Annotated in this window: 70 protein-coding genes, 1 tRNA gene, 1 other RNA gene and 1 pseudogene; 40 read left to right on the forward strand and 33 right to left on the reverse strand. The window is 59.5% G+C overall.

The window, feature by feature from the left end; all coding sequences use genetic code 11:
- The first annotated feature begins 148 nt into the window (after positions 1 to 148).
- From DXC18_RS06925 to DXC18_RS06960, 7 genes are all read left to right on the forward strand, one after another.
- A complete protein-coding gene (locus tag DXC18_RS06925; protein ID WP_117716769.1) occupies positions 149 to 1,810 on the forward strand; it encodes an isopeptide-forming domain-containing fimbrial protein in 1,662 nt (553 codons plus the stop codon).
- 561 nt (positions 1,811 to 2,371) lie between these two features.
- The gene (locus DXC18_RS06935) at positions 2,372 to 3,289 is read left to right on the forward strand and encodes a class C sortase (RefSeq protein ID WP_158552026.1); all 918 of its coding nucleotides are present in this window, start codon (positions 2,372 to 2,374) and stop codon (positions 3,287 to 3,289) included.
- A 325-nt stretch (positions 3,290 to 3,614) separates the two neighbouring features.
- Positions 3,615 to 3,926, forward strand: coding sequence for an Asp-tRNA(Asn)/Glu-tRNA(Gln) amidotransferase subunit GatC (gene gatC / locus DXC18_RS06940; protein WP_117716772.1), 312 nt, complete (start codon positions 3,615 to 3,617; stop codon positions 3,924 to 3,926).
- Positions 3,926 to 5,440, forward strand: coding sequence for an Asp-tRNA(Asn)/Glu-tRNA(Gln) amidotransferase subunit GatA (gene gatA / locus DXC18_RS06945; protein WP_117716773.1), 1,515 nt, complete (start codon positions 3,926 to 3,928; stop codon positions 5,438 to 5,440). The genes gatC and gatA overlap by 1 nt, the downstream gene beginning before the upstream one ends.
- Complete coding sequence (gene gatB / locus DXC18_RS06950) at positions 5,440 to 7,116, forward strand: Asp-tRNA(Asn)/Glu-tRNA(Gln) amidotransferase subunit GatB (protein WP_089573180.1); 1,677 nt, start codon at positions 5,440 to 5,442, stop codon at positions 7,114 to 7,116. The genes gatA and gatB overlap by 1 nt, the downstream gene beginning before the upstream one ends.
- A 682-nt stretch (positions 7,117 to 7,798) precedes the next feature.
- On the forward strand, positions 7,799 to 8,044 hold the full coding sequence (locus DXC18_RS06955; protein WP_055250999.1) for a DUF6110 family protein: 246 nt from the start codon (positions 7,799 to 7,801) through the stop codon (positions 8,042 to 8,044).
- A gap of 78 nt (positions 8,045 to 8,122) precedes the next feature.
- Complete coding sequence (locus tag DXC18_RS06960; RefSeq protein WP_233509038.1) at positions 8,123 to 10,138, forward strand: heavy metal translocating P-type ATPase; 2,016 nt, start codon at positions 8,123 to 8,125, stop codon at positions 10,136 to 10,138.
- A 69-nt stretch (positions 10,139 to 10,207) separates the two neighbouring features.
- On the opposite strand, the gene DXC18_RS06965 is transcribed toward DXC18_RS06960, so the two are convergent.
- On the reverse strand, positions 10,208 to 10,642 hold the full coding sequence (locus DXC18_RS06965; RefSeq protein ID WP_117716775.1) for a hypothetical protein: 435 nt from the start codon (positions 10,640 to 10,642) through the stop codon (positions 10,208 to 10,210).
- Between the two features lie 239 nt (positions 10,643 to 10,881).
- Between DXC18_RS06965 and ssrA the strand changes: the two genes are divergently transcribed.
- From ssrA to DXC18_RS07005, 8 genes are all read left to right on the forward strand, one after another.
- Positions 10,882 to 11,245: a transfer-messenger RNA gene (gene ssrA, locus DXC18_RS06970) on the forward strand.
- 608 nt (positions 11,246 to 11,853) lie between these two features.
- Positions 11,854 to 12,732 (forward strand): patatin family protein, encoded by an 879-nt coding sequence (locus DXC18_RS06975; protein WP_117583338.1) that lies wholly within the window; start codon positions 11,854 to 11,856, stop codon positions 12,730 to 12,732.
- Positions 12,733 to 12,889: 157 nt separating this feature from the next.
- On the forward strand, positions 12,890 to 13,333 hold the full coding sequence (gene rplM / locus DXC18_RS06980; protein ID WP_022094635.1) for a 50S ribosomal protein L13: 444 nt from the start codon (positions 12,890 to 12,892) through the stop codon (positions 13,331 to 13,333).
- Between the two features lie 2 nt (positions 13,334 to 13,335).
- Positions 13,336 to 13,731: a 30S ribosomal protein S9 gene (gene rpsI / locus DXC18_RS06985; protein WP_022094634.1), complete on the forward strand. Its 396-nt coding sequence runs from the start codon at positions 13,336 to 13,338 to the stop codon at positions 13,729 to 13,731.
- Positions 13,732 to 13,854: 123 nt separating this feature from the next.
- Positions 13,855 to 15,192 carry a phosphoglucosamine mutase gene (gene glmM, locus DXC18_RS06990; RefSeq protein WP_006234694.1) on the forward strand — a complete coding sequence of 446 codons (1,338 nt, stop codon included), beginning with the start codon at positions 13,855 to 13,857 and terminating at the stop codon, positions 15,190 to 15,192.
- A 101-nt stretch (positions 15,193 to 15,293) separates the two neighbouring features.
- Entirely contained in the window at positions 15,294 to 15,761 is a 468-nt protein-coding gene (locus DXC18_RS06995) for a PTS glucose transporter subunit IIA (protein ID WP_306421699.1), read from the forward strand.
- Positions 15,762 to 16,032: 271 nt separating this feature from the next.
- Positions 16,033 to 16,761, forward strand: coding sequence for a glucosamine-6-phosphate deaminase (nagB, locus tag DXC18_RS07000; protein WP_117716776.1), 729 nt, complete (start codon positions 16,033 to 16,035; stop codon positions 16,759 to 16,761).
- A gap of 448 nt (positions 16,762 to 17,209) precedes the next feature.
- Positions 17,210 to 20,209, forward strand: a complete 3,000-nt coding sequence (locus DXC18_RS07005; protein WP_117716777.1) for a BTAD domain-containing putative transcriptional regulator — start codon at positions 17,210 to 17,212, stop codon at positions 20,207 to 20,209.
- 69 nt (positions 20,210 to 20,278) lie between these two features.
- Here DXC18_RS07005 and DXC18_RS07010 read toward each other — a convergent pair whose 3' ends face one another.
- The 6 genes from DXC18_RS07010 to DXC18_RS07035 form a co-directional block, all read right to left on the reverse strand.
- Entirely contained in the window at positions 20,279 to 20,578 is a 300-nt protein-coding gene (locus tag DXC18_RS07010) for a YhbY family RNA-binding protein (RefSeq protein ID WP_006234690.1), read from the reverse strand.
- 158 nt (positions 20,579 to 20,736) lie between these two features.
- Positions 20,737 to 21,624, reverse strand: coding sequence for a methyltransferase domain-containing protein (locus DXC18_RS07015; RefSeq protein ID WP_233509039.1), 888 nt, complete (start codon positions 21,622 to 21,624; stop codon positions 20,737 to 20,739).
- 318 nt (positions 21,625 to 21,942) lie between these two features.
- Positions 21,943 to 23,307, reverse strand: coding sequence for a PFL family protein (locus DXC18_RS07020; protein ID WP_035136908.1), 1,365 nt, complete (start codon positions 23,305 to 23,307; stop codon positions 21,943 to 21,945).
- Positions 23,308 to 23,415: 108 nt separating this feature from the next.
- Positions 23,416 to 25,974: a homocysteine S-methyltransferase family protein gene (locus DXC18_RS07025; RefSeq protein WP_199412237.1), complete on the reverse strand. Its 2,559-nt coding sequence runs from the start codon at positions 25,972 to 25,974 to the stop codon at positions 23,416 to 23,418.
- 9 nt (positions 25,975 to 25,983) lie between these two features.
- Complete coding sequence (locus DXC18_RS07030; protein ID WP_117716778.1) at positions 25,984 to 26,772, reverse strand: hypothetical protein; 789 nt, start codon at positions 26,770 to 26,772, stop codon at positions 25,984 to 25,986.
- A complete protein-coding gene (locus DXC18_RS07035; RefSeq protein ID WP_117716779.1) occupies positions 26,772 to 27,644 on the reverse strand; it encodes a methylenetetrahydrofolate reductase in 873 nt (290 codons plus the stop codon). Before DXC18_RS07035 ends, DXC18_RS07030 begins: the two co-directional genes overlap by 1 nt.
- A 424-nt stretch (positions 27,645 to 28,068) precedes the next feature.
- Here DXC18_RS07035 and DXC18_RS07040 point away from each other — a divergent pair, with 424 nt between their 5' ends.
- A complete protein-coding gene (locus DXC18_RS07040) occupies positions 28,069 to 30,156 on the forward strand; it encodes a glutamine synthetase III (RefSeq protein WP_117716780.1) in 2,088 nt (695 codons plus the stop codon).
- A gap of 218 nt (positions 30,157 to 30,374) precedes the next feature.
- Here the strand turns inward: DXC18_RS07040 and DXC18_RS07045 are convergent.
- The 4 genes from DXC18_RS07045 to DXC18_RS07065 all read right to left on the reverse strand — a co-directional run bounded on the left by DXC18_RS07045 (position 30,375) and on the right by DXC18_RS07065 (position 35,092).
- A tRNA-Glu gene (locus DXC18_RS07045) sits at positions 30,375 to 30,451 on the reverse strand.
- Positions 30,452 to 30,749: 298 nt separating this feature from the next.
- Positions 30,750 to 32,927 carry a MurT ligase domain-containing protein gene (locus DXC18_RS10725; protein ID WP_233509040.1) on the reverse strand — a complete coding sequence of 726 codons (2,178 nt, stop codon included), beginning with the start codon at positions 32,925 to 32,927 and terminating at the stop codon, positions 30,750 to 30,752.
- A gap of 45 nt (positions 32,928 to 32,972) precedes the next feature.
- The gene (locus DXC18_RS07060) at positions 32,973 to 34,016 is read right to left on the reverse strand and encodes a hypothetical protein (RefSeq protein WP_117716781.1); all 1,044 of its coding nucleotides are present in this window, start codon (positions 34,014 to 34,016) and stop codon (positions 32,973 to 32,975) included.
- Positions 34,016 to 35,092 carry a hypothetical protein gene (locus tag DXC18_RS07065; protein ID WP_117716782.1) on the reverse strand — a complete coding sequence of 359 codons (1,077 nt, stop codon included), beginning with the start codon at positions 35,090 to 35,092 and terminating at the stop codon, positions 34,016 to 34,018. The genes DXC18_RS07060 and DXC18_RS07065 overlap by 1 nt, the downstream gene beginning before the upstream one ends.
- A gap of 511 nt (positions 35,093 to 35,603) precedes the next feature.
- Between DXC18_RS07065 and DXC18_RS07070 the strand changes: the two genes are divergently transcribed.
- The 4 genes from DXC18_RS07070 to DXC18_RS07085 all read left to right on the forward strand — a co-directional run bounded on the left by DXC18_RS07070 (position 35,604) and on the right by DXC18_RS07085 (position 40,590).
- Positions 35,604 to 36,827, forward strand: coding sequence for an iron-containing alcohol dehydrogenase (locus DXC18_RS07070; RefSeq protein WP_117583326.1), 1,224 nt, complete (start codon positions 35,604 to 35,606; stop codon positions 36,825 to 36,827).
- A 77-nt stretch (positions 36,828 to 36,904) separates the two neighbouring features.
- On the forward strand, positions 36,905 to 38,005 hold the full coding sequence (locus DXC18_RS07075) for a glycerol dehydrogenase (protein WP_117716783.1): 1,101 nt from the start codon (positions 36,905 to 36,907) through the stop codon (positions 38,003 to 38,005).
- Between the two features lie 113 nt (positions 38,006 to 38,118).
- Positions 38,119 to 39,186, forward strand: coding sequence for a glycerol dehydrogenase (locus tag DXC18_RS07080; RefSeq protein ID WP_117716784.1), 1,068 nt, complete (start codon positions 38,119 to 38,121; stop codon positions 39,184 to 39,186).
- Positions 39,187 to 39,336: 150 nt separating this feature from the next.
- A complete protein-coding gene (locus tag DXC18_RS07085; RefSeq protein WP_117716785.1) occupies positions 39,337 to 40,590 on the forward strand; it encodes a 4Fe-4S binding protein in 1,254 nt (417 codons plus the stop codon).
- A gap of 132 nt (positions 40,591 to 40,722) precedes the next feature.
- On the opposite strand, the gene DXC18_RS07090 is transcribed toward DXC18_RS07085, so the two are convergent.
- Together DXC18_RS07090 and DXC18_RS07095 are read right to left on the reverse strand one after the other, a co-directional pair.
- Positions 40,723 to 41,478, reverse strand: a complete 756-nt coding sequence (locus DXC18_RS07090; protein ID WP_117716786.1) for a GntR family transcriptional regulator — start codon at positions 41,476 to 41,478, stop codon at positions 40,723 to 40,725.
- 65 nt (positions 41,479 to 41,543) lie between these two features.
- Complete coding sequence (locus DXC18_RS07095) at positions 41,544 to 42,569, reverse strand: zinc-dependent alcohol dehydrogenase family protein (protein WP_117716787.1); 1,026 nt, start codon at positions 42,567 to 42,569, stop codon at positions 41,544 to 41,546.
- A gap of 361 nt (positions 42,570 to 42,930) precedes the next feature.
- On the opposite strand from DXC18_RS07095, the gene DXC18_RS07100 reads away from it, so the two are divergent.
- The 4 genes from DXC18_RS07100 (at position 42,931) to DXC18_RS07115 (ending at position 47,636) form a co-directional block, all read left to right on the forward strand.
- Positions 42,931 to 44,538, forward strand: a complete 1,608-nt coding sequence (locus DXC18_RS07100) for an alpha-glucoside-specific PTS transporter subunit IIBC (protein WP_255413460.1) — start codon at positions 42,931 to 42,933, stop codon at positions 44,536 to 44,538.
- A 155-nt stretch (positions 44,539 to 44,693) separates the two neighbouring features.
- A complete protein-coding gene (locus tag DXC18_RS07105) occupies positions 44,694 to 46,037 on the forward strand; it encodes a 6-phospho-alpha-glucosidase (protein WP_117716789.1) in 1,344 nt (447 codons plus the stop codon).
- Between the two features lie 127 nt (positions 46,038 to 46,164).
- On the forward strand, positions 46,165 to 47,241 hold the full coding sequence (gene ychF / locus DXC18_RS07110) for a redox-regulated ATPase YchF (RefSeq protein ID WP_035136922.1): 1,077 nt from the start codon (positions 46,165 to 46,167) through the stop codon (positions 47,239 to 47,241).
- A gap of 11 nt (positions 47,242 to 47,252) precedes the next feature.
- The gene (locus DXC18_RS07115; protein WP_117716790.1) at positions 47,253 to 47,636 is read left to right on the forward strand and encodes a DUF1648 domain-containing protein; all 384 of its coding nucleotides are present in this window, start codon (positions 47,253 to 47,255) and stop codon (positions 47,634 to 47,636) included.
- A 9-nt stretch (positions 47,637 to 47,645) separates the two neighbouring features.
- Here DXC18_RS07115 and DXC18_RS07120 read toward each other — a convergent pair whose 3' ends face one another.
- Positions 47,646 to 48,035: a hypothetical protein gene (locus DXC18_RS07120; protein WP_117583322.1), complete on the reverse strand. Its 390-nt coding sequence runs from the start codon at positions 48,033 to 48,035 to the stop codon at positions 47,646 to 47,648.
- A 76-nt stretch (positions 48,036 to 48,111) separates the two neighbouring features.
- On the opposite strand from DXC18_RS07120, the gene DXC18_RS07125 reads away from it, so the two are divergent.
- Positions 48,112 to 48,330, forward strand: coding sequence for a helix-turn-helix domain-containing protein (locus DXC18_RS07125; RefSeq protein WP_035136926.1), 219 nt, complete (start codon positions 48,112 to 48,114; stop codon positions 48,328 to 48,330).
- 22 nt (positions 48,331 to 48,352) lie between these two features.
- On the opposite strand, the gene DXC18_RS07130 is transcribed toward DXC18_RS07125, so the two are convergent.
- The gene (locus DXC18_RS07130; RefSeq protein ID WP_117583321.1) at positions 48,353 to 49,366 is read right to left on the reverse strand and encodes an asparaginase; all 1,014 of its coding nucleotides are present in this window, start codon (positions 49,364 to 49,366) and stop codon (positions 48,353 to 48,355) included.
- 267 nt (positions 49,367 to 49,633) lie between these two features.
- On the opposite strand from DXC18_RS07130, the gene guaA (DXC18_RS07135) reads away from it, so the two are divergent.
- Together guaA (DXC18_RS07135) and DXC18_RS07140 are read left to right on the forward strand one after the other, a co-directional pair.
- Positions 49,634 to 51,232: a glutamine-hydrolyzing GMP synthase gene (guaA, locus tag DXC18_RS07135; protein ID WP_035136929.1), complete on the forward strand. Its 1,599-nt coding sequence runs from the start codon at positions 49,634 to 49,636 to the stop codon at positions 51,230 to 51,232.
- Positions 51,233 to 51,556: 324 nt separating this feature from the next.
- Entirely contained in the window at positions 51,557 to 52,006 is a 450-nt protein-coding gene (locus tag DXC18_RS07140; RefSeq protein ID WP_117716791.1) for a hypothetical protein, read from the forward strand.
- Positions 52,007 to 52,214: 208 nt separating this feature from the next.
- Here DXC18_RS07140 and DXC18_RS07145 read toward each other — a convergent pair whose 3' ends face one another.
- The 4 genes from DXC18_RS07145 to DXC18_RS07170 all read right to left on the reverse strand — a co-directional run bounded on the left by DXC18_RS07145 (position 52,215) and on the right by DXC18_RS07170 (position 57,821).
- Positions 52,215 to 52,634, reverse strand: coding sequence for a YjdF family protein (locus tag DXC18_RS07145; protein ID WP_117716792.1), 420 nt, complete (start codon positions 52,632 to 52,634; stop codon positions 52,215 to 52,217).
- 533 nt (positions 52,635 to 53,167) lie between these two features.
- Positions 53,168 to 54,130: an Abi family protein gene (locus DXC18_RS07155; RefSeq protein WP_117628874.1), complete on the reverse strand. Its 963-nt coding sequence runs from the start codon at positions 54,128 to 54,130 to the stop codon at positions 53,168 to 53,170.
- A 674-nt stretch (positions 54,131 to 54,804) separates the two neighbouring features.
- The gene (gene abc-f, locus DXC18_RS07165) at positions 54,805 to 56,274 is read right to left on the reverse strand and encodes a ribosomal protection-like ABC-F family protein (RefSeq protein ID WP_117716794.1); all 1,470 of its coding nucleotides are present in this window, start codon (positions 56,272 to 56,274) and stop codon (positions 54,805 to 54,807) included.
- Positions 56,275 to 56,534: 260 nt separating this feature from the next.
- On the reverse strand, positions 56,535 to 57,821 hold the full coding sequence (locus DXC18_RS07170) for an MFS transporter (protein WP_117716795.1): 1,287 nt from the start codon (positions 57,819 to 57,821) through the stop codon (positions 56,535 to 56,537).
- 834 nt (positions 57,822 to 58,655) lie between these two features.
- On the opposite strand from DXC18_RS07170, the gene DXC18_RS10455 reads away from it, so the two are divergent.
- Together DXC18_RS10455 and DXC18_RS07180 are read left to right on the forward strand one after the other, a co-directional pair.
- Positions 58,656 to 58,823 carry a hypothetical protein gene (locus DXC18_RS10455; protein ID WP_157966984.1) on the forward strand — a complete coding sequence of 56 codons (168 nt, stop codon included), beginning with the start codon at positions 58,656 to 58,658 and terminating at the stop codon, positions 58,821 to 58,823.
- A gap of 1,269 nt (positions 58,824 to 60,092) precedes the next feature.
- A pseudogene (locus DXC18_RS07180) lies at positions 60,093 to 60,416 on the forward strand (transcriptional regulator); the annotation flags it as partial.
- A 357-nt stretch (positions 60,417 to 60,773) separates the two neighbouring features.
- Here DXC18_RS07180 and DXC18_RS07185 read toward each other — a convergent pair.
- The 4 genes from DXC18_RS07185 to DXC18_RS07200 all read right to left on the reverse strand — a co-directional run bounded on the left by DXC18_RS07185 (position 60,774) and on the right by DXC18_RS07200 (position 63,347).
- Entirely contained in the window at positions 60,774 to 61,322 is a 549-nt protein-coding gene (locus DXC18_RS07185) for a GNAT family N-acetyltransferase (RefSeq protein ID WP_117716796.1), read from the reverse strand.
- Between the two features lie 242 nt (positions 61,323 to 61,564).
- Positions 61,565 to 62,473, reverse strand: a complete 909-nt coding sequence (locus tag DXC18_RS07190; RefSeq protein ID WP_117641083.1) for a radical SAM mobile pair protein B — start codon at positions 62,471 to 62,473, stop codon at positions 61,565 to 61,567.
- Complete coding sequence (locus tag DXC18_RS07195; RefSeq protein ID WP_055252677.1) at positions 62,461 to 63,150, reverse strand: radical SAM mobile pair protein A; 690 nt, start codon at positions 63,148 to 63,150, stop codon at positions 62,461 to 62,463. Before DXC18_RS07195 ends, DXC18_RS07190 begins: the two co-directional genes overlap by 13 nt.
- Complete coding sequence (locus DXC18_RS07200) at positions 63,147 to 63,347, reverse strand: hypothetical protein (protein ID WP_055252679.1); 201 nt, start codon at positions 63,345 to 63,347, stop codon at positions 63,147 to 63,149. Before DXC18_RS07200 ends, DXC18_RS07195 begins: the two co-directional genes overlap by 4 nt.
- Positions 63,348 to 63,490: 143 nt before the next feature.
- Here DXC18_RS07200 and DXC18_RS07205 point away from each other — a divergent pair, with 143 nt between their 5' ends.
- On the forward strand, positions 63,491 to 64,051 hold the full coding sequence (locus DXC18_RS07205) for a TetR/AcrR family transcriptional regulator (RefSeq protein WP_117716797.1): 561 nt from the start codon (positions 63,491 to 63,493) through the stop codon (positions 64,049 to 64,051).
- 83 nt (positions 64,052 to 64,134) lie between these two features.
- On the opposite strand, the gene DXC18_RS07210 is transcribed toward DXC18_RS07205, so the two are convergent.
- The 3 genes from DXC18_RS07210 to DXC18_RS07220 are packed head-to-tail and all read right to left on the reverse strand — an operon-like array spanning position 64,135 to position 66,770.
- A complete protein-coding gene (locus tag DXC18_RS07210; RefSeq protein ID WP_117716798.1) occupies positions 64,135 to 64,983 on the reverse strand; it encodes an NAD-dependent protein deacetylase, SIR2 family in 849 nt (282 codons plus the stop codon).
- The gene (locus DXC18_RS07215) at positions 64,971 to 65,669 is read right to left on the reverse strand and encodes a hypothetical protein (RefSeq protein WP_117716799.1); all 699 of its coding nucleotides are present in this window, start codon (positions 65,667 to 65,669) and stop codon (positions 64,971 to 64,973) included. Before DXC18_RS07215 ends, DXC18_RS07210 begins: the two co-directional genes overlap by 13 nt.
- 3 nt (positions 65,670 to 65,672) lie before the next feature.
- Complete coding sequence (locus DXC18_RS07220) at positions 65,673 to 66,770, reverse strand: Sir2 silent information regulator family NAD-dependent deacetylase (protein ID WP_199412239.1); 1,098 nt, start codon at positions 66,768 to 66,770, stop codon at positions 65,673 to 65,675.
- A gap of 11 nt (positions 66,771 to 66,781) precedes the next feature.
- On the opposite strand from DXC18_RS07220, the gene DXC18_RS07225 reads away from it, so the two are divergent.
- The 3 genes from DXC18_RS07225 to DXC18_RS07235 all read left to right on the forward strand — a co-directional run bounded on the left by DXC18_RS07225 (position 66,782) and on the right by DXC18_RS07235 (position 69,541).
- Positions 66,782 to 67,333 carry a TetR/AcrR family transcriptional regulator gene (locus DXC18_RS07225; RefSeq protein WP_117640845.1) on the forward strand — a complete coding sequence of 184 codons (552 nt, stop codon included), beginning with the start codon at positions 66,782 to 66,784 and terminating at the stop codon, positions 67,331 to 67,333.
- A gap of 207 nt (positions 67,334 to 67,540) precedes the next feature.
- Positions 67,541 to 68,071, forward strand: coding sequence for a flavodoxin family protein (locus DXC18_RS07230; RefSeq protein WP_117640846.1), 531 nt, complete (start codon positions 67,541 to 67,543; stop codon positions 68,069 to 68,071).
- A gap of 180 nt (positions 68,072 to 68,251) precedes the next feature.
- Positions 68,252 to 69,541, forward strand: a complete 1,290-nt coding sequence (locus DXC18_RS07235; protein ID WP_117640847.1) for an ATP-binding protein — start codon at positions 68,252 to 68,254, stop codon at positions 69,539 to 69,541.
- 99 nt (positions 69,542 to 69,640) lie between these two features.
- Here the strand turns inward: DXC18_RS07235 and DXC18_RS07240 are convergent, their stop codons facing one another.
- Positions 69,641 to 71,881 (reverse strand): DNA gyrase subunit A, encoded by a 2,241-nt coding sequence (locus DXC18_RS07240; RefSeq protein ID WP_117716800.1) that lies wholly within the window; start codon positions 71,879 to 71,881, stop codon positions 69,641 to 69,643.
- A gap of 45 nt (positions 71,882 to 71,926) precedes the next feature.
- On the reverse strand, positions 71,927 to 73,924 hold the full coding sequence (locus DXC18_RS07245) for a type IIA DNA topoisomerase subunit B (protein ID WP_117716801.1): 1,998 nt from the start codon (positions 73,922 to 73,924) through the stop codon (positions 71,927 to 71,929).
- Between the two features lie 368 nt (positions 73,925 to 74,292).
- On the opposite strand from DXC18_RS07245, the gene DXC18_RS07250 reads away from it, so the two are divergent.
- Positions 74,293 to 75,309 (forward strand): hypothetical protein, encoded by a 1,017-nt coding sequence (locus DXC18_RS07250; RefSeq protein WP_117716802.1) that lies wholly within the window; start codon positions 74,293 to 74,295, stop codon positions 75,307 to 75,309.
- Positions 75,310 to 75,419: 110 nt separating this feature from the next.
- Here the strand turns inward: DXC18_RS07250 and DXC18_RS07255 are convergent, their stop codons facing one another.
- On the reverse strand, positions 75,420 to 79,787 hold the full coding sequence (locus DXC18_RS07255; protein WP_117716803.1) for a hypothetical protein: 4,368 nt from the start codon (positions 79,785 to 79,787) through the stop codon (positions 75,420 to 75,422).
- 157 nt (positions 79,788 to 79,944) lie between these two features.
- Positions 79,945 to 80,949 (reverse strand): helix-turn-helix transcriptional regulator, encoded by a 1,005-nt coding sequence (locus tag DXC18_RS07260; RefSeq protein ID WP_158552029.1) that lies wholly within the window; start codon positions 80,947 to 80,949, stop codon positions 79,945 to 79,947.
- A gap of 297 nt (positions 80,950 to 81,246) precedes the next feature.
- On the opposite strand from DXC18_RS07260, the gene guaA (DXC18_RS07265) reads away from it, so the two are divergent.
- On the forward strand, positions 81,247 to 82,227 hold the full coding sequence (gene guaA, locus DXC18_RS07265) for a glutamine-hydrolyzing GMP synthase (RefSeq protein WP_082435590.1): 981 nt from the start codon (positions 81,247 to 81,249) through the stop codon (positions 82,225 to 82,227).
- A gap of 116 nt (positions 82,228 to 82,343) precedes the next feature.
- Here the strand turns inward: guaA (DXC18_RS07265) and DXC18_RS07270 are convergent, their stop codons facing one another.
- Together DXC18_RS07270 and DXC18_RS07275 are read right to left on the reverse strand one after the other, a co-directional pair.
- The gene (locus tag DXC18_RS07270) at positions 82,344 to 83,420 is read right to left on the reverse strand and encodes a HAMP domain-containing sensor histidine kinase (protein ID WP_233509042.1); all 1,077 of its coding nucleotides are present in this window, start codon (positions 83,418 to 83,420) and stop codon (positions 82,344 to 82,346) included.
- Between the two features lie 68 nt (positions 83,421 to 83,488).
- Positions 83,489 to 84,163: a response regulator transcription factor gene (locus DXC18_RS07275; RefSeq protein ID WP_055252402.1), complete on the reverse strand. Its 675-nt coding sequence runs from the start codon at positions 84,161 to 84,163 to the stop codon at positions 83,489 to 83,491.
- Positions 84,164 to 84,252: 89 nt separating this feature from the next.
- Between DXC18_RS07275 and DXC18_RS07280 the strand changes: the two genes are divergently transcribed.
- The 5 genes from DXC18_RS07280 (at position 84,253) to DXC18_RS07300 (ending at position 91,695) form a co-directional block, all read left to right on the forward strand.
- Positions 84,253 to 84,399: a CD1871A family CXXC motif-containing protein gene (locus tag DXC18_RS07280; RefSeq protein ID WP_197032826.1), complete on the forward strand. Its 147-nt coding sequence runs from the start codon at positions 84,253 to 84,255 to the stop codon at positions 84,397 to 84,399.
- Positions 84,344 to 85,303, forward strand: coding sequence for a 4Fe-4S binding protein (locus DXC18_RS07285; protein ID WP_082435589.1), 960 nt, complete (start codon positions 84,344 to 84,346; stop codon positions 85,301 to 85,303). Before DXC18_RS07280 ends, DXC18_RS07285 begins: the two co-directional genes overlap by 56 nt.
- Before the next feature lie 35 nt (positions 85,304 to 85,338).
- Positions 85,339 to 86,301 carry a redoxin domain-containing protein gene (locus DXC18_RS07290; RefSeq protein WP_117583291.1) on the forward strand — a complete coding sequence of 321 codons (963 nt, stop codon included), beginning with the start codon at positions 85,339 to 85,341 and terminating at the stop codon, positions 86,299 to 86,301.
- Between the two features lie 226 nt (positions 86,302 to 86,527).
- Complete coding sequence (locus DXC18_RS07295) at positions 86,528 to 88,219, forward strand: FAD-dependent oxidoreductase (protein ID WP_117583290.1); 1,692 nt, start codon at positions 86,528 to 86,530, stop codon at positions 88,217 to 88,219.
- 221 nt (positions 88,220 to 88,440) lie between these two features.
- Complete coding sequence (locus DXC18_RS07300) at positions 88,441 to 91,695, forward strand: ABC transporter ATP-binding protein/permease (protein ID WP_117716805.1); 3,255 nt, start codon at positions 88,441 to 88,443, stop codon at positions 91,693 to 91,695.
- A 37-nt stretch (positions 91,696 to 91,732) separates the two neighbouring features.
- On the opposite strand, the gene DXC18_RS10460 is transcribed toward DXC18_RS07300, so the two are convergent.
- Positions 91,733 to 92,551, reverse strand: an 819-nt coding sequence (locus tag DXC18_RS10460) for a hypothetical protein (RefSeq protein WP_158552032.1), incomplete at its 5' end; no start/stop codon positions are given.

Below are 92,551 nucleotides of genomic sequence, written 5' to 3' on the forward strand. Positions count from 1 at the left end.
GAGAGCATTTCCCAGTTGACAAAACTATAGGAACACCCCCCTGCTCAATGGCGTACTGCCTCCGTAGCGATTAGAGCGCAGGGAAATGAGCCTGCTGACTTTTGGTGATGACGAGAATTAAAGCAACCTCCAAGAAAGAGGTCCCAACATGAAAACAACCAAGAACATCGCACGCCTGGCAGTAACCGCCGGCCTCACCGCAGCCCTGAGCTTCGGCGGCGTTATGGCGACAGTCACGATGGCGTTTGCTGCGGAGGGTGCTGCCCCCAGCTATTCGCTCACGATTAACAAGTCCGTGGACAATGACTCCACTTCGTTCAAGGCGTATCAGATTTTTAAGGCTGACGTTATTGACGGAAAGTCCGGTAAGGTTGCGTCCAACATTGAGTGGCCGAGTGATGACGCAGAGACTGCGGTCCTGAAGGTGCTTGTTGATAATAATGTCCCAGGGATTACCTTAGACTCGACCGCTTCTGACGTTGCCGACTACCTTTCCAAGATCACTGATACCACTGATACCACGAGTCTGCCGCAGAGCAGCATCCTTAACAAGATTGCCTTGGCTGTAGAGAAGAGTGTTACCGCTACGGGCGATTCCTTTGCCGCCGGTCGCGCTTTCACCACTACGAGCGCTGGCTACTACCTGTTCATGACCGATACCGACTCGCTCAGTGCGAATGAGAAGCAGACCGGTACCTCGCCGATCTTTGCAGTCGTGGGCGGCAACGCAGTGGTCGTTACCGAGAAGACGAGCATCCCGACCGTGACGAAGCAGGTCAAGGACGATGGTGCGGACAACGACTGGAAGCACAAGGCGGACTCCCAGATGGGTCAGACCGTTCAGTACAAGCTGACCGGCACGGTTGCAAGCAATGTCGACACGTTCAACACCTACTATTATGAGTTCCACGATGAGCTGTCTGCCGGTTTGACTGTTGATAAGTCCACTGTCAAGGCCGTGATTGGTGAGACTCAGATCACGCCTACTTCTGTGACCATGTCTGATCCCGATTCAAATGGCAGAACGGTCTTGAGCGTAAAGTTTGACGATCTTAAGGCTGCCGCCACGGCGGCCGGCGTCACTGTCGGCGAGCATACAAGGGTCGTTGTCACGTACAGCGCCAAGCTCGACCCGAATAAGTCCCAGCATGTCGTTGTCGGTGGCACGGGCAACTCCAACACCGTCAAGCTCATCTACTCCAACAACCCTGGCCACGATTCCCGGGGTGAGTCTGTGCCCGACACCGTGCGCGACTACACCTATGCGCTCAAGCTCGTCAAGAAGGACGCGACGGATGAGAATAAGATACTTAAGGGCGTAAAGTTCACCATCCGTGCCACTGATCCCGACGATATTGCATCCAAGGACATGTATGTCCAGGAGAATGGCTCCCTCGGTACTGAGGCTTCTGAGTTCACGACCACCGACTCCGGCGAGATTAACGTCAAGGGCCTCGATGCCGGCACCTACACCGTCAAGGAGACCCATACGCTCGCCGGCTATAACACCATCCCCGAGTTCACCTTCACCATCAAAGCCATTGGATTCAACCAAGCAGAGGGAGAGGGAGAAAACAAGATTACGGTCAAGACGAGCACCAGGGGTTCCAATTTGGTCGAGGTTGACACGACTAACACGGACAACGGTACTGCTGCCTTGATCGTCAAAAACAAGCAGGGTTCCGGCCTCCCGCTCACCGGCCTTAACGGCGTGACGTTCACTTGGATCGCTGGTGGCGCGGTGCTGTGCATCGGCGTGGCTCATCTCATCCGCAGCCGTAAGCAGGCTGAGGAGTCCGAGCAGGAGTAACGCTCACTCACCCATCTCTTTGGCAGGTGGGATGTGATGGCCATGAGACTTGCGGACACTTTTCTCGTCCATCCACGTTCTTGCTTTGCCATTCTCTTTTCGGGGCAGACTCCGTACTGGAGTCTGCCCTGTTTTTTGGACAATGCAGCCAGCCTCCATCGTCCGATGCAGACTCGTTCGTCATCGCGTTTCTTGACTCGTATGAGGTTCGGTTTAAGGTCCGTAGGCGCACGCGCGGTGCGGACGGCAGAAGGCATTTGCGCCGAAAGCGCAAATAAGAATGCCCGGGGGTCGGATCCCGGGCATTTAACAAAAACTGAAAACTAGGCCGCCCGCGCTCTCGTACACTTACGCGGGGTGCGTCGTTTTCTATTGACATTGTATCCCGAATCGCCCAGCCGATTCGGGACATTTTGAAAACTCAAATGCGGGCCCATACTCGCGCTGTGCAATGCTGTCAGGCTGCGTTGTCCGGCGCGGAAGCTCGCGAATCGGCTATTATTTGTTTAGACAACTTGAGTTGTAGAGGAGTGACTGGCGATGGTGCAGGGCGCCAAACATATGAAGAGCAATAACGCCGCGGACAACGGCGGCTCAAGCCCTCAGCCCAAACCTCAACCAAAGTCCAAGCGCCGCCGCAAGCGGCTGCCGCGCTGGGCCGATCGGCTCATCACCATCGTCATCATCCTTATCGGCGTGGGCCTTATGACCTGGCCGTGGATCTTGGACCGGCTCGAGGCCTCGGGCGTGTTCAACCAGATCAGCACCGTGTCCAGCACCGTGGACGCGCTGTCTGCCGAGGAGCGCGAGCGCATCTTGCTGCAGGCGCGCTCCTATAACGAGCAGCTTGCCGGCGAGGCCACCGAGCTTCCCGCCGACCAGATCGAACCCTACGCTCAGCAGCTCATCTTTGACCGCGACCCCATGATGAGCTGGGTCGAGATCCCCTCCATCGATGTGAGCATGCCAATCTACCACGGCACGAGCGAAGAAGTCCTCATGGCGGGCGTCGGCCACCTGGAGGGCACGAGCCTGCCGGTGGGCGGCACCTCGACGCATTGCGTGCTCACCGCGCACTCGGGCATGCGCAACCTGAGCATGTTCGACGACATTCACTCGCTGGAGCCCGGCGACCTGGTGCTGCTGCACACCATGAACAAGACGCTCGCCTACAAGATGGTGGACTCCGAGGTGGTGCTGCCCGAGGAGATGGAGTCGCTGACCATCGAGCCCGGCGCCGACAAGGTGACGCTCGTCACCTGCACGCCCTACGGCGTGAACGACCATCGCCTGTTGGTGCATTGCGTGCGCACCAAATACAACAAGAAGGACGTCGACAAGCAAAAGTCGCTGGCCGGCCGCCACTGGGGCAAGCGCGAGTTTGCCGTGCTCATCGTGGTCGTGGCCATTGTGCTGTTGCTGCTGGACATCGTGATCCACGCGGTCCGCAAGCGCCGCAAGGCCAAGGCCTCGGCATAGGACATTCTCCAGAACCACCACAATGGGGACAGGCACCTTTGTGGTGGTCGGGGCTTCCAAACCATCACAACATTCGATGAAAATCTCGATTTTGGCGAAAAGCGTCGAATGTTGTGATGGTCTTCGTTGTGGACGGCGCGGTTTTCGTTATGGGCGAGACGGTTTTCGCTACGGACGGTGCGGTTTCGCTGCAGAATCGCCAGCCCATTACCTGCCAGCCCGCCGCCCTCGTTACGTTTTCGCTGCATTTAGGTAAAGCGCCTGCTCCAAGCGGCGTTGCCTTGTATACTAGAGCGGTTTATCTGTTATGCGGAAGGGAGCGCCTATGGCACTCAGCGAGAAAGACGTGCGCGGTATCGCCGAGTACGCAAAGATCGCACTGACCGATGACGAGCTCACCCAGATGACGTCCTACATGAACGACGCCGTCCAGATGCTCGAGCCCGTCTTGCAATATGACTTGCCCGACGTGGAGCCCACGTTCCATCCCATCGGAAGCCTGTCCAACGTGATGGGCGATGACCTGCGCGAGCCCGAGCGCGACCTGCCGCTCGACGTCGCGCTCGAAAACGCCGGCAGCGCGCGTGAGCGCTACTTCCGTGTGCCGTCCATTTTGGGAGAGGGGGAGAGCGAGTAATGGAGCTAAGCTTCGATTCCCTTACCGCCGCCCAGATCGCCGCGGGCGTTGCCGCCGGCGACTTTACCGCTACCGAGGTGGCCCAGGCCTCCCTTACCGCCATCGAGGCGCGCGAGGGCGGGGTCCAGGCATTCCTACAGGTGGCGCCCGAGCTTGCGCTCGAGGCCGCTGCGCGCGTGGATGCCGACCGTGCCGCCGGAAAGCCGCTGCCCCCGCTCGCGGGCGTGCCGCTGGCCATCAAGGACAACATGAACCTCGTGGGCACGCACACCACCTGCGCTTCCCGCATGCTCGAGGGTTACCAGAGCGTCTACACCGCCACCTGCGTCCAGCGCATGCTCGATGCCGGCTGCCTGCCCATGGGCAAGGCCAACATGGACGAGTTTGCCTTTGGCAGCTCCACCGAGAGCTCGGCGTTCCACCGCACCAACAACCCCTGGGATACCGAGCGCGTGCCCGGCGGCTCCTCGGGCGGCTCCGCTGCCGCCGTCGCCGCGGGCGAGGTCGCGCTCTCGCTGGGCTCGGACACCGGCGGCTCCATTCGCCAGCCGGCGAGCCTCTGCGGCGTGGTGGGCTTTAAGCCCACGTATGGCGCCGTGAGCCGTTACGGCGTGGTTGCCTTTGGCTCGTCGCTCGACCAGGTGGGCCCCTTTGGCCGCACGGTCGAGGATGTCGCGCTGGCCATGAACGCGCTTACCGGCGCGGGCCATGATCCGTACGACTGCACCAGCCAGGATTGCGCCGTCGACTTTACCGAGCATCTCAACGACAGCATCGAGGGTAAACGCGTGGGCATCATCCCCGCGTTTATGGAGGCCGAGGGCCTGACGTCCGAGGTCAAGGCCGCTGTTCAGCGCGCCGCCCAGGAGCTGCAGAACCAGGGCGCCGAGCTGGTCGAGGTCGACCTGCCGCACCTGGACGCCGCCATCGCCGCCTACTACGTCATCGGCCCGGCCGAGGCGTTCTCCAACTTGGCCCGCTTCGACGGCATTCGCTACGGCTATCAGGAGGAGGGCTGCGCCAACCTGTCCGACCAGAGCTCGCTTTCGCGCGCCCACGGCTTTGGCGCCGAGGCCAAGCGCCGCCAGATGCTCGGTGCCTACCTGCTCTCCTCGGGCGTGTACGACAAGTACTACTATGCCGCGCAAAAGGCCCGCACGCTCATCACGCAGGACTACGACGCCGCGTATGCCAAGGTGGACACCATTCTCATGCCCGCCTCGCCGCGCACGGCTTTTAAGTTTGGCGAGATCAGCGACCCCACGCAGATGTACCTCTCCGACCTGTATACCATTTCGCTCAACATCTGCGGCAACGGTGGCATTTCGGTGCCGCTGGGCCTGGGCGAGGATACTCAGCTGCCCGTTTCTGCCCAGCTGGTGGGACCTGCCTTTAAAGACCGTCAGCTGCTTACGTTTGCCCGCGCCCTGGAGCGCGGCTTTGCCGATGCCGCCACGGGTGCGCCCGCGCTTTCCGTCGCGCCCGATTTTGCCGGGAAGGGAGGCGAGCTGTAATGAAGGAGCTTTCCGAGGTCCTGCAGGATTGGGAGGCCGTGATCGGCCTGGAGATCCACACCGAGCTCACCGCACTCGATACCAAGATGTTCTGCAACTGCAAGCTCAGCCACGATGACGAGCCCAACGCCAACGTGTGCCCGGTGTGCCTGGGCCTGCCCGGTGCCCTGCCGGTGCCCAACAAGCGCGCCATCGAGAGCATCGTCAAGGCTGGTCTCGCCACCAACTGCGAGATTCAACGCCACTCGATGTTCTACCGCAAGCACTACTTCTATCCCGATATGGCCAAGAACTTCCAGACCACGCAGGGTCCGGTCGCCTTTGCCATGTACGGTCACCTGGACCTGGACGTGACCGGTCGCGGTGCCGCCGAGCGCCCCGACTGCGCGTTTGGTGAGGCCGAGGCCCAGAGCCTGGCGAGCGCCTCGGCCAACGCCGAGGGCCTGTCCACGTCCATGACGTCGACCATGCGCGAGGGCAACCAGCGTGCCGGCCATCTGGCCAGCTACGATGCGTCCAACCTGCAGATGCCCGAGCGTCGCGAGGACGGTTCCTACACGGTGCCCATCCGCATCCTGCGCATCCACATGGAGGAGGACGCCGCCAAGATGGTCCACGTGGGCGGCGCCGAGGGCCGCATTACCGCCGCTGCCGAGTCGCTCGTCGACTACAACCGCTGCGGCACGCCTTTGATTGAGCTCGTGACTGAGCCCGATCTGCGTACGCCCGAGGAAGCGCGCCTGTTTATGGAAAAGCTCCGTCGCATCTTTGTGACGCTGGGCATTTCGGACTGCTCCATGGAGAAGGGTTCCATGCGCTGCGACGGCAACGTGTCGCTGCGTCGCCGCGGCGAGACCAAGCTGGGCACCAAGACCGAGCTCAAGAACCTCAACTCGTTTAAGAGCCTGCATGACGGCCTTGCCTACGAGATCTGCCGTCAGGCCGAGGTGCTCGAGGAGGGCGGAATCATCTATCAGGAGACCCGCCACTGGGAGCCCAGCCGCAAGCGCACCGTGGTCATGCGTGTGAAGGAAACGGCCGACGACTATCGTCTGTTCCCCGATCCCGATCTGGCGCCGTTCGATCTGGACGACGAGTTCATCGACCGCTGCCGTGGCGAGATTCCCGAGCTGCCCGATGCCAAGCGCGCCCGTTTTGAGACCGACTTTGGTATTAAGGCGGCCGATGCCGAGCAGATCGCGGGCGACCCCGAGTTTGCCGAGTTCTTTGAGGCTGCCGCTGCCGGTATGGCTGGCAAGGAGGCCCAGACGGTCGCAAACCTGCTGGTCAACGAGATGATCGCCTACCTTAAGAGCGCAGGCGTGTCGCTCGCCGAGTCCGGCATCGCGCCGGCTCAGGTAGCAGCGCTGGCCAAGCTGCTGGTGACCGATGCCATCAGCTCCAACCAGGCGCACGAGGTCTTTGAGGCCATGGCCCAGACCGGTGACGATCCCAACAAGATCGTCGACGAGCGTGGTATGCGTCAGGTGAGCGATGCCGGTGCGTTGCAGCCGATCGTGGACGAGGTGCTGGCTAACTGTGCCGATCAGGCGCAGCAGTATCGTGACGGCAACCAGAAGGTTATCGGCTTTTTGGTGGGCCAGTGCATGAAGGCGAGCCGCGGCAAGGGCAACCCCAAGCTCTTCAACGAGTTGCTGAGAACGTCGCTCTCGTAAACGGGAACCGAGGGGCCGGGCGCAGGGCCTTGCCTCTCAATTTCGGACAGTCCTGACTCACGACGGAGGCGCCACTGGCGCCTCCTGTTCGTGCGGAACTCATTGAGAGGCAAGGCCCTGCGCCCGGCCCCTCGGTTCCGTGACGACTCGGCCGTTCGGGTCAGGTAGGCTGAATGGAATAGAGTGAATGGGCGCGCCGTTGGCGCGCCCATTTTTGTGCGGGTGACAAAGAGGCTGTCCCTTTGTCACATTTTTGGAGCTGTGGAAATCGAAGGTGAATGGTTTTCCCGAGAAGTGAACGACCTTATTTGAACCCCTGAAGCATCGACACTTTTGGGACTCTGTTTCCTGCGGTTTTGTCTAGTTTTTCCTGCGGTTTTGCTGGCGAAAAATGCGGATGCTTCGGGGGTCCGATTTTGCTCGTTCACTTCTCGGGAAAACCATTCACCTTCAATCTACTGAGAGGGGAAGATCTCCTCTTTGGCGCTATAGATGCGCATCGCGGCAGGAGGATTGTCGAAAGTCGGCTGGTCTGCGTCCCAAGATTTCCAAAAAGTTAACCTGTGTTGACCTCAATAGTTAGATAAACTAAACTATTTTCCAAAAGTGTGCTCGAGCAAACTTGTTTACTCGGGTGCTGAGGCACCGTGCCGCGTCCAATGCGGCAAAAGGGAGAAGCAACATGAAGAAGTCGACGTTCAATACCCTGCTTGTCGGTGGCGGTTTTCTGCTCGGTACGGCCGGCATCAAGCTGCTCACCAGCGCTCCGGTAAAGAATGCCTGCGTGCAGGGTATCGCGTGCGGCATGCGCATCAAGAACGGCTACCAGGACATGGTCGAGCAGGCCAAGGCCAATGTCGATGACATGGTTGCCGAGGCGGCCTACATCACCCAGAGCGAGGCCGCTGCTGACGAGGCAGCCGAGTAACGCTCCCAGGCGCAAACTATGAGATTCTCGATTATTAGCGAGATCCCCGGCAGGACCCGTCTTCAATTGGCGGGTCCTGTGCCAGAGAGCGATCTCGATGCACTTCTTAAGCTTGGCGGCGACATCGATGGCGTGCGCAAGGTGTGCGTCTACGGCCGCATCGGCCAGATGGCGCTCGAATACGACGAGCCACGTCGCGATGCCGTGCTGGCCGCCGTCGGTGCGCTCGACGCTCAGGCCATTGCCGACGCAAAGACGGGTTACGTGATGCAGCTTGAGCCGCGCAAGCACAAACTCGTTATGGACCTGGCGACACTCGTCGGTGCCCATTACGCACGCCGCTGGTTTTTGCCCACGCCACTGCGTGCGGTGTTTGTCGTGGCCGGTTACATGGCATTTTTGCGCGCCGCCCTCCGTGAGCTCGCGCAGCCGCGCCTGACCGTTCCCGTGCTCGACGCTTCGGCCATCGGTATCTCGTTTGTCAAACGTGACGTCGACACCGCGGGCCAGACGATGTTCCTGCTCAACGTGGGCGAGCTGCTCGAGGACTACACCCGCGCCATGAGCGAAAACGAGCTCATCAACTCGCTGCTCGATGTGCCCGACAAGGCGCAAAAAGTGGTTGGCGACACCGAGGTAAGCGTTGCCGCGACCGAGCTTGAGCCTGGCGATCTGGTCGCCGTGCGCACCGGCATGTCCATCTGCATCGACGGTGTTGTCGAGCAGGGGAGCGCCATGGTCAACCAGGCGACCCTGACCGGCGAGCCGCTTGCCGTCGAGCGCAGCGTGGGCGACGACGTATTCGCCGGCACCGTCGTGGAAGACGGCGGCATCTTGGTACGCGTGCGCGCCAACACGGCGCAGACCAAGCTGCGCTCGATCGTCTCGCTCGTGCAGACGGCCGACTCGCTCAAGTCCGAGGGCCAGTCGCATATGGAGGACCTCGCCAACAAGATCGTCCCGTGGAACTTCCTGCTCGCGGGTCTGGTCGCGCTTACCACGCGCAGCCCTATCAAGACCTCGGCGGCACTGATGGTCGACTACTCGTGCGCGCTCAAGCTCACGGGTTCCGTTGCCGTCATGACCGCCATGAGCGATGCTGCCAAGATGGGCGTCATGGTCAAGGGCGCAAAGTACTTTGAGTCGTTTGCCAAGGCCGACACCATTGTGTTTGATAAGACCGGCACGCTCACCGAGGCACAGCCGCGTCTAGCTTGCGTGCTCACGACCGATGGCTGGAGCGAGGACGAGATCCTGCGCCTTTCCGCTTGCTTGGAGGAGCATTTCCCGCATCCGGTGGCACGCGCCGTGGTCAATGCGGCACGCGAGCGCGGGCTCGAGCACCGCGAGCGCCATGCCGCCGTCGAGTACATCGTGGCGCACGGCATCGCTTCGTCCATCGAAGGGCGTCGCGCCATCATCGGTTCCGCGCACTTTGTATTTGAGGACGAGGGTGCGCAGCTCGATTCCGACATTAAGGAGCGCATTGAGTCCCAGATGCAGGGCCTGTCGCCGCTGTATCTGGCGGTCGACGGCAAGGTCGTCGGCGTGCTCGGTATCGAGGACCCGCTCAAGTCCGGGGTCCGCGAGGCCATCGCCGACCTGCACGCGTTGGGCGTTAAGCACGTGGTCATGCTCACGGGCGACTCGGAACGCACGGCCGAGCGCATTGCTCGCGAAGCAGGTGTCGATGAGTTTAAGGCCGAGCTGCTGCCCGAGGACAAGTACGCCTATGTGGAACGCATTAAGGGCGAGGGGCGCCACGTTGCCATGGTGGGCGACGGTGTCAACGATTCGCCGGCGCTCGGTTTGGCCGACGTGGGCTTGGCGATGGGTGGCGGAAGCGACATCGCCAAGGAGGTTGCCGACATCATCCTGACCGATACGGATCTTGCCGCGATCGTGCGCCTGCGCCGTATGAGTCAGGGGCTTATCGATCGTCTGACGAGTTCGTATTCCAAGGTGATGCTCACCAACTCGGCGCTCCTGGCGCTGGGCATTACCGGCATGATCACTCCGCAGACGTCGTCACTGCTGCACAACGGCTCGACGATTGCCTACAGCCTGAGCAACGCCAAGGCATATCTGCGTTAGCAGACGTGTTCACCCACGTTATCTGGCCTGCGCCCGGACGGCATCGGCGTCGTCCGGGCGCAGGCCTTTTTAGACAAGTGCAGCTTTGATGGTGGGACTTTCTGCGAGCTGCTCGGCTGCCTTTTCGTTGGAGCTGTCGAGTGCTGCCAGACTGCGGTAGACCCACTCGTTGACCTGGGTGTTCTTGACGCCTGCGGTCTGCATAAGGGCGCCTACCTCGCGGATTGCTGCGAACAGATCGGCCTTGGGACCCGCGAGCTCGACCTCGATACCGTGGTAGGCGGCCACGCCGCGGTTCTCACTCACGTGGTCGATAAAGCCCTCGACGGTCTCAAGCTGCTGGGCGAGAGTTGCATCATCGTCAACGTCCAGCGCGACGAGTGCGTTCGATACCGTGAGGGCGGGATGTCCGCAGGGGACAAAGCCCTCGATGACATCCATAGCTTCGGTAATGGTTGCGCCCAGGCCTGCGAGGGCATTGACGAGTTGCTGCTTGGTATCCATAACGGTCCTTTCGACGGGTCAATTTTGCTTGGCGAAAATATACGTGACGCGATCGGTAACAAAAGTGCGAAGTGCGGCGCACATTGGGGTCTTCACAGCTCGTGCATAGAACAGCTGTCCGCTTTCAGAACGTGGTAAGATAACACTCCACAAGCGGGGCTTGCCCCGCATGTTCCTTGAAAAGTCGACGGTTATCGGGTGTTTGCAGGCCCGATGCCATCCAGACTTTCCCGACATTCGGGGGCGACTGGTTTCGACACGATAGCTCTGAGAGAGGAAGCAAGCCGAGGTCTCCTCGCCTCGTTAAACAGGGGTACCGTCAAATTGAATTGACAACAACTCTTCTTTTGAGCCTATGGCTCTCGCTGCTTAATTTATAGCGGCGCGTCAACCCGGTGATTTCCCCGACACCGGCGCGACGTCATCTTAGGGGAATGCTCCTGCGCACGTAATCGGTATGGCGCGGGCTAAGACCGAACCGGTTAGGACGTCGCGAGCGTGTCGCTGCGCGCAAGGCGTCCGAGACTAAACCAGCGACTGAGCTTGGAGATGCCAATCAGGGGGCTTTCGTGGACCGGAGTTCGATTCTCCGCGCCTCCACCATAAGTAACAGGCAGGTAGATATTCGTATCTACCTGTCTTTTTATTTCTAGTCCGTACCGCGGAGAATCGAACTCTGTGCAGGGCGCGGGCGTTAAGCAAACGCGAAGCGTTTGTAGCCCGCGGGCGAGGGCGGCGGCAGCCGGCCGAAGCCGGTGCAGCAAATACGCGGATTCTTCGCGCAAAGCTTCAGCCCAATATAGATGCGATGTTTATCGAATTTCAGCTGGCCTCGCCCAGCATCAACGGATCCCCCGTACCGCGGAGAATCGAACTCTATGCAGGGCGCGGGCGTAAAGAAAACGCCTCAGTGACGCAGAGTGGGACGCGTTTTCCCAATGACTGCCCAGGCGGAAACCGCATCCCGGAATCTAAGCTCGGAATGGGATACATTTTCCGGATGACGCCTCAAGTGGAAGCTGCGACCCGGAATCGAGCCGTAGAGTGGGACATGCTTTCCCCATGGCAACCCAGGCGGAAAGCGCATCCCGGAATCGCCCCTCAGAACGGGACGTGCTTTCCGCCAGCCGCCCCCTCAACTCCAAAACCCATGCGCCCTCCATCCCAAAACTGGGTAGAAGAAAGCCAAAACGCAATCGCAGGAGGTCAATATGACTGCAGAAGATAAGGCAAAGAACGCCGGCAAGGTCGCGCTCGTCTTGGAGGGTGGCAGTTTTCGTGGGCAGTTTACCGCCGGCGTGCTCGACGTTCTCATGGAGGCCGGTGTCGAAATTCCGGCGGTGTACGGCGTTTCGGCCGGTGCGCTCAACGGCGTCAACTACAAGTCGCACCAGATCGGTCGCGTCAATCGCATCAACCTGACCTTCTGCAATGACAACCGCTACATGGGTGCCGCATCCTTCGCATCCACGGGCTCCATCGTGGGTTACGACTTTATCTTCAACGATATCCAGGACCGCCTGGATCCCTTTGATAACGAGACGTTCGACGCCAGCCCTATCGAGATGTACGCCGTCGCGACGGACATGCTGTTTGGAACCGCTGCCTACCTGCCGGTCAAAAGCGCCGTGCTCGACCTCGATGCCGTGCGTGCCTCGACGTCGCTGCCGCTGGTGACGCCGCCGGTCGAGATCGACGGGCACAAATACGTCGACGGCGGCGTAGCCGATTCGGTCCCCATCGAGCACGTGCTGGAGGAGGCGGGCTTCGATCGCGCGGTTGTCATTGTCACGCAGGACCGCTCGTACGAGAAAAAGCCCTACGAGTTTATGCCTGCCGCGCGCGCCCGCTATGTCGACTACCCCTATCTGCTCGAGGCTATCGAGACGCGCCACGACCGCTATAACCTCCAGCGCATGCACCTGTGGAAGTATGAGCGCGAGGGCCGCGCGCTGGTCATTGCTCCGCAAAAGCCGGTCGAGGTCGGCCATGTCGAGCACGATCCGGCAAAGCTTTTGGACCTGTATATCCAGGGCCGTCAGGAGGCAAAGCGCTTGCTGGGAGATATCGAGGCGTTTGTCGAGCGTTAACGCTGCGACATCACGGCTCGTGGATGACATGTGCAGAAACTCTGGTCGGAGCCAAAATACCTGTTGACTCGTACGGCGAGCGGGGTAATATGGACGGGTTACTTGCAGAGCCCCGTGAATCTCTGTAACAACACGTACTGTACATGGAGGAGTCTAAGTGATTTCGAAATCGACTCACTACGCCAAGCAGGGCGAGGTCCAGCGCAACTGGGTTCTCGTCGACGCCGATGGTGCTGTCCTGGGCCGTCTTGCCACCCAGATCGCAATGATCCTGCGCGGTAAGAACAAGCCCCAGTTCACGCCCAACAGCGACTGCGGCGACTTCGTTGTCGTCATCAACGCCGATAAGGTCCAGCTTACCGGTAACAAGGCCGACACGAAGACCTATTATCGCCACAGCGGCTACAACGGCGGCCTCAAGGCTGAGAGCTTCCGCCAGGCTATGGAGAAGCACCCGGAGAAGGTCATCGAGCGCGCCGTTCGCGGCATGCTGCCCAAGACCACCCTCGGCCGTGCCCAGATGACCAAGCTTAAGGTCTACGCTGGTGCCGAGCATCCGCATGCTGCCCAGAACCCCACGAAGATTGAGCTGGAGGCTTAAAGATGGCTGAGAACACCGTTGTCTACCAGGGTACCGGCCGTCGTAAGAACGCCGTCGCCCGCGTCCGTCTCGTCCCCGGCACCGGCAAGGTGACCATCAACAAGCGTGACGCCGAGCAGTATTTCGGCCGTCATCAGCTCGTTGAGAACGCCCTTGCTCCCTTCAAGGTGACCGACACCGCCGGTCAGTTCGACGTTATCGCTCTGTGCGATGGCGGCGGCATCTCCGGTCAGTCCGGCGCTCTGCGCCTGGGCATCGCTCGCGCTCTTCTGAACGCTGGCGACTACCGTGCTGACCTCAAGAAGGCCGGTTTCCTTACGCGCGATGCTCGCGTGGTCGAGCGCAAGAAGTACGGCCTCAAGAAGGCCCGCCGCGCTCCCCAGTTCTCCAAGCGCTAAGGTTTTATCTCCTTTCGAGATACAATGTACAAGCGGGGCCTGCCGATTCCTCGGCGGGTCCCGCTTTTCTTTTTCGACTAGGGTGGGCGGTTGCATATCGCCTGCTAGGGAAGGAGCGATCCTATGCCCCAGAACATCTTCGGTACCGACGGCGTCCGTGGCGTCGCCAATGCCGACCTCTCGTGTGACCTCGCGTTTCGTCTGGGTCGCGCGGCGACCAAGTTCCTTGGTCCGGACATCTGCATCGGTCGCGACACGCGTCTTTCGGGCACTATGCTCGAGAGTGCTCTGACCGCCGGCATTATGGCCGAGGGCGGCCGCCCGCACTGCTGCGGCGTTATTCCTACGCCGGCCGTGGCACTGCTCACCGTCCAAAACGAGCTTGACGGCGGCATCGTCATCTCCGCTTCGCACAATCCGCCGGAGTTCAACGGCATCAAGTTCTTTAGTCGCAAGGGCATGAAGCTTCCCGATGCTGTCGAGGAAGAGATCAGCGCCTGGGTCATGTCCGAGGAGGCCATGGCTGCCGACACGCTGCCGACCGGTGCCGGCGTGGGCCACATTATCAAGATGAAGGATGCCCGCAAGGCATATGTCGATCATGCCATCGATACGCTTGATGGCCTGAGGCTCGACGGCCTGGTCGTTGCAGTCGACTGCGGCCATGGTGCTTCTTGCCAGACTACGCCCGCCGCGCTGCAGCGCCTGGGTGCCACGGTCCATGCCATCAACACCGATTACTGCGGCACTGACATTAACGTTGAGTGCGGCTCCACTCACCTTGAGCCCCTGCGCGAGCTCGTGCTGCGCACCCACGCCGATATCGGCCTGGCCCACGATGGCGACGCCGATCGCGTGCTGTTCGTGGACAGCGAGGGCAACGAGATCGATGGCGACTACATCCTGGCCATCTGCGGCTCCGACCTGGCCGCTCGCGGCAAACTCGCCAACTCCGAGATTGTCTCGACTGTTATGTGCAACCTGGGCTTCTCCATTGCCATGAAGGAGCAGGGCTTCGAGATGGTCCAGACCGCCGTGGGCGACCGCTATGTTCTTGAGCGCATGCTCGCGGACGGCGCCGTCATCGGCGGCGAACAGTCCGGCCACATCATCTTCCTAGAGCACAACACCACCGGTGACGGCTTGGTGACGGCTCTGCAGCTGCTGGCCGTGCTCAAGCGCACCGGTCGTACCCTCACCGATCTTGCCGGCATCATGAAGAAGTATCCGCAGGTACTCGTCAACGTGCATTCCGACAACAAGGCTGGTCTGGACGATTGCCAGCCCATCTGGGATGCCGTCGCTGCTGCCGAGAAGGAGCTTGACGGCCGCGGCCGCATTCTGGTGCGCCCGAGCGGTACCGAGCCGCTGGTCCGCGTGATGGCCGAGGCCGAGACGCACGAGCTGACCCAGCGCGTTGTCGACGACATCGTCGAGGTTGTCAAGCGCGAACTTCCCTAATGGTCAAAAACGGGTGCCAAGTGGTAAACTGTTAAGGTTATTTTGGTTGATCGGTATGTCCGAGGGGGAGCATGTTCACTAAAGTCCTAAGGTCTTTTGGTATGCGTGGTCGAGTCCTTACGTTGGATGCTCCCATCTCGGGTGACGTCATTCCGCTCTCCGAGGTAAACGATCAGACGTTTGCTACCGGCCTTTTGGGCCAGGGCGTGGCGATTCAGCCCACCGGAACGCGCGTGATCGCGCCGGCTGATGCCAAGGTCGAGGCTATTTTTCCCACGGGACACGCCGTTGCGCTTAACACGGTCGATGGCTTGGACGTGCTCATCCACGTTGGTTTGGACACTGTTCAGCTCGAGGGCAAGCACTTTACCGTACATGCACAAGTGGGTGACATCGTCCATAAGGGCGATGTACTCATTGAGTTCGATCGCGAGGCAATTGCTGCCGAGGGCTACGATGTGACGGTTCCCATCTTGGTATGCAACTCCGTTGAGTTCTCGAGCATCAAGGGCTCCGTTGGCGTGCATGTCGAAGAGATGGACCAGCTCATCGTTGCTCGCGAGCGCTAGCAAGTGCACGTGGCCATTAGCCTACAATTCAAACACGTTTACGGAGGGCGCCCTTGAAAGAGGACGCCCTCCGTGGCAAGATGGGATTTGTCCGAAGCTAAAAGGCTTTGGGTCACCGTGGACGGGCAGGGGCCTCGACGCGGTTAGACACGAGACACATACATTACGCGACCTCGCCCTGGTGGCCGCACACGTTGGTTGCGGCCGACGCGGGCCGCGGGCAAGTGCTTGTAAGGGAGCCTTGCCTCTCTTGTACGAGAAAGGACGCGTAATGAAGATCATTAAAGCTAAAGACTACGAGGATATGAGCCGCAAGGCCGCCAATATCATTTCGGCGCAGGTTATCCTCAAGCCCGACTGTGTGCTGGGCCTTGCCACCGGCTCCACCCCGATCGGTGCCTACAAGCAGCTCGCTGCTTGGTACGAGAAGGGTGACGTCGACTTTGCCGAGGTCAGCACCTACAACTTGGACGAGTATCGCGGCCTTTCGCACGACGATCCCCAGAGCTATCACTACTTCATGCGTGAGAACTTCTTCGATCACATCAACATCGACCTGAACAACACGCATGTGCCCGACGGTTCCAACCCCGACGCCGCCGCTGCCTGCTCTGAGTACGATAAGGTCGTCGCTGCCGCCGGCTATCCCGATCTGCAGCTGCTCGGCATTGGCAACAACGGCCACATCGGCTTCAACGAGCCCGATGACCACTTCTCCAAGGGCACGCACTGCGTCGACCTTACCGAGAGCACCATTCAGGCCAACAGCCGCCTGTTCGACAGCATCGACGACGTTCCCCGTCAGGCCTACACCATGGGTACCCAGACCATCATGTATGCCCGCATGATCCTGGTCGTCGCCAACGGCGAGGCCAAGGCTCAGGCCGTGCACGATATGTGCTATGGTCCGGTTACGCCCGAGTGCCCGGCTTCGATCCTGCAGCTGCACACCAACTGCGTTGTCGTTGCCGACGAGGCCGCCCTTTCGCTCTGCGAGTAGCGCGAATCCTGCACCTCGACATAGCCTTGCCTAAGGCCTCCGCTTTGCGGGGGCCTTTTTGCTATCCCTTTCTGTCCACTTGACCAAAATCTTGCCGCAAGCTTGACGAATGCCGGATGCCCAACAGCTTGATTCATTCCATATCAGATTCTATGCAAAAATGCCACTAAAAGGTCGTAGACGGTAGCGGGTGCTAGGCGAGTTGAATGACATAGCTGAACCTTGTTCATTTGCGTTACACTGCCGCTTAGATGGGACAAGCTGACAAGCTCATTTACCTGCTTAAAGACCGATTAGTCGGGGGATTAATAACAATCGGCCCTCGCTGTACAAAAACTTGCCGCTTGCGTACCAAAAGACAATCTAAAACACAAGGTCGCTCTATTCATAGCGCGGCTTGTATGGTCTTGCGGCTACAGTGTCCATACGGTCGAGTTGAGGAGCGGGCATGGTAAACGATTTGAGCAGTATAGACGGCCTCGAGCTGATGCCGCTGGGCGGAGGCTATATGGTGCGCCGCGAACGCTTGATGAATGAGCTTATAGCCAAGGGCCGAAAGGCCGGCATCGTGGTTCTTTATGCGCCCGACGGGTTTGGGAAGACCTCGGTGCTGCTGCAGTACACCCATGAGGTTAAATGCGACCCGATGCGAGGCCCCGTGCGGATTATCGAGGCCGATCGCGCCATTGGGCGCGAGGTGTTTATGCAGCTCGAGGTGGTTACCGAAGAACTCAAAGACAAACCGCACTCCCTTATCGCGATTGATAATGTGCCAAACCTCGATCAGCACGATACCGAAGACCTCATCGACAGGATTCGCGGCCTGCGCGCTATGGGGGTGGGGGTCTTTATCTCCTGCCGTCCTTCAAATCGTCAACTGATTCATGGGCTGGGCGATTCGGTTAAGATCAATGCGCAGATGCTCAAGGTGCATGCCTATGAGTATTCGGCGTGGGCATCGGCGTTTTCGATCAGCACATCGCTCGACTTTTATCAGCTCACGCAGGGCGTGCCCGAGCTCGTTTCGGCATTGCAGACGGGTCTGTATGGCCAAGGCGACGTAGCCGGTCTGCTCGAAAACGAGATTGTCAACGTATATGGCGCGGCACTTGTCGACCTGGCTTCGCTCGACAATAATGCACTGTTTTGCGTGGCATGTCTCATGATTTTGATGGGCGAGGGCAATATCGCAGAACTCGAGGCTTGCGGGGTGAGGCTATCGATGGTCGACCAGTCCTACTTCGTACGCGACTACCCGATCTTTGGCTTGGACCCCGCCGAGCGGAGTTTTACGTGTCTGGGCACGGAGGATAACGGACGCTTGCGCTTGCGTAAGTTGGTGGCCGAGGTTCGCCCCGAACTTGTTCCGAGGGCGGCCCGGATTTTGCTTAAGGCGGGCCGATGCGATGCGGCGATGGGCCTGGCGGACGCTTTTTTGGACCGTGATGCGGTCCTTGAACTTGCTGGGCAGTATGGGGTCGATCTGGCTCTGACGGGGCACGGGGCCGATATCTGCCGAGCAGCGCTGGGCACGATCGATGCCGAGGATCCGGCTCCAGAGCCAACGCCTGCCGAGGCGCTTGGCGTATATCTGGCAGCGGTCAGCGTGTCCAATACAAAGCTCGCTCGCTATATGGCATCGGTCATCGAGCGCGGGGGCGAACGGGCGGCCTGCGAAATAGACCCTGTTTCATGGAGGGTGGCCCAGACACTGACGGCTGTTTGCTATGGGGACAACGGGCTTGGGCTTCCTACGAACCTGACCGTGCCAGAAATCGAGACATCCCATACCGCACTCGATATGTTGTCCGCGCATATCGAGGTCAAGCGCTGCCTGACCGAGCGGGGAGATGACGGCGGCGTTCTACAGCAGCTCAAAACGAGCAAGGCCTACGACTGCGAGCTCGACATCGCGGGGATTGTTATACGGGCCGACAGCATGCTGGTGGAGCTTTTTGACGGGTCGTTTGCGGGAACCGACGAGCGCGACGACGAGATGACGGTGGTGCGGGAGGCGCTCGACGTACGTGGGCTCAAGGCGATGGCTATCTGGGTGCGCATGGTGTTGGCGGCACGGCGGCTCCTTTCCGGCTTGCCGGTAACCGACGACGCGGCATTCAACGAGCTCGATCGTTTTGCCGTGCGCATGCGCGACAACCAGATTCAGCTGTTTGGCCTGTTGCTAGAAGGCTGGCAGTCGCTGGCAGAGGGACGGCCGGTTAATGCAAAGTTCCGTGCGGTCCAAGTGCTCAAACTTGCCGAGGAGTCGATTGCGTACATGCGCGATAACGCATTGCTGTTGGAGCGCGCGGCGTATCTGCGTAACACCTCGATGGTTTCGGTGCGCGAGGAAGCGGAGCTACTCGATATAAGCCAGACGCAGGTTGGTGGAGCGGAGGCCTGGATGGTGGCGCTGCATTTGGCCTGTGCGGGCCGAGACAGCGATCTTGCGGCCTGGATGTCCATGAATCGTGCGGGGATTCTAGAGCCATCGTATCGGCTCTTTGCGCGCCTTGCCATGCATTGTCTGGGCGAGCCGGCGGCCAGGATACGCAAGAAGCTTCCCGTGCGCGAGCTGTCGCGGTACTCGCTGCGCGACGATTTGGAAGGGGAGGGCGAGCGCCTGTTCCAGGCCGGCGAGGTTGAAGCCGTTGATACCATCGACCATATCGAGATTCGCATGTTTGGTGCGTTTCGCGCCGAGCGCGACGGGTTTCCCATCACGGACAAAATGTGGCGCCGCAAGAAGGCGGCGACACTTGCCGAGCGGCTTGCACTGGGCATGGATGCGCTCGTCGATCGTGAGACGCTGGCCATGGAGCTGTGGCCCCATGCCGAGTTCAATAGCGCCCGCAATAACCTGTACTCGACGATATCGCGCTTGCGGTCGGCTTTGGGGCCGACGCCGGATGGCAAGTCGTGTGTACTCATCCAAAATGAATGCATCGGACTCAACGGCGACTACGTCAAGACCGATGTACGGCTGTTTGACCAGATAAGCCGCGAGGTTTTGGGAAATCGCACGGGTGCGCGCGGGCCCCATTTAGTTGAGCTGTGCCTTAAGATTGAGCAGCTTTATGCCGGACCGCTGTATGTTCCCAATGGCTGTAATCCCACCTACTTTTTGCGCATGCGACGCATTATGCAGTCAAAGTACATCGATTGCATGATCAAGGGAGCAAATGCCGCTCTAGAAGAAAACGATCTGCAGTCGGCGATTTGGCTGGCGGAGTCGGGGCTTCGGCAGGAAACGGCGCGCGAGGATATGGTGCGCTGTGCCATGCGCGTCTACAGTGCGGCGGGGCGGCGGCGCGATATCGTCGAGCTGTACAGCGGGCATATGCACCATCTGAGGGAACAGGTCAATGGCGTACCCGAGCCCGAGACGCGGCATCTATACGAGCGCTTGGTGGAGGGGCGGCTCAATCGCGTGCTGGTCGAGCGATGAAAAACGGGCGCCCGAAGTACTTGGGCACCCGTAAGCTTGCTATGTGTTGGCTCGCCGGATCATTGGCTCTTAGACGAGCTTGATCTTCTCGATGTCCTTGCGCGAGGACTCGCGATACAGCGAGAACTTGCGGCCGATGACCTGGACGACCTCGGCGTGGCAACGCTCGGCGAGCTCTTCGGCGGCCTCGCGGGCGGAAAGACTGGAGCCATCGAGCACGGAGCACTTAACGAGCTCGTGCTTCTCCAGGTAGGCGACCGTCTGCTCGACGGTGCCCTCGTTGACATCGGACTTACCGATGATGATGGCGGGGTTGAGGTGATGGGCCATGCTGCGAAGCTGCTTGACCTGGGCTCCTGTCAGTGCCATGGGTTCTCGCTTTCTATGTATGGGGCGCCCCGCGACGGGGCCTTAATCTACGTGAGCTGTCCCACGATAGCGCAGGAACGGCGCGGTGTGGGGCGCGTTTGCCCAGTTCAAAAAGAATGCGGATGCCGAGTGAGTGGGCGGTGCGGGCTGCGAACAGGCTATGAACTGGGCGCAGAGACCGGCTCCCATGCAATAAACGCCCAGCGAACCTTGCGGACATGATCGAGCATATAGCGCCCCTGCGGCACGCCCTTGGAGCCCGGCTCACCGGCATGGGGGTTCTCAATCATGTGTTGGGCGATGTAGTCGCGCAGGCGGTCGATCTTATCTTCGTTGCCATGCTCGAGCATACGGGAAAAATCTGCTACGCCCGCCTCAGGGCTATCGAAGGTATCGCGACGAGGCGATTCAAAGTACGTAACCTGCGGCAGGGCACCCATCTGAATGAGGATATTAAAAGCATACACAAAGCCATTACTGCAGGTAACCGAGGCGCCGATAGCGTTCATCAAGTGCAGATCATAGCGCGGGCTGGAGTTGGCGACCATCGTGACAGCACAACGCCGACGAGCCGTTCGATCAAGCTTGGCAAGCGCATCTTTTAGGTTGGTCGTGGTGACAGAGCGACTGGCAAAGGCAGCATCTACCGCTTTCGCGACCGGTCCAACCAAATCCCAATCATCATCCCAAGCAAGCTCAAGCGGCGTTATGCGCCCCTCGAGCCCGTAATACTCAATGCCGGCATCAAGGGTGCCCAACATAGCGGGGGAGAAGTCGGCTGCAATCACAGGATGCCCAGCCTGAGCAAGCGGAATAGCAATCGACCCAGCTCCACACCCCATATCAAGCACGGATTCACCAGGCTTTAACGCCAACAGCTTAATAAAGTCCCGGGCATACGGAGCAGTCTCAAGCGGCCGAAAATGCCGAGCCCTTTTATCCCACTCAAAAGAATCATCAGCCCGCCGCCGACCAGCCTGCAGGCGCATCCATTCGCCATTCCAATCAGCGGAAAGAAGCTCAGAGCGAGCGTCCCCATCAACCACGGGCCAACCTCCTAGCAACAAAAAAGCGACTCCTCCCAAAAGAAGAGCCGCAACCAGCATATATCAGAAAAAGAACCGTTCCAACGCCAAACCGCCGCACCAGCCAAGTGGTGCAGGAGCGAAGCGACTGCAACCGGGATAGAACCCAACTGAGGTCCCGTTGTGCGGGAGCCCCGGGGAGGGCAAATATATAAGGTCGATCGCGAGTTCCGCACGAGCCGGAGAGCACTTAATGTGCTCTCCGTGCGAGTCAGGACTGTCCGGGCAGGCGACCTTATATATTTGCCCTCCCCGGGGCTCCTCGCCAGTCCCCCTCAGCTAGTTCTTCAGCGAGTTCAGCGGTGCCGGGAAGCGTCCACCACGGTGGGCAAGCACGGTGCCGGCGTTGGGGTTCACCGGCATGATGGGCGCACGGCCGAACAGACCGCCGTATTCGACGCAGTCGCCCACGCCCTTGCCGATGGCAGGAATCACGCGGACGGCCGTGGTCTTGTTGTTGATGACGCCGATGGCCATCTCGTCGGCGATGATGCCGGCGATGGTCTCGACCGGGGTGTCGCCGGGGATGGCGATCATGTCCAAGCCAACGGAGCACACGCAGGTCATAGCCTCGAGCTTCTCGAGCGAAAGCGCGCCGGCCTCGACGGCGGCGATCATGCCGGCGTCCTCGGACACGGGGATAAAGGCGCCCGAGAGGCCGCCCACGCTGGAGCTGGCCATGACGCCGCCCTTCTTGACGGCATCGTTGAGCATGGCGAGCGCGCAGGTCGTACCGGGGCCACCGCAGGTGCCTACGCCGATGATCTCGAGGATGCGGGCAACGGAGTCACCGATGGCAGGCGTGGGAGCCAGCGACAGGTCGACAATGCCCTTCTCGACACCCAGACGATGGGCGGCCTCGCGGCTCATGAGCTCGCCGGCACGGGTGATCTTAAAGGCGGTCTGCTTAATCTTTTCGGCGACTTCCATCATCGATGCGGAATCGGGCAGCGTCTCCAGGGCTGCGGCCATAACGCCGGGGCCCGAGACGCCTACGTTGATGACGGCGTCGGCCTCGCCACCGCCGTGGACGGCGCCCGCCATAAACGGGGAGTCCTCGACCATGTTAGCAAAGCAGACAAACTTGGAAGCGCCGACGGAATCCTGGTCGGCCGTGAGTTTAGCGGCATCGATGATGGTCTGGGCGGCCATAAGCACGGCGTCCATATTGATGCCGGCGCGCAGGCTGGCGACGTTGACGCTGGAGCAGACGCGGCTCGTGGTGGCGAGCGCCTGGGGGATGGACTGGATGACGCGGCGGTCGGCGTCGCCGATGCCCTTCTGGACGAGTGCGGAGAAGCCGCCCAGGTAATCGATGCCGAGCGTCTCGGCCGCGCGGTCGAGGGCATGCGCGATGGGGGTGAGGTCCTCATCCTTGCAGCACGCGGCGATCTGCGCCACCGGGGTGACGGAAACGCGCTTGTTGACGATGGGGATACCGTACTCGCGCTCGAGGTTCTCGGCGGTCTCGACCAGATGCTCAGCCGTGTGCGTCACGTGGTCGTAGATCTTCGTGCACATGCGGTCGAGGTTCTCGTCACCGCAACCCATGAGCGAAACACCCATGGTGATGGTCCTGATGTCGAGGTTCTGCTCCTCAACCATGCCGCGGGTTTCCGCGATTTCTGCGGGCGTGATCGCCATCCTTGCGCTCCTATCTGCCAAAACGAGCATAGTCTTTTCTATTCTAACGTGCCGCACGTGCCAAGTGGCGCATGCGGCACGTTTTGGTGCTCGGTTGTTTCCGTTGTGTTACTGCCCAAAGACCTCTTCGGCGATACGAGCGCTTTCGGCGGCGTCCTTGGCGTAGTAGTCCGCGCCGATCTGCTTGGCGTATTCGGGGGTGAGCACGGCGCCGCCTACGATGATCTTGACGCCCGGAACCTCGGCATGGAGCAACTTGATGGTCTCTTCCATGGCGACGACCGTGGTGGTCATAAGCGCCGAGAGGCCGACGAGCTTGATGTCACGCTCCCGCACGGTCTTGAGCACCTCTTGCGGGTCGACGTCGCGGCCTAGGTCAAAGACGGTATAGCCGTAGTTATCGAGCAGCATCTTGACGATGTTCTTACCGATGTCGTGGATGTCGCCCTTGACGGTGGCCACGCAGATCTTGCCCTTGTCGGCGATCTCGCCGGCGGGCATCAGGCGCTTGATGGTGTCGAAGCCCACGCGTGCGGCTTCGGCCGAGGCCATAAGCTGCGGCAAGAAGAACTTGCCCTGGTCAAAGAGGACGCCAACCTCGTCGAGGGCGGGGATAAAGTGATTGTTGATGAGGTCCATGGCGTCGTGGTCTGCCAGCAGACGCTCGGTCTCGGCAGCGATCTCGCCTTTGCGGCCCGAGACGACCATGCGACGAATCGGGTCGTCGTTGCCGTCGGTGCCGTCGGTGCCGGCAGCGGGCACGGTGTCGGTCGATGCGGCCTGAGCTGCTGCCGGGTTGGCGGCGATCTTATACGGATCGGTCCAGCCGGCATAGCGCTCGATGTATCCGGTCGAGCCCTCGTCCTCAACGCTCAGGACGCGATAGCTGTAGACGGTATCCATAAAGCGCTTGGAGCCCGGGTTCATGATGGGGGCGTCCAGACCCGCGCCAAAAGCGGCGGCCAAAAAGACCGAACCCAGCAGCGGGCGAGCGGGCAGGCCAAAGCTGATGTTCGACACGCCGAGCGCGCATTTGACGCCCAGGCGCTCCTTGCACAGGGACATGGCGCGCAGGATCTGCTCGGCCTGGCGTTGATTGGTCGAGGCGGTCATGACCAGGCAGTCGATGAGGATGCGGTCCGGGCCAATGCCGTAGCGGGCGGCCTCGGCCACGATGCGCTCGGCGATGGCGAAGCGGGCCTCGGCGGTATCGGGGATGCCGCCTTCGTCGAGCGTAAGGCCGACGACGTTGGTGCCGTAGTGGGCAACCAACGGAAAGATCTCATCCATGATCTGCTGCTTGCCATTGACCGAGTTGATGATGGGCTTGCCGGCGTAGCGGCGCACGGCGGCTTCGACGGCTGCGGGGTCGGTGGAGTCGATCTGCAACGGCAGCAGCGTGGAACCCTGGAGCTGCTCGGTGGCCTGTTGGATAATCTTGACCTCGTCGATCTCGGGCAGGCCCACGTTGACGTCCAGGATGTCGGCGCCCTGCTCCTGCTGGCTGATGCCCTGGCTCACCACGTAGTCCAGGTCGCCGTCGCGCAGGGCCTGCTGCAGGCGCTTTTTGCCGGTGGGGTTGATGCGCTCGCCGATGACGGCGATCTTGTGGCCGTCGCAGGGGAGGTCCACGACCGTCTGGGCGCTCGTGACCGACATGCTGGGCTTGCGGTGGCGCGGACTGGGCGTGTGGTTATCGATAAGCGTGCGCAGCGCTGCCATGTGCGCCGGCGTGGTGCCGCAGCAGCCGCCCACGACGCTTACGCCGTCCTCAATCATACCGGCGACGGCCACGGCGTACTCGGGCGCCTGGATATCAAAGACGGTGTTGCCGTCGTCGTCCACGCGGGGCAGTCCTGCATTGGCCTGCACCATAACGGGCTTGTCGGTGACGGTGAGCATACGCGCGGCGAGTCCTCGGAGCTCGGCCGGGCCCTGGCTGCAGTTGATGCCAAGGACGTCGGCGCCGATGGCGTCGAGGGTGATGGCGGCGACCTCGGGGCTCGTGCCCAAGAAGGTGCGGCCGTCTTCCTCAAAGGTCATGGTGGCAAAGACGGGCAAGTCGGAGTTCTCGCGGCAGGCGAGGACTGCCGCCTTGATCTCGGCAAGATCGGTCATGGTTTCGATAATAAAGAGGTCAACACCCGCGGCGACGCCAGCGTGCACCTCCTCGGCAAAGAGATCGTAGGCCTCGTCGAAGCTGAGGGTGCCCAGGGGGCGAAGCAGCGCACCGATGGGGCCGATGTCGCCGGCGACGTAATGGGCATCGGCCGCGCGGGCGCAGGTGACGGCCGCGGCAAAGACGTCTGCCACGGTGGCGGCACCGTCGAGCTTGTGGGCGTTGGCGCCAAAGGTGTTGGCGGTGATCACGTCGCAGCCGGCTTCGACGTACTGACGCTGGATGTCGGTAATGACCTGAGGCTCCTCAAAGTTGAGCAGCTCGGGCAGGGCGCCGGCCTTCATGCCGGCCGCCTGCAGCATGGTACCCATGCCGCCGTCGAACAGCAGGTGTCCGGTGCCCTTGATGGCGGCGCGCAGACGATCGTCCTTAATGCGAAGGTCGTCGATCGTGCGCGTCTTGTATGCAGCGCCATTACGGCGTGCGGCATCAACGGGTGCCGCCAGCGCGGCACCGTCCAGATCATGAGTGATAAGCGGAGTAAACATCGATGGCTCCTAATGGCTGGAATAGCAGGTGGTGTGGGCGGCGCGGAAGCGGCAGTGCTCACGCATGCGGCAGATATTGCAGGTGGGGCGGCTCTGGGCGTCGTGGACTTCGCCGTCAAACAGACCAATCACCGCGGTCACGCTCTTGGTGGGCATGAGCAGGCTGGTCGGCGTGACGGTAAGCCCGATGAGCCGCGTAGCGTTGAGCGCAGCCACGATTGAGCGCTGGGCCGAGAGCGGGCAGTCGCCATAGCCGGGACTAAAGCGCCAGTTACCGGCGAGCCCGTGTGCAGCGGCCGCAGCCTTGACCTGCTGGTCCATCTGCTCGACGGCGGCTTCTACATAGGCAGAGCATGCGGCGTCGAGCACGGCGCCTTCCAGAGGCTGCTGGGCTCCCGTGGTGCGCAGGCGACGCTCGGCGTTCATGCCGAGGGTGCATGCCATGAGTGCGGCAAGGCGGGCGTCCTTAAGGTGGCGATAGATATCACGACCCCGCAGCTTAACATTGGTGCCAACCAAGCGGATGCAGGGCTCGCCCTGCTCGTCCACGCCCGTGGCATCGACGGCAAACACGCGTCGCACGCCACGGGGTTCAATGTCCAGCTCCAGACGCTCAACGACAAGCTCAATACGCTGCGACAGCTCGGGCTCAATTTGCTGACCGCTGTAGCCCAGATAGCGCAGCATCTCGGCACGATCGACGCGGGGGTGGTGGGCATCATCGATACGATAAAGCGCCGGCGACGCAAGGTCGGCCGGCACTTCGACAGCGGTTGTATCGATGTGCGGTTTTTCCATTACCCCAGGCGCTCCATAATGGTTGCGGCGATTGCAGGACGATTCATAGTGTACAGGTGCAGACCGTCGGCGCCGTGCTCCTTAAGGTCGCAAAGCTGACGGGCGGCATAATCTACACCGGCTGCCTGCAGGCTCTCGGGGTCGTTCTCGTACTTGGCGAGAATCTTGATGACGGGGGAGGGCAGCGACGCGCCGCACATAAAGACCATGCGGCTGATCTGCGACTTGCCCATAAACGGCATGATGCCCGCGGTAATGGGCACGGTGATACCTGCCTTGTTGGCAAGCTCGCGGAAACGGTAGAAGCACTCGTTGTCAAAGAAGAGCTGCGTCACAAAGAAGCTCGCGCCGGCGTCCTGTTTTTGCTTGAGGTATTCGACCGAGAGGTTGAGATCCTCGCAGGCAATGTGGCCCTCGGGGTAGGCTGCGGCGCCCACGCAAAAGCCGGCGTCGACGAGCTCGGGGATGAGGTCACGGGCGTAGGCGTAGTCGGAGGCGGGCTTGTCGTCCTCGGTCGCGCCAGCGGGCAGGTCGCCGCGCAGGGCCAGGATGTTTTCAACGCCGGCCGAGCGATACTCGTCAATCTTGGCGGCGATATCGGCGTGCGAGCGGCCCACGCAGGTAAGGTGTGCCACCGAGGGCGTATCGAATTCGCTCGAAATCATATGCGCGATGGGGGCGGTGGTGGCGCCGTTGCCAGAGCCGCCGGCCGAGCAGGTGACCGAGACAAAGCTCGGTGAAAGCTTGCACAGGTTGCCTGCCACCTCGCGAGCCGTATCGAGGGTAAGCTCACCCTTGGGCGGGAACATCTCAAACGAAACGGACGTGGTGCCCTGGGATGCTGCCTGCTTAAAAACCTCGTCGACGCGCATATCGTGCTCCTTTAGATGCCTGGGTGCGATGTGTTGTAAGGATTCTACAGCACCGCTGTGCCACGGTGGAGTTTTACTCGCGATTTAGGGATACCAATCAAAGATGCCTTGCTATCGGCATTGCCTATAGCAGAGCGGTCAATGTAGGAAAGGGCTATATTGAATGGTATCTGATGCGAAATACCAGTTAATAGAGCCCCATCCCAAATTGACTACCCTTAAATCATGGGAAGAGGTCTGCAATTTATACAGTTGATTGGCCATTAAGGGCGGCAGTGCCGCTGTGATGCGGTAACCTCATTGATTGGTTTCGCGACAGCAACATAACGGTAATGTCGCGGAAACACGGCGAGTCTAAGCTATGACTCGTTCGTTAGTAATCAACACCGCATCTCACGCGGTGCCGATACGAAGGGAGTTCCGTATGGCCGATCTTACTGACCGCTTCGGGACCATGGTGTTCTCTGAGGAAGTCATGAAGGACTACCTCCCCAAGGACATTTGGAAGCGCCTTGCTGCAACCCTCGAGGACGGTGAGCCGCTCGACCTGGATGTGGCCAACGCCGTTGCCCACGCCATGAAGGTCTGGGCCATCTCCAAGGGCGCCACGCACTACGCGCACTGGTTCCAGCCGCTTTCGGGCATTACTTCCGAGAAGCACGACAGCTTCCTCGAGCCCAACCACGACGGCACCGCCATTACCAAGTTTACGGGCAAGAACCTCATCCAGGGCGAGCCCGATGCCTCCAGCTTCCCCAACGGCGGTCTGCGTGCCACCTTCGAGGCCCGTGGCTACACCGCCTGGGATCCCACCAGCCCTGCTTTTATCAAGGACGACGTCCTGTGCATCCCCACGGCTTTCTGCTCCTACACGGGCGAGGCCCTGGACAAGAAGACCCCGCTGCTGCGCTCCATGACCGCGCTCTCGCGTGAGTCCAAGCGTGTACTGGCACTCTTTGGCAAGACCCCCAAGAAGGTCGTTCCTTCCGTGGGTGACGAGCAGGAGTACTTCCTGATCAAGAAGGATGCCTACCGCAAGCGCAAGGACCTGGTCATCACCGGCCGCACGCTCTTTGGCGCCGCTCCCTGCAAGGGCCAGGAGCTCGAGGAGCACTACTTTGGCGCAATCCGCCCCACCGTCTCGTCCTATATGAAGGACCTGGACAACGAGCTGTGGGCGCTCGGCATCCCCGCCAAGACTAAGCACAACGAGGTTGCCCCCTGCCAGCATGAGCTCGCCCCCGTCTATGGCGAGGTCAACGAGGCCATCGACCAGAACCTGGTCATGATGGAGAAGATGAAGCTCATCGCCTCCCGTCACGACTTGGTCTGCCTGCTGCACGAGAAGCCCTTTGAGGGCATCAACGGTTCGGGCAAGCACAACAACTGGTCGCTTGGCACCGAGTCCGAGAACCTGCTCGACCCGGGCGACACCCCGCTCGACAACCTGCAGTTCATCGTCTTCCTCACCGCGGTGATCGAGGCCGTCGATAACTATCAGGAGCTCCTGCGTGCCTCCGTTGCCTCGGCCGGCAACGATCATCGTCTGGGCGCCAACGAGGCTCCTCCGGCGATTATGTCCATCTTCCTGGGCGACCAGCTTACCGAGGTTGTCGAGAAGATCATCGATGGCAAGGCTTCCGTCCATGCCACGCGCGGCGTGCTTGACTTGGGCGCCGATACCCTGCCCAAACTGATGCAGGACAACACCGACCGCAACCGCACCTCCCCGTTCGCCTTCACCGGCAACAAGTTCGAGTTCCGTGCCTGCGGCTCCGAGCAAAACGTTTCCGACTCCAACCTGGTGCTCGATGCCGCCGTTGCCAAGTCGCTCAAGTCCTTCGCCGATGCGCTCGAGGGTACGCCCGAGGATAAGTTCCAGGACGCCGCGCTCGAGTACTGCAAGAAGGTGCTGACCGATCACCAGCGCATCCTGTTCTCCGGCGACGGTTACTCCGACGAGTGGCCCATCGAGGCCGAGAAGCGCGGCCTTGCCAACAACAAGACCACGGCCGACGCTCTTCCCGCCTTTGTTTCCGATAAGGCCATTGCGCTCTTTGAGGAGACGGGCGTCCTGACCAAGGCCGAGGCCCAGTGCCGCTATGACTGCAAGCTCGAGAAGTACAACAAGCTCATGAACATCGAGGCCACCACGATGGTTCGCGAGGCGCGTCGTACCTATCGCCCGGTCATTACCGCCTATGCCACCAAGGTCGCTAAGGGCCTTGAGACTATTCGTGCCGCCGGTGCTGAGGCTGCCATGCAGTGCGAGCAGAACACGCTCAACAAGCTCTGCAACGGTATCACCGCCATCAACGACTCCATCAAGGCGCTCGACGCCGTACATCAGAAGGCCGAGGCTCTCGATGGCCAGGAGCAGGCCAACGTATACGCGCACGAGGTCGTTCCCGCTATGGATACGCTGCGTGCCGCCGTGGATGCCATGGAAGAGATCGTGGCCGCCGACTACTGGCCGGTCCCGACCTACGATGACATTCTGTTCTATGTGTAACAGACACGTTTGATTTTGCGTGCGAAGGGGTCTCGCCTGTGCGAGGTCCCTTCTTTTTTGTCGCCACTGGCGAAGACGGCAGAGGTTCTTGGCTGATTTGGCGCACATTTGGCGCACATTTGGCGCACATTTGGCGCGCATGCGCCGAAACGAAAACAGCCAAGACAAAAAACGAACCCGCACGACTTAACATCGCACAGGTTCGCACATTTTCGGGTTGGTGCCCCCAGCGGGATTCGAACCCGCGATATCCACCTTGAAAGGGTGGCGTCCTTGGCCGCTAGACGATGGGGACAGCGGGAAAGAGTATAGCAGACTTTTTTGCCGGCGCGTATATCGTTGGCAAACTGGAAAACCACCACACAGGAGTAGGCTTCTATTCCGATTTTCAAATATCTCAATCTGTAACATCTGGGCGGGCAAATCGGCTCTATCTGTTACAGATCGAGACAGACGGCGGGCGTCGGGACGAATATCTCAATCTGTAACAGTAAGACGATTTTTAACGGTCTAAATGTTACAGATCGAGACAAACTGCCGTGGCAGGTCAAAACCACCACAAAGGTGCCTGTCCCCTTTGTGGTGGCGGGGCGTTAGGGGAGGAGCTTCATCGCGGCGTCGTGGGCGGCATGCTCGTAGGTGTCGTCGAGGGGCTTGAGCGGCAGCAGAGCGGCGGCCTGCGCGTCGCCGCGGCGCTGGAGGGCGTGGGCGATGAGCCAGTCGGCGAGTTCGGGGTTCTTGGGCAGTGCCGGTCCGTGTAGGTACGTGCCGATGACGCCCTTGTAGATGAGGCCCTCAAAGCCATCGTCGCCGTTGTTGCCGGTACCCGTGACGACGGACGTTCCGAGCGGCGTGGCCTCAGCATCGAGCAGGGTGCGGCCGCCGTGGTTCTCGAATCCCACAAAGGGCTCGGGTGCCAGTTCGGTTTTGACGGCGACGTTGCCGATCAGGCGGCTGGAGCCGCGCACGGTTTCGGCGGCAACGACGCCCAGGCCCTCGATGCGATTTTCACCCATATAGTACGAACGGCCGAGCAGCTGATAGCTGCCGCAGATAGCGAGCAGCGAGCCGCCGTCCTCAACATAGGCCGCGACCTTGTCTTTTTGAGCGAGCAGCTCGTGTGCCACGGCCAACTGATCGCGGTCGGAGCCACCGCCCATCATGACGATGTCGGCGTCGGTGAGATCGAGCGACTCGCCCATACGGACCTCGTCCACGCGCACGGGAATGCCACGCCAGGCGCAGCGGCGCTCAAGGGCAATGACGTTGCCGCCGTCGCCATAGAGGTTGAGGGCATCGGGATACAGGTAGACGATGCGCAGCGGACGCGAGAGCTCGACCGGCACAATGTCGGTGGGGACAGCGCTCCCATTGGCGCGCGTTACGGCGTGGGAGGCAACCGAGCTCGCATCGGTGCCCTTAAGCTCGTCGAGTTCCTTGACCAGCGGCGGGAAGGCCGTGTAGTTGGCGACGGCGTAGAAGGTGTCATTGGCGGCCTCGTCTGCCACGGCGCCGATCGCCTGCTCGATATCCGAGATGATGGCGGCGTCGATGCCGGCGTACTTCAGGCGTACCTGCATATCGTGCGCGCGCGTACCTCCGACAAAGGCGACAAGCCCTGGGGTATCGGCGATGCGCTCGAAGTCGACGTCGTAGATCCATGAGACATCGTGGCCGTCGGCGTCGTTGTCGTTCAGGAAGAAGGCGCAGAGCCTGCCGCCTGCCGTTTTAATGGACTGAATCTGGCGATCGAATCCCACGGGATTTTTGGCCAGATTTGCCTCGACGGTACGGCCAGCGATTTCCCAGCGGCCCATGCGTCCGCCGGCGGGGACGTAGGCATCGAGCGTGGGCTGCAGATGTGCAACGTCCACGCCCAGCTCGCGCGCCGCAAAGAAGGCGGCGGCAACGTTGTAGACCATGTACAGGCCGTTGTAGCGCGTGACGATGTGCGTTGCAGGTGCGTCGGTATCGGGTCCAAAGTTCAGGTCAAAGCCGTAGCCACTGCAGGTGAGCTCAACGCCTGTCACGCGACGGACCAGCGCGGGACGACCCCAACCGCACGAAGGACAATGATAGGCGCCGAGTTGGCCGTACTGCACATAGTCGTACTCCAGCGGCGCGTTGCACTGCGAGCAAAAACGCGAGTCGCTAATGCGATCGGACTCGGTGCCCGTGGCGCCGTCGATGCCAAAGGCGATGCTCATATTGGGGACGCGTGCGGCGATCGAGGCGCACAGCGGATCGTCGGCGTTATAGATGAGTGTCGTTGCCGGCGAAAGCTCCAGCGCGTGGGCGATGACGTCCTGGGTGTGGTCGATCTCGCCGTAGCGGTCCAGCTGGTCGCGGAACAGGTTGAGCAGCACAAAGTAGGTCGGCTTGAGCTTGGGCAAGACGCGCACCGTGTAGAGCTCGTCGCACTCAAAGACGCCTACGCGCTTGCTACTGGCGGTTCGCTTAAGGTTGCCGCGTGCCTCGAGCAACGCGCCCACCACGCCCGGCTCCATGTTGTTGCCGGCGCGGTTGCATACCACGGTGGCGCCGCTGGCGGCAACGGCATCGGCGATGAGGTTGGAGGTGGTGGTCTTGCCGTTGGTGCCGGTGATCACCACGCTGCGGTCGACAAGGCCCGCGAGGTCGCTTAGCAGCTCGGGGTCGATCTTCATGGCGATGCGGCCGGGGAGTACGCCGCCCTGGCGCTTAAGGACGGAGCGCAGCCCCCAGCGGGCGATATCGCTCGAGGTGCAGGCGAGAGAAGAGCGGAAGTTCATGAAGCCGTTCCTAACGTGAATGACATGGTCGTGGCGTTTGCGCCGTTAAAAGCCGTAACGGCGCGCAAATTCCTGGGCAAGCTGCGATACGTCTTCGCAGGCGTTGGCCCAGGGGGCAAAGTCGGGAGTATCCGAGATGATGCCGTCGGCCTCCCAAACTGCCTGATGCGAAAGGTCCCAGGGGTCGTGCGGTTCGGGCCGGCAGGGAAGGTACGGCGTCTGATACATGGGGTTCAGCAAAAAGAACGCGCCGCCCTCGCAGCGGTTGGCAAACTCGCGCAGCGCGCGTGTCGCCGGGCGCATCTTGTTCGTTTTGAACAGCAAGATCGTGCGGGCGAGTAGGTACCAGGGGGAGTTCTCGAGGGCATCGGCCCCTATCTGCTCCTCGAGCTGGTGGGCCAGGGCAAAAAAGCCGTCCTCGTCTTCCAGGCGAGCGAGGGCGAGTAGCACGGTGCCTGCAGCTCGGGTGGGATAGCCTTCCGCCTTAAGAACGCGGCGAGAATAGTTGGCGGCAGCACGGTAACGAGCGCTCGCCATGCACAGCTGCGAGATGGCCTCGAGCGTGTGGAGCCACCCGATAAACGCCGGCTCGCTCACGGTGAGATCGGCCGCTGTCACACCGTCTGCCAGGACCTTGTTGGTCCAGTAGTGCGGGGCTTCCATATCGAACCCGGGCACGCTTTGCTGCAGGTAATCGGCCGTGGTCGCTTCGAGCTTCAGCAGGTCGCCTAGACAGGCGTCGACGGGCGTGTCCGCCAAAATGATAGCGAGCAGCTGGGCATCGAGGACATACGCATCGATGCGGACGATCTTGAGCAGCTCGTCGCGCATATCGTCGAACAGGCGGTTGCGCGTCTGCTCAAACTCATCGTCGCTGCCCATGTCCTCAATACGATGGAGCTCGTCGAGCAGGTGGCGGTGGACGCCAGCATAGGACAGCAGCGCCTGGGCATGCTCGGTCTGCGCATACTTGTGAGGGTTGACGCTCACGTCGTTATGGACAAGCTCGCGTGCTGCATCGGTGAGTTCGGGGTGCGACGCAACGTAGGCGCGCTCCAGGTAGGCGGGGATGTAGACGCTCGGATCCATTAGAGGTCTCCTCCCTTAAACGGCAAGCCCTGCTCGGCCGCCCGCAGGATGCGCTCGTCGATCTGGGAACGCACGATATCGTTGGTGGCGACCCAGGCGGCAAAGCTGGCGTTGTCGGGGGCGCCCAAGCCCTCCTGCAGTACCGGCGTCGCCTCGGATAGAGCAAGGACAAGCTCGTCGGTGGAGCCCGCACCCACGTTGACGCGGGCATAGACGCCATCGGGAAACTCGGTTTGAAAGTAGAGTGCCTCGGCTGCGTGCGGGCACGAGCGTGCAAGGATGCGCAAGTAGTGCTCGGCACCCTCGTAGTCCAGCTCGCGCCAGGCAGCGCTCATCAGCGCGATGAGCGTCCATGGGTCCAAGTCGCGCTCCGCATCCTTGGGACGACGGCGTAGCGGCGTGTTGGCGAGATAGGGGACGGAGTGGGCAGAGCGAAAGCGCTTGAGCTCCTCGGCGGGGTATTCGAGCTTTGCCATGGCGAGCATCGCAGTGTGGCGGACGCCGGCGGGGTCGTTGGGCGCAAAGTCCAGGCTGCGGTTTGCAGCTTCGAGCGACATGCGATAGCGGCCGCTAATGAGGGCGCGTGACGCAAGGGCGGCAAGCCAGCGCAGGTAGGGACGGCGCATAAGGTCGCCTGCGGCCTCGCGCTCGTAGGGGTCCTGCGCCGAGGCAATCTTGAGCGCCAGGTCGTGCTCGACTTCATCGCGCTTGGATACCAAGTACTGTACGTACTCCTCGTTGGAGTTGGCGGTGAGGGCGGTCAGCATGCGCTGGGCATCCCAGTTGCTCGGATCGAGCGCGGCTGCCTCGCGGAGCATGTTCTCGGCTGCGGCCTCTTCTTGCTCTGCCTGGGTATCGTCAGGGATAAAGGGAATGCGGTAGTCGACAGCCTCGACCACCTTGGCAATGAGGTGCCCGGCGCGGTCGCGGTCGTGCACGATGAGCGGCGCGGGGTTGCGGGTGAATTGTTCCATCAGACGCTCTACGGCGGCACCGTCGGTGAGCGGGATATTGTCGCGGCGCAAGGCCTCAAGAACGAGGCGATGGCAATCCTCTTGAATGGGATCGAATGCCATGGGGCCTCCTTTGCTGCGGTTAGGGTTCAAATCTCTCTATATAAGGCTCTAGTTTACCCGCATGTGGCACACCGGGGGTACCGCACTTGGACATGCACCTTTGCACCACGAAGACGGATGTCAGACGGATGTCGCACAAATGTCGGCACCTTGGACGACTGAGTGGTATCACGGTGCCGCAAACGGTCGATTTTTGGCGGCGAACGGGGCGCATTTTGGAGGGGCACAGCCCTGCCCGGGATATGTGGTCAACCTTGATAAAACGTTTGCCCAGCTTGGGAGTATGAATGCCCCATAAGGGTCTTCAGGGATAGAAAAAACGTTTCATCATTGTCGGCTTTAGGTGAATAACTGACCAACCAGAACGGTAAAATAGTGTTTGTCTGAGCGTTGAGACGTTTAGACATCGCGCATTGTCATCGCCGGCAACGCGCAAAACGGTCCTAACGGAGCCAATCGGGTGCTCCGTTATATACGCAAGTCTAAGAGGGGCTTGTTTAGGAGGCACAGTATGGGACGTTTTACCAATCCTCGCGATCTGTACTTTGGTGAGGGCGCTCGCCACGAGGTGAAGAACCTCAAGGGCAAGAAGGCCATCATCGTTTCTGGCGGCAGCTCTATGCGCCGCGGCGGGTTCCTGCAGGACGTTGAGGCCGACCTCAAAGAGGGCGGCTTCGAGGTCAAGCTGTTCGAGGGCGTCGAGTCCGATCCGTCCATCGAGACGGTCATGAAGGGCGCCGAGGCCATGCGCGAGTTCGAGCCCGACTGGATTATCGCCATCGGCGGCGGCTCGCCCATCGATGCCGCTAAGGCCATGTGGGTCTTCTACGAGTATCCCGAGGAGTCCTTCGATAACATCATCCAGCCGTTCAGCTTCCCCGAGCTGCGTCAGAAGGCTCACTTCTGCGCCATCTCCTCTACCTCCGGTACCGCTACCGAGGTCACTGCCTTCTCCGTCATTACCGACTACGCCAAGGGCATCAAGTACCCGCTGGCCGACTTCAACATCACCCCTGATGTCGCCATCGTCGACCCCGAGCTCACCTACACCATGCCCGCCAAGCTGTGCGCTCATACCGGCATGGACGCTCTGACCCACTGCATGGAGGCCTACGTTTCCACCTGCGCTTCCATGTTCACCGACGCCAACGCTCTGCACGGCATCCGCGAGATCGTCGAGTGGCTGCCCAAGTCCTATGCCGGCGACCATGAGGCCCGTCAGCACATGCACGAGGCTCAGTGCATCGCCGGTATCGCCTTCTCCTCGGGCCTGCTCGGCATCGTTCACTCCATGGCTCACAAGACCGGTGCAGCCTTTGAGAACGGCCACATCATCCACGGTGCTGCTAACGCCATGTACCTGGGCAAGGTCATCCAGTGGAACTCCAAGGACCCGCGCGCTGCCGAGCGTTACGCTTACGTGGCCAAGGAGATCCTGCACCTTCCCGGCGAGACCAACGAGGAGCTCATTGCCGCGCTCGTCCAGAAGATTCGCGACCTCAACGACCAGCTCAACATTCCGCAGTCCATCAAGGATTACGCGAATGGTGGCGTGAAGGTCGACGCCGAGAACCCGCAGATGGTTTCCGAGGAGGAGTTCCTCGCGAAGCTCCCCGAGATCGCCGCGAACGCCGAGACCGACGCCTGCACGCCCGAGAACCCGCGTGAGACCAAGGCTGCCGACTTCGAGAAGATTCTCAAGGCCTGCTACTACGACACCGACATCGATTTCTAATCGACTCTTGTTATCGTAACGAGGGGCTCCGCACGTATCTGTACGGAGCCCCTTTCTTTTTAGAGAATGGGATAGTTATGGCTGCAATTTTCAATAGCCCCAGCAAGTACATCCAGGGCCCGGACGAGCTGGCCAAGCTCGGTTCTTATGTCGAGCCGCTCGGCGCTAAGGCCCTCGTCATCGTGACGCCTTCGGGCAAGAAGCGCGTCGGTGCTAAGATCGAGGGCGGTTTTGCTGAGGCTAAGGCCGAGCTGCTGTTTGAGGACTTTAACGGCGAGTGCTCCAAGGGCGAGGTCGATCGCCTGGTTGCGCTCGCTCGCGACAACGGTTGCGACATCATCGTCGGCGTCGGTGGCGGCAAGATCCTCGACACCGCGAAGGCCGTTGCCTACTACCTGGAGTCCCCGGTTATCATTTGCCCCACCATTGCTTCGACCGATGCTCCGTGTTCCGCTCTTTCGGTGCTCTATACCGATGACGGCCAGTTTGATAAATACCTCTTCCTTAAGGCAAACCCCAACATTGTCCTTATGGATACGACGGTTATCGCGGCGAGCCCGGTGCGCCTGACGGTTTCCGGTATGGGCGATGCGCTCGCAACCTACTTTGAGGCCCAGGCGACGCATGATGCCGACGGCGGCACCTGCGCCGGCGGCAAGGGCGGTATGGCTGGCCTGGCGCTCGCCAAGCTCTGCTATGAGACGCTCATGGCCGATGGCGTCAAGGCCAAGGTCGCGCTGGAGAAGGGTGCGCTCACGCCTGCCGTCGAGCACATCATCGAGGCCAATACGCTGCTTTCGGGCATTGGCTTTGAGAGCTCGGGCCTTGCTGCTGCTCATGCCATCCACAATGGCCTGACGATGCTGCCCGAGTGCCACGGCATGTATCACGGCGAGAAGGTCGCCTTTGGTACCATCGTCCAGCTGGTACTCGAGGATGCTCCGACTGAGAAGCTCGAGGAAGTCTTGGGCTTCTGCATTGAGTTGGGCCTGCCGGTCACGATGAAGGAACTTGGCGTTACCGAGCTTACACGCGAGCAGGCCATGATTGTTGCCGAGGCCGCCTGCGCGCCCGATGACACCATGTGCAACATGCCGTTTGAGGTGACGCCCGAGATGGTCGCCAACGCCATCCTGGGTGCCGATGCGCTGGGTCATTATTACCTCATGGATGAGTAAATCAAGCTAAGGAAGGGGCAAAGCCGGCAGATGGCTTTGCCCCTTTTTGCTATGGTGCAAAGGGGTCAGGTTACTTTGCACCAACCGTTGTTTGATGAAGGGCGGATTCTCGTATGGCGCTTCCCATGGTTTATGGCGGTCCCGGCCGGTATGTTCAGGGGCCGGGCGAACTTTCGCGTCAGGGCAGGTATTTGTCATGGTTGGGCTGCGCCGCCTATGTCTTGTTTGACCAGGGCACCGAGGATCGGTTGTGCAAGCAGATTGTCGATGGATTTCTGGACGACGATCTAAGCGAGCGGTTCTTTAAGATCTATAACGGTCCTTGTACGGAAGAGGCCGTTGTAAAAATGGCTAAGGAAGCCCAGGCCGAGTATTGTGACATGGTGGTGGGTATTGGCGGCGGCAAGATGCTCGATATCGCCAAGGCCGTTGCGTTTTATGCCGAGTTGCCGTTGTGCGTATGTCCCACGGCGGCTTCGATGGACGGTCCATACAGCGCGATTTCGGTGCTGTATCACGAGGATGGGTCGTTCGACCGCTACCTGATGCTCGAGAAGAATCCAGATTTGGTCGTGGTCGATACCAACGTGGTCGCGGCGGCCCCGCTGCGTATGACGGTCGCTGGCATGGGCGACGCACTGGCAACGTACTTCGAGGCGCGTTCGTGCGCCGCGGCGCACGGCACCAACGAGCACGGTGGCGCGCCGGGGCACTTGGCTCTGGTCGCGGCTCGCGCCTGCTATGACACGCTCATGGAGTGCGGCGTCGCTGCCAAGCGCGATCTCAAAAAGGGCCGTACGTCGCCGGCAGTTGAGCGCCTGATCGAGTGCAATATTCTGCTCTCGGGCGTCGGCTTTGAGAGCGGTGGCTTGGCGTTGGCGCATGCCATCGCCAACGGTCTGACGATTCTGCCCGAGTGCAGGGCCATGCATGGCGAGGCCGTGGCATTTGGCCTGGTGGTGCAGCTGCGCCTGGAGCGTGCGCCCGAGCTTGATCAGGTGCTCGAGTTTTGCCAGCGCGTCGGTCTGCCGACCACGCTCGAGGAGCTGGGCCTTGGTGAGATTTCCGATGCCGATTTGCAGGGTGTTGCAAATGCGGTCTTTAGAAACGAGCGCAACATGGCCAACGAGCAGACCAAGGTGACCAAACAGAAGCTCGTGCAGCTCATGTGCGAGGCATAGCTTGGCGCTTGATTGACCTTGTGCAATCGAGGCGGCGATGGGCATAGGCTATTTGCCGCAAAGATGCGCCGCGTGTAATTTGCCCGAGGCGTGGGCCGATAGCGTATCATTATCTCTTGCTTGTTTGCACTGCTCAGGGAGGGGCCGCGCATGGCGCAGGAACACGATCTGTTTGATGACATTATCGAGATCAGTAAGGGTTTCGACTTTCTTAAAAACCCGCTTGGCGGTGTGACCGATGCACTCGATCCGTCAGCGCCGCAGTGGAATCCTGCCGACTACAAGGAGCGCCCGCGCGGCAATACCATTCCGTGCCTGACCTGCAAAAACGAAAAGAGCGGCTGCACCGCGTGCATGGACGTGTGCCCGGTCAACGCTATCGAGGTCGAGGAAGACGCCATTGAGATCCTCGACTCCTGTCGCAAGTGCGGCCTGTGCGCCGCTGCCTGTCCGACCGAGGCGATCATCTCGCCGCGCCTGGCGCCCAAAAACCTGTATGACGATATCGTCTCTGCTGCTACGAGCCACGAGACTGCCTACGTTACCTGCACGCGTGCCCTTAAGCGCATGCCGCGCGAAAACGAGGTCGTCGTTGCCTGCGTGGGCGATATTACGGCCGAGACCTGGTTCTCGGTGCTGGCCGACTATCCCAACGTGAGCGTGTACCTGCCGTTGGGCGTGTGCGATAAATGCCGCAACACCGGTGGTGAGGACATTCTGGGCGAGGCGATTGCGAAGGCCGAGGAGTGGTCTGGCACGGGTATGGGCCTGGAGGTCGACCCCAAGAGCCTCAAGTGCCATAAGCTTCGCGAGTACGAACGCAAGGAGTACATGGAAAAGATCGCCCGCACGACGGGCCTTACCGTGACCAAGCTCAACCCGGCGACGGCGGCGCTGGCCTCGGTGACGCAGAAGCTCAAAGCCCATCGTCATCAGATTACCCAGCTGGAGCGCACGCTCAACACCATGTGCGGCACCACGACGACCAAGCGTCGCCGTTCGCTCACGCACGGGCGGCAGCTGGTGCTCTCGACACTGCAGAACCATCCCGAGCTTGCCCAGAACATGCAGGTGAGCACGCCGGAGTGCGATTTTGACAAGTGCACGTCGTGTGGCGAGTGCGTTAACGCGTGCCCCACGTCCGCCTGCGATTTGGTGGGAAGCGGCCGCTTTGCGTTGGAGTCCACGTATTGTTTAGGCTGTGGCGCCTGTGTCAAGGTTTGTCCCGAGCATGCGCTCAAGCTGGTCGAGCACGACGCCTCCAATCTGGTTGTCGTCGATCCCGAGGCCGAGGAAAAGGCTGCCCAGAAGGCCAAGGCCCACGAAGAGGCGATGAAGGTCAAGGCCGAGGCAAAGGCCAAGCTCGACAAGATGCTCGACCAGGTGGAGAAGCTCGCGGACTAGCTAAAAGAGCGTAAATGATGGCCGGTGGGACAGACACTGCCCCGCCGGCCAAAAAAAGTTGCGGTGGAATAGTTCCTGTTTTGCCCTTAAGCTGGCCATTCTAGGAACTATCCCACCGCAACTAATAAATGGTTAGTTCATGCTGCTTTGGTGGCCGGTTCGACCGGTACCGTTGCGCGTCACGGTTTCATGGAGCAAAAAGAACCCGGGGACCTGTTTGGTCTCGGTGTATTCCATAAGGATGCCGTCGGCGTTGTAGGTCTGCCCGCGTATAACGGCGAGTGCGTTAAAGTCGTCGAGATCGAGCACGCGCGTATCCTCGGGCGTGGGATGCTCGATCGTTACATCGCGTTTGCCCGTGGCAATCCTAATGCCAAGATCTTCTTCGAGGTAACGATAGATCGAGTCGTTGACAATCTCGGGTGTCAGCCCCGGTACTTGTGAGCTTAGGTAATAGGAGTCGTCGGAGCACACGGCTTGTCCGTCTGCATAACGGATGCGTTTGGCGCGTGTGAGCTCACAGCCTTCGGGAAACCCAGTAATCTTGGAGAGCGCCTTGCTGCAGATGAGGAGCTCAAAGACGGTGGTGACAGTCTTGAGCTCAAAGCCTCGGTTGACCGCGATTTCCTTAAAGGTCTCGAGTCCGCCGCCACCACGACTCTTCTCGTCACTGATGTTGCGAATGACGCGCATGCCTTTGCCTTGCTGGGGGAGCACGTAACCATCTGCCGCAAGCATCGAGATGGCGCGACGGACCGTCATGCGCGAACAGTCAAACAGCTGCGTGAGCTCAGTCTCCGAAGGCAGATAACTCTGATAGGCGTATGTGCCGTCGTCAATCGACTGCTTCACGTTGTCATAAATAGTTTGGAAGATGGCTCGCGCCATGACGGTCTCCTAGAGCTGGGTGCGTGAACGACGGATGAGGGCCGTCCGCGCAGGTGTCAATCGATTTACTTGCTGGGGTCGATTATATATTTACCCATGGCACGCAGAGCTGGGTCTGACAGGATGGCGCCGAGTTCGTCGAGGGAAGCCACCTTGGCGACCATCGAGGATACGTCGAGCCTGCCAGAGTCGATGAGCTCGAGCGCGCGACGCTGCGTATAAGGGTTGATGTAGGACGAGGTAAGCACAAGCTCCTTCTGGAAGACCTCGAAGGGCTTGACGGTGATTGTCTCATCGGGCTTGGTGAGGCCGAACATCATGACCGTAGCCTTGTGGCCGGCGATCTGGATGGCCTGCTCGATGGTGACTGGCTTGCCAACACACTCGATAACGACATCGACGTTGCCGACGCCCTCCTGCTTCAGGCGGGCCGGGACGTCCTCGTGGATGGAATCAATTGCCAGGTCGGCGCCGAGTTTGAGCGCAACCTCGCGCTTGCCCTCGACGGGCTCGAGCAAGACGACCTTGGTGGCGCCGGCGTTTTTGGCAAGCTGCATCATGAGCAGACCGATCATGCCACCGCCGATAACGACAACTGTGCTGCCGGGCTTGATGTTGCACATATCAATGCCGTGCAGGCAGCAGGAGACGGGCTCGGTCATAGCACCCTGCTCAAAGCTGGTGTGATCGCCCAACTTGTAGACTTGCTGCATATCGACGGAGCAGTACTCGGCAAAGCCGCCGTTAACGGTGGTGCCGTAACCGGTCATATGCTCGCAGTAGTGGTTGATTCCGTCGCGGCAGGGTTCGCAGCAGCCGCAGGGATGGTTTGGGTCGATGCACACGCGATCGCCCGGTTTAAAGCCAGCGACGTCGCTGCCCACGGCCTCGACAACGCCCGCAAACTCATGACCAAGGATCGTGGGCGGGGTAACGTCGGCTGCACCCTTGTCGCCTTCATAGATATGAACGTCGGTACCGCAGACGCCGCAAGCTTTGACGTTGATCAGAACGTCGCGCCTGCCCACGGCCGGCTTTGCCGATTCCTCGACTCTGAGGTCGTGCTTTCCATAGAAGACCGCACTTTTCATGGTGACTCCTTAACGTGGCGGTGAATGTTGTATCGAAGTATAGGTATGTAAACATCCTTATACAAGCATATCTAGACAAGTTGATAAATTTTTTGGTTTTAAAGAATTACGACAAACAGGCAATAACAGGTAAATTATTTGAAATAAACCGTTCACCGTCAATTATCGACCGCTGACCGAACATAGAAACCGTATTAACTTGTCTAGATAAGTGATATGATAAAAAAAGAAGCGCAAGAAGTCGGGGACACGGGCCCACCCGTCCTATTGCACGAGGTACACGCAAACGGCGCGTCTGCGGTCTCGAGTGAAGCCAAAACCGCAGCCGCTCCGAATGAAGAGAGGGGGATTCCCCGTCATGATGCAAAAGATACAACGTTTCGGCGGTGCAATGTACACGCCTGCAATTCTTTTCGCATTTTCCGGAATCGTCGTCGGCCTGGGTACGTTGTTTACCACCGAGGCGATCTTTGGCGAGATGGCCACTGCGGGCCATCTTTGGTTTGATTGCTGGAATGTGCTGCTCCAGGGTGGTTGGACGCTCTTTAACCAGATGCCGTTGCTGTTTTGCGTAGCGTTGCCAATCTCGCTCGCGAACAAGCAGAACGCTCGCTGCTGCATGGAGGCTTTGGCCATCTACCTTACCTTCAACTACTTTGTAAGCACAATCTTGGGGCAGTGGGGCCCTGTCTTTGGGGTCGACTACTCTGTCGAGGCGGGCAGCGGTACTGGTCTTGCCACTATCGCAAGCATCAAAACGCTTGATATGGGCATCATGGGCGCGCTGATCATTTCTGGTATCGCCACGATGCTTCACAACAAGTACTTCGACACCGAACTTCCTGAGTGGCTGGGCGTGTTCTCGGGCTCCGTGTTCATCTATATGATCGGTTTCTTCGTTATGGTTCCGGTCGCTATTATCGCCTGCCTGGTGTGGCCGCATGTTCAGGCTGCTATCGCCGCCTTCCAGGGATTCATCCTTTCCGCCGGTACGTTTGGCGTGGGCGTCTTTGCGTTCTTCGAGCGCGTGCTGATTCCTACGGGCCTGCACCACTTTATCTATACGCCGTTCTATTACGACAACGCGGCGGTCAACGGCGGCATCTTTGCTGCTTGGGCCAACATCCTGCCCCAATTGGCTGCCGATCCGAGCATTGCTCTTAAGGATGCCGCACCCTGGGCTGCCTATACCTGCCCTGGTTGGACTAAAGTCTTCGGCTCGCTTGGCGTCGCCATTGCGTTTTATATGACCGCCAAACCCGAGCGCAAGCAGCGCGTCAAGGCTCTGCTAATCCCGGTCACCCTTACCGCTATGCTTTGCGGTATTACCGAGCCGCTTGACTTCACCTTCCTGTTCATTGCGCCCGGCCTGTTCGTCGTCCACTGCGTGCTCGGAGCGCTCGGCTGCATGGCTCAAAACCTCCTTGGCGTCGTGGGTATCTTTGACGGCGGCATCATCTCGATGCTCTCGTGGGACTGGCTGCCCCTTTGGGCCGCACACGGTCTGCAGTACGCCATCTCCATCCTTGTCGGTCTGTGCTTTACCGCCCTTTGGGTCGTGGTCTTCCGTTTCCTGATCGTCAAGTTCGACTTTAAGACCCCCGGTCGCGAGGATGATGATGTTGAGGTCGAGCTCAAGTCCAAGGCCGACTACAAGCAAAAGCAGGGCGGTGCTGCTGCTAGCAAATCGGTCGCCAAGAGTAAAGATGATGAGCGCTTGGTGCTTGCCGAGAACATCCTCGATCTACTCGGTGGCACGGATAACGTCATCGACGTAACTAACTGCGCCACCCGTCTGCGCGTTAACGTCAAGGACAAGGGCGCCGTTGCACCCGAGGCCTCCTTCAAGGCGATCGGTACGCATGGCTTGGTGGTCCAAGGCCAGTCAATCCAGGTCATCATCGGCCTTACCGTCCCGCAGGTTCGCGAGAAGTTCGAAAGTCTTCTGAAGTTCGAGAGTCTTCTGTAAACCATCGTCCATCGAAACAATCGGCCTTGCAGAGCCGGTATGCACCGCAAGGCCCATTCTAGAGATAAAAAACTCCACTTCTAGGTAACAATTCCAAACCGCGCAGGCCGCGTGCGGGGACGGATTGAGCAAGCGGCCAGAATGAGGAGGACATCATGTCCAAGAAAAACTATGCCGTGACCATTGCCGGCGGTGGCTCCACCTTCACTCCGGGTATCGCCCTGATGCTGCTTGAGGAGCGTGACCGCTTTCCGGTCAACAAGGTGACCTTCTACGACAACAACGCCGAGCGTCAGGAGATTGTGGCCAAGGCCTGCGAGATTTACTTCCACGAAAACGCTCCCGAGGTTGAGTTTAGCTACACCACCGATCCCGAGACGGCTTTCACCGGTACCGACTTCGTCCTTGCTCACATCCGCGTTGGCCTGTACGCCATGCGCGAGCTCGACGAGAAGATTCCTCTCAAGTACGGCTGCGTTGGCCAGGAGACCTGCGGTGCCGGCGGCATCGCCTACGGCATGCGTTCCATCGGCGGCGTCATCGAGATCCTCGACTACATGGAGAAGTACAGCCCCAACGCCTGGATGCTCAACTACTCCAACCCCGCAGCTATCGTCGCCGAGGCCTGTCGCGTGCTGCGCCCCAACAGCCGCATCATCAACATCTGCGACATGCCGATCGACCTCATGGATAAGATGAGCCGTATGTGCGGCATCAAGGATCGTCGCGAGCTGCAGTATAGCTACTACGGCCTCAACCACTTTGGTTGGTGGAGCAAAATCTACGACAAGGAGGGCAACGACCTCATGCCGCAGATTAAGGAGCACATGGCTAAGAACGGCTACCTGGACGGCATCGAGCACGAGGCCGGTAAGGAGCAGCATGTCGAGGAGAGCTGGATTCACACCTTCGGCAAGGCCAAGGATGTCTATGCTGTCGATCCCGAGACGATTCCCAATACCTACCTCAAGTATTACCTGTACCCGGACTATGTCGTCGAGACGTCTGACCCTAACTACACTCGCGCCAATGAGGTTATGGACGGCCGCGAGAAGAAGGTCTTTGGCGCTTGCCGCGACATCATCGCTAAGGGTACGGCCAAGGACGGCGGCTTTGAGCCGGATGTTCACGCCAACTACATCGTCGACCTTGCCTGCGCGCTGGCCGAGAACACGCTCGAGCGCTTCCTGCTGATCGTCCCCAACGATGGCGCTGTGCCCAACTTCGACCCGACGGCCATGGTCGAGGTGCCTTGCATCGTTGGTTCCAACGGCTTTGAGAAGATCTGCCAGGGTCCGATTCCGCAGTTCCAGAAGGGCCTGATGGAGCAGCAGGTTTCCGTCGAGAAGCTCGTTGTCCAGGCTTGGGTCGAGGGCAGCTACCAGAAGCTCTGGCAGGCGCTCACGCTTTCCAAGACCATCCCTTCGGCGAGCGTTGCTAAGCAGATCCTGGACGAGCTCATCGAGGCCAACAAGGATTTCTGGCCCGAGCTTAAGTAAGGACTGCAGTCTCGAACTCTCACTCATCTCTGCTTCATTTGCGCCGCCGTGGCGTCCGGGTTCGCCCAGATGCTGCGGCGGCGCTATACTTATGCAGTTTAAAGTACCTGTACCAAAAGGAGCTGTCGTGTCCCTTTCCATCGGTATCGTGGGCCTGCCCAACGTGGGCAAGTCGACGCTGTTCACCGCGCTTACCAAAAAGACCGGCCTTGCCGCCAACTACCCGTTTGCCACGATCGACCCCAACGTGGGTATCGTCGATGTGCCCGATAGCCGCCTGCAAAAGCTCGCCGATATCGTCAACCCGGGCCGCATTGTGCCGGCTACGGTCGAGTTCGTCGACATCGCAGGTCTGGTGAAGGGCGCCAACGAGGGCGAGGGTCTGGGCAACCAGTTCCTGGCCAACATTCGCGAGACCGACGCCATCTGCGAGGTCGTGCGCTACTTTAAGGATCCCAACGTTATGCGTGAGGTGGGCCGCACGGGCGAGTTCGTCGATCCCGCCGGCGATGCCGACACCATCATGACTGAGCTCATCCTGGCCGATATGGGCACGCTCGAGAAGCAGCTGCCCAAGCTCGAGAAGGAGGCCAAGCGCGACAAGGAGCTCATGCCCAAGTTCGAGGTCGCCAAGCGTCTGCTTGCCTGGCTCAACGAGGGCAAGCGCGCCGCATCCATGGAGATGACCGACGAGGAGCGTGCCGCCGCCAAGGGTCTGTTCCTGCTCACTATGAAGCCCATCCTGTATGTGGCCAACGTGGATGAGGATATGCTCAATGACGACCTGGCGCCCATCGACGGTGTCAAGCCGTTGCCCATCTGCGCCAAGATCGAGGCCGAGCTTTCCGAGCTCGATCCCGAGGACGCAGCCGACTACCTGGAGAGCCTGGGCCTGGAGCAGCCAGGTCTGGACGTGCTCGCGCAGGCCGCCTACAAGCTGCTTGGCCTGCAGTCGTTCTTTACGGCTGGCGAGATGGAGGTCAAGGCCTGGACGGTGCGTCAGGGCGCGACCGCCCCGCAGGCCGCCGGCGTCATCCACACCGACTTTGAGCGCGGCTTTATTAAGGCCGAGGTCATTGGTTACGACGACTACATCGAGCTTGGTGGCGAGCAGGGCGCCAAGGCTGCCGGCAAGCTGCGTATTGAGGGCAAGGACTATGTTATGGCCGATGGCGACGTCGTGCACTTCCGCTTTAACGTGTAAGGACGACGCATATGTTTAAATATGGCAAAAAAGCTGGCTACATGGGTATTGCGCTGCTCGTACTTGCGGTGATTCCGCTGGTGGTCGCAGCGTGTGTTATCCCCAACATTGGTCCCGAGGTGGCAACAAAGTTTAATGCTGCCGGCGAGGCGACGCGCTGGGGCAAGAGCTACGAGTTGCTGGCGTTGCCGGTGCTCAATCTGCTGCTGAGCGTGGCGACGTACTTTACGGCGGGACGCCAGGCAAAAAACAACGATGACTCCGCCGCCATGGCACGCATCGTGTGCGAGCGCTACCTGCGCAACGGTTGCATCACGGGTGTGTTCCTCAACGTGATTAACGTTTACTTTATGTACTCGGCTATTACCGGAACAGGCTTTGGCTTTGGTTTCTAGCTTGTCCTTTTAGGCAACGAGCCTGCACGCATATTCAATGGCTGCTGCGAGGCCGCCGCTCGATCGTGGTTTAAAGACCATATCGGCGGCGGCCTCGTTTTCGTATCCGGAACCGCGGAGGGCGAGTGCGATACCGGCTTCTAAAAGGAGCGGCAGGCCGCGTTGGCTGGTTGCGATTACGGCAGCCTGATTGAGCGAGCGGCTGTGCGCTTGGCATTGGATGACAAGTTCGCCTTGCGCCGGGCAAGGGACCAGAACGGCGGCGACGCGACTTGATAGCAATGCAAATGCTGTGCGCTCATCGGGCGAAAGACATTCTGCTTCAACGACGACGAGCTTGGGCGGTGCGCTGTTTGTGCGAAGCGTGGCTCGGTACGTGCGGACCGAAGAACCCGACATAGAAAACTCCTGTGTATTCGGCAAAACGTAAACTATAGTTTACGTTTATGTTCGGCTCCATTTCAAACTCGTCTGCATGGACGAACGTGCTAAACAGATTCTTGGCAGGCGGGTCGAAGAGACACGCAGGGACCTTGGTATCTCCAAGGTTGATTTTTGTGTGGCGACAGGAATCAGCCGACCCTACCTCGACCGAATCGAAGATGGGACGGCAAATTTCACGCTCAAGGTTCTATTTAAGATCGCGCCCGCACTCGGCATGACGGTGTCAGAGCTTCTCGAGGGGATCGAATAGGGGATACCCGTCGACAACTGAATTACGCCATCGGGATGCGGTCGTGGTTGACTTGGCTGTAGAACAGGCGCTGGATCTCGGCGGCATCGCGTGACTGGCCGAGTGCCCACATGGTTTTGGCTACGAGCGTCTCGGTGGTCATGTCGTCGCCGCGCAAAATACCCGAATGATCGGCGTAAGCGCGGCCGACCTCATAAACACCCAGGTCAAGGCCCTCTTCGGGGACCTGCGTGGTCATAACGACAGTGCGGCCCGAATCGACCCAGCGGAAAATTGTCTCTTGGAACGACTCGCCCGACTCACCAAACTCGGGGATGCCGCCAATGCCAAAGGTCTCCAGGATTACAGCATCGTAGCTATCGGCAAGGGCGTCCAGGATACCCGGGTTCACGCCGGGCGTGAGCTTAAGGACAAACACACGCGGGTCGATACTGTCGTAGAAACGAACCGGGCACTCATTCTGGTGAGTGCCGTGAATCCCGTTGCGCACGATGCGGTCGTTGCGGATGTAGGCAATGGGCGGATAGTTGACACTAATGAACGCGTTAAAGCTCATGGTGCGCTGCTTGCGGGCGCGCGTGCCGGCAATTGCCACGCCGCCAAACACGATCGAGACATCGTGCGAATGCTCGTCGAGCGCATAGAGCAGGCTCTGGTACAGATTGAGCTTGGCATCGGTAAAGGGGTTGCCCATGGGCTTTTGCGAGCCGGTGAGCACGATGGGCTTGGGGCTGTCCTGAATCAGGTAGGAAAGCGCCGCCGCGGTGTAGCTCATGGTGTCGGTGCCGTGCAGAATCACGAAGCCGTCGTGGTCGGCGTAACCCTCGACGATGACGTCGCGGATACGCATCCAGTCGCTCGGGCGCATATTGGTGCTGTCGATGTTCATGGGCTGCACGACGTCGAGCTCGCAGAGGCCCGAGATCTCGGGGACGCTCTGGGCGAGTTCCTCACCGGTCAGGGCGGGGGAGAGGCCGTTGCCGTCCTCGGTCGATGCGATGGTGCCGCCCGTGGCGATGAGAAGGATGCGCTTCATGCTGGTATTCCTATCGTATTTGCCGCCGCGAGGGCGGAGTCGTTCGGCAGTATTGTGGCACAGGGCGTCCAATGTTCAAACGTATTACATCATCCGTAACGTTTGGTAACACTTCAATTGCCGTCAAATAGGGGTCCAGGTCGTGCGTTTGCCGTGCGCTGATGGTTGCGAGGGACGAGAAACCCCATATAACGTGTACACTATGAAAGCTATTTCGTTCATTCACGCGGGTGAGCATCGGCTCCCCGCCAACAAGAGGGGGAAACCATGGATCAAAAGGCTTCCGCAAAGGTCCTCGTACTCGACTTTGGTGCGCAGTACGGTCAGCTCATTGCCCGTCGCGTCCGCGACCTCAACGTGTATTCCGAGATCGTTCCCTGCGACATCTCGGCCGACGAGATTCGCGAGATGAACGCCTCTGCGCTCATCCTTTCCGGCGGCCCGGCTTCTGTGTATGCCGAGGACGCTCCGTCCATCGACCCCGCCATCTTTGACCTGGGCCTTCCCGTCCTGGGCTTCTGCTACGGTCATCAGATCACGGCCGTGACGCTCGGTGGCAAGGTCGGCCACTCCGAGGTGGGCGAGTATGGCCGCGCCACCATCACGCGCACGGCAGGCGCCAAGCTCTTTAACTCCACGCCCATGGAGCAGACCGTGTGGATGAGCCACCGCGATGCCGTCTCCGAGGTGCCCGAGGGCTTTACCGTTACCGCCAGCACCGACGTGTGCCCGGTTGCCGCCATGGAGTGCGTCGAGCGCAAGATCTTCACCACGCAGTTCCACCCCGAGGTCAAGCATTCCGAGTACGGTCAGCAGCTGCTGAGCAACTTCCTGTTTGAGATCTGCGGCCTGGAGCCCAACTGGAGCATGGACAACCTGGTCGAGACCATGACGGCCGAGTTCCGCGAGAAGGTCGGCGACGACCGCGTGATTCTGGCCCTGTCCGGCGGCGTCGACTCCTCCGTCGTGGCTGCGCTGGGCGCCCGCGCCGTAGGCAAGCAGATGACCTGCGTGTTCATCAACCACGGTCTGCTGCGCAAGGGCGAGCCCGAGCAGGTGGAGGAGGTCTTCACCAAGCAGTTTGACGTCGACTTTATCCACGTCCACGCCGAGGACCGTTATGCCGAGCTTCTGGCCGGCGTGACCGAGCCCGAGGAGAAGCGCCGCATCATCGGTACGCAGTTCTGGAAAGAGTTCTTCGCGGTTGCTCAGCAGCTTGAGACCGATGGTAAACCCGTGAAGTACCTGGCTCAGGGCACCATCTACCCCGACATCATCGAGTCCGGCGCTCGCAAGACGGGCGGCAAGACGGCCACCATCAAGAGCCATCACAACCTGATCCCGTTCCCCGAGGGCGTGCACTTCGACCTCATTGAGCCGCTCGACCACTTCTTTAAGGACGAGGTCCGCGCGCTTGGTCTGGCGCTGGGCCTGCCGGGTCACATCGTGTTCCGCCAGCCTTTCCCGGGCCCGGGTCTGGCCATCCGCATCATCGGTGCGGTCGACAAGGAGAAGCTCGAGATCCTCAAGAATGCCGACGCTATCGTGCGCGAGGAGCTCGACGCCTACAACCAGCGCCTGTTTGAGCAGACCGGCGAGCGCAACTCCGAGCACAGCTGCTGGCAGTACTTTGCGGTCCTGCCCGACATCAAGTCCGTCGGCGTTATGGGTGACGAGCGCACTTACCAGCGCCCGATCATCCTGCGTGCCGTCGAGTCCAGCGATGCCATGACCGCCGACTGGGCCAAGCTGCCCTACGACGTCCTGGCTCGCATCTCCGGCCGCATCGTTGCCGAGGTCCCTGGCGCCAACCGCGTCTGCTACGACATTACGTCCAAGCCGCCCGCGACCATCGAGTGGGAATAGAAAATTCCTTAGTTATGGGGGTATTAATTTGATTTCCTTTAGGATACACCCCCATAACTATATGAATTGACCTGCTGACTCCAATGAAGATTGGAGGGTAACGGCCAGGGGTGACGGCCCAGCGAGTGTTATTTTGCGAGCTATGCGCGTTGAAAGCGACCTTTCGTGGCACAAACTACTTGCCGGAAGCCGCGGCTTTCAGAGTACGGCTTACGTGTACGTTTAACCTCCGTGGGCGACGGGGTGCCGCAAGGCGTAGAATATCGCCCACCTGTAGGGGCCTGCAGCGATGCGGGCCCCGCTTCGTATGAGGGGGCGCAACCGATGAAGATCGTATCCATCTCCCAGGATTTCTTCGGCTTCATCGAAGGCGACCGCGAGCTCATGCTTAAGCACAATCGTCCCTGCATCGTGGTGGTGAGGCTGCGTTTCCGCGGAAAGCGCAGGGACTTCGCCGTGCCGCTGCGTTTCAACATCGCCCCTAACGTGCCCAAAGACCAGTACTTTGCGCTGCCACCCCGTCCCACGACGCGCCCCGGCTGCCGCCACGGCATCCACTACATCAAGATGTTCCCCATAACCAAGGCCTACCAGCGCCGCTTCAGGACCGAGGGCTCGGCCTACTACGAGACACTCCAGCGCATCATCGACGGCAACACCAAGCGCATCGTCTTCGAGTGTCAGGCGTACCTCGACCTCTATGAGCGCGAGGGAAGGCCCCGCTTCGCCGTCGACATCGACCGTATCGTGGGGCTGCTGGAGGGCGAGAAGTAGGGCACCTCGGCTCAGTCTCGAGCCATGCGGAGTCGCTCCGCATTTTTGAACGCCGCGTGTGCACCCCAAATACGTGAGAAACAAGCTGTGAAGTGCGGCGGCGCGCCCGTACCCGTGCATAGCCATCACCATCAGCGTCTACGCGGCGTCGGCTTCAAGTGGAACTGGCCCCACTGCTGTATATGGTTTGCCTTGCTGCACATGGCGATCAATGCCCACGATGCTTCTGCTTGCGCTTCAGCTTTCGCTGCTCGAAGCGCGCCTCCGCCTCATCCGCGCGACGCTGGCTTCTTGCTTGAGCCGACTCCTGCTTCATCGCTTCCCGCTGTGCTGCGAGCGCCTGTTGTGCCTTGGTGCTCACCGCGGGCCGCTTAAGGGCTTTCGCTGCCTCGCGAGCGCGTCGCTTGGGATTCTTCGCGGGCTTGCTTGTTTCCGTGGCCTCGTCGCCGAAGAACGTGAGCTTCGCCCATTTGCTTGTAATGAATTGCAGGATTTCCTCGTTGGACGGCTCTGTGCCGAAGACGATGCGGGCGACGCCGTATCTGCCGTCCTCGACATGCTCCGCCAGCCCGACCCAGAATTGGCCGTCGTGATATACGGTCAGGGTGGGCGACGCGCTGATCTGCATGGCTGGTTCCTCCTTTATGTAGATGACCATGCAGAGAAGGGACAACCAAGGAAGCAGGTTACTGATGCGGACTCCCGCACGCCCACGACTACCCGACGGGGACTGTGTTTTCATCTCTGGTGCCCGCATTGTAGCACGCGCGGATTTACGGTGTTGATTGCCGGCGCCTAGACGGGGATGAAGGCGGTTCGATCCAGGTCAAGCCGGTCGCCCGTTCATGAAGCGGCCGATGGCCGCGTTCATGAACGGGCGTCTGATTCCCTGAAAAATAATAGGCACCCATGAGGACACCTACAGGCTATCTTCGAACTACTTGGTTTGGGGCAGACGGAGGAAAAAAATAGGGCAGAACCGCTCTCACGATCCCGCCCCGCAAACCCGAGGGTTTCTAACTGGCTCCATTATTCCGGGCCTCTCAGTTCTGTCATTGACCCAGGTATCACCCGTCTCCTATAGCGAGTGAATATAAAAATAGGGCAGAGTCGCTTGCGCAAGTCCGCCCCTAAAACCGTGAAGGTTTTGCTATCTGCAGGCTATTCTACCAACCCGAGCGATTCTGTCAACCTGCGAAGGAACTCGAGCGCGGAGCGAGCTGCGGCGTCGGGCCCCTTGTCGGGCAGCGCCTCGGTTTCGCCGTCGGCCCTGGCGAACATCCCGGCGAGCTCGGATGCGGCGCGCGAGCGCGAGGAGCCCTCGGGTACCAAGCCGGAGTGCGCCACGAGCACGGTCGCGACCTCCTGCATGGCCGTGTTCCCCATCCACTTCCTCCTGGTCGCCTTAGGAATTCCCACGGCGGCGACCCTTCGGGAGACGCCGCTGGACGCCGAGCCCCGGGCGGCGCCCCTCTCGGCGAAGCAGTTGATCAGGCACGAGCCGTGCGCGGCGCAGTTGCGGACGGACTTCACGCGCTTGAGGTCGTAGTGGGAGGCCTCGAGGCGCCTGTCGCCCCATCGCCTGGCGCAGAAGCGCACGAAGTCGATGAGGGTGCCGAACGAGGTGAGCTCAAGGAAGGCCCAGGCAGGCATGTCGCCGGAGTACTTCGCGTAGAGGCTCGAGCTGTAGGGGCTGCGGCCGCTCATCTTGAGCTCGCGCAGGCGGTACTCCCTGTTTGCAGTGGTAAGCGATGCCATGTAGTCGGCCACGATGGCGTAGCCGTCCTCTCCGCGGTCCTCCATCTCGCGAAGCAGTGTCACCTTCTGGAAATGCTCGATGTCGAGCGTCATGCCGAGCAGGGCGTGGCGCAGCTCCTGGTCGAGCGCCGCGAGCAGGCGCAGCTGGCCGAAGTCGAGGTCTACGTAGCGGCCGTCGCGCGGGCCTCCCTCGTATTTCGAGAAGAGTTTGCGGTAGGATGCGAGCTTGAAGAAGTTGCACTTGTCGCGCAGGTAGTCCGCGGCCTCTTCCTCGGAACACAGCTCGAAGGCTACGCCCTTCTGCTTGAGGTGCTCTATCTGCTGCTCGATCGTGAGGATCGGCTTCCTATCGTGGGGTTCGGCCATGCTCGGTCTCCTGTCATAAAAAGTATTGCCTATTTTACCAGCATGTTCTCGACATTCGATGGAGGCCTCATCGTCGACTCATGGGCAAGCCGCCTGATACGACTCCCTTTCCCTGTCAGCAGCGCAGTCGCCTGACCTGCGGCTTTGGAATCGCGTTGGAAGCCGCCCGCGACCAATCATTTGCAGTTGTTGCGAGTGGCTTGCGCGTGATGCTGCGGTTGAGTTTCAGAAACGGGCGATTCCGCCCAATCGGGCACCCGAATCACGGCCGGAAGCTCCTTTGGGACAAAAACAAAAACTCAATGCCCTGAGTTTGGAAAAAGTTTTTGAGGTTGTCCCAACTTTTGTCCCCGAAGCCGACGAAACGCGACATCGCGGCATTCGGCGGCACGCGTTCCATGTCGATGCCGAAAACTGGATGCAACTGGAATGACGGGACGACAGAACCAAAGCCATCGAGTGGGAGTAGGACGACAGGGTTCTGACCTGCGATTTTGAGTGCCGCACTATGCCGCTGAGTTTCGTTTCGTACGAGAGTCATGACAAAGCCACCAGCGACGGAGATGAGTAAAAGCGATTAAAGAGCCTCCGTTCCCTGCGTTGGGACGGAGGCTCTTTCTTTGCCGTTTTACTCCCTTGTCTCCGTTCGGGGATTATTTCCTGCTCATTTAGGGCTATTCGCGCTGAAAGATTTTGACTAGCTTGGTGTCCTTTATTTCGTAGACAATGTCTGCGACGTTCTCGACCAGCCTCTTATCGTGGGAGACGAACACTATCGTTCCGGCATAGGCGCTCATCATCTGCTCGAGGGCTTCGGCGCTCTTGATGTCCAGGTAATTTCCAGGCTCGTCCATGAGCAAGATGTTGTATCTGCCCAGCAGCATCTTCGCGAGTAGCAGCTTGATGACTTCGCCTCCCGAGAGAACGCCAACGTCCTTTGTCAGGTCGCGCGGTCCGATTCCCATAGAGGCGAGGATGCCTCGAATTTCGGTCATGCTGTACTCGCAACCATTCTGCATGAACGAGATCACAGACTGGCAGGCGTCGAACTTGTAACCTGTCTGTTCGAAGTAGCCGATCTCTGCTTTGGGAGAGATGTTGATACCGTCGGCGCGTCGAACGATTGCCTTCAGCAGGCTGGTCTTTCCTGTGCCGTTGCCACCGGTGATGGCCACTTTGGCACCGAGCGGTATCTCGAATTTCGCGTGGTCATAGAGCACGCAGTTGCCGAAGCTCAAGCTGAAATCATCTGCCGAGATGGGAAATTTGCTGTGCAGTTCCAGGGCCTTGCTCTGGCGGAAGCGCACGGCGCGAATGCTATCTGGGGCCTCGATCCCTTCGAGCGCTTCGAGGCGCTTCTCCATGTTCTTAGCTGCCTGATGCATTTTCTTCTGCTTGGTGCCGGTTGTTTTCTGATGCCCCAAGCGACCTGCATACTCGTTGCTTTTTTTCGCACCCTTCCGCTTGGCGTCGACCTGCCGTGCTTTTTTCCGCTGTTTTTCGATGGCGGCTTCGAGGCGATCGCGCTCGCGCATCGCCTCTTCGTATCGAGTCGCCTGAGCTTTGCGCTCTTCTTCTTTCTGTCGCAGATAGTCGGAGTAGTCACCCCAGAATTCGGAAATACCGCCGTCTTTGAGCTCCCAGATCTTGTCTACCACCTGGTCGAGAAAATGACGGTCATGGCTCACGATGAGCAGGGCCCCATCAAATGCCTTGAGCTGTCCGACGAGAAGGCGGATGCCGTCTTGGTCGAGGTGGCTCGTAGGCTCGTCGGCGAAGATCGCGCTTGCATGCTGGGAGAGCGCAGAGGCAATCTTGGCGCGTGTTTCCTCCCCGCCGCTCATCGTCTCCTGCGCCACTTCGGCGACGTTGAGACGGGAGAGCATCTCGCCGTTGTCCTGAGCCGCATCAAGGTCGAGTTCGTCGAGCTGGCCGATGAGGGCAATGCTGCCGAAGCGCCTGACGTCGGCGTCCGCAATGGTTAGATTGCCGCTCAGGATTTTTAGCAGGCTGGTTTTGCCTGCACCGTTGTCTCCTACCAAGCCGATGCGATCGTAGGGGTAGATTTCCAATTCTTCGATGTCCAGAATATCGCGGCCGGCATATTCCAAAAAGATGTCTTTAGCTTTGACTATGAGTTCCATAAGTTGAACCACCTTTTGTGTATTGTCGTTTTCTGGAAGCGCAGCCATGCCAATAAAGAATCGTTCACGTCGATTTTTCGCCTTTGCCCGATTGCCGGCGTGAGCGTTTTGGCCTTGCGCAAGCCGGCAAATCCGAAAATGATAGTTGGCGGCGAATAAGGAGCGCGATGTGGGATGTCGGCGCAATACCTCGTCGTCGCAAGGGCTTGAAGGCTGACGCGCGAACCGATGGCTGCCGCCTCTTTTTTCGAATGCTTGGGCTATTGAATCTGCCCGGAATCTTTTTTCCCCACGTTTCGGACGCTTGGAGCGAGAAGCATCGCCAACGCAAGCAGTGTCATGGTCGCTCCAGAACCGACGGACCACAACGGAGCTCCGAGCAGGTGCGCAAAAACGGAGGGGGCTGCGAGGCCCATGGGCATGGCCCACGCCATAATGGTTCCATAGAGACCAAAAACGCGGCCTAGGTACTCAGGAGGTATCTGCTCCTGCATAAGGGCAGTCTGGGTTCCCGCGTACAGCGGGGAGCATGCGCCCATAAGAAAGCTCGCCGGTAGGAAAGAGGCGAACAGCGACGGGCCGAGCAATCCGGATGCGATTGCGACGACGCCGAAGCCGGCGATTGCGGCGACCATGGTGAGCGACCTATTGCGGAACCCTCCCGTGGCCGCCAAAATGCCGGACCCAGCCAGCATGCCTGCGGAGAAAAGGACCTCCACCAAAGCAGCATCCCCCGTGCTACCGCCAAAATGTCCCAAGGTCATTATTGGGAACAATGCCGCGAGTGGGGAGAACGCGAAAGCGAAGACGAACCCGCACCAAAGAATGGCGAACAGCCCCCTGTATCCCCTGATCAGCTTGTAGCCGTCCGAAATCTCAGAGAAAAGTTCTCGAACTTTATTGGAAAAGGACGAGCTGCGGTCGGCTTCGTCGAGTCCTCCTGCGTCAATCTGAGCGGCGAGGACAGCTAGAGAAGCGAAAAGCGCCCCCAGCACGTCGAGGGCAATCATGGCGGTAATGCCCGCCACAGGATAAATCACTGCCGCGAGCGCGGCGCCAAGAATGTATCCGGCGGACTGAATCGCTTGCATCACTCCCGATAGGCGAACGAGATGCTCTGGCGGGGCGAGATGGGGCGTGAGGGATTGGGAGGCCGGCGTGTAGAACGAAGTGCCAGCTGCGCGGAGAAACAGGGCGATGAGTATTGACCACGCAGGTAAGCTGCCGGCCAACGAGGCAATCGCCAAGGCGGCGCCCACCGCGGCAACGAAGAGGTCGGCGCCGATGAGAACACGTTTCAAAGGCAGTCTGTCGACAACGGCGCCCGCAAGGACTCCGAACAAAGCAATCGGCAGAAAGCCTGCTAACGATGCCAGGGAGAGGAGGGAAGATGATCCTGTCGTGAGGGCGATATGCCAAATGAGACCCATTTGGAGAATCGAGCTCGTCAATGTCGACACGAGCTCCCCGCCCCATACGAAACAAATCTTAAATTGCCATGAATGGCACAGCGAAACAGACCTGCGCCGAGAGGTTTCAAACATCATGGTTATGTCCAATCGTGGAATGGCGTGCAAAACAGCGCGACGCCATAACAGCGCCGCTTTTTAGGCGCTCATCCACGTGCGGAAAAGACCAACCACGACACCCCTCCTTCGCTGACTCAGTTCGGCAAACCACGCAATTTTAAGGAGGCTGAAGCTCGTTTGTCAAGGATTGCCTGTCGGCAAGGACAATCCTTTCTGGCCATTCGATCCCTTTTGTATCTTTGGTTGCGTAGGTGACCCGCCAGGGCTATTACGCGTGGAAGAGGCGCCTGCCGAGCTGGCCGATGAGGCGCTGAAGATGGCCCTGGTCAGGCGAAACGATCCCAAGGGATGCGTACATCATTCGGATAGTAAGAATGTTGCCAGCAGGTTTTGCGGCAACCGCAAAGGAGCCGTATCCTGCAGCTGGAATCACGTTGCAGCATCCTGACCCGCATTCCGATTGGCGGACGGCCCGCTTCGGCATCCTGACCAGCACAGCGATCGAGCCTTGTCATTCCTTGGATATGCCGGTTGCTCGGGGCGGTCCCGACGGAGGCCCTCGCCTCCCCGGTCCGTGACCCAAGAAGGGCAAGCATGCTGATCTGCATGGCTGGTTCCTCCTTTATGTAGACGACCATGCAAAGAAGGGACAACCGAGGAGGCAGGTTACTGATGCGGGCTCCCGCACGCCCATGACTACCCGACGGGCTTTTTTTCATCTCCGATGCCCGCATTGCAGCATGAACGAATGTGCCTCGACATCTCTGCTGGCATGGTACGACTGGGATCGCACCTCGACGCATCCTTGCGCATACTGCCTTCCAGGTTTCGAAACCGGGAAGGAGAGTGTATGTGAGCGACGATATCGGCGCCGATTCGACGCTCGAGAGGGAGATTGCGCCGATTCTATCCATCGGGGATGCATTCCCGAAGATTCTCATCACTCGCACGAGGCATGAGCCCCATACCCGGGAGGGCGTGCTCGTGCTGAATTTCGCGAGGTGGCTGCTTGGCGGGTAGGGTTCTGAACGTCGCATTGGGATATCGCGCGACAGGGCACGCAGGGCTGTTTGTGCCCGCACGGGAAACGCCGTCGCCATGCGGGCGGCCTGTCGTGTCCGATTAGCCTTTTGCTAAACAGGCTTACGCCAACTCATGGGCAAGCCACCTGAGACTATTCACTTTGCTTATCGTTGACAAAGACCTGTGGCCTGCGGTTTTGTGAACGGCTCGTAAGCCACCCGCGTCGACTCACTTACTGTTGAAGCTGGTGGCTTGCAGGCTCAAAGGCGGTTGAGTTTCAAAACGGGCGTTTTCGGCGATATCGAGCCTCCAAAGGCGGCTCTCCGTGCCCCTTGGGACAAAAATAAAAACTCAAAGCCCTGAGTTTGAAAAAAGTTTTTTGAGGTTGTCCCAACTTTTGTCCCCGAAGCCGACGAAACGCGACATCGCGTCATTCGGCGGCACGCGTTCCGTGTCGATGCCGAAAACTGGGTGTAACTGGAATGACGGGACGGCAGAACCGACGCCATCGAGTGGGAGTAGCCGAGGGTCTAAAACGGCACGTCACAAAAGGTAGTGAATAGCAATGAAGCCCCAGGTAGAATTGGCTATCTGGGGCTTCTTCATGTAACGCCGCGATGCGCTCCATAACGCTCTATTTGGGGAATTTAGTTCAGGCAATGAAGACGGGCGCTTGAACGCAGAAAGGACGGCACGAGGCCCACTTGAATCCACGGCACTTATCCGCATTATCGTTGCCCCAATGCCCTCTGCATCAAGCGAGGTCGGCGGTTAAGTAACGGCTCGGCGAGTGTTATTTCGAGAGCTACGCGCATCTAAGGCGAGTTTTCGTGGTAAAAACTACTTGCCGGAAGCCGCGGCTTTCAGAGTACGGCTTACGTGTACGTTTAACCTCCGTGGGCGACGGGGTGCCGCAAGGCGTAGAGTATCGCTCACCTGTAGGGGCAGCGCCGCTTCAGGACCTAGGGCTCGGCCTACTACGAGACACTCCAGCACATCATCGACGGCAATACCAAGCGCATTGTCTCCGAGTGCCAGGCATACCTCGATCGCTACGAGCGCGAGGGAAGGCCTCGCTTTGCCGTCGACATCGACCGCATCGTGGGGCTGCTGGAGGGCGAGAAGTAGAGCACCTCGGCTCAGTCTCGAGCCGTGCGGAGTCGCTCCGCATTTTGAACGCCGCGCGCCCCAAATACCCGAGAAACAGGCCATGAGGTGCGGCGGCGCACTCGTGCCTGCGCGCAGCCATCTCCATCAGCGTCTACGGTGCGCTACAACATCGCGGGCAAACCGCCTGACAAGCCGAGCATTCTGATCGTTCCGTCTATGAGCTACGTTGCCGTGCGGGGCAAGGGCGATCCCAATGCCGAAGGCGGCGCGTAGCAGAACGCGTTGCCGCTGCTCTACGGCGTTGCCTATACCATAAAGATGTCGAAGAAGGGCCTGCGGGAAATCGAAGGCTATTTCGACTTCGTCGTGCCGCCGCTCGAGGGCTTCTGGTGGCAAGACCGCGCCGATGGCGAGATCGATTACACGAGGAAAGACGACTTCAACTTTATCTCGTGCATCCGCCTGCCCGATTTCGTCACTTGCGATAGTTAGTGGTCGGGGACGTTCTTTAACGACTAGTCATTTAAGAACGATCCCAATGACTATGCTGCTTGCCTTCGTTATCTGACGACCTGGACGGCAAGTGCGCTCAACTGGATAAGAAAAAGCCGGGGAAAACGTCCCTGGCACTTGGAAGCCTTGCTTGCGGAAAACCAATTATTTTTAAATCATGGGCTGTGCGAAAAGGCAAGTACATGAAACGATCGCTCCAATGGCGAAGCCCCAGCCTGCGCGCCAGCCCATAGGCAAGCCACCTGAGACCACTCACTTTGCTCACCGCTGACGAAGACTTGCGACCTGGGGTTTGCGAGCTGCTCACAGAACCCATGTTGCATATCAAGCTTTAGACTGACTCAGCCAATCACTTCTCGTCAGGCAAGTGATCTGTTCTGTACGGATGTCGTCCATCAGCTCACAGCAGACGTCCTTACGGGTGTGGTGCCAAATAAAGCCGCATTTTTCCTGAACGCGTTTCGATTTCTCGTTCCCGTCGAAGTATCCGCACCAGATTTTGTCCAGTTTCAAGTCCTCGAAACCATGGCGGACGAGCTCTCGAACCGCCTTCGGTATCAGCCCCTTGCCCCAGAACGGGACGCCGATCCAGTAGCCTATTTCTCCCTCAGTGTCCGGGATTTCCTTGTCGGACCGCGCGCCGATCATCAACCCTATGCTTCCAATGGCCCTGTTGTCTTCCTTCAGACAAACGGCGTACGTCTCCGGCGCGGAAAACACGGTGCGGATGATTTCGGCGCTGTCGTCAACGCTCGAGTGAGGCGGCCAGCCGGCAATCGGCCCCACCCTGTCGTCCTTCGCGTATCTGTACAGGTCCTCTGCGTCCGTTTCGGCCCATGGGCGCAGTATCAGCCGCTCGGTTGCCAGTTGCATATCCATCTCCATCGACTACTTTCGATTGATGCTCAGTGCCCATTGTATTCGCTACGATTAAACTCGGCACAGGGGATACTGGTTTTCCGTGCGAAAACGCTCATGCCGCTAAATTGAGCGACCGCCTGTACTGCAGCGGGATCATCCGCCCGAGCGATCCCCTAATCCGTCGCCCGTTGCGCCAATCGGCAGAAGCCACGCGTGGACGCTAATCGCTCGAGCGAATCGTCGTCGGTTTCCGTTTAACGATTTCTTTTTCCGCTATTATCTGACCCTCGGACTTCCTCGTGATAGAAGTAGTCCACGATCACCGGATGCCCCTGGGGGACTCTGCCATAAGGCATTTCGTTGTCCACAAAGGGGCAATCGTACTTCTTGGCCATTTCCTCGGCTTTTACTTCAAGCGCTTCAAAATAGCTACGGTTGCGCTTGTTATAGATCTCATCGTAAAGCGGTACGAGATTGGGATGTTTCTCGGCGATATAATCCAGGATCGTTTTTTTGAAACCACCCCGAAGATTGAGATTTTCGAGCCAAAACAAATCGCACCGATCCTTTACTCGCTCAAAAATCATCTCAAAATCCGTGATGCCGGGAAATACCGGGGACACGAAGCAGATCGTACGGATACCTTCGTCATACACCTGCTTCATAGCAGCGATACGACGCTCGATGCTCGACGCGGAGTCCATATCGTTCTTGAAGTTCTCATCCAGCGTGTTGATCGACCATGAAACGGTCACTCGTCCAAGCCTCTTCAGCAGATCGATATCCCGTACCACAAGATCGGACTTTGTGCAGATCAGAATATCTGCATCGCTGCCAATCAGCTGCTCCAGGAGTTTCCTGGTATTCCCGAATCGCTCCTCCTGTGGATTGTAGCCATCCGTCACAGAACCGATAACCACCCGCTGTCCAGCGTATTTCTTCGGATTCTTGATTTCCGGCCAATGCTTCACATCAAGAAAGGTGCCCCATTCCTCCTTGTGTCCGGTAAAGCGCTTCATAAAGGAGGCATAGCAATACTTGCAGGCATGCGTGCAGCCTACATAGGGATTGACCGAGTAGCCGCCTACCGGCAGGCTGGACTTGGTCATGATGTTCTTTGCTTCCACCTCATTGATGAGGATTCCATCGATCACTTCCGCCATGTTCTCTGCACCTCCAGCACTCTTTCGAATTCTTCCGGCAATTCCTGAATCATGTTTTCGTCCCCTATGACAGAGACGAGGTCTTCCTTCATAAACATTGGAATGCCAAGCGCGTGCGCCTGGTCCGTCAAAGACCATGCCCACTCCGGTTCCGTATGAACCTTCCTGCTCTGCGCCCCGGTCATGGTACCGACGACGATCCAGTTGATTCCGGAAAGGTCGACCGTACCGGGATCGTCGAATAGCGGCTCAAAAGTAACGAAGAAGTGATTTGCTTTGACGTTTTTCCGAAGGGCGTCGATACGCCACAGCTCCGCTTTCCTCGTCACCGTAACGCCGAACCATGCGTTTTCCAGGTCGGTATCTAAATCCAGCAAATCGGGTCTCTTGGTCAGGAACAGGAACTGATGCTGTGGATTCTCATGGATCTTTGCAAATACCTCGTCTCGCCATTCCAGCTTCCACCCGGAGAGATCGCTCATGCCGGTAAGGAGAAAGTTCTGCGGGCGTTTCTTTTCCATCATCTTGAGCTTGCTCGGGAAGAACGCAGGATCAGCGAAGTCGTCAATCATATGCCAACGTTTCACATTGTTACGGGCATAGCAATATGGACACCCCACCGTGCAGCCGATGACGATATTCATATTCTGAATCTGATTTTTGATGCAGATGCTCATAACGCCTGCCTACCTGCCTCTCCCGTAAACACGCAATCAGCCTTCCCCACCTTGCGGGCAAAAGCCTCGATATCTTGCTTGCAAGCAGCAGGCTCGCAATCGCTCAAATCGTATGACGTGCCGCCGTTTCGATAGACGGCCCGATGGGAAAACGATCGGCTGACAAGCCCGATGCCGAGCTTCTCGCACAGGGTCATCCGTGCTCCCTTTCAGCTATAAAAAACAGGTGTCTATAAACAGTATCCTTGTTGATTTTCGCAGGGGCAATGAACAAACGCGTGCACCTGTCGATAAACGAACAGCTACTGGACATTGTCAAACGACTCAGATTGGAGAGGCGATGGGAGAAACCAAGATCGACCGCCGGCGGCGCTACACCCTCTCGGTCATACAGGAGGCGTTCTTCGCGCTGCTGGCCGAGGTCGGCTTCGCGAAGATGACGGTGGCGGACATCTGCCGCCGCGCCGAGATCAACCGGGGAACGTTCTATCTGCATTACGAGGATAAGTACGCGCTGCTCGATGCGCTTATCGACGAGGCATTGGCAGCGGCTCCCCCGCTTGAGGGGGTTGAATCGGCAACGCTTTGCCAGCGTCCGCCGGCAGACGACGATTATCGCCTGCTTTATTCGGACAGCGACTCATACGCTCGCGTAGCCCAGCGCGTCATAGAACGCGGAGCGGAGCAGATGGTTCCCTGGGTCATGGAGAAAACAGGGCTTTCACGCGAAGACGCCTTCCTGCTCTTCGTCCACAACGTCCAGGGCAATCTGGCCGTCAACCGCCTGCTCGGCTGGAGACGAGGCCCCGAGTTCACCCATGCCCAGGAGCTGCTCAACGCCTATTCCGAAGGGGGCTTACTGACGGTATCCGCTCTTCGCGATTCCGATAACCCATCGTGACCTGCGATTCAGGAATACCAGCCTCCGAGCCCTCTCGTTCGGAGGCTGCGGCTAAAACCTCATTGCGCGTCTACCGCTCCGCGTTACTCGCCACCTGCCCGCGCCACCGAGAGCAGGGCGCCCAAATCGGCCTGGATCGCCTCCGCCTTGCTTCCGAGCTGCAGCGGAGCCGAGTCGCCCGAGATGTTTACGCTCAGCAGGTGCGCATCCGGCAGCTTCGCGGTCATGCTCCAGAACGGGAGCGTGATGATGCCGGGGGTCATCTCGCCCACGCCGAGCTCCAGCAACAGCACGCGGCGATCGCTGCGCTCGCGCACGAAGCGCTCGTATCGTCCGAGGCTCTCGCGCCAGGCCGCACCCTGCAGAAACGTGTCGTCGCGCACCCACGGCACAAGCTGCCAGCCGCAATGCGGGCATCGGGGGATATCCTCGCTGAGGACCTCGAACCCCGCCATGCCCGCGAGCATGCGCTCGACGTAGGGGCTCGCATCGAAGAGCTCGTCGCAGCATGGCTGCTTGCATTGAAGGTGCGCGAAGCTTCCCTGATAGTTGCAGATCCTCTCGGTGGGAAACGTCTTCTCGACTTGGGTGTCCACATTGGTGCTCAGGATGAAGTAGTCCTTATGGCCGATGAGGGACCGTAGGTCGAGATAGGGCTGCGAGGTCGGCTCGCGCAGCGTGAAGTCGATGTATCGCGCATAGTATGCCCATTGCTGCTCGAGGCTGGGGTAGAGGTGGTAGAAGCCGTCGAAAAGGCTCTTGAAGCCAAAGGCTTGCTGCCAGTCCGCCATTCCTGCGCGCGCCATGCCCGCACGGTTGTAATGGTTGAACCCGGCGGCGCTCGACATGCCCGAGCCGATGCCGACGATGATGGCGTCGGCATCATCGATAAGGCTTCGAAGCCTACGCGCTTCTCTTTCTAGGGGTGGCATCGGGCGATCTCCTCGAAAGCCGGGGCCATATCGCCGTCAACGAGAATCGTCTCGCACGAAGCGTCGGGCGCCATGGCCTGGCCGTAGTTGAACACGATGTAGGTGGCGTGCTCGCAGGCGTTCGCGATCTGGGCGAGCATGCGCTTTATGACGCCGTTGTGCAGTCCCACGCCAAGTTCGAGGATGGCGACCCTGCCGTTGCGATGGGCTTGCACAAGACGCGCGAGCTCGTCGAGCTGGGCCATGGCGAGGGCGTCTGGATGGGCGAGGCACCGCTCGTCAACCGACGTGCGCGTGCTCCCCTCAGTCTCGAGCACGCGCTCCTCGTCGAACCCGGCGCGCGCGAAGTGCCCGTCGATGTTGCATGTGACCACGAAGGTGTCGGCGTGCTCCGTAAGACGCCGCAGCTCGTTCATGAGCGAGCCGGGCTCATATTCGAGATACTCCTTTTGATGGAACCGCTCGGCCCATCGGCGTCGCACGCTGGCATCCGGGGAAGCGAGCCCCTGCAGTATGCAGCCGATGCCGTCTGCCTGGGCGAGGTCCCCGTACGCCTCTTGGAAATGAGCATCGGCGCAGAAAAGGTTGAGCCCCTCCGCCATGTCGAGTCCGTTGCTAGCGCCGATGATGACAAGATCCGCTTCGGCTAGCGCCCTGCCTATGCGAACTGCTTTCGCCGTCTCCATGCGCTACCTCCCCAGCGTCTTGCGCACGTCGGCGAGCACGTCGGCGATGTCGGCGCGAACGGCGAGCCCCCGATCCTCGATCGCGCGGGGGAGAAACTGCGTCTTGTTGTTTACGGCGATGTAGCTGGCCTGCGGTAACTGCGCCGTGAGGGCCCAGAACGGCTCCTGGATAAACGCGGGCGTCATGCGGCCCACACCCAGCTCGAGGAAGAGGATCCTCTGCCGTGCGTGCGCGTCGAGCCAGTCGGACACCTTGCGGTACTGCTCCTCGTAGAGTTCGCCCTGCAGGAAGTTGCCGTAGCCGCGAACCCAGGGGAACGCCTCTGCTCCGCAGTGCGGGCAGCGCGGCACGAGCTCTGTCGGAACCTCCAGACCGTCTCCCATGGCCTCTACCATGTGGGAGACCGGCTCGACCGCGTTCCACACCTCGTCGGTGCAACAGTGGGAGCACTGAAAGAAGCGGTGGTCGCCTTGGATCTCTGCCACTTTCTCCCAGGGATAGAGCTTCACAAACTGCGTGTCCTGGTTGGTGGTGAGCACGAAGAAATCCTTCTCGGCGAGAATGGCGTCGAGGTCCTTGTAGGGCTTGCGCAGCGGGGCGTTGAGCGTGGTGTCGAGGAAGGTGGCGAGGTATCCCCAGCGCGCCTCGGCGGTGGGCCAGCGGTAGAACGACCCCTCGAAAGCGCCCTTGAAACCGTAGCGCTCGGCGAATTTGCCGAAATGCCTGCGATAGGTTGCGTTGTCCTCGTAATAGAAGTCGCCGCCGCCCGCCGCGGAGAGCCCGGAGGCCCCACCCACCAGCACGCAATCGGCTTCCTCGATCATGCGGGCGAAGTCCCTGATTTGCTGGTCGTAGGGCTCGGGCTCGCGGTCACTCAGCTCATAGGGCGTGCCGCCGCTGCGGTAGGCGGCCTGAAGGGAAAACGATTGGTTGGTGAGCTCGATAACGAGCTGCTCGTACAGGGTCACTGGATACCTTCTTTCAGCTATTATAAACAGGTGTCTATAAAAAGTATCCATGTCGATTTGCTTAAGAGCAATGAACAGCTTCGGCCTGCTGTCGATAAACGAGCGTTTGCCGGGCATTGTCGAGCGTTGCAATTGGAGGGGTAATGGAAGCGGGGAAGATCGATCGTCGCCGACGCTATACACTCTCGGTCATACGGGAGGCGTTCTTCGCGCTGCTGGCCGAGGTCGGCTTCGCGAAGATGACGGTAGCGGATATCTGCCGCCGCGCCGATATCAACCGCGGCACGTTCTATCTGCACTACGAGGACAAGTTCGCCCTGCTCGACGCGCTTATCGACGAGGCCCTGACGGCGGTGCCGCCGCTCGAGGGAACGGAGGCGGGTGCCCTCTGCCAGCGCCCGCCGGCAAACGATGACTATTATCTGCTCTACTCGGATGACGACGCGTACGCCCGGGTGGCACAGCGCGTCGTCGAGCGCGGCGCCGAGCAGATGGTTCCCTCGATCATGGAGGAGACTGGGCTTTCGCGCGAGGACGCCTATCTGCTCTTCGTCCACAACGTCCAGGGAAATCTCGCGGTCAACCGCCTGCTCGGTTGGAGGCGAGGGCCCGAGTTTGCCCACGCTCAGGAGCTGCTCAGCGCCTATTCCGAAGGGGGCATGCGGGCGGTATCGGCTCGTCACGATCCCCTGTAGTTGATTTTGACCGCAGGCCATTTCAGGCAGGCGACGTTGCTATGGCCCCTCTTTGGTTTTCGATGTTGTATGAGGCAATCGCAATCGTTTTGAGCTTCTCTAGGGAACTTGAACAAGAGATATGGTCTGCTGGCGATTGATTAACTCCATTCGTTTTGGTTACAAAAAACATGCCGCGCGCCTGCAGCATGAAGGAGAGGGAATCCTATGAATATCGTTGTATTGAGCGGCAGCCCGCGTAAGGGCGCCAATACCGATACCATGGTCGAGGTGTTTGCCGAGACCGCGCGTGAGGGCGGTAATACGGTTGAGGTCGTTCGCGTTGCCAGCAAGAAGATCACCGGCTGCTTGGGATGCCAGTACTGCTTCGCCCATGGGGGCGTCTGCGTGCAGAAGGATGACATGGCCAACGTGATCGAGTCGCTGAAAGATGCAGATATGGTCGTCTTTGCTTCGCCTATCTACTGGTTCGATATCACCGCGCAGGAAAAGGCCGCCATCGACCGTCTGTACGCTTTCGGTGCCACGGGATTCCCGTTCACCAAGACGGCCCTTCTGCTCGATAGCCACAGCCAGGGCGTCTATGACGCGGCGATCGCCATGTACAAGTCAACCTGCGCGTACTGCAAGTGGGAGGACCAGGGCATTGTCACCATCAGCGGTATGACCGAGCGCGACAGCATGGTATCGTCGCCCAAGCTGGAAAAGGTGCGAGAGCTCGCTCGCAAGCTCGCCTAAGGACAAGAAGAACGCATGGCAATCAGCGTTGGTGGAAATGCTTGCTATCCTTACCAAGAGATAGGGGTGTATTCCCTCAAGTGCCGTATAGAACAATTTTTAAACGCAGAAAAATAACTGAAAACAAATTAATCCGCGTTAAAATATTGTCAAACAGAAGTTCATGAGGGAAGGTTGCGTATGCGTCGCAAGGCAGACGAGCTCCTTAGGGAATGGCGAGACAGGGCTGATAGAAAACCTTTGCTGGTCAAAGGCGTGCGCCAGTGTGGCAAGACCTATCTGCTCAGAACGTACGCCCAGGATCTTTTCGAATCGGTTGTCTACGTTAATCTTGAGAACGACCGGTCGGCGCGAGCGGATTTTTCGGGCGGTCTTGACCCTCATTCGATTGTGCGCGCGATCGAGGCTCGTACGGGACAGCGTATCGTGCCTGGCAAAACCTTACTGTTCATTGACGAGATCCAGGCATGCGAGGAAGCGCTCACTTCCCTTAAATACTTTTGCGAAGATGCTCCCGAGTATTACGTTGCGGCTGCTGGGTCGCTTCTTGGGGTTGCCATTAACCATCAGTCGTATTCGTTCCCCGTCGGAAAGACCGACTTGATCGAGATGACTCCACTCGATTTCGAGGAGTTTCTCTGGGCGATGGGGAACGATCAGCTGGTCGACGAGATACGCTCGTCATTCGAGTTAATGGGTCCTCTTGCGCCAAGCCTTCATGATAAGGCGCTTGGGCTCTATCGGCAGTATCTTGTTGTTGGCGGAATGCCCGAGGCGGTCCAAACGTACATCGATGATCAGTCAATCATTGATGTGGCCGAAAAGCATCGGATTATTCTCGACGGATACTCCGCCGACACTAATAAATATGCTGATGAGCGCTTGAGCGCAAAGACGCGTGCGTGCTTCGATTCCATTCCACAGCAGCTTGCCAAAGAGAATCGTAAATTTCAATACAAGGTAGTGCGAGCGGGGGGCAATGCGTCTCTCTTTGGAGATGCTCTCGACTGGCTTGTATTGTCGGGTACGGTGGCGCGCTGCAGCCTAGTCGGGCAGATCGAAAGCCCTTTAGAGGCCTTCGTTAACCCTTCTGCTTTTAAAATCTATCAGGCGGATACAGGGCTGCTCGTCTCCAAGGCCGGTGCTCAACGCGCCGATATTCTTGCCGGCATCGGCGGCACATTCATGGGTGCACTTACCGAAAACTACGTCGCCCAACAGCTTTCAGCCATGGGCTATCCGCTGCATTATTGGGCGCGAGATAATCGTGCGGAAATCGACTTTGTAGTAGAGAAGCAGGGATGCTTGTCTGCGATTGAAGTCAAGGCGGGAGAGAACACAAGATCTCGAAGCCTGTCCTCACTTAAAAAGACCCATCCGGGCGTACGCCTTATCAGGCTATCGACTAAGCCCTTTGGAATGAATGATGGGCTTATGTCTGTTCCACTTTATGCGGCATTTTGTCTATAGGGATGATGCTGGTGTAATGCATGGGGCCCAGGGCACAGCGTTTACTGCGCTCCGGGCCCCGCTGCTTTGTAAAACCATGACGGTTTGGTCGCCGTTGTTTTAGTCAAACAGGCTCGGCATGTCGTTTTCTTTCATGAAGGCACCGGCAGAGGGGAGGCTCTGCGCGGTGAACTTTTCGGCCGAGACGCCGGCGCCGAGGATCTCCTCGGTCGTGCCGACGGTGGTGACCGAGCGGCCCTTCTTGGCCGTAAAGGCCTGGACGCCCTGCGTGTTGGTGGTCGTCTTGGTCTTGAGCAGCGACGTGTTGAAGTTCATCAGGCGGTAGTCGCTCGAGACCAGCGCGAGGTCGCGGTCCTCCTTGAGCACCTGCGCATACAGCAGCTTGCTGCCGCCGTAGATGGCGTTCTTAAGGCGCTTGCGGTTGGTCTTGGTAACGTATCCAGAAAGCGCGACACGCACCACGCGGCCGTTCTCAAAGACGAACAGCACGTCGGCCTTGTAGTCCTCGGGGTCGATGACCCAGATGACGCTCTCGTCGGGTTCCATCTCGAGATCGGTCGGAAGGTACGAGCCCAGCTGGGCCGACTTGGTATCCTCAAACGCCGCGACCTTGCACTTGTACACCTGGCTCTTGTTGGTAAAGACCAGCAGCTCGTGCGTGTTGGAGGACGGGAACTCGATAAAGGGTTTGTCGCCGTCCTTGTACTTGAGCGTGGTCGCCTTCTTGAGCACGCGGTCCGTCATCTTCTTGAGGTAGCCATCGCGCGAAAGCATGATGGTAACCGGGTACTCCTCGACCTCGGGCTCCAAGCTTACCTCGATAACCTCATGGGGCTCGATCCTGCCCGTGCGGCGCGGCATCACGTACTTCTTGTTAACCGCGGCCAGCTCGTCGCTGATGACCTTCTTGATGTTCTCTTCGCTGGAGAGGATCTCCTCGAGTTCGGCGATCTCACCCTCGAGCTTAGCGATGTCCTTGGTGCGGTTGAGGATGTACTCCTCGTTGATGTTGCGGAGCTTGAGCTCGGCGACAAACTCGGCCTGGGTCTCGTCGATGTCGAAACCCTTCATAAGGTTGGGTACAACCTCTGCCTCGAGCTTAGTGCCGCGGATGATGGCGATGGCCTTGTCGATGTCGAGCAGAATTGCCTCAAGGCCGTGCAGCAGGTGCAGGCGCTCGGACTTTTTGCCCAGGTCAAAGTTAATGCGGCGACGCGTGGACTCAATACGCCACTTGACCCACTCGTGCAGAATCTGGCGCACGCCCATAACACGGGGATAGCCGTCGACCAGCACGTTAAAGTTGCACGAGAACGAATCCTGCAGCGTGGTCGAGCGATAGAGCTTGGCCATGAGCTTGTCGGGGTCGACACCGCGCTTAAGGTCGATGGCGATACGCAGACCCGAAAGGTCGGTTTCATCGCGGATGTCTGCGATCTCCTTGACCTTGCCCTCCTTGGAGAGCTTGACGATGCGCTCGATGATGACATCGGTCTTGGTGGTGTAGGGGATCTCGTAGACCTCGATGATGCGCTCTTCGGGAATCCAGCGCCAGCGGGAGCGAATCTGGAAGCTGCCAAGGCCGGTCTCGATTATCTTTTCCATCTCCTCGCGGCGGTAGATAATCTCGCCGCCGGTCGAGAAGTCGGGCATGGGCATGTACTCGAGCAGGTCGCAGTCGGGATCCTGCAGGTAGTGCATCGTGGCGGTGCAGACCTCGTTGAGGTTGAAACCGCAGATGTCGGACGCCATGGCGACGCCGATGCCCTTATTGGCCGAGACAAGGATGTTGGGGAACGTGGTGGGCAGCAGGCGCGGCTCCTTCATGGCGCCGTCGTAGCTGTCGACGAAGTCGACCGGGTCCTTGTCGATGTCCTTGAAGATCTCGGCGCTGATGGGGGAGAGCTTGGCCTCGGTGTAACGCGAGGCGGCGTAGCTCAGGTCGCCCGAATAGTACTTGCCAAAGTTGCCCTTCGACTCCACGAAGGGGGCAAGCAGCGCTTCGTTGCCGGTGGCCAGGCGCACCATCGTTTCGTAGATCGCGGCATCGCCGTGCGGGTTGAGCTTCATGGTCTGGCCCACGATGTTGGCGCTCTTCTGGCGCTCGCCCTTGAGCAGACCCATCTTGTACATGGTGTAGAGCAGCTTGCGGTGCGAGGGCTTAAAGCCGTCAATCTCGGGGAACGCACGCGAGACGTTGACGCTCATAGCGTAGGGCATGTAGTTGACCTCGAGCGTCTGCGTGATCGGCTGATCGGTGACCTCGGAGTGCAGGCCGATGACGTTCTCGGCGTTGACCTGCTTTTTCTTGGGCTGGTTCTTCGTCTTCTTCTTTGCCACGATTTCCTCTTGAACTTCTTATGGGCCGTCGTTATCGATTTGCTGCTATTGCAGGTCCAGCTGGTCCAGGTATTCCTTGCCGTGCTCGGAGATGTGACGCTTGCGGCCAGCCTCGTCGTTGCCCAGCAACAGGTTGAACATGGTTTCCATCTTGGTGACGTCCTCGGGCTCCACCTTGATCAGGCGGCGCGTCTCGGGGTTCATGGTGGTGAGCCACATCATGTCCGGATCGTTTTCACCAAGACCCTTGGAGCGGTTGATGGAACACTTCTGGTCGCCGATCTCCTTAAGGATGCCGTTCTTCTCGAGCTCGGTGTAGGCAAAGTAGGTCTTCTCTTTGCAGTTGATCTCGTAGAGCGGCGACTCGGCGATATACACGTAGCCCTCGTCGATAAGCGTGGGCACCAGGCGATAGAGCATGGTGAGCACGAGCGTGCGGATGTGATAACCGTCGACGTCGGCGTCCGTACAGATGATGACCTTGTTCCAGTTGAGGTTGTCCAGGTCAAAGGCACCGAGGTTCTTGATGCGCTTGTCTTTGATTTCCACACCGCAGCCCAGCACGCGCATGAGGTCCATGATGATGTCGGACTTAAAGATGCGCGGGTAGTCCTCTTTCAGACAGTTGAGGATCTTGCCTCGGACGGGCATAACACCCTGGAACTCGGCATCGCGCGAGGTGCGGATGGCGCCTGCTGCCGAGTCGCCCTCTACGATGTAGATCTCGCGACGGCTCTTGTCCTTGGAGCGGCAGTCGATGAACTTCTGCACGCGGTTGGCCATGTCGGTCTTCTGCTGCAGATTGGTCTTGATGCTCTGGCGCGTCTTCTCGGCGTTCTCGCGCGAGCGCTTGTTGATGAGCACCTGCTCCATGATCTTGTTGGCGGCGTCTTTGTTCTCGATCAGATAGGTCGAGAGGCGCTCCTTAAAGAATGCCGTCATCGCCTGCTGGATAAAGCGGTTATTGATGGCCTTCTTAGTCTGGTTTTCGTAGGACGTCTGGGTGGAGAAGCAGTTGGTCACCAGCACCAGACAGTCCTGGACGTCCTGCCACTTAATGCCGCTCTCGTTTTTGTTGTACTTGCCCTGTTGCTTGATGTAGGCATCGATGGCGCTGGTCAGAGCACTACGGGCGGCCTTTTCTGGCGAACCGCCGTTCTCGAGCCATGACGAGTTGTGGTAGTACTCCTGCATCATGAAGGTGCGCGAGAAGCACATGCACGCGGTAATCTTGACGTTGTAGTCGGGCAGGTCCTCGCGGTCGCGACCGCGGCGGTCGGCCTCGATAAAGAAGGGCTCGGTGAGGTAGTCGGCACCGACCTTCTCGAGCACGTAGTCCTCGATGCCCTTGGGGTAGCAAAAGTCCTCTTCGGAAAACTCGCCATCGTCGCCCTCGATGCGCAGGCGGAAGGTAACGTTGGCGTTGACCACGGCCTGGCGGCGCATGGTCTCGCGATACCAATCGTGGGGGATGCTGATGGAGGTGAAGACCTCAAGATCGGGGCGCCACTTGATGGTGGTGCCGGTGCGGTCCTCGTCGCTGGGCTCAATCTCGAGCGCCTTCTTTTTGGCGCCGACGACCTTGCCCTTCTTAAAGTGTAAGGAGTACTTGTTACCGTCACGCCAGACGGTGACGTCCATGTACTCGGAGGCGTATTGGGTCGCGCAGGAGCCCAGGCCGTTGGTGCCGAGCGAGAAGTCGTAGTCGCCGCCCTGGTTGTTGTTATACTTGCCGCCGGCGTAGAGCTCGCAAAAGACGAGCTCCCAGTTAAAGCGCTTCTCGGAGGGGTTCCAGTCGAGCGGGCAGCCGCGGCCGTTGTCCTCTACCTGGATGGAGCCATCGCGAAAGGCGGTAAGGGTGATGAGCTTGCCGTAGCCCTGGCGCGCCTCGTCAACGGCGTTGGACAGGATCTCGAAGGCGGCATGCGCGCAACCGTCGAGTCCGTCCGAGCCAAAGATGACGGCGGGGCGCAGGCGTACGCGCTCCTCGTCCTTGAGCTGACGAATACTGTCGTTACCATAGTTTGCGGTGTTTTTTGCCATGCTCGCTCTCTCGATACTCCTTTGCTGCGTTTAAGTCATATAGATAGTCAAGGTAGCATAGCCCAGCCCTTGGGCGATTCCACCCAACACGAAATCCATCGAACAATCGTTCGGATTAACGGGTAAAACGTGTCGTGCGGATTGTTGTTCCGAATCGAACATTGGGACAAGCGTCTCGTTTTATGGGCCACGGGCGTGCGTGTGCGAGTCCCTTTGGCCCATAAGGAACGCTGGCGGGTCGTTATTTGGGCCGTGGGTCACTTCGCCGGCGTCGTGTTTCGTCATACGCTCATAGTGGAAGCCGATGCCACGGGGTCGACTTGGGACTCGGGCAACGGATGAGCTGCAAGCCGAAAGGAGCGGTGAGGATGATGAAGCCCATGACGAAGAAGCTGCTGTTAGGAATTCCCACCGTGACGCTTTCGGCCGTGCTGGCATGTACGGTGGCCGGCTGCGGCGGTAATGCGCCGAGTGGCTCGGGCGGGAGCGCACCTGTGCAGGAGAAGGCCGAGAAGCCCAAGGCCTATGAGTCGCAGACGGTCGAGGTGGCAGGCATTACCTATGAGTCGGTGGCTCACGGTACGTTCTATCGCGGTGATGCCAAGAAGCAGGACGGCTTTTACCTGCACATCAAGATTACCAACAACAACACAAAGAACAGGACGTTCAGTTCCTTTAACGTGCATGCTGCCCAGGGCGATCTTGAGGCAGGCGACCCGTTGTTTACTTCCGGCAAGGCGGCCGTGCTCGACTACGTTGCAAGCGAGGCTCCCGATGAGCTTCACGAGGGCATCGATCTTTCCAAGAGGCCAGATATCGGCCCGGGCGAGACCGTTGAGTACGTGTATTTCTGGGCCCCCAAGACGGCGTACTACGGGCCCATCACTGTCGAGTTCGTAGACGCTTACGCCCCCGCCAAGAATTATGAGGCCATGCACTTTGACACCACGGGATGCGAGACCAAGGAGTTCAAGGCGGCCGGCGGCGTGGCCGATTCTGGCGAGAAGGCAGATTTAACGGGCATCGACTGCGCATCGTACGGCATCGAGGCCGCCGATGGGTACACGCTGGATTCGTCCGACGAAGAGCGCGAAAAGGCAAACTTCTTCCACGACGAGACTGGAGGACGCCTGAACATCAGCATCTTCCCGCGTTCGCCGGAGGAAGAGGTTGCAAGCCTAGAGCAGGTCTACGAAGGCAAGGAGACAACAACCGACCAGGTCGAGTACAACGGCATAACGTGGCTGCGCTTTACCGGTCCCGACAACGGCCATACACTGTTTGCGACGGCTCCCGCAACGGGTGAAACCGTCCGCGTGTCGATCGGCTGGAAGATCGATTGGGACGCCGCCGTGCCCATGATGGAGGCACTGAAGCTCAAATAACGCCGCGATTCTCACGTCAGGCGACTCAGGGCTGGCTCCGAGTTATCGGGGCCAGCCCCTTTTGGTGTTCGATAAGCCGAGTCGGCGTCTCACACAAAAGTAACTAGGAGCTAGCGAGGCCTATCCGAATTGACCTCATTGGCGGTGTCTTTTTCGACCGCCGTGCGGCGGGCGCTGTAGGCGACGAGGCCGGCGCCTGCCGCGGCGAGTGCTGCAGCGGCTGCCGTAAGGGGAGCGTTGACATCGCCCGTGCCCGCAAGCGCACCCGCTTTTCCGGAGCGCTTGTTATTGCCGTGGTCCTTGCCACTGCCGGAGCTGCTTCCGCCGGAGCCGCCGCCCTCGTCAGCACCGCCGCCACTCGAACCACCATCGCCGTCTGCTGTCATCGGGGCGTCGTGAAGTCCTGTCGTATCCGCGCTGTCGCATACACCGACCTGAGCTTCTGAGCGTTCGCATGCCGCGTCGGGCACATGAAGCTCGTGCAGTACGGCACCCAGCGCCGAGTTTGCGCCCGGTCGAATTTCCTCGAGCGTTATGGGATCGAGCGCCACCAGATTACGCGCCTTCGCATACAGCGTTACGCGTTTGCCCACTTCGTCGCTCCAACTCTCGGGGATGGCGAAGCTCATGCGGAACTGTGCCGTGCAGCCCGGTGCCAGCACGGCGTTGCCGTTGTCGGCTACCAGCGGGTGCGTCGCAAAACGTGCGCCCAGCGTCTCGAGCGCGTACTTCACGCGTGCCATATCATTGGTCGAAGCATCCTCGGCAAGCTCTGGATCGTAGATCGAAGCCATGCGTACGTTCGCTCCGAATCCGATGGATGCGCTGGAGAACGGTTGGCTGGAGCCCTCTCGGTACAGATCGATCGTGCCGGCAGTCAGCAAAGTGTTGCCGTCGTTTCGCACCGTGACCATGAAGGATTCGCCTGCTGCTCCGGGCACCACCGCGCCCGAGGTAGCGACCGCGCCCGTCGGAGTGGCACACGCCACCAGAGGCACTTCGATACCGTGCAGCTCTGCCTCGCTCTTCTCCGCGCTCACAATGTGCGTGGCGAGCGCGGAGAGCATGCCTCCCGACGTCAAAAATGTCGTTATCTGATCGACGGGATGGTCCAGCTCGCACATCACGAACGGCTCCGTGAACAGATCGCCTGCCAAGGTGCTGGCGAAGATGCGGAAGTGCTTGCCCATCACTGCTACCGGGTTGCCTTCTTCGTCGTAGGTTTGTCCCACCTTGCCATCGGTGTTCTCTACATAGAGCACGCACCTGCCGTTGTTGCTCACGCTAAACGATGCCGGGCCACAGCCTGCGGCACCCACGGGCTGCGTTGCAAATGCCGATGCACCTCGCGTCCAAGTAATATGCTGCAGTTGCTCGTTGACGGTTGCCAAAAAGCCCGAATGTTGTGGCCACGGCACCGCATGGGGCACCGTGGCGTCTGGTGGCATAACGCCCCAGTCCGCAATGGACTGGCCGATCACGGCGTACGATGCGCAGCCGCAACCGTCTGCGGTCTCGTACGCAACGGGCGTCACCATTTTGCCGTTGATATTCTCGGGTTCGCCCAGCTCGATACTCGACGGTGCCTGCGGAAAGCGAAGAACTTGGCGGAACGTCAGGCTGTCGCCCGAAACGTCCGACCACAGGGTGAAGCACTCCAGCGCAACCTCAGCCTCGCTGCCGAGCGCCTTCTCTGCGGTGGCTCCGCGGCGGTGGAGGTAGGCACCCGACAGGCGTCCGTTGACCAGCGTCTTGCCCACCGTGATACGCGGGCACTGCAGGCAATGGTAGCCATCCTCTTGCAGGCGGCCGCGCGAGATGCTGCGCCATGACGTATGCGACACCACGCGGATCTCGTCATTACTTATGCGCAGGCGCACGACGGACAGTATGCCGGCTGTGCTTGCCGTATCGAAAAGGGTGTTGTCGCCGGCGGGGCGCTCGCCCGAGACCAGCAGCACGTAGGCGTCCTGGTTTCCTCTTCCGTCCGTATATTCCACCACGTCGAAGTCGTAATCGAATATGCCGTCGCGCTCCACGTCGCCCTCGCCAAACCCAAGGGGAAAGTCCACGGGCGTGGGAGCGGACCACGTGCCGTTTGCCTTTGTGTGCACCACCAGGCGCGAGCGGCCATTGTCGCCGTAGCGCACCGAGGCGATACGGAACAGGCATTCTACGCCGGCAATCATCGTTAGCTTCATGTGGGCTTCGCTGAGCACGCCGGAAAACAGCACGTTGTCGCTCGAGGGTTTTATGCCGCCACGCTCGTCCTCCGACACGCCGGCAGAATTGGCGTTCGGGTCCGCAACGGCGTTCGTTGACTGACCGATGTAGGTGTACTCATACATCGGTGCGGCATTTTCGTCGTTCTCCATCAGCGCGTGGACGAAATGCTCGATCTGTCCCGTGTCGTCGCTCTCCGCGTTCGCCTCGAGCTCAATGCGCGTGACCGCTTGATCCCAATCACGTACGGTAGGCGCGATGTTTATCGCGGCGGCTGCAACCTCGGCGCGTGCGAGCAGCTCGGAATTGGTGACGATGGTGGCCGACGCGATAAATTGCGGCACACCACCTGCCTCGGCGTTGCCGGCTGAGCCGAAGCGGGCATCCAGCGTATAAGGCGTATCTCCACCCAAGGCCAGCTCAGAGCGCTGGAGCACATACTGATCGCCATTGTTCACTGACATATTCCACGAATCGAGGAGTGTGGGCCACGATCCCGACCAAGCTTTGGTGGTCCACTTGAACATGACGAACTGGAGTATCACATCGACATCGACGTCTGCACCTACGCGCAGTCGCGGAAGCTGGTGTCCATCCGCCTTCTCGTACCCAATGAACAACGTGAGGGACGCGGCACCGCGCACGGCAGACGAGGCGACGCCTGCAACGCCGGCGCCAAAGGTGACGGCAAGCCCGATCTGGATGGTGAACGAGCCCGACGTGTTTGAATAGTCGAGCGAAATGTTTTTAAAAAACGCCGCGCCGCTGCCGTGCGTGTGGGCACCCACAGCGAGCGCCAGCTTCGCCAGCACCCAAGGGTTGACGTTTAGGAAAAATGGCACCGGTCCTAGGGTAAACTGTTCGGTCCAATTGAGGTCGGTTCTTACCTGGAAGAGGGCCTTAATATTGCCGTATGCGGGGTCGTTGTTGTCACCCAAGGTTTTGCCCACCCAATCGTAGGCGAGCGAGCCGTACAGCTGTGTGGCGATATCCATCGTGAACAGCGGCGTGCAATGGTGGCGAAGGAGCTTGGTGTTTCTTGGATCGGTGCCCGAACCGGCACTCATACTCTTGTACTGATTCCACTTCCCCTCCATCTCGTCGAGGTAGCGGTTTGCCTGCTTGGCGCCCGACTCGCGCGGCGATTTCTTCCAGTATTCCGGATCAGGGTTGCCCGAATCGTTCATATAGCTGGCTGGTTTGTATCCTCCACCAAACAGCACGTATCCAGCGAACGAGAAATCGAAGAGGATCGGAAATGTGGGCATCCAGCACGTGAACTTATTACCACCGATGCCGGGAAACGATGCGGGGAAATCAAACGGAGTGATCTCTTGGTCCATGGTGGTGGGGACGATAGTGGTCGAGCCCGATTCCGCCTTTGCCGCCGGCGCGGTAACAACGGCCATAGGGGATGAAAGCGTGTAGGTTTTGCCCTGATAGTCGAGGACAAAGCGCAGCTTACATCCTTCCTCCAGAAGGTTTGACGCTGCATCGAGGAACTTGTCTTCGAGTGTGAACGTCGCCAGATTATCCGCGCCCGATGCGCTGGCCTTGACTTGGCCAATCTGCGTGACGGTTTCGGATGAGCTGCCCGCAGCGGGCATCACTTTATTGATATGCAACGTTGCCTGCCCACCCTGCGCCAGATGAGCCTGTACAGTGAAGACGTGCGCGTCGGGCTGCTCGTTTGCCGTGTCGTTCTTCGGCAATGCCATGAACGTGGCTTCAGCGTATTGGATGTCCCATTCGTCGAATGTGAGCCGGCGAAAGTACGGCTCGCCGTCGGAAAGCGGACGCGTGGGCGCGGTTATGGCGGTGCCGCCCTGGATACGCGCAAGGGGAATCTCGACATCGCGGTAGCCCGCCATGCTAATGGAGATGCCGCCGTTAAAGTCGTACGCGTCGAGAAGCGTCGCCTCGTCTACGTAGCCTTCCGAAAGCGGCGCGACCTCAAAGATGGCCGTGCCTTCGTCATCGGTCGTGGCGGTGAGCTGCTTGCCTGCGGCATAGCGCGACGTGAGCGTGACCTGCGCTCCCTTGATGGGCATATTCTTGTTGGCGACGTCGACCACGACCACACCGAACATGGTGCGCGAGAGAACGAGCACCCTGAAGGGGTCTTTTTCATCGGCATAGGCTTCGGTGGGTGCGAACGGCAATATGAAGGCGCTTGCGCTTCCCGGCACGCGCGGCAACATAATGCTCGCCAGCGAGGACGCTCCGGCAACAAGTAATGAACGGCGATCAAGCATCTTTGGCTCCCATCCCGCAGGTATCGGTGGAAATAATCCAATTTTGCGAGAAGGCGCTTCGTGGCGGTAGTGCCGTTCAAGGGTCAAAATGTCCAATTTTGAGTGCGCGAAAGCGTCAGCCCCTGGAGCGCTTTCGATACGCCGGGCAGTCTGGCCACTAGCGCAACATGTGGGCAACCAGCTCGGCGCGAGTTCCGATACCAAGCTTGGCATACACTCCTGATAGGCGGTTTTTGACGGTGCCCGGCGATACTCTCATATGGCGTGCGATTTCGGCGTTGGTCCACCCACGACAGGCGAGCATGGCCATGGTGAATTCCGTGGTCGTTAGATCGTCGGCCACGTCCTCGCCCGAATCGGGGTTGTGGATGCGCCGCCAGCCGTAGCTGAATCGATACGTAATCTCGATGATGCGCGCGAAGTCGTCAGGGTATTGCGTTTTTAGGCACGCCTCGATGAGCCCCTGTAAAAGGCCGTGATGCTCGCCAATGAGCTCAATAAGGCCGTCGGGACGCGCAATGTTCCAAGCAACTCCGAAGTGCGTTTTTGCGGCGTCGATGTCCTTGAGGCTCATGCATGCCATGGAAGCTGCCAGGTGCAGGAACAGTTCCGAGATCGGATAGCTCCCCTGTTTCATGATCAGGGCATTTTCCGCCATGCCCAGACTGCGGCCATATTCGCCGCGCAGGTACAGGGCGTGCGCCATCACGTAGCTGGCGAACAGGCGCAAGCCTTCGGGCAGATGCGCCGCAAGTGGATAAAACTCTTCGGCAGAATACGGGGAAGGCAAGTGCAACAGGACGCTCGCGGCCGAGGCGAACAGGATATGCGTGGCGTGGATGGCGGGCGATTCCTCGTCGGCTGGCGTATCGAGGATGCCAGCAAGGCACCGGCGGGCGTCGGCGATACGGTTGAGCGACAGACTGGCATATCCGCAGATAAAGCATGCGGAATAGCGCAGTGCGGGGTCGGCGGCGTCAAGATAGGGGCGTGCTGTCTCGGCGGCAAGGGTGGCCTGTCCGCGAAAGTACAGCGCTTCTGCCGTGGCGATGGTGCGTGAATCGGGGTCGGAAATGCCTGCAACCGCAGCGTCAATCTGCCCCGGCGCAAAGGCAGTGCACATCAACGGCATGGGAATGCGCGGGTAGCCATCGCAGTCCATTTTCCATCTCCCAACAGTTGGCAACATTAGCAGCAATTGTACTCCTGTTGCTCGGGACTTGAATTTGTGGGTATCGCCTACGATTGTGCCGAACGTATAAAGGAAGAGTCTATTGGCGATGCTCCCAAGGTGGCTACCGAAGCCTAGCTGACCTCGACATTAGGAAAAAATACCACCCCTGTAAAAAGCTCTGTCGCAGCGATGGGAAACGCATCTCGTTCTGCATATAATGAGGTCATGTGACGGTGCGTTTGCATACGTGTAACGCATTCCCATCGAACCGAAAAGGAGCTCTGCATGGATCCCAACAAGCGTCCCGACGACATGGTGCGTATCACCACTCCCGAACTTGCCCAGGCGTTCATCGAAGAGCAGGTCGCTGCAATCCGCGAGCAGATCGGCGACAAGAAGGTCCTGCTGGCCCTTTCGGGCGGCGTTGACAGCTCGGTTGTCGCGGCCTTGCTCATCAAGGCCATCGGCAAGCAACTCATCTGCGTGCACGTGAACCACGGCCTGATGCGCAAGGGCGAGAGCGAGCAGGTCGTCGACGTCTTCAAGAACCAGATGGACGCCAACCTGGTCTATGTTGACGCGACTGATCGCTTCCTGGATAAGCTCGTGGACGTCGAGGAGCCCGAGGCCAAGCGTAAGATTATCGGCGCCGAGTTCATTCGCGTGTTCGAGGAGGAGGCCCGCAAGGTTGGCGACGAGGTTAGCTTCCTCGCCCAGGGCACCATCTATCCCGACATCCTGGAGTCCCAGGATGGCGTGAAGGCTCACCACAACGTGGGCGGCCTGCCCGATGACCTGCAGTTTGAGCTCTGCGAGCCCGTCAAGCTGCTGTACAAGGACGAGGTGCGCGTCGTGGGCCGCGAGCTCGGCCTGCCCGAGAACATGGTTGAGCGTCAGCCGTTCCCCGGTCCTGGCCTGGGCGTCCGCTGCCTTGGCGCCATCACCCGCGACCGTCTTGAGGCGCTGCGCGAAGCCGACGCCATCGTGCGCGAGGAGATCGACAAGGCAGGTCTGACCATCTGGCAGTATTTTGCCGTCGTGCCCGACTTCCGCGCCACCGGCGTGCGCGAGGGTAAGCGCGCCTACGACTGGCCCTGCATCATCCGCTGCATCAACACCGTTGACGTCATGACCGCCGAGGTGCCCGAGCTCGACTGGGCGCTGCTCAAGCGTATTACCGCTCGCGTCACCGCCGAGGTTCCCGGCATCTGCCGAGTGTGCTACGACCTCACGCCGAAGCCCGTCGGCACGGTCGAGTGGGAGTAAGCTAACTCAGCTGGTAGGCGACGAGAACTAGCAGATGTGACAAAGGGACAGTCCCTTTGTCACATCCTCGATATTATGTGCGGGATGGTACGCCACGCGGCGTGCCATCCCGTTCGTTATTTTAATGAGCCGAGTGCGCGAGTGGGAAGAGTCACGAGCATGGTCGTTCCGCGCTCCGAGCTCTTTTCGACCTCGATGGAGCCGCCGTGAAGTGCGGCGATCTCCCAGACCAGCGCAAGCCCCAGCCCCACGCCGCCGTATGCCCTGCTGCGCGATTTGTCGACGCGATAGAAGGGCTGAAAGATGCTCGTCTGGTATTGCTCGGGAATGCCCGGCCCCTGGTCGCGCACGCGTAGCAGCACGCGGTCGCCTTCGGCGCAGGCGTTGATTTGCACGGTCGAGTTGGGCGCGCTATAGCGTATGGCGTTTTCGGTCAAGTTGAACAGCAACCGATAGATCAGCGTGTCGCTGCCGATCGTTTGCGCGTCGCCCTCACTTGTAAGCGTGATGTCTTTTTGCTCGGCAAGGGGTGCCAGGTCCGTGAGCACTTCTTCGATCATCGGCGCTAGGTCAATCACATCGTTGCAAGGGACACTGCGCAGCTCGCTCATCTCGAGCAGGGTCTTTGTCATGTGCGTCATTCGCTCGGTCTGCTCCTGCAGCAGCCCGAGCAGGCTCGCTGTATCGGCGTCGACGTCGGGGTGCTCGGCGCAAAACAGCTCGACCTGGGCCTGCATGAGCGCAAGTGGCGTGCGCAGCTCGTGCGCCGCATTGCCCGTAAACTGTCTTTGTGCGGAAAATCCCTCGTCAAGGCGGGCAATCATGTCGTTAAACGACGCGCTGCAGCGCCTGAGTTCAGAGGGCACGTCCTCGCTGATTTTTGTGTCGGCGAGGTTGTCGGGCCGCACGCTCTCGACTTGCGTCGCAAAGAAGCGCAACGGCCGCAGCGCATGTCCGCTTACAAAGTAGGCCAGCACGCCGCCGAGCAGCGTCACCGCCGCAGTTATATACCAGCTCGTCGCGCCAAACGATTCTTGGGCGTCGTTCACGACGATGGTCAGCGCGTCGTCGAGCTCTTTGTTTGTCGGGTCAAATGAGCTGGGCGAGGCCGCCTCCACCTTGCTGTGCGCCGACGCTTCTGCACCAATCGAGTCCATGTAGCGCATGCCGGAGTAGCCAACCAGGCAATTCATAAGTACGCAGGTCGAACATATCAGCAGTGCCGTCATCAACGTGATGCGCCACTGCAGCGACAACCGCTTCATTTGCCATCCTCCATAACGTAGCCTTCGCCGATTCGGTTGCGGATGGGGTCGTGCCCCAACGCGCCGCGCAGCTTTTTGCGCAGCGACGAGATGTGCACGCGGGTCGCGTTGCTAAAGCTGTTGACGCTGCTGTCCCATACGTGGTCGATGAGCTCCTCCTGGCTCACCGGCCGCCCCTGGTTAAGCATCAGGTATTCCAAGATGCCGGTCTCCTTGCGCGTGAGGGACAGGATCTCGTCGCCCACTGTGGCGAGGCGCGCCTTGGTGTCAAAGCTCAGCGATCCACAGGTTAGAACAACGTCGCTTTGTGTAAAGCGTCTGAGGGTAAGGCTGCGAATCCTTGCCGCAAGCTCGTCAAGATGAAACGGCTTGGTGAGGTAGTCGTTGGCGCCCGCATCGAGCCCCGCTACCTTGTCGGAGACCTCGCCACGTGCCGAGAGCACAAGCACCTTGGTCTCACAATCAGCTGTCCTGAGTTGCCTGAGCACGGTCATGCCGTCGACATGGGGGAGATTGAGGTCGAGCACGACAAGATCAAAGGTCTCGACATCGAGCAGATCGAGGGCCTGCTGCCCGTCGTAGCAGCAGTCGACGCTATAGGCCAAGTTGCGCAGGCTGCGTGCGATCGCATCGCACAGCGCCCGCTCGTCCTCGATGACCAAGATGCGCATAACGTTCTCCTTGCATAATCATTCACGCTTAACACGGATTTTATAGTCGGTATGGTCCAATGGGTCGCGAAACGAAAGGAGTGGTCAGATTGTTCAAAGCGATTAAGCCTGTGGCGCAGGTGGCTTTGCTGATCGTTGGGGTAGCCATGGTTGGCTTTGGAATTATGCGCGGCGAGGCAGATGCCGTGCTGGCCAAGGCAATCAGGCTGTGCTTGGAGTGTATCGGAATTGGATAAAAGAAAAAACACTGCATCGCATCTTTTAGCGCGATTTCGTGGATTGATTCAGGCGGCGGCGACGCTTGCGACCAATATTCACCTGCCTAACTTTGCCAAGGGCGGCATCTACCAGGGAGCGGGCAAAGCCGTCTGCGTGCCGGGCCTCAACTGCTACTCGTGTCCAGCGGCCTCGGGTGCGTGCCCCATCGGGTCGTTTCAGTCGGTGGTGGGCTCGTCTAAGTTTAGCTTCTCGTATTACGTCACCGGAACGCTCATTCTGATCGGCGTGCTGCTGGGACGTTTTGTATGCGGCTTTTTGTGCCCGTTTGGATGGCTACAAGAGCTTTTGCATAAGATTCCCAGCAAAAAGCTCTCCACGAAAAAGCTCAAGCCGCTCACGTACATCAAGTATGCCGTGCTGCTGTTTGCCGTGGTGCTGCTGCCCGTCTTGGTGGTTAACGATGTGGGTATGGGCGACCCGTTCTTTTGCAAGTACATCTGCCCGCAAGGTGTGCTCGAGGGCGCGATTCCGCTGTCCATCATGAACGTGGGAATCCGCTCCGCGCTGGGAAAGCTCTTTTCCTGGAAGCTCGCGATCCTCATTGTGGTTGCGGTGCTGAGCGTGCTGTTCTATCGCCCCTTCTGCAAATGGATTTGCCCCCTCGGCGCATTTTATGCGCTCATGAACAAGGTGTCTTTGCTGGGGATCCAGGTTGACCAGTGCAAATGCGTCTCGTGCGGCAAGTGCGCCAAGGTGTGTCAAATGGACGTGGACGTTACGCGTACGCCCGACCATGCCGAGTGCATTCGTTGCGGCAAATGCGTGGGCGCGTGCCCCGTCGATGCTATTAGCTTTCGCTATGGGCTGGGTGTGACGGGCGACAAACCCGCGCAGTCCACGCAAGCCTGCGAAAACAAATAGGTACCTATATAAGTTTCGATATAAACGGAGGAACCATGAAACTGTCAAAAATTGCAGCTCTGTTGATGCTGCCCGTGCTGGCGCTGACTCTCGCGGCGTGCTCTGCCCCCAAGGGCGACGCGAAGGGTGCTACGAGCGGCGATGCGCAGATTGCCGAGCTCATAGCGCAAAAGCCGTCGAGTGCCGAGGAGGCGGCCGAGCTGTACCAGCAGCTGCTGCAAAAGGAAAACGAGATCTTTGCGAGCGATAACGCCCTATGGGAAAAGGTGTTCCTTGCGGCCAACAAAGACACTCCCATGATTGAGGACGGCAAGAACTACGGTGACTTCTTGCTCGATACCATCGAGGGCGCCAAGGATCAGTTTGCGGCTGACGAGCTTAAGACGCTTAAGGCCGGCGCGCAGCAGGTCAAGGAGATCGAGGACAAGCTCATGGCGCTGGAGAAGGAGTTCCCCGGATGCGGCAGCACGCCCGGCGAGGGGGAGAGCGTCGATGCCTCGACCGCAGGCATGACTAACGGCGAGAGCGGGGAGACGAAGTTCCCCAGCTTTAAGGGCAAGGACTTGGACGGCAACGATGTAAACAGCGACGAGCTGTTCTCCAAGAACAAGGTCACCGTCATGAACTTCTGGTTTACCACCTGCAAGCCGTGCGTGGGAGAGCTGGGCGATCTGGAGAAGCTCAACAAGGAGCTTGCCGAGAAGGGCGGCCAGGTCGTGGGCGTTAATTCCTTTACGCTCGATGGCAACAAAGACGAGGTGGCCGATGCCAAGGACGTGCTTTCCAAGAAGGGCGTGACGTATAAGAACATCTGGTTTAAGTCGGACAGCGAGGCCGGAAAGTTCACCTCCAACCTGTACTCGTTCCCGACCACCTACGTGATAGACCAGAACGGTAACATTGTGGGAGAGCCGATCATGGGCGGCATCAACTCCGCTGAGCAGCGCGAGGCGCTCAACAAACTGATCGATCAGGCACTCGCGAAGAGCGAACAGTAAGTCCGTGGGACAGACAACTGAAGGGGAGTCGCTGGAAACAGCGACTCTTTTTTCTGCTTCGGGGTAGCATCATGGGTATACGTCGAAAGGGCACGCAGCTTTTCGTGCATTGCCCGAGCGGTGCGCGAAGCAACCAAGCTGTGAGTTTTCTTAAGCGTTCTGGGTATGGCAGTGTCAAGAATATCGGCGGCATAAGCGGCTACACGGGAAAGGTGGTGCGTTAGCTATGAAGGTGGTTATCGTTGGAGGCGTCGCGGGCGGCGCATCGGCGGCGGCACGTTTGCGCAGACTCGACGAGCAGGCCCAAATTGTCATCTTTGAGCGCACGGGTTTTGTATCGTATGCCAATTGTGGGCTTCCGTACTACATTGGCGGCGTGATAGAAGAAGAGAGCGCATTGACGCTGCAGTCTCCCAAGGGCTTTTGGGATCGCTTTCGCATTGCGGTCAAGACGAGTCACGAGGTGTTTGCCATCCATCCCGATTCGCATACGGTCGAGGTTCGCAATATGCTGACGGGCGAGGAATTTGTCGAGACGTATGACAAGCTCATCCTGTCGCCGGGTGCAAAGCCGATCCGCCCTGCGTTGCCGGGCATCGACTCGGATAAAATCTTTAGCCTACGCACCGTTGAGGACACGCTGCGTATTCACAGCTATGTTCGAGAGCGGCGACCGAGCAGTGCCGTCGTGATCGGCGGCGGCTTCATTGGCGTCGAGACGGCGGAGAATCTGTGCGAGCTGGGGCTCCAGGTGACCCTTCTGCAGCGTCCCGTCCAGCTTATGAACAACCTGGATTACGACATGGCGACCCTTTTGCATACCGAGGTGCGTGAGCACGGTATCGATCTGCGCCTCAAGGCCGATGTGACAGGTTTTGAGGAAGTTGATGGCCGCGTTGTCACCCATGTTGCGGGCGATGACCCTATCGGAGCCGATATGGTGCTGCTTGCCATTGGCGTGGCACCTGAGAGCCATCTGGCGCAAGAGGCGGGGCTCGAACTGGGCATCAAGGGGGCTATTGTGGTCAACGACCGCATGGAGACCTCTGCTGCCGACGTGTATGCCGTGGGCGATGCCGTGCAGGTCACGCATCAGGTGACCGGCGAGGACGCGGTCATTTCGCTCGCCGGCCCCGCCAACAAGCAGGGGCGTGTCGTCGCCGATGTCATAGCCGGCATGGACAGCTGCTACCTCGGATCGTTGGGCTCATCGGTTATCAAGGTATTCGACTTGACGGCGGCAAGCACGGGACTATCCGAAAAGGCGGCACACGCGGCGGGAATTGACTGCGACAGCGTGGTCCTGTCGCCCGGTTCGCATGCGGGTTATTATCCGGGTGCAACGCCCATGACCATGAAGGTTGTCTTCGAGAAGCAGGGATTGCGCCTGCTGGGTGCGCAAATCGTGGGCATCGATGGTGTGGACAAGCGTATCGACGTTCTGGCGACTGCCATCCAGGCAGGCATGCGCGGCGATAGGCTTAAGGATTTGGACCTAGCATACGCGCCGCCGTATTCATCGGCGAAGGATCCCGTCAATATGGCGGGCTTTATGATCGAGAACCTCAATCGCGGCATACTGGCGCAGTGGCATTGGGAGGATGAGCCCAACTTGCCACGCGATGGCAGCGTGCAGCTGCTCGATGTTCGTACGGAAGGGGAGTATGAGCGCGGGCATATCGATGGTTTCGTAAACATTCCCGTCGATGATCTGCGCAATCGCCTGAGCGAGCTCGACCGGGCCAAGCCGGTCTACGTGATTTGCCAGAGCGGCATTCGCAGCTACATTGCTTGCCGCATTTTGGCGCAGCATGGCTTTGAGTGCTTTAACTTCTCGGGCGGCTATCGCTTCTTTGCAGCCGTGACTGAGGCTCGCCGCGGCAGCGCTAACGTTATGCCGTGCGGGCTCGAAAAGTAGCGCGCATTGGAATGTGACAAAGTGACAGCCTCTTTGTCGCATCGGGGATGTTATATGCGGGATGGTGCGCCATGCGGCGTGCTGTCCCGTTCGTTTTTTGGCGCGGTTCGTTACATTCCTCACTGGTATCGGCCAAAAATGAGGATAGAGTAGGACAAACGCGCCGAACGTGAACGGCGGGGGAGCGGGCGAGCGCGCCCGCGCGAGAGAGGTTGCCGTCCATGCTGGATCTCAGAGTTATTTGCAAAAGGTACGTTACGCAGTCGTTTACGCAGGTAGCGCTCGACAGCGTAAGCCTGTCTTTTCGCGATAACGAGTTTGTAGCCATCCTGGGTCCCTCGGGTTCGGGTAAAACTACGATGCTCAACGTCATTGGTGGACTCGACCATTTCGATTCCGGCGACCTGCTGATCGATGGCATCTCGACCAAGGATTTCAGCGACCGCGATTGGGATGCCTACAGAAACAATCGCATTGGCTTTGTGTTTCAGAGCTACAACCTCATTCCGCACCAGAGCATTTTGGAAAACGTGGAGCTGGCGCTTACGCTCACGGGCGTGGGACATGCCGAGCGCCGCCAGCGTGCGCGTAAGGCGCTCGAGACGGTTGGTCTGGGCGAGCACGTTGACAAACGCCCGAACCAGCTTTCGGGCGGGCAGATGCAGCGCGTGGCCATTGCCCGCGCCTTGATCAACGACCCCGAGATTGTGCTGGCTGACGAGCCGACCGGCGCCTTGGATTCAACGACGTCCGTGCAGGTTATGGATTTGCTCAAGGACGTTGCGCGCGATCGTCTGGTCATCATGGTCACGCACAATCCCGAGCTGGCGTACCAGTACGCCACGCGCATCGTCAGCCTGGCGGACGGCAAGGTCACCGACGATTCCGACCCCTTTGATGTGGCCACGGTCGCACATCGCGAGGCAAAACCCACGCGCAAAACCTCGATGAGCTTTATGACGGCGCTGGGGCTTTCTGCCCGAAACCTCATGACCAAGAAGGGCCGTACGGCCATGACTGCCTTTGCAGGTTCGATTGGCATTATTGGCATCGCGGCGATTCTGGCGCTCTCCAACGGCGTAAACGGCTACATCAAAAAGGTCGAGGAGGACACGCTCTCAAGCTACCCGCTTACGATTTCCAAACAAGATTACGACCTGTCGTCTATGATGGGCGGACAGGGGGGCACGGATGAGGAGGCGTCCAAGGGCGAGGACTCGTCCGATGGCGCTACCGGCGGCAAGGCTCAGGGGACCGATAAGATCCCTGTGGTCACGGCCGTAAAGGACATGTTCGCAAGTGTTAAATCTAACGATATGACGAGCTTTAAGGCATGGCTTGACGACGGCGGCAACGGTATCGACAAAGAGGTCAACGCTATTCAGTATGGTTACGGCGTGACGCCGGTTGTCTATCGTTCGAGTAAGGGCGACGAGAAGCCCGTTCGCCTTGTTCCCAACGCTATGACCGAGGCCATGAGCGGAGGCGCGAGCTCGGCGGCAACGGTGAGCATGGATTCCATGGGAACGTCGGTCTTTAACGAGATGATTGACGACCAGAGCCTGCTCGACAGCCAGTACGATGTCGTTGCCGGCCATTGGCCTACGTCCGCCAACGAGGCCGTGATGGTGCTTTCGAGCCGCGGAACGGTGGGCGACTACACGCTCTACAGCATCGGCGCGCTGGATATCGATGAGCTCAACGACCTGGTTAACAGTGCCATGACGGCCGACGGCAAGGTCAAGACGCCCAAGACCGGCAGCGACTTTACCTACGACGATGCACTGTCCACGACGTTTAAGGTGTTGTCGCCGGCCGATGCCTATCGCAAAAACGAAGAGACCGGCATGTGGACTGACATGTCTGGCGACGCCGACTTTATGAAAGCCAAGGTTGCCGACGGTATTGACGTGCGCATTGTGGGCGTGGTGCGACCCAACGAGGCGGCAAACGCGAGCGCATTGTCCCCGGGCATTGCCTATACGCATGCGCTGACTCGCCAGCTTATGGAGCGTGCTGCCGATTCGCAAATCGTGCAGGAGCAGCTTGCCCACCCCGAGACGGATGTCTTTACGGGCAAGTCTTTCGATGAACTGCAAGGCGAGGCCAAACAGGGCGTGGATTTGGGCAGCATGTTCGGTGTGGACGAAGCGGCGCTCAAGAGTGCGTTCTCGTTCGATACGTCGGCGCTCTCGGGTGCGGCCGGCGGTATAGACCTTTCTGGTATCGACTTGTCCGGGCTGGACCTTGACCTTTCGGGCGTTGGGAAGGACATCGACTTCAGCGACATCATGGCCAAAGCGCCGGCCCCAGATTTCTCGGGCATCTTTGACGGTCTGGAACTCACGCCCGAGCAGATGCAGCAGGTAGGAACGCTTGCCAACCAGCTGTTTGAGGGCTTTCTGCAGTCTGATCAGTTTAAGGCGCTGTCGCCCGAAGATCTTAAGGACGCGTCAAAGCTTGCTGCCGCATTCTCGGCGTATCTTGAGAATGATGCCGCAGCCCAGCAATGCCTGGCTCAGCTCAAGGCGTTGGGCGGCGATGCCTTGGCCGAGCGTCTGCAGCAGGTGATGGGCGACTATGTGCAAAAGCAGCTGGCTCCGTATTTGCAGCAGTCTATGGATCAGGTGATGAAGGCGGTCAGCGAGCAGATTGCGACGACGGTATCAACCCAGCTCAAGGCGGGTGCGGCAGGGTTCATGGACCAAATGGCGACGCAGATGTCTTCGAGTTTTGCCAACCTGGCGAGCGCCATGCGCGTGGATGCGGGCGCCTTTGCTCGTGCCATCCACTTCAACATGGACGCCGAGGATCTGAGCTCGCTCATGATGAGCTATGCCAAGGCGTCGAAGCTCACCTACGACAACAATCTGACCACGTTGGGCTATGCGGACGAGGCGGACCCCATTTCGGTCAAGATTTTCCCGCGCGACTTTGAGGCCAAGGAGCGCGTGCTCGATTACATCGATGCGTACAACAAGCAGGTCAAAGCTGCTGGCCACGATGAGCAGGCAATCTCGTATACCGACTACATGGGCATCATCATGGGCTCGGTGACCGACATCGTGAATACTATCAGCTTGGTGCTCATCGCATTCGTGAGTATCAGTTTGGTGGTGAGCTCCATCATGATCGGCATCATCACCTACATCAGCGTGCTGGAGCGCAAAAAGGAGATTGGCATCCTGCGCGCGATCGGCGCGTCAAAGCGCAACGTGGCCAACGTATTTAATGCCGAGACCTTTATCGAAGGCCTCATTGCCGGCGTCTTTGCCATTGTCGTCGTGGTGGCCGTGAGCTTTCCGGTTAATGCCTGGGCGCTTGCGGCCAAGCAGGTGCCCAACCTGATGAGCCTGCCCGTTCAAGACGCGCTGATGCTCATTGTAATTTCGGTGCTGCTGACGGTCGTTGCCGGCCTGCTGCCGGCTCGCAGCGCATCCAAGAAAGACCCTGTGGAAGCCCTACGCTCCGAATAATGTGACAAAGGGACAGTCCCTTTGTCACATTGGGTGGCTAGCTCGTTTTGCCCATCAATGTGATACGGATGCTTGGATGGGTGTACTCGTCAAATTCATCCTCGGGATCCGTGTCAAACGAATAGTACGTTTTGATGGGGTTGTCACTCGTCCTGATGGAGATTCTCTCGTAGAGCGAACCGTTCAAAAAGGCCTGCCTAAACTCTTCGGGGAGCTTTTGCGGTGCTAGGAGCTCGGGACTCATGGTCTTGACGTCTACGGTTTGGACGACAGAGGAAAGCTCGTCCAAGTCGAGCTCGATGCGGGCGAGGTTGTCCTCAAGGCTCGCGTCGGGGTCGATCTCTGCCGCGTAGCTCACTTCCGTGAGCGTTCCCTTGTTGTCAAAATCCAGGTACGTATAGGTCTTCTGGGCATCGGAGTCGCCGTCGTGCAGATAGCTGCGGACGTGATAGCCGTAATCTTGATATCGCTCGTAGGGGTCATCGGCGGACACGTACTCGCATGAGGGCTCTAATGCCTTGCGTGCGATGGCGATCTGCTCGGCCGCGGCCGCGGCGTTCTCCTGCATCTCGATGTTTCCCTGCGCCAGCTGCGGGATATAGGCGCCGCACACGATCGCGAGGGGCAGCGCCACAAGCGCGACGACCCACTTCTTTGCACGGGGGACAGGCACGCCACAGGCCTCTGCCATGGCCCTTGCGTTGGCGAAGCTTTCGGCAAGCACGTCTGCCGCGGTGGCGACGGCGCCTACGGCAGCGGCGACTTCTGCCGCGCCGCCCAGGTTGCGTGCGGTCTCGTTGTCGCTGTTCTTGAGCAGGCGTGCGGCGGCCTGCGTGCCAACAACGCCTGCGATTTG

The organism is Collinsella sp. OM08-14AT, from assembly GCF_003438115.1.
Classification (GTDB): Bacteria; Actinomycetota; Coriobacteriia; order Coriobacteriales; family Coriobacteriaceae; genus Collinsella.

Bases quoted from the DNA above. Each gene is read 5' to 3' on its own strand.
- DXC18_RS07245 (WP_117716801.1), bottom strand. From the start codon at position 73,924: ATGGCAAAAAACACCGCAAACTATGGTAACGACAGTATTCGTCAGCTC.
- DXC18_RS07270 (WP_233509042.1), bottom strand. From the start codon at position 83,420: ATGAATTGCCTGGTTGGCTACTCCGGCATGCGCTACATGGACTCGATT.
- DXC18_RS06935 (WP_158552026.1), top strand. From the start codon at position 2,372: ATGAAGAGCAATAACGCCGCGGACAACGGCGGCTCAAGCCCTCAGCCC.
- DXC18_RS07125 (WP_035136926.1), top strand. From the start codon at position 48,112: ATGGACGAACGTGCTAAACAGATTCTTGGCAGGCGGGTCGAAGAGACA.
- gatC (WP_117716772.1), top strand. From the start codon at position 3,615: ATGGCACTCAGCGAGAAAGACGTGCGCGGTATCGCCGAGTACGCAAAG.
- DXC18_RS07100 (WP_255413460.1), top strand. From the start codon at position 42,931: ATGCAAAAGATACAACGTTTCGGCGGTGCAATGTACACGCCTGCAATT.
- DXC18_RS07205 (WP_117716797.1), top strand. From the start codon at position 63,491: ATGGGAGAAACCAAGATCGACCGCCGGCGGCGCTACACCCTCTCGGTC.
- guaA (WP_082435590.1), top strand. From the start codon at position 81,247: ATGGATCCCAACAAGCGTCCCGACGACATGGTGCGTATCACCACTCCC.
- DXC18_RS07030 (WP_117716778.1), bottom strand. From the start codon at position 26,772: ATGGAAAAACCGCACATCGATACAACCGCTGTCGAAGTGCCGGCCGAC.
- DXC18_RS07105 (WP_117716789.1), top strand. From the start codon at position 44,694: ATGTCCAAGAAAAACTATGCCGTGACCATTGCCGGCGGTGGCTCCACC.
- DXC18_RS07185 (WP_117716796.1), bottom strand. From the start codon at position 61,322: ATGCAACTGGCAACCGAGCGGCTGATACTGCGCCCATGGGCCGAAACG.
- DXC18_RS07040 (WP_117716780.1), top strand. From the start codon at position 28,069: ATGGCCGATCTTACTGACCGCTTCGGGACCATGGTGTTCTCTGAGGAA.
- DXC18_RS07215 (WP_117716799.1), bottom strand. From the start codon at position 65,669: ATGGAGACGGCGAAAGCAGTTCGCATAGGCAGGGCGCTAGCCGAAGCG.
- abc-f (WP_117716794.1), bottom strand. From the start codon at position 56,274: ATGGAACTCATAGTCAAAGCTAAAGACATCTTTTTGGAATATGCCGGC.
- DXC18_RS10725 (WP_233509040.1), bottom strand. From the start codon at position 32,927: ATGAACTTCCGCTCTTCTCTCGCCTGCACCTCGAGCGATATCGCCCGC.
- DXC18_RS07225 (WP_117640845.1), top strand. From the start codon at position 66,782: ATGGAAGCGGGGAAGATCGATCGTCGCCGACGCTATACACTCTCGGTC.
- gatA (WP_117716773.1), top strand. From the start codon at position 3,926: ATGGAGCTAAGCTTCGATTCCCTTACCGCCGCCCAGATCGCCGCGGGC.
- DXC18_RS07235 (WP_117640847.1), top strand. From the start codon at position 68,252: ATGCGTCGCAAGGCAGACGAGCTCCTTAGGGAATGGCGAGACAGGGCT.
- glmM (WP_006234694.1), top strand. From the start codon at position 13,855: ATGCCCCAGAACATCTTCGGTACCGACGGCGTCCGTGGCGTCGCCAAT.
- DXC18_RS07095 (WP_117716787.1), bottom strand. From the start codon at position 42,569: ATGAAAAGTGCGGTCTTCTATGGAAAGCACGACCTCAGAGTCGAGGAA.
- DXC18_RS07035 (WP_117716779.1), bottom strand. From the start codon at position 27,644: ATGCGCGTCGACGAGGTTTTTAAGCAGGCAGCATCCCAGGGCACCACG.
- DXC18_RS07060 (WP_117716781.1), bottom strand. From the start codon at position 34,016: ATGGATCCGAGCGTCTACATCCCCGCCTACCTGGAGCGCGCCTACGTT.
- DXC18_RS07255 (WP_117716803.1), bottom strand. From the start codon at position 79,787: ATGCTTGATCGCCGTTCATTACTTGTTGCCGGAGCGTCCTCGCTGGCG.
- DXC18_RS07155 (WP_117628874.1), bottom strand. From the start codon at position 54,130: ATGGCCGAACCCCACGATAGGAAGCCGATCCTCACGATCGAGCAGCAG.
- DXC18_RS06955 (WP_055250999.1), top strand. From the start codon at position 7,799: ATGAAGAAGTCGACGTTCAATACCCTGCTTGTCGGTGGCGGTTTTCTG.
- DXC18_RS06995 (WP_306421699.1), top strand. From the start codon at position 15,294: ATGCGTGGTCGAGTCCTTACGTTGGATGCTCCCATCTCGGGTGACGTC.
- DXC18_RS07140 (WP_117716791.1), top strand. From the start codon at position 51,557: ATGAAGATCGTATCCATCTCCCAGGATTTCTTCGGCTTCATCGAAGGC.
- DXC18_RS06925 (WP_117716769.1), top strand. From the start codon at position 149: ATGAAAACAACCAAGAACATCGCACGCCTGGCAGTAACCGCCGGCCTC.
- DXC18_RS07275 (WP_055252402.1), bottom strand. From the start codon at position 84,163: ATGCGCATCTTGGTCATCGAGGACGAGCGGGCGCTGTGCGATGCGATC.
- DXC18_RS07130 (WP_117583321.1), bottom strand. From the start codon at position 49,366: ATGAAGCGCATCCTTCTCATCGCCACGGGCGGCACCATCGCATCGACC.
- gatB (WP_089573180.1), top strand. From the start codon at position 5,440: ATGAAGGAGCTTTCCGAGGTCCTGCAGGATTGGGAGGCCGTGATCGGC.
- DXC18_RS07115 (WP_117716790.1), top strand. From the start codon at position 47,253: ATGTTTAAATATGGCAAAAAAGCTGGCTACATGGGTATTGCGCTGCTC.
- DXC18_RS07065 (WP_117716782.1), bottom strand. From the start codon at position 35,092: ATGGCATTCGATCCCATTCAAGAGGATTGCCATCGCCTCGTTCTTGAG.
- DXC18_RS07145 (WP_117716792.1), bottom strand. From the start codon at position 52,634: ATGCAGATCAGCGCGTCGCCCACCCTGACCGTATATCACGACGGCCAA.
- DXC18_RS07295 (WP_117583290.1), top strand. From the start codon at position 86,528: ATGAAGGTGGTTATCGTTGGAGGCGTCGCGGGCGGCGCATCGGCGGCG.
- DXC18_RS07075 (WP_117716783.1), top strand. From the start codon at position 36,905: ATGGCTGCAATTTTCAATAGCCCCAGCAAGTACATCCAGGGCCCGGAC.
- DXC18_RS07080 (WP_117716784.1), top strand. From the start codon at position 38,119: ATGGCGCTTCCCATGGTTTATGGCGGTCCCGGCCGGTATGTTCAGGGG.
- rpsI (WP_022094634.1), top strand. From the start codon at position 13,336: ATGGCTGAGAACACCGTTGTCTACCAGGGTACCGGCCGTCGTAAGAAC.
- DXC18_RS07230 (WP_117640846.1), top strand. From the start codon at position 67,541: ATGAATATCGTTGTATTGAGCGGCAGCCCGCGTAAGGGCGCCAATACC.
- DXC18_RS07010 (WP_006234690.1), bottom strand. From the start codon at position 20,578: ATGGCACTGACAGGAGCCCAGGTCAAGCAGCTTCGCAGCATGGCCCAT.
- DXC18_RS07200 (WP_055252679.1), bottom strand. From the start codon at position 63,347: ATGACCCTGTGCGAGAAGCTCGGCATCGGGCTTGTCAGCCGATCGTTT.
- DXC18_RS07195 (WP_055252677.1), bottom strand. From the start codon at position 63,150: ATGAGCATCTGCATCAAAAATCAGATTCAGAATATGAATATCGTCATC.
- DXC18_RS06975 (WP_117583338.1), top strand. From the start codon at position 11,854: ATGACTGCAGAAGATAAGGCAAAGAACGCCGGCAAGGTCGCGCTCGTC.
- DXC18_RS07260 (WP_158552029.1), bottom strand. From the start codon at position 80,949: ATGGACTGCGATGGCTACCCGCGCATTCCCATGCCGTTGATGTGCACT.
- guaA (WP_035136929.1), top strand. From the start codon at position 49,634: ATGGATCAAAAGGCTTCCGCAAAGGTCCTCGTACTCGACTTTGGTGCG.
- DXC18_RS07250 (WP_117716802.1), top strand. From the start codon at position 74,293: ATGATGAAGCCCATGACGAAGAAGCTGCTGTTAGGAATTCCCACCGTG.
- DXC18_RS07300 (WP_117716805.1), top strand. From the start codon at position 88,441: ATGCTGGATCTCAGAGTTATTTGCAAAAGGTACGTTACGCAGTCGTTT.
- DXC18_RS07285 (WP_082435589.1), top strand. From the start codon at position 84,344: ATGCCGTGCTGGCCAAGGCAATCAGGCTGTGCTTGGAGTGTATCGGAA.
- DXC18_RS07025 (WP_199412237.1), bottom strand. From the start codon at position 25,974: ATGTTTACTCCGCTTATCACTCATGATCTGGACGGTGCCGCGCTGGCG.
- DXC18_RS06965 (WP_117716775.1), bottom strand. From the start codon at position 10,642: ATGGATACCAAGCAGCAACTCGTCAATGCCCTCGCAGGCCTGGGCGCA.
- DXC18_RS07070 (WP_117583326.1), top strand. From the start codon at position 35,604: ATGGGACGTTTTACCAATCCTCGCGATCTGTACTTTGGTGAGGGCGCT.
- DXC18_RS07020 (WP_035136908.1), bottom strand. From the start codon at position 23,307: ATGGCGATCACGCCCGCAGAAATCGCGGAAACCCGCGGCATGGTTGAG.
- DXC18_RS07090 (WP_117716786.1), bottom strand. From the start codon at position 41,478: ATGGCGCGAGCCATCTTCCAAACTATTTATGACAACGTGAAGCAGTCG.
- DXC18_RS07210 (WP_117716798.1), bottom strand. From the start codon at position 64,983: ATGCCACCCCTAGAAAGAGAAGCGCGTAGGCTTCGAAGCCTTATCGAT.
- DXC18_RS07005 (WP_117716777.1), top strand. From the start codon at position 17,210: ATGGTAAACGATTTGAGCAGTATAGACGGCCTCGAGCTGATGCCGCTG.
- DXC18_RS07290 (WP_117583291.1), top strand. From the start codon at position 85,339: ATGAAACTGTCAAAAATTGCAGCTCTGTTGATGCTGCCCGTGCTGGCG.
- nagB (WP_117716776.1), top strand. From the start codon at position 16,033: ATGAAGATCATTAAAGCTAAAGACTACGAGGATATGAGCCGCAAGGCC.
- DXC18_RS07085 (WP_117716785.1), top strand. From the start codon at position 39,337: ATGGCGCAGGAACACGATCTGTTTGATGACATTATCGAGATCAGTAAG.
- DXC18_RS07170 (WP_117716795.1), bottom strand. From the start codon at position 57,821: ATGATGTTTGAAACCTCTCGGCGCAGGTCTGTTTCGCTGTGCCATTCA.
- DXC18_RS07190 (WP_117641083.1), bottom strand. From the start codon at position 62,473: ATGGCGGAAGTGATCGATGGAATCCTCATCAATGAGGTGGAAGCAAAG.
- DXC18_RS07120 (WP_117583322.1), bottom strand. From the start codon at position 48,035: ATGTCGGGTTCTTCGGTCCGCACGTACCGAGCCACGCTTCGCACAAAC.